Source organism: Janthinobacterium sp. CG3, assembly GCF_000344615.1.
Lineage (GTDB): Bacteria > Pseudomonadota > Gammaproteobacteria > Burkholderiales > Burkholderiaceae_D > Janthinobacterium.
Genome location: NZ_KB467824.1, coordinates 4,263,431 through 4,372,861, shown reverse-complemented (window position 1 = coordinate 4,372,861; position 109,431 = coordinate 4,263,431). Strand labels below are relative to the sequence as shown.

General features: G+C 66.2%; 112 protein-coding genes, 1 tRNA gene and 1 pseudogene (1 of these 114 running past the window's edge). 61 read left to right on the top strand and 53 right to left on the bottom strand.

Annotated features, from left to right (window positions below; genetic code table 11):
* Positions 1 to 128: 128 nt before the first annotated feature.
* The 9 genes and pseudogenes from gloA2 to chvE form a co-directional block, all read right to left on the bottom strand.
* On the bottom strand, positions 129 to 524 hold the full coding sequence (gloA2, locus tag JANGC3_RS0119405; RefSeq protein ID WP_017878154.1) for an SMU1112c/YaeR family gloxylase I-like metalloprotein: 396 nt from the start codon (positions 522 to 524) through the stop codon (positions 129 to 131).
* A 158-nt stretch (positions 525 to 682) separates the two neighbouring features.
* Complete coding sequence (locus tag JANGC3_RS0119400; protein ID WP_026133200.1) at positions 683 to 1,417, bottom strand: Crp/Fnr family transcriptional regulator; 735 nt, start codon at positions 1,415 to 1,417, stop codon at positions 683 to 685.
* A 263-nt stretch (positions 1,418 to 1,680) separates the two neighbouring features.
* On the bottom strand, positions 1,681 to 2,124 hold the full coding sequence (locus JANGC3_RS0119395; RefSeq protein WP_198292042.1) for a hypothetical protein: 444 nt from the start codon (positions 2,122 to 2,124) through the stop codon (positions 1,681 to 1,683).
* Between the two features lie 21 nt (positions 2,125 to 2,145).
* Positions 2,146 to 2,400, bottom strand: coding sequence for a hypothetical protein (locus JANGC3_RS34160; protein WP_017878151.1), 255 nt, complete (start codon positions 2,398 to 2,400; stop codon positions 2,146 to 2,148).
* 2 nt (positions 2,401 to 2,402) lie between these two features.
* Positions 2,403 to 2,976, bottom strand: a pseudogene (locus JANGC3_RS31780) (HipA N-terminal domain-containing protein).
* 38 nt (positions 2,977 to 3,014) lie between these two features.
* Positions 3,015 to 3,275 carry a helix-turn-helix domain-containing protein gene (locus JANGC3_RS0119380; protein ID WP_017878149.1) on the bottom strand — a complete coding sequence of 87 codons (261 nt, stop codon included), beginning with the start codon at positions 3,273 to 3,275 and terminating at the stop codon, positions 3,015 to 3,017.
* A gap of 169 nt (positions 3,276 to 3,444) precedes the next feature.
* Positions 3,445 to 4,692 (bottom strand): multiple monosaccharide ABC transporter permease, encoded by a 1,248-nt coding sequence (mmsB, locus tag JANGC3_RS0119375; RefSeq protein WP_017878148.1) that lies wholly within the window; start codon positions 4,690 to 4,692, stop codon positions 3,445 to 3,447.
* Positions 4,682 to 6,220, bottom strand: a complete 1,539-nt coding sequence (mmsA, locus tag JANGC3_RS0119370) for a multiple monosaccharide ABC transporter ATP-binding protein (protein WP_017878147.1) — start codon at positions 6,218 to 6,220, stop codon at positions 4,682 to 4,684. The genes mmsB and mmsA overlap by 11 nt, the downstream gene beginning before the upstream one ends.
* A 106-nt stretch (positions 6,221 to 6,326) precedes the next feature.
* Positions 6,327 to 7,394 carry a multiple monosaccharide ABC transporter substrate-binding protein gene (gene chvE / locus JANGC3_RS0119365; RefSeq protein WP_017878146.1) on the bottom strand — a complete coding sequence of 356 codons (1,068 nt, stop codon included), beginning with the start codon at positions 7,392 to 7,394 and terminating at the stop codon, positions 6,327 to 6,329.
* Positions 7,395 to 7,809: 415 nt separating this feature from the next.
* Between chvE and JANGC3_RS0119360 the strand changes: the two genes are divergently transcribed.
* From JANGC3_RS0119360 to JANGC3_RS0119300, 13 genes are all read left to right on the top strand, one after another.
* Positions 7,810 to 9,549, top strand: coding sequence for an IlvD/Edd family dehydratase (locus JANGC3_RS0119360; RefSeq protein WP_017878145.1), 1,740 nt, complete (start codon positions 7,810 to 7,812; stop codon positions 9,547 to 9,549).
* 24 nt (positions 9,550 to 9,573) lie between these two features.
* The gene (gene araD1 / locus JANGC3_RS0119355; RefSeq protein WP_017878144.1) at positions 9,574 to 10,566 is read left to right on the top strand and encodes an AraD1 family protein; all 993 of its coding nucleotides are present in this window, start codon (positions 9,574 to 9,576) and stop codon (positions 10,564 to 10,566) included.
* A gap of 108 nt (positions 10,567 to 10,674) precedes the next feature.
* The gene (locus tag JANGC3_RS0119350; RefSeq protein ID WP_017878143.1) at positions 10,675 to 12,252 is read left to right on the top strand and encodes an aldehyde dehydrogenase (NADP(+)); all 1,578 of its coding nucleotides are present in this window, start codon (positions 10,675 to 10,677) and stop codon (positions 12,250 to 12,252) included.
* Positions 12,253 to 12,256: 4 nt separating this feature from the next.
* On the top strand, positions 12,257 to 13,039 hold the full coding sequence (locus JANGC3_RS0119345; protein ID WP_409031220.1) for an SDR family NAD(P)-dependent oxidoreductase: 783 nt from the start codon (positions 12,257 to 12,259) through the stop codon (positions 13,037 to 13,039).
* 171 nt (positions 13,040 to 13,210) lie between these two features.
* Positions 13,211 to 14,437, top strand: coding sequence for a maltoporin (locus JANGC3_RS0119340; RefSeq protein ID WP_017878141.1), 1,227 nt, complete (start codon positions 13,211 to 13,213; stop codon positions 14,435 to 14,437).
* Between the two features lie 319 nt (positions 14,438 to 14,756).
* Positions 14,757 to 15,938 (top strand): fumarylacetoacetate hydrolase family protein, encoded by a 1,182-nt coding sequence (locus tag JANGC3_RS0119335; protein WP_017878140.1) that lies wholly within the window; start codon positions 14,757 to 14,759, stop codon positions 15,936 to 15,938.
* A 58-nt stretch (positions 15,939 to 15,996) separates the two neighbouring features.
* The gene (locus tag JANGC3_RS0119330) at positions 15,997 to 16,764 is read left to right on the top strand and encodes an SDR family NAD(P)-dependent oxidoreductase (protein WP_017878139.1); all 768 of its coding nucleotides are present in this window, start codon (positions 15,997 to 15,999) and stop codon (positions 16,762 to 16,764) included.
* Positions 16,761 to 18,548, top strand: a complete 1,788-nt coding sequence (locus JANGC3_RS0119325; RefSeq protein ID WP_017878138.1) for an IlvD/Edd family dehydratase — start codon at positions 16,761 to 16,763, stop codon at positions 18,546 to 18,548. Before JANGC3_RS0119330 ends, JANGC3_RS0119325 begins: the two co-directional genes overlap by 4 nt.
* Before the next feature lie 99 nt (positions 18,549 to 18,647).
* Positions 18,648 to 19,616 carry a D-xylose ABC transporter substrate-binding protein gene (gene xylF, locus JANGC3_RS0119320; RefSeq protein WP_442789068.1) on the top strand — a complete coding sequence of 323 codons (969 nt, stop codon included), beginning with the start codon at positions 18,648 to 18,650 and terminating at the stop codon, positions 19,614 to 19,616.
* A 176-nt stretch (positions 19,617 to 19,792) separates the two neighbouring features.
* Positions 19,793 to 21,340, top strand: a complete 1,548-nt coding sequence (gene xylG / locus JANGC3_RS0119315; RefSeq protein ID WP_017878136.1) for a D-xylose ABC transporter ATP-binding protein — start codon at positions 19,793 to 19,795, stop codon at positions 21,338 to 21,340.
* Positions 21,337 to 22,479, top strand: a complete 1,143-nt coding sequence (locus tag JANGC3_RS0119310) for a sugar ABC transporter permease (RefSeq protein ID WP_017878135.1) — start codon at positions 21,337 to 21,339, stop codon at positions 22,477 to 22,479. The genes xylG and JANGC3_RS0119310 overlap by 4 nt, the downstream gene beginning before the upstream one ends.
* A gap of 33 nt (positions 22,480 to 22,512) precedes the next feature.
* Positions 22,513 to 23,772: a XylR family transcriptional regulator gene (locus JANGC3_RS0119305; protein ID WP_017878134.1), complete on the top strand. Its 1,260-nt coding sequence runs from the start codon at positions 22,513 to 22,515 to the stop codon at positions 23,770 to 23,772.
* On the top strand, positions 23,769 to 24,797 hold the full coding sequence (locus tag JANGC3_RS0119300) for an aldose epimerase family protein (RefSeq protein ID WP_017878133.1): 1,029 nt from the start codon (positions 23,769 to 23,771) through the stop codon (positions 24,795 to 24,797). The genes JANGC3_RS0119305 and JANGC3_RS0119300 overlap by 4 nt, the downstream gene beginning before the upstream one ends.
* Here JANGC3_RS0119300 and JANGC3_RS0119295 read toward each other — a convergent pair whose 3' ends face one another.
* The gene (locus JANGC3_RS0119295; protein ID WP_017878132.1) at positions 24,798 to 25,730 is read right to left on the bottom strand and encodes a LysR family transcriptional regulator; all 933 of its coding nucleotides are present in this window, start codon (positions 25,728 to 25,730) and stop codon (positions 24,798 to 24,800) included. It abuts the gene before it with no gap.
* A 129-nt stretch (positions 25,731 to 25,859) separates the two neighbouring features.
* Between JANGC3_RS0119295 and JANGC3_RS0119290 the strand changes: the two genes are divergently transcribed.
* The 4 genes from JANGC3_RS0119290 (at position 25,860) to JANGC3_RS0119275 (ending at position 28,525) form a co-directional block, all read left to right on the top strand.
* Positions 25,860 to 26,618, top strand: coding sequence for an SDR family oxidoreductase (locus tag JANGC3_RS0119290; protein ID WP_081612018.1), 759 nt, complete (start codon positions 25,860 to 25,862; stop codon positions 26,616 to 26,618).
* A gap of 15 nt (positions 26,619 to 26,633) precedes the next feature.
* The gene (locus tag JANGC3_RS0119285; protein ID WP_017878130.1) at positions 26,634 to 27,620 is read left to right on the top strand and encodes an aldo/keto reductase; all 987 of its coding nucleotides are present in this window, start codon (positions 26,634 to 26,636) and stop codon (positions 27,618 to 27,620) included.
* 77 nt (positions 27,621 to 27,697) lie between these two features.
* A complete protein-coding gene (locus JANGC3_RS0119280; protein WP_026133197.1) occupies positions 27,698 to 28,171 on the top strand; it encodes a winged helix-turn-helix transcriptional regulator in 474 nt (157 codons plus the stop codon).
* An 81-nt stretch (positions 28,172 to 28,252) separates the two neighbouring features.
* Entirely contained in the window at positions 28,253 to 28,525 is a 273-nt protein-coding gene (locus JANGC3_RS0119275) for a hypothetical protein (RefSeq protein ID WP_017878128.1), read from the top strand.
* Between the two features lie 295 nt (positions 28,526 to 28,820).
* Here the strand turns inward: JANGC3_RS0119275 and JANGC3_RS0119265 are convergent, their stop codons facing one another.
* A complete protein-coding gene (locus JANGC3_RS0119265; RefSeq protein WP_026133196.1) occupies positions 28,821 to 29,762 on the bottom strand; it encodes a LysR family transcriptional regulator in 942 nt (313 codons plus the stop codon).
* Positions 29,763 to 29,897: 135 nt separating this feature from the next.
* Between JANGC3_RS0119265 and JANGC3_RS0119260 the strand changes: the two genes are divergently transcribed.
* The 6 genes from JANGC3_RS0119260 (at position 29,898) to JANGC3_RS0119235 (ending at position 35,608) form a co-directional block, all read left to right on the top strand.
* Positions 29,898 to 30,926 (top strand): 2-dehydro-3-deoxygalactonokinase, encoded by a 1,029-nt coding sequence (locus tag JANGC3_RS0119260; RefSeq protein WP_017878125.1) that lies wholly within the window; start codon positions 29,898 to 29,900, stop codon positions 30,924 to 30,926.
* Positions 30,923 to 32,647 carry an L-arabinonate dehydratase gene (gene araD / locus JANGC3_RS0119255; protein WP_017878124.1) on the top strand — a complete coding sequence of 575 codons (1,725 nt, stop codon included), beginning with the start codon at positions 30,923 to 30,925 and terminating at the stop codon, positions 32,645 to 32,647. The genes JANGC3_RS0119260 and araD overlap by 4 nt, the downstream gene beginning before the upstream one ends.
* A 37-nt stretch (positions 32,648 to 32,684) precedes the next feature.
* Entirely contained in the window at positions 32,685 to 33,587 is a 903-nt protein-coding gene (locus JANGC3_RS0119250) for an SMP-30/gluconolactonase/LRE family protein (RefSeq protein ID WP_157406756.1), read from the top strand.
* 14 nt (positions 33,588 to 33,601) lie between these two features.
* Positions 33,602 to 34,249, top strand: coding sequence for a bifunctional 2-keto-4-hydroxyglutarate aldolase/2-keto-3-deoxy-6-phosphogluconate aldolase (locus JANGC3_RS0119245; protein ID WP_017878122.1), 648 nt, complete (start codon positions 33,602 to 33,604; stop codon positions 34,247 to 34,249).
* 79 nt (positions 34,250 to 34,328) lie between these two features.
* Positions 34,329 to 34,745 (top strand): CoA-binding protein, encoded by a 417-nt coding sequence (locus tag JANGC3_RS0119240; RefSeq protein ID WP_017878121.1) that lies wholly within the window; start codon positions 34,329 to 34,331, stop codon positions 34,743 to 34,745.
* A 20-nt stretch (positions 34,746 to 34,765) separates the two neighbouring features.
* Complete coding sequence (locus tag JANGC3_RS0119235) at positions 34,766 to 35,608, top strand: PPK2 family polyphosphate kinase (RefSeq protein WP_017878120.1); 843 nt, start codon at positions 34,766 to 34,768, stop codon at positions 35,606 to 35,608.
* 16 nt (positions 35,609 to 35,624) lie between these two features.
* Here the strand turns inward: JANGC3_RS0119235 and JANGC3_RS0119230 are convergent, their stop codons facing one another.
* Entirely contained in the window at positions 35,625 to 36,728 is a 1,104-nt protein-coding gene (locus JANGC3_RS0119230) for an extracellular catalytic domain type 2 short-chain-length polyhydroxyalkanoate depolymerase (protein ID WP_017878119.1), read from the bottom strand.
* Positions 36,729 to 36,990: 262 nt separating this feature from the next.
* Here JANGC3_RS0119230 and JANGC3_RS0119225 point away from each other — a divergent pair, with 262 nt between their 5' ends.
* Complete coding sequence (locus JANGC3_RS0119225) at positions 36,991 to 37,554, top strand: glutathione peroxidase (RefSeq protein ID WP_017878118.1); 564 nt, start codon at positions 36,991 to 36,993, stop codon at positions 37,552 to 37,554.
* Positions 37,555 to 37,579: 25 nt separating this feature from the next.
* Positions 37,580 to 38,773, top strand: a complete 1,194-nt coding sequence (locus JANGC3_RS0119220) for an esterase/lipase family protein (RefSeq protein WP_017878117.1) — start codon at positions 37,580 to 37,582, stop codon at positions 38,771 to 38,773.
* Between the two features lie 92 nt (positions 38,774 to 38,865).
* Here the strand turns inward: JANGC3_RS0119220 and JANGC3_RS0119215 are convergent, their stop codons facing one another.
* Complete coding sequence (locus JANGC3_RS0119215; protein ID WP_017878116.1) at positions 38,866 to 39,282, bottom strand: rhodanese-like domain-containing protein; 417 nt, start codon at positions 39,280 to 39,282, stop codon at positions 38,866 to 38,868.
* 94 nt (positions 39,283 to 39,376) lie between these two features.
* On the opposite strand from JANGC3_RS0119215, the gene ftrA reads away from it, so the two are divergent.
* Complete coding sequence (gene ftrA, locus JANGC3_RS0119210) at positions 39,377 to 40,345, top strand: transcriptional regulator FtrA (protein WP_017878115.1); 969 nt, start codon at positions 39,377 to 39,379, stop codon at positions 40,343 to 40,345.
* 157 nt (positions 40,346 to 40,502) lie between these two features.
* Here ftrA and pabB read toward each other — a convergent pair whose 3' ends face one another.
* The 4 genes from pabB to JANGC3_RS0119190 are packed head-to-tail and all read right to left on the bottom strand — an operon-like array spanning position 40,503 to position 44,598.
* Positions 40,503 to 42,380, bottom strand: coding sequence for an aminodeoxychorismate synthase component I (pabB, locus tag JANGC3_RS0119205; protein ID WP_017878114.1), 1,878 nt, complete (start codon positions 42,378 to 42,380; stop codon positions 40,503 to 40,505).
* Positions 42,377 to 43,255 (bottom strand): DMT family transporter, encoded by an 879-nt coding sequence (locus tag JANGC3_RS0119200; protein WP_017878113.1) that lies wholly within the window; start codon positions 43,253 to 43,255, stop codon positions 42,377 to 42,379. Before JANGC3_RS0119200 ends, pabB begins: the two co-directional genes overlap by 4 nt.
* Before the next feature lies 1 nt (position 43,256).
* Positions 43,257 to 43,832 (bottom strand): nucleoid occlusion factor SlmA, encoded by a 576-nt coding sequence (slmA, locus tag JANGC3_RS0119195; protein ID WP_026133194.1) that lies wholly within the window; start codon positions 43,830 to 43,832, stop codon positions 43,257 to 43,259.
* 37 nt (positions 43,833 to 43,869) lie between these two features.
* Positions 43,870 to 44,598, bottom strand: a complete 729-nt coding sequence (locus JANGC3_RS0119190) for a pyrimidine 5'-nucleotidase (RefSeq protein ID WP_232429736.1) — start codon at positions 44,596 to 44,598, stop codon at positions 43,870 to 43,872.
* Between the two features lie 33 nt (positions 44,599 to 44,631).
* Here JANGC3_RS0119190 and JANGC3_RS0119185 point away from each other — a divergent pair, with 33 nt between their 5' ends.
* Positions 44,632 to 45,570, top strand: coding sequence for a TraB/GumN family protein (locus tag JANGC3_RS0119185; protein WP_026133193.1), 939 nt, complete (start codon positions 44,632 to 44,634; stop codon positions 45,568 to 45,570).
* Positions 45,571 to 45,667: 97 nt separating this feature from the next.
* Here JANGC3_RS0119185 and JANGC3_RS0119180 read toward each other — a convergent pair.
* Positions 45,668 to 45,742: transfer RNA gene (locus JANGC3_RS0119180), tRNA-Thr, on the bottom strand.
* Positions 45,743 to 45,782: 40 nt separating this feature from the next.
* Entirely contained in the window at positions 45,783 to 46,706 is a 924-nt protein-coding gene (gene argB, locus JANGC3_RS0119175; RefSeq protein ID WP_051068331.1) for an acetylglutamate kinase, read from the bottom strand.
* A 114-nt stretch (positions 46,707 to 46,820) separates the two neighbouring features.
* On the opposite strand from argB, the gene JANGC3_RS0119170 reads away from it, so the two are divergent.
* The 4 genes from JANGC3_RS0119170 to JANGC3_RS0119155 all read left to right on the top strand — a co-directional run bounded on the left by JANGC3_RS0119170 (position 46,821) and on the right by JANGC3_RS0119155 (position 48,196).
* Positions 46,821 to 47,396, top strand: coding sequence for a sigma-70 family RNA polymerase sigma factor (locus JANGC3_RS0119170; RefSeq protein WP_017878108.1), 576 nt, complete (start codon positions 46,821 to 46,823; stop codon positions 47,394 to 47,396).
* A gap of 13 nt (positions 47,397 to 47,409) precedes the next feature.
* Complete coding sequence (locus JANGC3_RS29620) at positions 47,410 to 47,637, top strand: zf-HC2 domain-containing protein (protein WP_035787825.1); 228 nt, start codon at positions 47,410 to 47,412, stop codon at positions 47,635 to 47,637.
* Positions 47,634 to 47,852 carry a cysteine-rich CWC family protein gene (locus JANGC3_RS0119160; protein WP_017878106.1) on the top strand — a complete coding sequence of 73 codons (219 nt, stop codon included), beginning with the start codon at positions 47,634 to 47,636 and terminating at the stop codon, positions 47,850 to 47,852. Before JANGC3_RS29620 ends, JANGC3_RS0119160 begins: the two co-directional genes overlap by 4 nt.
* A gap of 71 nt (positions 47,853 to 47,923) precedes the next feature.
* Entirely contained in the window at positions 47,924 to 48,196 is a 273-nt protein-coding gene (locus JANGC3_RS0119155) for a SemiSWEET transporter (protein WP_026133192.1), read from the top strand.
* Between the two features lie 31 nt (positions 48,197 to 48,227).
* On the opposite strand, the gene JANGC3_RS0119150 is transcribed toward JANGC3_RS0119155, so the two are convergent.
* From JANGC3_RS0119150 to JANGC3_RS0119135, 4 genes are all read right to left on the bottom strand, one after another.
* Entirely contained in the window at positions 48,228 to 49,511 is a 1,284-nt protein-coding gene (locus tag JANGC3_RS0119150) for an extracellular catalytic domain type 1 short-chain-length polyhydroxyalkanoate depolymerase (RefSeq protein WP_017878104.1), read from the bottom strand.
* Positions 49,512 to 49,598: 87 nt separating this feature from the next.
* Entirely contained in the window at positions 49,599 to 50,012 is a 414-nt protein-coding gene (locus tag JANGC3_RS0119145) for a CopG family transcriptional regulator (protein WP_017878103.1), read from the bottom strand.
* 291 nt (positions 50,013 to 50,303) lie between these two features.
* Positions 50,304 to 51,257 (bottom strand): DMT family transporter, encoded by a 954-nt coding sequence (locus JANGC3_RS0119140; RefSeq protein WP_017878102.1) that lies wholly within the window; start codon positions 51,255 to 51,257, stop codon positions 50,304 to 50,306.
* 90 nt (positions 51,258 to 51,347) lie between these two features.
* Positions 51,348 to 52,184 carry an AraC family transcriptional regulator gene (locus JANGC3_RS0119135; RefSeq protein ID WP_017878101.1) on the bottom strand — a complete coding sequence of 279 codons (837 nt, stop codon included), beginning with the start codon at positions 52,182 to 52,184 and terminating at the stop codon, positions 51,348 to 51,350.
* A gap of 129 nt (positions 52,185 to 52,313) precedes the next feature.
* Between JANGC3_RS0119135 and JANGC3_RS0119130 the strand changes: the two genes are divergently transcribed.
* The 4 genes from JANGC3_RS0119130 to JANGC3_RS0119115 all read left to right on the top strand — a co-directional run bounded on the left by JANGC3_RS0119130 (position 52,314) and on the right by JANGC3_RS0119115 (position 55,003).
* Complete coding sequence (locus JANGC3_RS0119130; protein ID WP_026133190.1) at positions 52,314 to 52,514, top strand: DUF1289 domain-containing protein; 201 nt, start codon at positions 52,314 to 52,316, stop codon at positions 52,512 to 52,514.
* 8 nt (positions 52,515 to 52,522) lie between these two features.
* A complete protein-coding gene (locus tag JANGC3_RS0119125; protein WP_017878099.1) occupies positions 52,523 to 52,966 on the top strand; it encodes a hypothetical protein in 444 nt (147 codons plus the stop codon).
* Entirely contained in the window at positions 52,963 to 53,874 is a 912-nt protein-coding gene (locus JANGC3_RS0119120; RefSeq protein WP_017878098.1) for an MBL fold metallo-hydrolase, read from the top strand. Before JANGC3_RS0119125 ends, JANGC3_RS0119120 begins: the two co-directional genes overlap by 4 nt.
* A 175-nt stretch (positions 53,875 to 54,049) precedes the next feature.
* Positions 54,050 to 55,003 (top strand): NAD(P)H-dependent flavin oxidoreductase, encoded by a 954-nt coding sequence (locus JANGC3_RS0119115; RefSeq protein WP_026133189.1) that lies wholly within the window; start codon positions 54,050 to 54,052, stop codon positions 55,001 to 55,003.
* Positions 55,004 to 55,119: 116 nt separating this feature from the next.
* Here JANGC3_RS0119115 and JANGC3_RS0119110 read toward each other — a convergent pair whose 3' ends face one another.
* The 9 genes from JANGC3_RS0119110 to JANGC3_RS0119070 all read right to left on the bottom strand — a co-directional run bounded on the left by JANGC3_RS0119110 (position 55,120) and on the right by JANGC3_RS0119070 (position 64,616).
* Positions 55,120 to 55,704, bottom strand: coding sequence for a hypoxanthine-guanine phosphoribosyltransferase (locus JANGC3_RS0119110; protein WP_026133188.1), 585 nt, complete (start codon positions 55,702 to 55,704; stop codon positions 55,120 to 55,122).
* Positions 55,705 to 55,843: 139 nt separating this feature from the next.
* Positions 55,844 to 57,100 (bottom strand): phenylacetate--CoA ligase family protein, encoded by a 1,257-nt coding sequence (locus JANGC3_RS0119105; RefSeq protein WP_017878095.1) that lies wholly within the window; start codon positions 57,098 to 57,100, stop codon positions 55,844 to 55,846.
* The gene (locus JANGC3_RS0119100) at positions 57,097 to 57,453 is read right to left on the bottom strand and encodes an MmcQ/YjbR family DNA-binding protein (RefSeq protein WP_017878094.1); all 357 of its coding nucleotides are present in this window, start codon (positions 57,451 to 57,453) and stop codon (positions 57,097 to 57,099) included. The genes JANGC3_RS0119105 and JANGC3_RS0119100 overlap by 4 nt, the downstream gene beginning before the upstream one ends.
* A gap of 10 nt (positions 57,454 to 57,463) precedes the next feature.
* Positions 57,464 to 58,297 (bottom strand): ABC transporter ATP-binding protein, encoded by an 834-nt coding sequence (locus JANGC3_RS0119095; protein ID WP_017878093.1) that lies wholly within the window; start codon positions 58,295 to 58,297, stop codon positions 57,464 to 57,466.
* Positions 58,298 to 58,361: 64 nt separating this feature from the next.
* Complete coding sequence (locus JANGC3_RS0119090) at positions 58,362 to 59,675, bottom strand: ABC transporter substrate-binding protein (protein WP_017878092.1); 1,314 nt, start codon at positions 59,673 to 59,675, stop codon at positions 58,362 to 58,364.
* Positions 59,676 to 59,742: 67 nt separating this feature from the next.
* Positions 59,743 to 60,801: a branched-chain amino acid ABC transporter permease gene (locus JANGC3_RS0119085; protein ID WP_017878091.1), complete on the bottom strand. Its 1,059-nt coding sequence runs from the start codon at positions 60,799 to 60,801 to the stop codon at positions 59,743 to 59,745.
* A gap of 111 nt (positions 60,802 to 60,912) precedes the next feature.
* A complete protein-coding gene (locus tag JANGC3_RS0119080) occupies positions 60,913 to 61,809 on the bottom strand; it encodes a branched-chain amino acid ABC transporter permease (RefSeq protein ID WP_026133187.1) in 897 nt (298 codons plus the stop codon).
* Between the two features lie 15 nt (positions 61,810 to 61,824).
* Positions 61,825 to 62,640 (bottom strand): ABC transporter ATP-binding protein, encoded by an 816-nt coding sequence (locus JANGC3_RS0119075; RefSeq protein WP_035788836.1) that lies wholly within the window; start codon positions 62,638 to 62,640, stop codon positions 61,825 to 61,827.
* Positions 62,641 to 62,654: 14 nt separating this feature from the next.
* On the bottom strand, positions 62,655 to 64,616 hold the full coding sequence (locus tag JANGC3_RS0119070; RefSeq protein WP_026133186.1) for an AMP-binding protein: 1,962 nt from the start codon (positions 64,614 to 64,616) through the stop codon (positions 62,655 to 62,657).
* 151 nt (positions 64,617 to 64,767) lie between these two features.
* On the opposite strand from JANGC3_RS0119070, the gene JANGC3_RS0119065 reads away from it, so the two are divergent.
* From JANGC3_RS0119065 to JANGC3_RS0119045, 5 genes are all read left to right on the top strand, one after another.
* Positions 64,768 to 65,463, top strand: a complete 696-nt coding sequence (locus tag JANGC3_RS0119065) for a Crp/Fnr family transcriptional regulator (protein WP_035787821.1) — start codon at positions 64,768 to 64,770, stop codon at positions 65,461 to 65,463.
* Positions 65,464 to 65,598: 135 nt separating this feature from the next.
* Positions 65,599 to 66,363 carry an Imm52 family immunity protein gene (locus tag JANGC3_RS0119060; RefSeq protein WP_017878086.1) on the top strand — a complete coding sequence of 255 codons (765 nt, stop codon included), beginning with the start codon at positions 65,599 to 65,601 and terminating at the stop codon, positions 66,361 to 66,363.
* 205 nt (positions 66,364 to 66,568) lie between these two features.
* Positions 66,569 to 67,201 (top strand): CsgG/HfaB family protein, encoded by a 633-nt coding sequence (locus JANGC3_RS0119055; protein ID WP_157406981.1) that lies wholly within the window; start codon positions 66,569 to 66,571, stop codon positions 67,199 to 67,201.
* 18 nt (positions 67,202 to 67,219) lie between these two features.
* On the top strand, positions 67,220 to 67,588 hold the full coding sequence (locus JANGC3_RS0119050; RefSeq protein ID WP_051068394.1) for a DUF4810 domain-containing protein: 369 nt from the start codon (positions 67,220 to 67,222) through the stop codon (positions 67,586 to 67,588).
* A 1-nt stretch (position 67,589) separates the two neighbouring features.
* Positions 67,590 to 68,252 carry a DUF799 domain-containing protein gene (locus JANGC3_RS0119045; RefSeq protein ID WP_017878083.1) on the top strand — a complete coding sequence of 221 codons (663 nt, stop codon included), beginning with the start codon at positions 67,590 to 67,592 and terminating at the stop codon, positions 68,250 to 68,252.
* Between the two features lie 136 nt (positions 68,253 to 68,388).
* On the opposite strand, the gene JANGC3_RS0119040 is transcribed toward JANGC3_RS0119045, so the two are convergent.
* The gene (locus tag JANGC3_RS0119040; RefSeq protein WP_017878082.1) at positions 68,389 to 69,006 is read right to left on the bottom strand and encodes a nitroreductase family protein; all 618 of its coding nucleotides are present in this window, start codon (positions 69,004 to 69,006) and stop codon (positions 68,389 to 68,391) included.
* Positions 69,007 to 69,085: 79 nt separating this feature from the next.
* Positions 69,086 to 70,018 (bottom strand): EamA family transporter, encoded by a 933-nt coding sequence (locus JANGC3_RS0119035; RefSeq protein ID WP_017878081.1) that lies wholly within the window; start codon positions 70,016 to 70,018, stop codon positions 69,086 to 69,088.
* Between the two features lie 70 nt (positions 70,019 to 70,088).
* Between JANGC3_RS0119035 and JANGC3_RS0119030 the strand changes: the two genes are divergently transcribed.
* The 6 genes from JANGC3_RS0119030 (at position 70,089) to JANGC3_RS0119005 (ending at position 75,051) form a co-directional block, all read left to right on the top strand.
* Positions 70,089 to 70,610, top strand: coding sequence for a MarR family winged helix-turn-helix transcriptional regulator (locus tag JANGC3_RS0119030; protein ID WP_035787819.1), 522 nt, complete (start codon positions 70,089 to 70,091; stop codon positions 70,608 to 70,610).
* 185 nt (positions 70,611 to 70,795) lie between these two features.
* Positions 70,796 to 72,610 (top strand): aminopeptidase P family protein, encoded by a 1,815-nt coding sequence (locus JANGC3_RS0119025; protein ID WP_026133184.1) that lies wholly within the window; start codon positions 70,796 to 70,798, stop codon positions 72,608 to 72,610.
* Positions 72,607 to 72,864 (top strand): hypothetical protein, encoded by a 258-nt coding sequence (locus JANGC3_RS0119020; RefSeq protein WP_017878078.1) that lies wholly within the window; start codon positions 72,607 to 72,609, stop codon positions 72,862 to 72,864. Before JANGC3_RS0119025 ends, JANGC3_RS0119020 begins: the two co-directional genes overlap by 4 nt.
* A 26-nt stretch (positions 72,865 to 72,890) precedes the next feature.
* Positions 72,891 to 73,634, top strand: coding sequence for an MgtC/SapB family protein (locus JANGC3_RS0119015; RefSeq protein ID WP_026133183.1), 744 nt, complete (start codon positions 72,891 to 72,893; stop codon positions 73,632 to 73,634).
* An 11-nt stretch (positions 73,635 to 73,645) separates the two neighbouring features.
* On the top strand, positions 73,646 to 74,221 hold the full coding sequence (locus tag JANGC3_RS0119010) for a DUF924 family protein (RefSeq protein WP_157406750.1): 576 nt from the start codon (positions 73,646 to 73,648) through the stop codon (positions 74,219 to 74,221).
* Positions 74,221 to 75,051: a Rossmann-like and DUF2520 domain-containing protein gene (locus JANGC3_RS0119005; protein WP_017878075.1), complete on the top strand. Its 831-nt coding sequence runs from the start codon at positions 74,221 to 74,223 to the stop codon at positions 75,049 to 75,051. Before JANGC3_RS0119010 ends, JANGC3_RS0119005 begins: the two co-directional genes overlap by 1 nt.
* 85 nt (positions 75,052 to 75,136) lie before the next feature.
* Here the strand turns inward: JANGC3_RS0119005 and JANGC3_RS0119000 are convergent, their stop codons facing one another.
* On the bottom strand, positions 75,137 to 76,597 hold the full coding sequence (locus JANGC3_RS0119000) for a sensor domain-containing diguanylate cyclase (protein WP_017878074.1): 1,461 nt from the start codon (positions 76,595 to 76,597) through the stop codon (positions 75,137 to 75,139).
* Between the two features lie 308 nt (positions 76,598 to 76,905).
* Between JANGC3_RS0119000 and JANGC3_RS0118995 the strand changes: the two genes are divergently transcribed.
* From JANGC3_RS0118995 to JANGC3_RS0118985, 3 genes are all read left to right on the top strand, one after another.
* Positions 76,906 to 77,274: a hypothetical protein gene (locus tag JANGC3_RS0118995; RefSeq protein ID WP_017878073.1), complete on the top strand. Its 369-nt coding sequence runs from the start codon at positions 76,906 to 76,908 to the stop codon at positions 77,272 to 77,274.
* Between the two features lie 169 nt (positions 77,275 to 77,443).
* Positions 77,444 to 78,034 carry an alpha-ketoglutarate-dependent dioxygenase AlkB family protein gene (locus JANGC3_RS0118990; protein WP_017878072.1) on the top strand — a complete coding sequence of 197 codons (591 nt, stop codon included), beginning with the start codon at positions 77,444 to 77,446 and terminating at the stop codon, positions 78,032 to 78,034.
* Positions 78,035 to 78,063: 29 nt separating this feature from the next.
* The gene (locus JANGC3_RS0118985) at positions 78,064 to 78,825 is read left to right on the top strand and encodes a porin family protein (RefSeq protein ID WP_232429734.1); all 762 of its coding nucleotides are present in this window, start codon (positions 78,064 to 78,066) and stop codon (positions 78,823 to 78,825) included.
* A 114-nt stretch (positions 78,826 to 78,939) separates the two neighbouring features.
* On the opposite strand, the gene ettA is transcribed toward JANGC3_RS0118985, so the two are convergent.
* The 3 genes from ettA to rarD form a co-directional block, all read right to left on the bottom strand.
* The gene (gene ettA / locus JANGC3_RS0118980) at positions 78,940 to 80,607 is read right to left on the bottom strand and encodes an energy-dependent translational throttle protein EttA (RefSeq protein ID WP_017878070.1); all 1,668 of its coding nucleotides are present in this window, start codon (positions 80,605 to 80,607) and stop codon (positions 78,940 to 78,942) included.
* Between the two features lie 222 nt (positions 80,608 to 80,829).
* Positions 80,830 to 81,795, bottom strand: coding sequence for a magnesium and cobalt transport protein CorA (locus JANGC3_RS0118975; protein WP_017878069.1), 966 nt, complete (start codon positions 81,793 to 81,795; stop codon positions 80,830 to 80,832).
* A 97-nt stretch (positions 81,796 to 81,892) separates the two neighbouring features.
* Entirely contained in the window at positions 81,893 to 82,777 is an 885-nt protein-coding gene (gene rarD, locus JANGC3_RS0118970) for an EamA family transporter RarD (RefSeq protein WP_026133181.1), read from the bottom strand.
* Between the two features lie 306 nt (positions 82,778 to 83,083).
* On the opposite strand from rarD, the gene JANGC3_RS0118965 reads away from it, so the two are divergent.
* Both JANGC3_RS0118965 and JANGC3_RS0118960 read left to right on the top strand, forming a co-directional pair.
* Positions 83,084 to 84,958 (top strand): potassium transporter Kup, encoded by a 1,875-nt coding sequence (locus JANGC3_RS0118965; protein ID WP_026133180.1) that lies wholly within the window; start codon positions 83,084 to 83,086, stop codon positions 84,956 to 84,958.
* A 163-nt stretch (positions 84,959 to 85,121) separates the two neighbouring features.
* Positions 85,122 to 85,562, top strand: a complete 441-nt coding sequence (locus tag JANGC3_RS0118960; RefSeq protein ID WP_017878065.1) for an FKBP-type peptidyl-prolyl cis-trans isomerase — start codon at positions 85,122 to 85,124, stop codon at positions 85,560 to 85,562.
* 160 nt (positions 85,563 to 85,722) lie between these two features.
* On the opposite strand, the gene JANGC3_RS0118955 is transcribed toward JANGC3_RS0118960, so the two are convergent.
* Positions 85,723 to 86,196: a GNAT family N-acetyltransferase gene (locus tag JANGC3_RS0118955; protein ID WP_017878064.1), complete on the bottom strand. Its 474-nt coding sequence runs from the start codon at positions 86,194 to 86,196 to the stop codon at positions 85,723 to 85,725.
* A 433-nt stretch (positions 86,197 to 86,629) separates the two neighbouring features.
* Here JANGC3_RS0118955 and JANGC3_RS32850 point away from each other — a divergent pair, with 433 nt between their 5' ends.
* Complete coding sequence (locus JANGC3_RS32850) at positions 86,630 to 86,782, top strand: hypothetical protein (RefSeq protein WP_157406747.1); 153 nt, start codon at positions 86,630 to 86,632, stop codon at positions 86,780 to 86,782.
* Here the strand turns inward: JANGC3_RS32850 and JANGC3_RS0118945 are convergent.
* From JANGC3_RS0118945 to JANGC3_RS0118905, 9 genes are all read right to left on the bottom strand, one after another.
* Entirely contained in the window at positions 86,779 to 87,189 is a 411-nt protein-coding gene (locus JANGC3_RS0118945) for a hypothetical protein (protein ID WP_017878062.1), read from the bottom strand. The genes JANGC3_RS32850 and JANGC3_RS0118945 overlap by 4 nt on opposite strands.
* A gap of 481 nt (positions 87,190 to 87,670) precedes the next feature.
* Positions 87,671 to 88,096 carry an organic hydroperoxide resistance protein gene (locus tag JANGC3_RS0118940; RefSeq protein WP_017878061.1) on the bottom strand — a complete coding sequence of 142 codons (426 nt, stop codon included), beginning with the start codon at positions 88,094 to 88,096 and terminating at the stop codon, positions 87,671 to 87,673.
* A gap of 229 nt (positions 88,097 to 88,325) precedes the next feature.
* The gene (locus tag JANGC3_RS0118935) at positions 88,326 to 89,369 is read right to left on the bottom strand and encodes a histone deacetylase family protein (RefSeq protein ID WP_017878060.1); all 1,044 of its coding nucleotides are present in this window, start codon (positions 89,367 to 89,369) and stop codon (positions 88,326 to 88,328) included.
* Positions 89,370 to 89,387: 18 nt separating this feature from the next.
* Positions 89,388 to 90,971, bottom strand: a complete 1,584-nt coding sequence (gene gshA, locus JANGC3_RS0118930) for a glutamate--cysteine ligase (RefSeq protein WP_026133179.1) — start codon at positions 90,969 to 90,971, stop codon at positions 89,388 to 89,390.
* Positions 90,972 to 91,185: 214 nt separating this feature from the next.
* Positions 91,186 to 92,025: a peptide chain release factor N(5)-glutamine methyltransferase gene (prmC, locus tag JANGC3_RS0118925; RefSeq protein WP_017878058.1), complete on the bottom strand. Its 840-nt coding sequence runs from the start codon at positions 92,023 to 92,025 to the stop codon at positions 91,186 to 91,188.
* Positions 92,022 to 92,492 carry a disulfide bond formation protein B gene (locus tag JANGC3_RS0118920; RefSeq protein WP_017878057.1) on the bottom strand — a complete coding sequence of 157 codons (471 nt, stop codon included), beginning with the start codon at positions 92,490 to 92,492 and terminating at the stop codon, positions 92,022 to 92,024. Before JANGC3_RS0118920 ends, prmC begins: the two co-directional genes overlap by 4 nt.
* A 138-nt stretch (positions 92,493 to 92,630) precedes the next feature.
* Entirely contained in the window at positions 92,631 to 93,707 is a 1,077-nt protein-coding gene (gene prfA / locus JANGC3_RS0118915; RefSeq protein ID WP_035787814.1) for a peptide chain release factor 1, read from the bottom strand.
* 87 nt (positions 93,708 to 93,794) lie between these two features.
* Positions 93,795 to 95,069, bottom strand: coding sequence for a glutamyl-tRNA reductase (gene hemA / locus JANGC3_RS0118910; protein WP_017878055.1), 1,275 nt, complete (start codon positions 95,067 to 95,069; stop codon positions 93,795 to 93,797).
* A gap of 86 nt (positions 95,070 to 95,155) precedes the next feature.
* Positions 95,156 to 95,845, bottom strand: coding sequence for a response regulator transcription factor (locus JANGC3_RS0118905; protein ID WP_017878054.1), 690 nt, complete (start codon positions 95,843 to 95,845; stop codon positions 95,156 to 95,158).
* Between the two features lie 242 nt (positions 95,846 to 96,087).
* On the opposite strand from JANGC3_RS0118905, the gene JANGC3_RS0118900 reads away from it, so the two are divergent.
* Positions 96,088 to 96,603: a hypothetical protein gene (locus tag JANGC3_RS0118900; protein WP_157406744.1), complete on the top strand. Its 516-nt coding sequence runs from the start codon at positions 96,088 to 96,090 to the stop codon at positions 96,601 to 96,603.
* A gap of 117 nt (positions 96,604 to 96,720) precedes the next feature.
* Here JANGC3_RS0118900 and minE read toward each other — a convergent pair whose 3' ends face one another.
* The 4 genes from minE to metE form a co-directional block, all read right to left on the bottom strand.
* Positions 96,721 to 96,972: a cell division topological specificity factor MinE gene (gene minE, locus JANGC3_RS0118895; protein ID WP_017878052.1), complete on the bottom strand. Its 252-nt coding sequence runs from the start codon at positions 96,970 to 96,972 to the stop codon at positions 96,721 to 96,723.
* A 1-nt stretch (position 96,973) separates the two neighbouring features.
* Positions 96,974 to 97,789 carry a septum site-determining protein MinD gene (gene minD, locus JANGC3_RS0118890; protein WP_026133178.1) on the bottom strand — a complete coding sequence of 272 codons (816 nt, stop codon included), beginning with the start codon at positions 97,787 to 97,789 and terminating at the stop codon, positions 96,974 to 96,976.
* 26 nt (positions 97,790 to 97,815) lie between these two features.
* Entirely contained in the window at positions 97,816 to 98,571 is a 756-nt protein-coding gene (gene minC, locus JANGC3_RS0118885) for a septum site-determining protein MinC (protein WP_017878050.1), read from the bottom strand.
* Between the two features lie 222 nt (positions 98,572 to 98,793).
* The gene (metE, locus tag JANGC3_RS0118880; protein ID WP_017878049.1) at positions 98,794 to 101,130 is read right to left on the bottom strand and encodes a 5-methyltetrahydropteroyltriglutamate--homocysteine S-methyltransferase; all 2,337 of its coding nucleotides are present in this window, start codon (positions 101,128 to 101,130) and stop codon (positions 98,794 to 98,796) included.
* Between the two features lie 126 nt (positions 101,131 to 101,256).
* On the opposite strand from metE, the gene JANGC3_RS0118875 reads away from it, so the two are divergent.
* The 7 genes from JANGC3_RS0118875 (at position 101,257) to JANGC3_RS0118845 (ending at position 107,141) form a co-directional block, all read left to right on the top strand.
* Complete coding sequence (locus JANGC3_RS0118875) at positions 101,257 to 102,165, top strand: LysR family transcriptional regulator (protein ID WP_017878048.1); 909 nt, start codon at positions 101,257 to 101,259, stop codon at positions 102,163 to 102,165.
* Between the two features lie 131 nt (positions 102,166 to 102,296).
* The gene (locus JANGC3_RS0118870; protein ID WP_017878047.1) at positions 102,297 to 102,827 is read left to right on the top strand and encodes a phasin family protein; all 531 of its coding nucleotides are present in this window, start codon (positions 102,297 to 102,299) and stop codon (positions 102,825 to 102,827) included.
* Positions 102,828 to 102,942: 115 nt separating this feature from the next.
* On the top strand, positions 102,943 to 104,121 hold the full coding sequence (locus JANGC3_RS0118865; protein WP_026133177.1) for an acetyl-CoA C-acetyltransferase: 1,179 nt from the start codon (positions 102,943 to 102,945) through the stop codon (positions 104,119 to 104,121).
* 71 nt (positions 104,122 to 104,192) lie between these two features.
* Positions 104,193 to 104,933, top strand: coding sequence for an acetoacetyl-CoA reductase (phbB, locus tag JANGC3_RS0118860; protein WP_026133176.1), 741 nt, complete (start codon positions 104,193 to 104,195; stop codon positions 104,931 to 104,933).
* 160 nt (positions 104,934 to 105,093) lie between these two features.
* On the top strand, positions 105,094 to 106,050 hold the full coding sequence (gene pip / locus JANGC3_RS0118855; protein WP_017878044.1) for a prolyl aminopeptidase: 957 nt from the start codon (positions 105,094 to 105,096) through the stop codon (positions 106,048 to 106,050).
* 124 nt (positions 106,051 to 106,174) lie between these two features.
* A complete protein-coding gene (locus JANGC3_RS0118850; protein ID WP_017878043.1) occupies positions 106,175 to 106,615 on the top strand; it encodes a DUF2721 domain-containing protein in 441 nt (146 codons plus the stop codon).
* Between the two features lie 70 nt (positions 106,616 to 106,685).
* Positions 106,686 to 107,141 (top strand): hypothetical protein, encoded by a 456-nt coding sequence (locus JANGC3_RS0118845; protein WP_017878042.1) that lies wholly within the window; start codon positions 106,686 to 106,688, stop codon positions 107,139 to 107,141.
* Positions 107,142 to 107,397: 256 nt separating this feature from the next.
* Here the strand turns inward: JANGC3_RS0118845 and JANGC3_RS0118840 are convergent, their stop codons facing one another.
* The gene (locus JANGC3_RS0118840; RefSeq protein WP_157406740.1) at positions 107,398 to 107,898 is read right to left on the bottom strand and encodes an SRPBCC family protein; all 501 of its coding nucleotides are present in this window, start codon (positions 107,896 to 107,898) and stop codon (positions 107,398 to 107,400) included.
* A 240-nt stretch (positions 107,899 to 108,138) separates the two neighbouring features.
* Between JANGC3_RS0118840 and JANGC3_RS0118835 the strand changes: the two genes are divergently transcribed.
* Positions 108,139 to 109,431: the 5' portion of an NADPH-dependent 2,4-dienoyl-CoA reductase gene (locus JANGC3_RS0118835; protein ID WP_017878040.1), read on the top strand. 735 nt of this gene lie beyond the right edge of the window; the window shows 1,293 of its 2,028 coding nt (coding positions 1-1,293); the start codon lies at positions 108,139 to 108,141; the stop codon falls past the right edge of the window.

Genomic DNA, 109,431 nt, shown 5'->3' with positions numbered 1-109,431 from the left:
CGGTTCCAGCCGCTCGACGCCCTCGCTGCAAAACTTCCGCATGCTCGTTCCTGTTTATGTTGTGCTTATTGTTCTGCCCGAGGGCCGCATACGCCCTTGGTTTTAAACGAGCCAGCGACGCCTCGGCATTACGCGCCGGCGGGCGCCTCGTACAATTCCAGCGGCAGCTGGTCCGGGTCGGCGAAGAACACGAAACGCCTGCCGGTGTATTCGTCGACGCGGATGTCCTCGACGGCGACGCCCTTGGCTTCCAGTTCGCGCTTGCACTGGGCCACGTCGGCGACCTCGAACGCCAGGTGGCGCAGCCCGCGCGCCTCCGGATAGGACGGCCGCGGCGGCCGCTCGGGGAAGGAAAACAACTCGATCTGCCCGCCGTCGGGCAGGCCAAGGTCGAGCTTGTACGACTGGCGCTCGGCGCGGTAATGCTCGGCCACGATGCGCAGCCCCAGGCATTCGGTATAGAAACGTTTGGAAACGTCGTAATTCGAGCAGATGATCGCTGCGTGGTGGATACGGCTCAGCATGGCTCAATAATAAATCAACAATGATGCGCTTACTATAGCGTGCTGCGCGGCACGCAACAAGGGTGTACCGTTGAGCTTGTAGCCGGACGCGTGTCGCGCGCGCGCCGCGTTGCGCAAAAAAGGCAGCCGAGGCTGCTTTTTTGCGATCCTTGCCGCGCCTATACGCTGAGCGCCGCCGCGTGGACGTTGCCGATGTCGGAAAACAGCCGGTCGACCTCGGCCTTGACGGCCGAATAGCAGCCGCACACCGCCATTTTCAGGCCGGAGCGGTCGAGCACTTCGATATGCCCGCGGCGGTTGCTGATCAGCCCGGCGCGTTGCAGGCTGACGGCGGCCTGCATCACGCCCTCGCGGCCGGCGCCAAGCAGGGTGGCGCTGAGCTCCTGGGTGATGGCGAGCGAACTCGACGGCGAACGGTCCAGGCTGAGCAGCAACATGCGGCACAGTTGCTGTTCAACCGAATGCTGGCGTTGGCAGGCGGCGGTGTGCTCCATCTGGCTGGTCAGCACTTTCGCGTAGCGCAGCATCAGTCGCAGCACCGGCCCGCCGCTGTTGTATTCCTGCTGCATTACGCGCGCCTTCAGCCGGTAGGCCAGCCCGGCGTTCTGCACCACGGCCCGGCTGGGCGCGACGGCGCCGACCAGCAGTTGCGAGATGCCGACGATGCCCTCGTTGCCGACCACGGCGATTTCGGCCAGCGCGCCGCCGGCGGTGTCGCCCAGCAGCGATACCACCGCCGTCGTCGGAAAGTATACGTGCTCGGCCGGGCTGGCGGCGTCGAACAGGGGTTCGCCCAGCGGCAGGGGCACCAGTTCCAGGGCCGGCGCCAGGCGTTCGAAGTCGGGCACCGGCAATGCGGCGATCAGATGGTTTTGTGTCGGAGTGTGAGTCATATGCCATCCTTATCGTCATGGAGTGCGTGCCGGCGTGGACACCCGGCACACCGGTTTTTCAATGTGAGCGGTACGATATCATGGAGAAACTGTGTTCTACGAGAACTTTTCGTTAGCAAACGTAACATGTCTTCCGCTGACAACGGGCGCCGCGCGCTCGATGCCGCGCAGCTGGCGCGCGCGCGGCCGCGGCGCCGTGTCGATGACGAGGAAACGGCGTGGTGGGGCTACCGCGCGGCGCTGTTGGGCCGTCAGCGGCACGCTTATTTCGCGCACAAGAAGCGGACGATGGCGAACGCCAGCGCGAACAGGTAGGCGTAGGCGAAGCGGTCGATGCGCAGCACGGCGTCGCCGCGGCGGGCGCGCCACGCGCCGATTTGCGCCATCGCAAAGCCCACCAGCACCGGCGTGACGATCAAGTTCAGGATTTGCAGCGGCTTCTCCCTCAGAAAATGGGATTCCACGATAAACAGGCTGATGAAGCCGGCCAACAGGCCGAAAAGCGCATAGCCGAGCGCCGCAAGCCAGGGATTGGGGGGCCGCCGGAACGGTTCCGCCAGCGAATGGAATCCGAGTTCGGCCAGCGCTTCGAGCACCAGTTGAAGCAGGCCCTCGCCGATAAGTTGAAGGAGGAATTCGAGCATGGCAGGAGCGCGCGGGTTAAATTGATTGCCCATTGTATCGATGAATCGGGCCCGCAACGCCACCGGCCCTGCCGGATCGAACAGTTATTCCTGGCTGGAGAGGCGGGCGGCGGATACGCGCAGGCCGTCGAAAATAGCTTTGGCCAAGCCGGCGGGAAAATCCCGCGGGAGTTCCGCCGCGACCCGGTCGATCACGTCCGGTGTCTGGGCGATCAGCTCGTCAACCAGCTTATCGGGCGAGTCGCCATAGCCGCATTTTTGCAGGGTCGTCAAGATGTGGCGGCGTTGTATGCCGTCCGCAAGATAATGCCGGTTCTTGCCGAGCCAAGCCATCGCCATTTTTACCTTTCGGCGCGGCGATTGCCGACCGGGCCTAGCGGCAACTTGAAGATATGGGTGGTTGGGGTCGTCCGCAGCGGTTTGCACCAGGCACCGCTATGCCAAATCAATGCGGTCTTTTTTTGGGCGCCGGCAATAGAGAGGCGCAAATCGTCTTCATCCTCGGGCACCAGGGCGCCCGGAGCAGCGACTGTACGTTGCAAGAGATGTTCAACGCCACTGTCGTCCAAGGGAAGCGCGTCGACGCTGTCGAATCCTTCGGGCGCTTCGCCCGGCGGTAGAAGTTGGATGGCCCCAACACAATCGCGGCCTACTGCGGCCAACAGTTCAAAGGCTCCGGTGTCCGAAGCCTTGAATTTGGACTGCAGACGTTTTCGGATGATGTCGCTATCAGGCAGATAGGTTATCGAAAAAATCGTCGACAACCTTGCCGCGGACGCAAGGGTTGCTGCGGATCGCCGGCAGGGACAGCGAAAGGGCGCGCAAGGCAGGGGAGGCAAACCAGCTTTCAGCATAGGTAAGCGATGGTTCGCCGCGTGCGGACACGCTCCAGGCGCCTACTTGCTCTCCGTTCATCCAGACGATCAGCGTCTGTGTTTTTGATGGGCGTCCCATCACCAATCCGACTGTTGGGCCGAGGCTGTTTCGCTGGACGCATCGACTTTTTCCTGGATCGTCATTTCCAGCCCCAGTGCGCCCATGATGCGGATTAAGCGCTCCACGGTCAGACGGCCTGGATTGAGTTCAAGAACGGACAGACGCGCCTGACTGATACCGGCTTTCTGGGCAAGCTGTTCTTGCGTCCATCCTTTGGCCTTGCGATGGCCTTGCAATAGATGGCCTAGCTGGTTATCTGTGGAAATGAGCTGCTTCATCTAGCAATTCCTGGAATACGGCTATTTAAAATATATTCTAAAAACGAATAATAGCAATATACTTGTATTGCGAATAAAAATACAATATTCGTATTGCGAATAAAAAACGCCCGATGCAAGCAACGGGCGGAAGGGGGGAGGGACTACAATCGAGGTCTACTACTCGGCGTTACTTGTTCTTGTTGAACACGTCCACGAACACGGCGGCCAACAGCACCAGTCCCTTGATCACTTGCTGGTAGTCGATGCCAATGCCCATGATCGACATGCCGTTGTTCATCACGCCCATGATGAAGGCGCCGATGACCGCGCCCATCACCTTGCCGACGCCGCCCGAGGCCGAGGCGCCGCCGATGAAGCAGGCGGCGATGACGTCGAGTTCGAAGCCGGTGCCGGCCTTCGGCGTGGCCGTGTTTAGGCGCGCCGCGAACACCAGGCCGGCCAGCGCCGCCAGCATGCCCATGTTGACGAAGGTGTAAAAGCTGACGCGCTCGGTCTTGATGCCGGACAGCTTGGCCGCCTTTTCATTGCCGCCGACGGCGTAGACGCGGCGGCCCAGCACGGTGCGGTTGCTCACGAAGGTGTACGCGACGATCAGCACCGCCATCACCACCAGCACGTTCGGCATGCCCTTGTAGGTGGCCAGCAGGTAGCTAAAGCCGACGATGACGGCGGCGAACACGGCGTTTTTGGCCAGGAAGAAGCCGTACGGCTCGTTTTCCATGCCATGCTTGAGTTGCCTGGCGCGGGCGCGCAGCGCCGTGTAGAGCAGGGCGCAGGCGGCCGCCACGCCCAGCAGCAGCGACAACATGCGCAGGTCGGCGTGGGCGAACGGGTCCGGCAGGAAGCCGGAACTGAGCATCTGGAAGCCCTGCGGGAACGGGCCGACCGACTGGCCCGCCAGCAGCGCCAGCGTCAAACCCTTGAACACCAGCATGCCGGCCAGCGTGACGATGAACGAGGGGATGCGGAAGAAGGCGACGAAGTAACCCTGGGCGCCGCCGATGAGCGCGCCGGCGGCCAGGCAAATGATGCTGGCCGGGACGAAGTGCATGTTGAAGTTGACGATCAGCACCGCCGCCAGCGCGCCGATGAAGCCCACCACCGAGCCGACCGACAGGTCGATGTGGCCGGCGACGATGACCATCAGCATGCCCAGCGCCATGATGACGACATAGCTGTTCTGCAGTACCAGGTTGGTCAGGTTGAGCGGCTGCATCAGGGTGCCGTCGGTCATCACCTGGAAGAAGCCCATGATGACGATCAGCGACAGCAGCATGCCGTAGTCGCGCATATTGTTTTTGAGGAAGCCGGCGTAGCTTTTCGCGGCCGGGGCGGCCGGCTTGCCCTGCTGTCGCGCCTGCTCCACGGTGACGGCGGCCGGTTCGGCGGCGTCGGTGGCGAATTTATTTCCCATACTTGTCTCCATGTTTGACGATCGCACGCATGATGTTTTCCTGCGATGCGTCTGCTGCGCTAAGTTCTGCTGCGAAACTGCCTTCGTTCATCACGTAGATCCGGTCGCACATGCCGAGCAGTTCCGGCATCTCCGACGAGATCATGATGATGCATTTACCCTCCGCGGCTAGGTCGCTGATGATGCTGTAGATCTCGTACTTGGCGCCGACGTCGATGCCGCGGCTGGGCTCGTCGAGGATCAGCACGTCGGGCCGCGAAAACAACCACTTCGCCAGCACCACCTTCTGCTGGTTGCCGCCGGACAGGTTGACCACCCGCTGCAGCACGCTCGAACAGCGGATCTTCAGCTGGCGGCGGTAGTCGTCGGCCACGCCGAACTCGCGCTCCTCGTCGACCACCAGCCGCCGCGACACGGCCGCCAGGTTGGCCATGCTGACGTTCTTCTTGATGTCCTCGTCGAGCACCAGACCCAGGCCCTTGCGGTCCTCGGTGACGTAGGCGATGCCGTGGGCGATCGCCTTGCCAACCGTGCCGACGTCGATTTCCCGGCCGTTCTTGAATACCCTGCCGCTGATGCGCTGGCCGTAGGAGCGGCCGAAAATGCTCATCGCCAGCTCGGTGCGCCCGGCGCCCATCAGGCCGGCGATGCCGATGATCTCGCCCTTCCTGGCGTGGAAGTTGACGCCCTTGATGACTTCTCGGTCGCCGTGCTCCGGGTGGAACACGCGCCAGTCGCGCACCTCGAAAATGGTGTCGCCGATGCTCGGCGTGCGCGGCGGATAGCGGTCGGCCATCTCGCGCCCGACCATTTTTTCAATGATGCGGTCTTCGCTGATGCTCTCGGCGCGGCAGTCGAAGCTGTCGACCGTGTTGCCGTCGCGCAGCACCGTAATGGCGTCGGCGACGCGTGAAATTTCGTTGAGCTTGTGCGAAATGAGGATCGAGGAAATACCTTGTTCCTTCAACTCCAGCAGCAGCGTCAGCAGGGCCGCGCTGTCGCTCTCGTTCAGGCTGGCGGTGGGCTCGTCGAGGATCAACAGCTTGACGTCCTTGCACAGCGCCTTGGCGATTTCGATCAATTGCTGCTTGCCGACGCCGAGGTTGGTGACCAGCGTTTCCGGCGACTCGTTCAAGCCGACTTTCTGCAGCAGCTCGCGGGTCTTGCGCTGCGCCAGCTCCCAGTCGATGACGCCGAAGCGGGCCGGCTCGTTGCCGAGGAAAAGGTTCTCGGCGATCGACAGCAGCGGCACCAGCGCCAGCTCCTGGTGGATGATGATAATGCCGACCGCTTCGCTGTCCTTGATGTCGCGGAACTGCCGGGTCTGGCCCAGGTAGTCGATGTCGCCGGTGTATTCGTGGTGGGTGTAGACGCCGCTGAGGACCTTCATCAGGGTTGACTTGCCGGCCCCGTTTTCGCCGACGATCGCGTGGATCTCGCCGCTGCGTACCTTCAGGTTGACATTGTCGAGCGCGACGACGCCCGGGAACGTCTTCCTTATCCCGCGCATTTCCAGGATAGTGTTCATAGAATGACCTGTCTCGATTTTGATATTGTGGCGCGCCGTACACCGGGGACAGACCACGATTTCGGAGAATGTTTCTCCGAAATCGTGGTCTGTCCCCGGTTTTCGCTTACTTGACTTGGGCTTCGGTGTAGTAGCCGCTGCCGGTGACCAGTACTTCTTTCCAGTTCGACTTGTCGACGGTGACCGGTTTCAGCAGGAACGACGGCACCACTTTGACGCCGTTGTTGTAGGTCTTGGTGTCGTTGATGACCGGCGCTTTGCCGCTCAGCATGGCGTCCACCATGTTCGCCGTCACCTTGGCCAGTTCGCGCGTGTCCTTGAACACGGTCGAGCGTTGCTCGTTGTTGAGGATCGACTTGACCGACGGGATCTCGGCGTCCTGGCCGGTGACGACCGGCATTGGTTGCTTCGGCGTGCCGTAGCCGACGCCCTTCAGCGACGACAGGATGCCGATGCTCAGGCCGTCATATGGCGACAGCACCGCGTCGACGCGGTCCTTGCCGTAGTAGGCGCTCAGCAGGTTGTCCATGCGCGACTGGGCGACGGCGCCGTCCCAGCGCAGGGTCGCCACTTTTTCCATGCCCAGCTGTTTGCTGCGCACCACCAGCTTGCCCTTGTCCATGTACGGCTTCAACACCGACATGGCGCCGTTGTAGAAGAAGTGGGCGTTGTTGTCGTCGGCCGAGCCGCCGAACAATTCGATGTTGAACGGGCCTTTGCCGCTCTTCAGGTCCAGCGCTTTTTCAATGTAGGCCGCTTGCAGCACGCCGACCTGGAAGTTGTCGAAGGTGGCGTAGTAGTCGACGTTTTTCGTGCCGCGGATCAGGCGGTCGTAGGAAATCACCTTGATGCCCTTGTCGGCCGCTTTTTGCAGCACGTCCGACAGCGTGGTGCCGTCGATGGCGGCGATCACCAGCACCTTGGCGCCCTTGGTGATCATGTTTTCCACTTGCGCCAGCTGGTTCGGGATGTCGTCGTCGGCGAATTGCAGGTCGGCCTTGTAGCCGCGTTCCTTGAACACCTTCACCATGTTGTCGCCGTCGGCGATCCAGCGCATCGACGATTTGGTCGGCATCGAAATGCCGATCGGACCCTTGCTCTGGGCGGCGGCGTACGGTGCCACGGCGACACCGCCCAGCAGCATGCCGGCGATGATGAGTTTGACTGTTTTCATTACTTGTCTCCAGATTGTTGTTGATTTGGATCTTTTTCAGGCTCGCACCGACGATCAGTTTTTATGCGATGCAACGATACTAATTTGGTCTCCGATATCTTTCTAATGATTTTTTAATGCCATTCGATATCTAAACGGATATGTCGGCTCTTCAAGCAAGGGCAAGGGCTGGCGCCACACCCGCGGGTCCGGCCCCTCGCCGGCACGCGCCTGTGCTGTGCGCTCGATTTACCTCGTGTACCGATGCTGCGCGGGCAAGCACTTTGGTGTTGGGTGATAGATATCAAATCGGGTATCGGGAAGCGCAAAAAATTGATTAGAAAGATATCAATGGACGCTTTAGTATTCCCTACACATCAGCCTGGCTGTCGATAAGGGTCCGGCCTCGCAAGCAAACATCAAAGGGAATACGGAAATGTCGGAAAAGAAAAAAGTGGCGCTGCGTTCGGCTGAATGGTTCGGCACGCAAGACAAGAACGGTTTCATGTACCGCAGCTGGATGAAGAACCAGGGCATTCCCGACCACGAGTTCCAGGGCAAGCCGATCATCGGCATCTGCAACACCTGGTCCGAGCTGACGCCCTGCAACGCGCATTTCCGCAAGCTCGCCGAGCACGTCAAGCGCGGCATCCTGGAGGCGGGCGGCTTCCCGGTCGAGTTCCCGGTGTTTTCCAGCGGCGAGTCGAACCTGCGTCCGACCGCCATGTTGACCCGCAACCTGGCCAGCATGGACGTCGAGGAATCGATCCGCGGCAACCCGATGGACGCCGTCGTGTTGCTGGTCGGTTGCGATAAAACCACACCGGCGCTGTTGATGGGCGCCGCCAGCGTCGACATTCCGACCATCGTCGTCAGCGGCGGCCCCATGTTGAACGGCAAGTTCGAGGGCAAGGACATCGGCTCCGGCACCGCCGTCTGGCAGTTGCACGAGGCGGTCAAGGCCGGCGAAATGACGATGCACCAATTCATGTCGGCCGAATCGGGCATGTCCCGTTCGGCGGGGACCTGCAACACCATGGGCACGGCGTCGACCATGGCTTGCATGGCCGAGGCGCTGGGCACCTCGCTGCCGCACAACGCGGCCATTCCCGCGGTCGACTCGCGCCGCTATATTCTGGCGCACATGTCCGGCATCCGCATCGTCGAAATGGTGTTCGAGGACCTGCGCCTGTCGAAGGTGCTGACCCGCGAGGCGTTCGAGAACGCCATCCGCGTCAACGCCGCCATCGGCGGTTCGACCAACGCGGTGATCCACCTGAAGGCCATCGCCGGGCGCATGGGCGTGCCGCTGGAGCTGGAAGACTGGACCCGGGTCGGCCGCGGCACGCCGACCATCGTCGATTTGCTGCCGTCGGGGCGTTTCCTGATGGAAGAGTTCTATTACGCCGGCGGCCTGCCGGGCGTGATCCGCCGCATGGGCGAGGGCGGCCTGGTGCCGCACAAGGACGCGCTGACCGTCAACGGCAAGAGCCTGTGGGACAACTGCGCCGAGGCGCCGGTCTACAACGACGAGGTCATCCGCCAGCTCGACAATCCGCTGCTGGCCGACGGCGGCATCTGCATCCTGCGCGGCAACCTGGCGCCGCGCGGCGCCGTGTTGAAACCGTCGGCGGCCTCGCCGGAGCTGATGCGCCACCGCGGCCGCGCCGTGGTGTTCGAGGACTTCGACCATTACAAGTCGCGCATCGTCGACCCCGACCTGGACGTCGACGCCAGCTCGGTGCTGGTGATGAAGAACTGCGGCCCGAAAGGTTATCCCGGCATGGCCGAGGTGGGCAACATGGGCTTGCCGCCGAAGCTGCTGGCGCAGGGCGTCAAGGACATGGTGCGCATCTCGGACGCGCGCATGAGCGGCACCGCCTACGGCACCGTGGTCTTGCACGTGGCGCCGGAAGCGGCCGCCGGCGGGCCGCTCGGCATCGTCCAGGACGGCGACTGGATCGCGCTCGACTGCTACGAAGGCAGCCTGAACCTGGACATCGGCGCCGACGAGATGGCGCGCCGCCTGGCCGAGCGCGCCGAGCGCGCGGCGCCGAGCATGAAGAGCGGCTACCAGCAACTGTATATCGACCGCGTGCTGCAGGCCGACGAAGGCTGCGACTTCGACTTCCTGGTCGGCCACCGCGGCTCCGCCGTGCCCAAGCATTCGCATTAAAAATACACTATCAGGAGACACACCATGTTGTTGGTACAGTTTAAGGACCCGCAGGGTCGGCGCCGCGCCGGCGTGCTGGAGCAAGACACCATCCGCGTCATCGACGGTTTCGACTCGACCTACGCGCTGGCCCGGGCGGCGATCCGCCGCGGCGGCGGGCTGGCCGCGCTGGCCGCCGAATCGGTCGGCGCCGCCACCTGCTCCTACCAGCAAGTGGCCGCCGAAGGCCGCCTGCTGGCGCCGCTCGACCATGCCGACCAGGCGCACTGCTTCGTCACCGGCACCGGCCTGACCCACCTGGGCAGCGCCGACGCGCGCGACGCCATGCACAAGAAAATCGACGGCGACGTCGGCGCGCTGAGCGACAGCATGAAAATGTTCCGCCTCGGCGTCGAAGGCGGCAAACCGGCGCCGGGCCAACTCGGCGCGCAACCGGAGTGGTTCTACAAGGGCGACGGCTCGGTGGTGGCCGCCAGCGGCCAGCCTTTGGCCATGCCCGACTTCGCGCTCGACGGCGGCGAAGAGCCGGAAATCGCCGGCCTGTACGTCATCGACGACAACGGCCAGCCTTGCCGCGTCGGCTATGCGATCGGCAACGAATTCTCCGACCACGTCACCGAGCGCCAGAACTACCTGTACCTGGCGCATTCGAAGCTGCGCGCCTGCGGCGTCGGCCCGGCGCTGTTGGTGGGCGAACTGCCGGCCCACGTCGCCGGCACCTCGCGCATTTACAGCGCCGACGGCGCGCTGCGCTGGGAAAAGCCGTTCATCAGCGGCGAACAGAACATGTCGCACAGCATCGCCAACCTGGAATACCACCACTTCAAGTATCCGCTGTTCAAGCGGCCGGGCGACGTCCACATCCACTTCTTCGGCACCGCCACGCTCAGCTTCGCCGACGGCGTCAGCGTGCAGCCCGGCGAAACCTTTGAAATCGAAGCGCCGGCGTTCGGCCCGGCGCTGCGCAACCAGCTGGTGCTGAAGGAACTGGCGCAGGCGCCGGTGACGACGCTATGACACGACGGTTTTGATTTTGACTTCGTAGGTCGGGTTACGCCGCGCTAAGCCGACCTACGAACTGCGAACGGTCAACACAAGCACACATTTTTTATGACGGGAACAACAGTGAATATTACAGGCCAGGCCTTAATCGGCGGCGACGGCGTGACGGGAAGCGGCGCTTCCTTTTTGGCGTTCGACCCCACCAGAGGCGCGTCCATCGAGCCGCCCTTCCACACGGTGTCGGCGGGCCAGATCGCGGCCGCGTGCGCCGCCGCGCAGGGCGCCTTCGACGCCTTCCGCGCCACCGCCGACGCGGCGCGCGCCGCATTTCTGGAAGCCATCGGCGCGCAGATCGTCGCGCTGGGCGACGACTTGATCGTGCGCGCGATGGCCGAGAGCGGCCTGCCGCGCGCCCGCCTTGAAGGCGAACGCGGCCGCACGGTCAACCAGCTCAAGCTGTTCGCCGACCTGTTGCGCGAAGGTTCGTGGAACGACGTCCGCATCGACAGCGCGCTGCCGCGGCGCACGCCGCCGCGCGCCGATTTGCGCATGCGCATGATCGGCCTCGGCCCGGTCGCCGTATTCGGCGCCAGCAACTTCCCGCTGGCGTTTTCGGTGGCCGGCGGCGACACCGCCGCCGCCCTCGCCGCCGGTTGCCCGGTGGTCGTCAAAGGCCATCCGGCCCACCCCGGCACGTCCGAACTGGTTGGCCGCGCCATCCAGCTGGCGGTGCGCGAGTGCGCCATGCCGGCCGGCGTTTTCTCCCTGTTGACCGGGGTCGGCAACGCGGTCGGCGAAGAATTGGTACGCAACCCGGCAATCCAGGCCGTCGGCTTCACCGGCTCGCGCGCCGGCGGCATGGCCTTGATGGCGATTGCCGCCGCTCGCTCGCAGCCGATCCCGGTGTACGCGGAAATGAGCAGCATTAACCCTGTGTTCGTATTACAACAGGCATTGGCCGCCAGGGGCGATGAAATCGCAATTGGTCTTATCAATTCGCTTACAATGGGGGTAGGACAAATCTGTACCAACCCCGGCCTGGTGCTGGGCATCCAGGGGCAGGATTTCGAGCGTTTTTGCGCCAGCGCCAAACAGGCACTGGGCGGCGCTCCAGCGGGAACCATGCTGACACCGGCGATTGCCGGCAACTATCAGCGCGGCGTGCGGCATCTGGCGAACCATGCGGACGTGTCCGCTTTGCTGGACGCGGCGCCCGGGCAGGCCGACGGCAAAGGCCAGCCCGCCATGTTTCTTACCAGTGGCACGGCATTCTTGGCGGACCCGGCGTTGTCGGAGGAAATCTTCGGCCCGGCCACGCTGATGGTCGCCTGTAGCGACCCCGAGCAGATGCGCCAGATCGCCGAGAGCCTGGAGGGGCAGTTGACGGCGACCTTGCAGATGGACGCCGGCGACGTCGACGCCGCCCGCCAGTTGCTGCCGATTCTGGAGCGCAAGGCCGGCCGCATCCTGGCCAACGGCTTCCCGACCGGGGTCGAGGTGGTATCGGCGATGGTGCACGGCGGGCCGTTTCCGGCCACCTCGGACGGGCGCAGCAGCTCGGTCGGGACCGCGGCGATCCAGCGTTTCCTGCGCCCGGTGTCGTACCAGAACCTGGACCAGGCTCTGTTGCCGCCGGCCCTGCGCGATGCCGCCGGCAACGGCGCCTGGCGCCGCCGCGACGGCCAGCTGGTACGGGAATAAGAACATGGAGAGCAAGAACATGAGCCAGATGGCCAGTTACGCCAGTTTGAAGGGCAAGCGGGTGTTTGTGACGGGCGGCGGCAGCGGTATCGGCGCTGCCCTGGTCCGCGAATTCGCGGCGCAGGGCGCGCTGGTGGCCTTCGTCGACATCGCCGTCGAGTGTAGCGAGGCGCTGTGCGCGCAGGTGGCGGCGCACGGCGCGACGGCGCCGCTGTTCCGCCATTGCGACATCACCGACATCCCGGCCCTGCAGGCGGTGATGGCGGAGCTGGCCGGGCGCATCGGCGACTTCGACGTGTTGGTCAACAACGCCGCCAACGACCAGCGCCACCAGCTCGAGAACGTCACGGTGGAGTATTGGAACGAGCGCATCGCGATCAACCAGCGGCCGATGTTTTTCACCTGCCAGTCGGTGTTGGAGGGCATGAAGCGCAAGGGCGGCGGCTCGATCATCAACGTCAGCTCGATTTCCTGGCACGTCAAGGGCGGCGGTTATCCGGCCTACGCGACCTCGAAGGCGGCGGTGGTGGGCCTGACCCGCGGCCTGGCGCGCGACTTGGGCGCGCACGGCATCCGCGTCAATACGGTGACGCCGGGCTGGGTGATGACGGAGCGCCAGATCGAGCTGTGGGTCGACGACGCGGCCGAGGTAGAGATTAAGAAGAACCAGTGTTTGCCGGGCAAGCTGATGCCGGCGCACATCGCTTCGATGGTGATGTTCCTGGCGGCGGACGATAGCGCCATGTGCACATCGCAAGAGTTTATCGTCGACGCGGGCTGGTGCTAGGGAGCAATCCCTCCTTGGCGCCAGCTGTTTTAACGTTTTTTGTAGTGCCTGGTGGTGCGAAGCGCTCTTGTTCCCTGAAAGCGTAACGGGCCACTCGTACCCCCCGCAGTAAAAGCGTCGTCAAAAAACAGTCCACAGGACTTTATAACCTAGATTCGCAGGAGACTTTACATGCAACAACTGTTCAAAAAAACCTTAGCCGTCGCCGCCGCCCTGGCTTGCTGCGCAACCACGGCCCACGCCGGTGACGCCGAAGGCACATTTAGCGGTTACTTCCGCGCCGGCGTCGGCAGCAACGACGCTGGCGGCAGCCAGGCTTGCTTCGGCCTGGAGGGCGTACCGAAATACCGTTTCGGTAACGAGTGCGACCTGTACGGCGAATTCGGTTACACCAAGGAACTGGCGAAATCGGCCAACGGTTCGAGCTTCGTCGGCACCGTCATGACCTCGATCTACAGCCCGACCTCGGACGTCGGCAGCGACAACAAGCTGGAACTGGCGCAGATGATGGTGGAAGCGAAGAACGTGCCGTTCCTGCAAGGCTCCACGGCCTGGATCGGCAAGCGTTTCTACGACCGTCCCGACATCCACGTGCTTGACTTCAAATACCTGCACGGCGACGGCGTCGGCGGCGGTATCGCCGGTATCGCGATGGGCCCGGGCAAGTTCAGCTACGCGCTGTTCCGCAACGACATCAACCAGAGCGTCGCGGCGACCCGCCACAGCTTCATCTACGAAGGCATTCCGGTCAATCCGGGCGGCTCCCTGAAACTCGACGCGACCATCATCAGCGGCGACCAGAAAAACGACAACGACGCCAAGCGCGTCGAAGACGGCTGGTCGTTCTCGGTGGTGCACAAGCAAGACAAGCTGCTGGGCGGCGACAACACGCTGGCGCTGCAATACGGTAGCGGCTCGGGCATCAAAATGGGCGGCACCGACACCGGCGCCTCGTCCGACGTCAAGCGCACCCGCATTTTCGACAACATCATCTGGCAAATCACGCCGGAGTTCAGCGGTTCGCTGGTTGGCCTGTGGCAGCGCGACAAGGACAACGGCGCCAGCTCCACCTGGACCTCGGTCGGCGTGCGTCCGGTCTACGCGATCAACGAAAACGTCAAGCTGATCGTCGACTTCGGCCACGACACCGTCAAGCCGGGCAACGGCGGCGAAACGCAGAAGCTGACCAAGGTCACCTTCGCGCCAGCGCTGACGCAGGGCAAGGGTTTCTGGGCCCGTCCTGAACTGCGCGCCTTCGTTACCTACGCCAAGTGGAACGACGCCGCGCAAAAAGCCGCCGATATCAGCAACAAGGGCAGCACGCTGTCGTCGACCGGCGTGTTCGGCGGCTCGACCAGCGGCACCTCGTTCGGCCTGCAAGTCGAAGCCTGGTTCTAATGCCGTAGCGGCGACGCCGGCCCTTGGCCCTGCTTGGCTCTTTCCGAGCGGCGTCGTCTAGCAACATCAAAACCGGTTGCAAAAGCCGGGTTCGGACCTGAAGGTCCGAACCCGGTTCTTTGCCGCCGGTTTTCCGCGTGTTCCCGCGGCACCTCCATTCCTTATTCCCCGCCGTTTTTTCGCCCGTCCCCGGCCCTTTTGCGCCCGCAATAATCATGAGCCGGATTGGTGATTTTCATAATTGCGGCACCCGCCCGCTGCGCGCAGAATCGTTCCGGTCCGATCATTCAAGCCGCTTCAACCGCACATGGGAAAGTCTATGCAAGCTATCGCCGCCGCCTCGTTGTTACCCGCCGATTCACACCACGCCGTCCTGGTAGGCCGGGTCTGGCGCGGCGCCCCCGTCGACGGCCCGTGCGTGGTGGCGGTGCGCGCCGGCGAGGTGTTCGACATCACGGCGGCGGCGCCCACCGTGGCCGACCTGCTCGACAGCGCCGACCCGGTCGCGCTGGCCCGCCACGCCCCCGGCGAGTCGCTCGGTTCGGTGCTGGCGCTGCTCGACAACGCGCTGCTGGCCCAGCCCGAATCCGGCGCGCCGCTGCTGCTGGCGCCGTGCGACTTGCAGGCGATCAAGGCCTGCGGCGTCACCTTCGCCGTCAGCCTACTGGAACGCGTGATCGAGGAGCAGGCCGGCGGCGACGCCGCCCGCGCCGCCGAGCTGCGCGGCGCCCTGCAAGCGACGCTGGGCGCCGACCTGTCGGCGCTGCGTCCCGGCTCGACGGCGGCGCTGAACCTGAAGCGGGAGCTGCAACAGCGCGGCGCCTGGTCGCAGTACATGGAAGTGGGCATCGGCCCCGACGCCGAGGTGTTCACCAAGTCGCAGCCGATGTCGGCCGTCGGTTGCGGCGCCGACGTCGGCCTGCACCCGGATTCGCAATGGAACAACCCGGAGCCGGAGATCGTGCTGGCGGTCGACAGCCGCGGCCGGGTACGCGGCGCCGCGCTCGGCAACGACGTCAACCTGCGCGACGTCGAGGGCCGCAGCGCGCTCCTGCTCGGCAAGGCCAAGGACAACAACGGTTCCTGCGCGATCGGCCCCTTCATCCGCCTGTTCGACGGCGATTTCACGCTCGACACCATCCGCAACGCCGAAGTGACGCTGCTCATCGAGGGCGCCGACGACGGCTTCCGCCTCGACGGCGCCAGCTTCATGCGCGAAATCAGCCGCGACCCGCTCGACCTGGCCGGCCAGGCGTACGGCAGCCACCACCAATACCCGGACGGCTTCATGCTTTTCCTCGGCACCATGTTCTCGCCGATCCAGGACCGCGACGCCGCCGGCGCCGGCTTCACCCACCACCTGGGCGACCGCGTCACCATCGCCACCGCGTCGCTGGGCGCGCTGGTCAACCACGTCCGGCGCTGCGACGCGATACCGGCTTGGACGCTGGGCGTGCGCGCGCTGTATGCCAGCCTGGCGCGGCGCGGCCTGCTCAATTAGGCGGCGCGCCGGCTCGCAAACGAAGCGCATCAACCAACCATAAAACACGAGAGACATCATGATTTACGCAAGCTATTCAAGCCTGGCGCACAAGCGCGTCGTTATCACCGGCGGCGGCACCGGCATCGGCTCGGCCATCGTCGAAGCCTTCGCCCTGCAGGGCGCCCAGGTGGTCTTCCTCGACATCGCCGACGCCGCCTCGCAAGAACTCGCCAACCGCCTCGGCGCGCTGGCGTACCCGCCCGCTTTTAGGCACTGCAACCTGATGGACCTCGACCAGCTGGCGGCCACCTTCGCCGCCATCGAGAAGGACGTCGGCCCGATCGATATCCTCATCAACAACGCCGCCAACGACGACCGCCACCAGGTCGCCGACGTCACCCCGGCCTACTGGGACGAGCGCATCGCCGTCAACCTGCGCCACCAGTTCTTTTGCGCGCAGGCGGTGGCGCCGGCGATGCACAAGGCCGGCGGCGGCGTGATCCTCAACCTCGGTTCGATCTCCTGGCACCTGGCGCAGGCCAACCTGACCTTGTACATGACCGCCAAGGCCGGCATCGAGGGCCTGACCCGCGGCCTGGCGCGCGACCTCGGCCCGCAGCGCATCCGCGTCAACTGCATCATCCCGGGCGCGGTGCGCACGCCGCGCCAGACGCAGTTGTGGCACACGCCGCAGGCCGAACTGCAAATCCTCGCCGGCCAGTGCCTGCAGGAGCGCGTCGAGCCGGAGGACGTCGCCGCGCTGGCGCTGTTCCTGGCCTCCGACAACGCCGCCAAGTGCACCGGCCGCAATTACTTCGTCGACGCCGGCTGGTACGGCGCGTGAAGGACGCCGACCTCAAGGCGGCGCGCCGCTACCGCTCGCAGGACTGGTTCGACAACCCGGACCACATCGACCTGACGGCGCTGTACCTGGAGCGCTTCATGAACTACGGCGTCACGGCGGCGGAGCTGCGCTCGGGCCGGCCGGTCATCGGCATCGCCCAGAGCGGCAGCGACATCAGCCCGTGCAACCGCATCCATGTGGAACTGGCCAAGCGGGTGCGCGACGGTATCCGCGACGCCGGCGGCATTCCGATGGAATTTCCGCTGCATCCGATCTTCGAGAACTGCCGCCGCCCGACCGCCGCGCTGGACCGCAACTTGAGCTACCTGGGCCTGGTGGAGATTTTGCACGGCTATCCGATCGACGCGGTGGTGCTCACCACCGGCTGCGACAAGACCACGCCGGCGCAGCTGATGGCCGCCGCCACGGTCGACATTCCGGCCATCGTATTGTCCGGCGGGCCGATGCTGGACGGCTGGCTGGACGGCGAACTGGTCGGTTCCGGCGCGGCGATCTGGAAGGGCCGGCGCCAGATGGCCGCCGGCGAAATCGACGGCGCGAAATTCCTGGAAATCGCGGCGGCGTCGGCGCCGTCGGCCGGCCACTGCAACACCATGGGCACGGCGTCGACCATGAACGCGCTGGCCGAGGCGCTGGGCATGTCGCTGACCGGCTGTTCGGCGATTCCGGCGCCGTACCGCGAGCGCGGCCAGATCGCCTACGAAACCGGGCGCCGCATCGTCGAGATGGCGCGGCTGGACCTGCGCCCGTCGAGCATTCTGACGCGCGACGCCTTCCTCGACGCCATCGTCGTCAACGCCGCCATCGGCGGCTCCACCAACGCCCAGCCGCACCTGATGGCGATGGCGCGCCACGCCGGCGTCGCGCTGCACTCAAGCGACTGGATGGAATACGGTTACGACGTGCCGCTGCTGCTGAACATGCAGCCGGCCGGAAAATACCTGGGCGAGCGCTTCCACCGCGCCGGCGGCGTGCCGGCCGTGATGTGGGAGCTGCTGCAAGCGGGCCGGCTGCGCGCCGGGCGTCCCACGGTGACGGGGCTGAGCATGGCCGACAACCTGGCCGGGCGCGAAAGCGGCGACCGCGAAATGATTTGCCGCTACGCGGCGCCGCTGAAGCAGCGCGCCGGCTTCCTGGCGCTGAGCGGCAACCTGTTCGACTTCGCCATCATGAAGACCAGCGTGATCTCGCCGGAGTTCCGCGCGCGCTATCTGAGCAAGCCCGGCAGCGAGGGCGTGTTCGAGGCGCGCGCGGTGGTGTTCGACGGCTCGACCGACTACCACGCCCGCATCAACGACCCGGCGCTGGAGATCGACGAGAACAGCATCCTGGTGATGCGCGGCTGCGGTCCGATCGGCTGGCCCGGCTCGGCCGAGGTGGTCAATATGCAGCCGCCGGACGCGCTGCTCAAGCGCGGCGTGATGAACCTGCCGACCTTGGGCGACGGCCGCCAGTCCGGCACCTCGGACAGCCCGTCGATCCTCAACGCGTCGCCGGAAAGCGCCGCCGGCGGCGGCCTGGCCTACCTGCGCAGCGGCGACACCATCCGTATCGACCTGAACCAGGGCCGCTGCGACATGCTGGTCGACGCCGCCGAGCTGGAGAAGCGCCATCGGGAGCCGCGGCCGCCGGTGCCGCCCAGCCAGACGCCGTGGCAAGAGATCTACCGCGCCACGGTGGGCCAGCTGGAAAGCGGCGCCTGCCTGGAACTGGCCTTGCAATACCGCGCCGTGGGGCAGGCGCTGCCGCGGCACAACCACTAACCGTTTTCACCCGTCGCATCCGTAGTTAAAAAAAATCCTCTAGGAGACACAGTAATGAACAAGATCCTCAGCACCGCCGTCCTGTCCGCCCTGACCCTGATGATGGCCTGCGCCAGCGGCAGCGCCAGCGCCGACGCCAAGAACCCGAAGATCGGCTTTTCCATCGACGACCTGCGCGTCGAGCGCTGGACCCGCGACCGCGACTTCTTCGTCGCCTCGGCCGAGAAGCTGGGCGCCAAGGTGTTCGTGCAGTCGGCCGACGCCAGCGAACAGCGGCAGATTTCGCAGATCGAAAACCTGATCTCGCGCGGCGTCGACGTTCTGGTGATCGTGCCGTTCAACGCCACCGTGCTGAACAACACGGTGAAGGAAGCGAAGAAGGCCGGCATCAAGGTGCTGTCGTACGACCGCCTGATTTTGAACGCCGACATCGACGCCTATATCTCGTTCGACAACGAGAAGGTCGGCGAGATGCAGGCCGAGGGCGTGACCAAGGTGCAGCCGAAGGGTAACTACTACCTGCTGGGCGGCGCGCCGACCGACAACAACGCCAAGATGCTGCGCGAAGGCCAGATGAAGGTGCTCAAGCCCTTCATCGACCGCGGCGACATCAAGATCGTCGGCCAGCAGTGGGTCAAGGACTGGAGCGCGTCGGAGGCGCTGTCCATCGTCGAGAACGCGCTGACGGCCAACAACAACAAGATCGACGCCATCGTCGCCTCCAACGACGGCACCGCCGGCGGCGCGATCCAGGCGCTGGCGGCGCAAAAGCTCAGCGGCAAGGTGCCGGTGTCGGGCCAGGACGCCGACCTGGCGGCGGTCAGGCGCGTCATCGCCGGGACCCAGGCGATGACGGTGTACAAGCCGCTCAAGACCATCGCCTCGGAGGCGGCCACGCTGGCGGTGCAACTGGCGCGCAGCGAAAAGCCGGCCTACAACTCGAGCTACGACAACGGCCTGAAAAAAGTCAGCACCGTGCTGCTCAAGCCGACCCCGCTGACCAAGGCCAACATCAACATCCTGGTCGACGACGGCTTCTACACCAAGGCGCAGCTCGGCGCGCAGTAAGCGACGGCGGCAAGGCTGGGGCGCTATTTCCGTAGGTCGGGTTGGCCGGAACCCGTTACACGGCGTGGCTAACCCGACAACGCTGGCCCAGAGCAGCGCGTCGCGCTTCGGCCAACATGGTCGGATTACGCGTGCCGCTGATCCGACCTACGACACGATATTCCAAGAGGCTTAGCATGTCCGATTATTTGCTCGAAATGAGGGGCATCGTCAAGCAGTTCGGCGGTGTCCGCGCGCTCAACGGTATCGACATCAAGGTGCGCCCCGGCGAGTGCATCGGCCTGTGCGGCGAGAACGGCGCCGGCAAGTCGACCCTGATGAAGGTGCTGTCCGGCGTCTATCCGCACGGTACCTGGGACGGCGAGATCCTGTGGCGCGGCCAGCCGCTGCGGGCGCAGTCGATCCGCGACACCGAGGCCGCCGGCATCGTCATCATCCACCAGGAATTGATGCTGGTGCCGCAGTTGTCGGTGGCCGAGAATATCTTCATGGGCCGCGAGCCGACGCTGCCCGGCGGGCGCATGAACTATCCGGCCATGTACCGCCGCGCCGACGAGCTGCTGCGCGAGCTGAAGATCCCCGAGATGAACGTGGCGCTGCCGGTGATGCACTACGGCGGCGGCCACCAGCAGCTGGTGGAGATCGCCAAGGCGCTCAACAAGGACGCCAAGCTGCTGATCCTCGACGAGCCGTCGTCGTCGCTGACGGCGTCGGAGATCGCGGTGCTGCTCGACATCATCATGACGCTGAAGGCCAAGGGCGTCACCTGCATCTATATCTCGCACAAGCTCGACGAGGTGGCGGCGATTTGCGACACCGTCGTGGTGATCCGCGACGGCCAGCACATCGCCACCACGCCGATGCGCGACATGAACGTCGAGCGCATCATCGCGCAGATGGTCGGGCGCGAGATGAGCCAGATGTATCCGCCGGCCCGGCACACGCCGGGCGAGCCGCTGTTCGAGGCGCGCAACGTCACCTGCTACGACGTCGACAACCCGCGGCGCAAGCGCGTCGACGACGTCTCGTTCACGCTGCGCCGCGGCGAGATCCTCGGCGTGGCCGGGCTGGTCGGGGCCGGGCGCACCGAGCTGGTGTCGGCGCTGTTCGGCGCCTATCCGGGCCGCTGCCGGGCCGAGGTCTGGCTGGACGGCCGGCGCATCGACACCGACACGCCGCTGAAGGCGATCCGCGCCGGCCTGGCGCTGGTGCCGGAGGACCGCAAGCAGCATGGCATCGTGCCGGACCTGGACGTCGGCCAGAACATCACGCTGGCGGTGCTGGGCCAGTTCGCCCGCCACAGCCGCGTCGACGCCAACGCCGAGGGCGCCGCGGTGCGCGCGCAGATCGCCCGGCTGGAGCTGAAGACCGCCAGCGCCAGCCTGCCGATCACCAGCCTGTCGGGCGGCAACCAGCAGAAGGCGGTGCTGGCGAAGATGCTGCTGACGCGGCCGCGCGTGCTGATCCTCGACGAGCCGACCCGCGGCGTCGACGTCGGCGCCAAGTACGAAATCTACAAGCTGATGCTGGAGCTGGCGGCGCAGGGCGTGGCCATCATCATGGTGTCGTCCGAGCTGGCCGAGGTGCTGGGCGTGTCGGACCGCGTGCTGGTGATGGGCGAGGGCCGCTTGCGCGGCGACTTTATCAACCGGGATTTGACGCAGGAAATGGTACTGGCCGCCGCGCTGGACCAATCACCGATGCGCAACAGGGACGTGGCATGAAGCATACCAATATCAAACAATTGTTCAGCCAGTACAAGATGCTGGCGCTGGGGATCGCGATCGCCGTGATCTGGGCCTTTTTTTACTGGAAGACCGAGGGCGGCTTCGTCACCCCGCGCAACCTGTCGAACCTGCTGCGGCAGATGTCGGTGACCGGCATCCTGGCCTGCGGCATGGTGCTGGTCATCATCGCCGGCGAGATCGACCTGTCGGTCGGCTCGATGCTGGGGCTGCTGGGCGGCGTCGCCGCCGTGCTGAACGTGACGCACCACCTGCCGTTGCCGTTGACGCTGGCCGTCGTGCTGGCCTGCGGCCTGCTGCTGGGCCTGTTCAACGGCTACCTGACCGCCTACCGCGGCATTCCATCCTTCATCGTCGGCCTGGGCGGCATGCTGGCCTACCGCGGCGTGCTGCTGGGCGTCACCGGCGGCATCACCGTGGCGCCGGTGTCGAACGACCTGGTGCAACTGGGCCAGGGCTACCTGCCGGCGCCGCCCGGCGTGGTCCTGGGCGCGGCGCTGTTCGCGCTGGCGGCCTGGCTGGCCTGGCGCCAGCGCGCCGGCCGCGCCCTGCACGGCTTGGCGCAGGCGCCGGCCTGGCGCGACGCGTTGCGCGTGCTGGCCATCGGCGCGCTGCTGTTCGTGTTCGTGCGCACCCTCAACGGCTACGAGGGCATTCCGCTGCCGGTGCTGATGCTGCTGGCGCTGCTGGGCGTGTTCAGCTACATGACCACGCAAACCGTCTTCGGCCGGCGCATCTACGCCGTCGGCAGCAATATGGAGGCGACCCGCTTGTCCGGCATCGACGTGCGCGCCGTCAAGCTGTGGATCTTCGGCATCATGGGCCTGATGTGCGCGCTGGCCGGCTTGATCAACACCGGCCGGCTGGCGGCCGGCTCGCCGTCGGCCGGCACCTTCAGCGAGCTGGACGCCATCGCCGCCTGCTTCATCGGCGGCACCTCGATGCGCGGCGGCTACGGCACCGTCTACGGCGCGCTGATCGGCGCGCTGGTCATGGCCAGCCTGGACAACGGCATGTCGATGCTCGACGTCGATACCTACTGGCAGATGATCGTGAAAGGCAGTATTCTGACTGTCGCAGTGTGGGTCGACGTCAGCACGCGTTCGGGCCGGCGCTGACGTCGACGCTGAAGTCCACCAGGAGAAAGCCGCATGCTGAAGATGCCGACCGCGCACCGTATCGCCTTGCTGTTCAACGGCAACAAGGTGTACGACCGCGAGATCATCGCCGGCATCGCCGCCTACCTGCACACCACGCGGGTGTCGTGGGACCTGTACCTGGAGGAGGACTTCCGCCTGCGCCTGCCGGGCATCGAGCGCTGGCGCGGCGACGGCATCATCGCCGACTTCGACGACCCGGCCGTGTGCCGGGCGCTGGCGCGCAGCGCGCTGCCGGTGGTCGCCGTCGGCGGCTCCTACCAGGACGGCGCCGACTACCCGGCGCGGGTGCCCTACGTGGCGACCGACAATTTCAAGCTGATCAAGCTGGCCTACGAGCACCTGATCGAGGCCGGCCTGACCCGCTTCGCCTGTTTCAGCCTGCCCGAGGCGGACGTCAACCGCTGGGCACAGGAGCGCGAAAAGGCCTTTTGCAGCCTGCTGCGGCGCGACCGCATGGAGCCGCTGGTGTACCGCGGCCAGAGCACCAGCGCGCCGTCGTGGGACGAGGCGGTCGAGCAGCAGGTAGAGTGGTTGCACAGCCTGCCCAAGCCGATCGGCATCATCGCCGTCAGCGACGCCCGCGCGCGCCAGTTGATGCAGGCCTGCATGCGCGCCGGCATCGCCGTGCCCGAGCAGGTGGCGTTGATCGGCATCGACAACGACCCGCTGGCGCGCATGCTGACGCGCATTCCGCTCAGCTCGGTGATCCAGGGCGCGCAGGAGATGGGCCGCACCGCCGCCCACCTGCTGCACCAAATGCTCAACGGCGCGCGCCTGGACGGCACCCGCATCCTGGTGCCGCCGACCGGCCTGAACGTGCTGGCGTCGAGCCGGCACGAACCCTTCCAGCACCCGCACGTGATGCAGGCGCGCCACTTCATCCGCCAGTACGCCTGCCAGGGCATCAAGACCGAGCAGGTGGCCGACTACGTCGGCGTGTCGCGCTCCTCGCTGGAATCGCACTTCCGCCAGGAGCTCGGGCGCAGCGTGCACGACGAGATCCTGCGCTTCAAGCTCGACGCCGCCAAGGCGATCCTGGCGCGCGAACCGGGCAACATCGCCGACATCGCCGTCGGCTGCGGCTTCACCACGGTGCAGTACATGCACGCGGTGTTCAAGCGCGAACTCGGTTGCACGCCGCGCGAATACCAGGAGCGCGCCGCGCAGGCCGCCGCGGCGGCCATTTACATTCCAGCCGCCGCCGTCGCGGCGGCGCCACCCCTTCCACGACCACGCCCACCATGCCCATGACCATACTGAACCCAACCGCCGACGACCACCTTTACACCCTGCGCAACGGCGCCGACATGCGCGTTACCATCAGCGCGCGCGGCGGCACGCTGCGCTCGTGGCACGCGCCCGACCGCTACGGCAAGGTCGCCGACGTGCTGCTCGGCTTTCCCGACGAGGCCGGCTACGCCGGCAACGCGCCGTACTTCGGCGCGCTGGTGGGACGCTGCGCCAACCGCATCGCCGGCGCCCGTTTTGAATTGGACGGCGCCACCTACCGGCTCGACCGCAACGACGGCGCCAACCACCTGCACGGCGGCCTGGTCGGCCTGCACCTGGCGCAGTGGCGGGTGCAAGCCGAGGACGGCGGCCTGCTGCTGCGCCACGAGTCGCCCGACGGCGACGGCGGCTATCCCGGCAACCTGCAAGTGCAGGTGCGCTACCGGCTCGCCGACGACGGCAGCCTGAGCATAGCTTACGAGGCCCGCACCGACGCGCCGACGCCGGTCAACCTGACCTCGCACGGCTACTTCAACCTGAACGGCGGCGTCGCCGGCATCGGCGACCATTTGCTGCGCATCGCCGCCGACAGCTATTTGCCGATCGACGGCGAGTGCATCCCGTACGGCCGCGAGGAGGCGGTGGCGGGCAGCGCCTTCGACTTCCGCCAGGCCGCGCCGATCGGGCCGCGGCTGGGCTGGCCGGAGCCGCAACTGGCGCAGTTCAAGGGCTTCGACCACAACTATTGCGTGGGACCGGCCGGCGCGCTGCGCGCAGTGGCGTGGGTCTGCGACCCGGCGTCCGGGCGCGAGCTGACGGTGTCGACCACCGAGTCCGGCTTGCAGTTTTACAGCGGCAATTTCCTCGCCGGCGTGCGGGGCAAGGGGGCGGCGCCGTACGCGATACACGACGGTTTCTGCCTGGAGGCGCAGGCGTATCCGAACCAGATCAACGGGCCAAACGCCGAGGCGGTGGTGCTGCGGCCGGGCCGGGTGTACCGGCAAACCACGGTGTACCGGCTGGGCGTGCAGGCCGGCGGCGTGTAGCTAGCGCAACTCGCCCAGAGACTGCTGGCGTCGGATGATGTCCACCAGCGTCCTCAAGGCGGGGTGGTTGTGCCGCCGGCTGCTGTAATACATATGGAAAGGCTCGCCCCGGGCCGCGTGCTCGTCCAGCACCACGCACAGGCTGCCTTCGGCCAATTCCAGGGCGATGCGGCTTTCCAGCAGATAGCCCAGGCCCACGCCAGCCTTGGCGGCGGTGATCGTGGTGGCCGTATCGTTGATGGTGATCAGGCCGGGCACGCGGATGCCGCGCTTGGCCGGTTTCTGGCCGCTTGCCGCGCTATTGAGTTCCCAGCGATAACTGGAATTGTCTCCCAACAGTAATTGCAAACAGCTGTGCCCGGCCAGGTCCTCCAGCCGTTGCGGCACGCCGTGGCGCTGCAGATAAGCGGGCGAACCCGCCACCACCCAGCGTTGCGGGCCGGATAATGGCACGGCGATCATGTCTTCCGGCACATAGTCGCCATAGCGGATGCCGGCGTCATAACCGCCGGCGACGATATCGATAGGCCTGTCCTCCACCACCACGGTCAGCTTCACGTGCGGGCACAGGCGGGCGAATTCGGGCAGCGCCGGCGCGACCATCAGATGGGCCGCGTCCGCGAACACATTGATGCGCAGCTCGCCGAAGCGCCCCGCCCCTGGCGCGTCGATCTCGGCCAGCGCGTGGCCGATGGTGTCGAAACCTTCTTCCAGGCGGGCGGCCAGGGCCAGGCCGGTATCGGTGGGCGACACGGCGCGGCTGGAGCGGTTCAGCAGCTTGGCGCCCAGCCGTTCTTCCAGGCGCCGCATGGCATGGCTGGCCGCCGACGGCGTCAGGCCCAACTGGATGGCGGCGGCCTTGAAGCTGCGCGTGCGCATGATGCTGAGAAAAATCCGCAGGTCGGCAAGTTCGATACGGTCAAAAATGGACATGGATGAATTTCGCTCAGTATTTCAATGAATGAGGCTCATTCTAAATCTTATCCCGGCGCAACGCATCCACAGTACGATCCTGTCTCCAACAACATGGAAACGGGAGGGGAAGTGAACGAATTGGCAAACATGACGCTGGGCGATTTGGCCGGCAAGCGCATCCTGATCACCGGCGGCTCGACCGGCATCGGCGCGGCCGTGGCGCTGGCCTTTGCGGCGCAAGGCGCGCGCCTGGTGCTGCACTACAACGCCAGCCGGGACGCGGCCGAGGCGCTGCGCGCGCGGTATCCCGAGCATATCACCTTGCTGCAGGGCGACTTGGCCGAGCCCGGCGCGGCGGCGCGCGTGGTGAACGACGCGGCGCGCCTGCTGGGCGGACTGGACGGACTGATCAACAATGCCGGCGGCATGCTGGGCCGCGTGCCGACCACGCAAGCGTCCGATGCGCATTTCGACGACGTGCTGAACCTGAACGCGAAATCGGTATGGCAGGCCAGCGTCGCCGCCCACCCGCACCTGAAGGCGGCCGGCGGCGCTTTCATCATCAATACCAGTTCCATCGCCGGCAGGAATGGCGGCGGCAACGGCGCCGTGCTGTATGCGGCGGCGAAAAGCTTTGTCAGCAACCTGACGCGCGGCCAGGCCAAGGAGTTCGTGGCCGACAAGATCCGCGTCAACGCGGTGGCGCCCGGTTTGATATTGACGCCCTTCCACGTGCGCGACACGCCCGAACCCATGATGGCCGCGCAAAGCGCCAGCATTCCCATGGGGCGCGCGGGCCTGCCGCAGGAGTGCGTTGGAGCATTTTTGTTCCTCGCCTCGGCATCGTTGTCCGGCTATATCACCGGGCAAATCATTGAAGTTAACGGCGGGCAGTTGATGCCCTGATCACAAGGTAAACACATGAAACAACGACCATTCGGCCGCACCGGCCACAGCATTTCCGACATCGGCTTTGGCGCCTGGGCCATCGGCGGCGCCTGGGGCGACGTCAGCAGCGACGACGCCAAGGCGGCCCTGCATGCGGCGCTCGACGCCGGCACAAATTTTATCGACACGGCCGACGTCTATGGCGACGGGCGCTCCGAGCGCTTCATTGCCGAGGTGCTCAGGGAACGCGGCGGCGACAAACCGTATGTGGCGACCAAGGCCGGCCGCCGCCTGTCGCCCCATGCGGCCGACGGCTACAACGAGGAAAACCTGCTCGCCTTTGTCGAGCGCTCGCTGGTCAACCTGGACACGGATTGCCTGGACCTGGTCCAACTGCACTGCCCGCCACCCGAGGTGTATTACCGTCCCGAAGTATTCGACGTCATGGACCGCATGGTCACGGCCGGCAAGATCCGTCATTACGGCGTGTCGGTGGAAAAGGTCGAGGAAGCCTTGAAGGCGATCGAATACCCGAACGTGGCCTCGATCCAGATCATCTACAATATTTTCCGCCAGCGCCCGAACCAGCTGTTTTTCGCGGAGGCGAAAAAGCGCGACATCGGCGTGATCGTGCGGGTGCCGCTGGCTTCCGGTGTGTTGACGGGCAAGATGAGCGCCGCTACCGCGTTTGCCGCCGACGACCACCGCGCGTTCAACCGCCATGGCGAGGCCTTCGACATGGGCGAAACCTTCTCCGGCGTGCCGTATGAGCTTGCCCTGGAAGTCGTGGAAGAGATCCGTCGCCTGGTGCCGGGAAACGCCACGATGGCGCAGTTCGCGCTGCGCTGGATCTTGATGGAAGACAGCGTGAGCAGCGTCATTCCCGGCGCCCGGAATGCGCAGCAGGCGGCGGCCAACAGCGCGGCCGGCAGCTTGCCCGCGCTGCCGGTGGACGCAATGGACGCGCTGCGCGCCATTTACCAGCAGCGCATCGCCCCGTTCGTGCATCAGCGTTGGTAAGTTCGCTTCGCCGCCATTGCCGCCGCCGGGGCCAGGTCTGGTAGACTGGGCGCCTATAGTCAAGGAGGAAGCGCGGGATGGTGAAGCGAACATGCATGGATAACGCGACTTGTCCGGTGGCCCGCTCGCTCGACGCCATCGGCGACTGGTGGTCGCTGCTGATCGTGCGCGAAGCGTTTATCAACGTGCGCCGGTTCGGCGATTTCCAAAAGCGCCTGGGTTTGGCAAAAAACATCCTTACCACCCGTTTGCGCAACCTCGTCGCCGGAGGCATTCTGGAAATGCGCCCGGCGTCCGACGGCAGCGCCTACCAGGAGTACGTGCTGACCGAAAAGGGCCGCAGCCTCGTCACCGTCATGGTCGCCCTGCGCCAGTGGGGCGAGGAGTATTTGTACGAACCGGGCGAGCCGACGACCATTTTGCGCGACCGCCTCAACAAAAAACCCTTGGCCAAATTACAGGTCCTGTCGGAAGACGGCAGGCCGCTAGGCGTGTCCGACATGACCTTGCTGCCGGCGCCCGTTGCGGCGGACGGGGCGGAGTCGAAGTAAGAAAAAATTTCACGATTGTGGTTGCATGTTTAAACCACTTGGTCTATTCTGGTTTAATCATGCAACCACAAGGAGATCGCCATGAACCTCACATTCCCCGCAATAGCGCTTGTTTCCCTGCTGTCGGCCAACCTGGCGGTGGCGGGCGAAGCCGTCAACACCACCAAGGTCAAACAAGACATGCCCGTCGCCGCCGTTGACGTGTCCGTTGCCGCTACCCCCGCGGTCAAGGCGGAGCGCCCGGCGGCCGCACCGGTTGGCAGGACGCGCGCGCAAGTGCACGCGGAGGCGGTCGAGGCCGTGAAAAATTACCGTACGCCGCTGGAGGAATCGTTCGACCTGTCCAAGAACTGAACCTAGCAAACCGACTGGCGTCGGCGGCGGCTCGGCGTCGGATTACGCTTCGCTCTTCCGACCTACGGCGCTAATTTAAGGAGTGAATCATGCTTGCGATATCGGTATTATTTGCGGTACTGGGCGGCGGCGGCTACCTGTTGGGCTGGGCCTGGAAGGTGGCCCTCGCCGTGCCGAACTGCAACGAGGACATGGTGTTTTCGTGAGTGACTCCCCGCCGTCTACGACCAAGAGCCGCGGCCCTTCGGCATTTCCGCCGACGCTGCCGGCGGCGAAGGTCCACAGCCATGGAACCCTAATAGATCTCGGCGGCGGCGACGCGCAGGGCGTCCAGCATCACGCCCGCGCCCGGCGACAGCAGGTGGCTGCGCCGGGTGATGATGCCGAAGGCGTCCATCCGGCACGGCAGCTCGATCGGCAGGATGCTCAGGATGTTTAGCGACACGTAGTGGCGCGCCACCTCCACCGGCATCACGTGCAGGCTGTCGGTTTGCTGCAACAGCGAGCTGATCAGCAACAGCGCCGTGGTGTCGACGACGTTGGTCGGCGGCGACAGGCCGGCGCCGCGGAACATCATGTCGCAGCGGTAGCGCAGCACGCTGCCCTTGGGCGACAGCAGCCAGGCGCCGCCGGCGATGTCTTCCAGCGTCAGCCCCTGCGCCGTCACCAAAGGGTGGCCGACGCGCGCCACCGCGCACACCGGCTCGTCGGCCAGTTCCTCGTATTGCAGGTCGGTGTCGGGCTGGTCTTCGAGGATGCGCCCGACCATGAAGTCCAGGCTGCCGCGGCGCAGGCGCTCCAGCAAGATGTTCGAGGTTTCCATCTGCACGCCGATGCGCAGTTGCGGCGACTGCTCCTTGACCCGCGAAATCGCCCGCGGCAGCAGCGACATGCTCGGCGCCATGATGACGCCGATCTCGACCTGTCCCGCCAGGCCGGACTTCAGCGCCACGATATCCTCGTGCGCCAGCGACAGGCTGGTCAGCGCCATGCGCGCGTGGCGTATCATGGTTTCGCCGTAGATGGTCGGGCGCATGCCGCGCGGCAGGCGCTCGAACAGCTCGACGTCGAGCATGTCTTCGAGGTCCTTGAGCTGCTTCGACGCGGCCGGCTGCGTCATGTGCAGTTCCTCGGCGGCGCGGTGGATGTTACGTTGTTCGTCGAGGGCGATTAGTAGCAACAATTGCCGCGTTTTCAGGCGGGCGCGTAAAAACCAATTGGGGTTCAGTGTATCCATGCGGGAAATCATAGCAGGGAAATCACGGCGCGCTACCATATCAAAATCGGTATCGGATTTGCCAAATAATTGATTGGTAAGATATTGGTCGCGGATCTACCATGGGGCTTCTCCATGTCCTGATACCCATACTTCATGAATATCGTCACCATTGATGCCGGGACCACCAACACCCGCAGCTCCCTGTGGCAGGATGGCCGCCTGGTCGCCAAGGTGCAGGTCGAGACCGGCGTGCGCGACACCGCCATCAACGGCAACAACCACGCCCTCAAGCAGGCGGTGCGCGACACCATCCAGGGCGCGCTGGCCAAGGCCGGCGTCGATCCGGCCGAGGTGTCGCTGGCGCTGGCCTCGGGCATGATCACCTCCGCGCTGGGCCTGCTGGAAGTGCCGCACCTGGCGGCCCCGGCCGGCCTCGACGAACTGGCGCAGGGCATGGTCAAGGTGGCCATGCCGGAAGTGTTCGCCCAACCCCTGTGGCTGATTCCCGGCGTGCGCAACCACGCCGAGCCGGTCGGCCTGCACAATTTCGAGGCGATGGACATGATGCGCGGCGAGGAAACCGAGGTCATCGGTTTGCTGGCGCGCCTGCGGGTCGAGGGCCGCGCGCTGCTCATCATGCCCGGCTCGCACACCAAGCTGGTCAGCGTCGACGAGCGCCACCGCATCGCCGGCTGCGCCACCACCATCGCCGGCGAGCTGCTGCAGGCGATCACCCAGCACACGCTGATCGCGCAAACGCTGGAGTCCGATTTCGCCCACGCGCTGGCGCCGCAACTGCTGCTGGCCGGCGCCGCCGCCGCGCAAAAGACCGGACTGGCGCGGGCCTGCTTCAGCGTGCGCACGCTGGGCCAGTTCACCGGCACCGAACGCAACGAACGCGCCAACTTTCTGCTCGGCGCGGTGCTCAGCGGCGACCTGCTGGCGCTGAAGAACAGCAGCGCCATCCAGATGCGGCCCGACACGCCGATCGTCATCACCGGCAAGACCATGCTGCGCGAGGCGCTGGCGCTGCTGATCCAGGAAAACGGTTTTTTCTACGGCAAACGCGTCGTCGTCAGCGACGAGCAACAGGCCGACATGGCCGGCTTCGGCGCGCTGGCCATCGCGCGCGCGCGCGGTCTGCTTCCCACCCACACCATTCAAACGACAGAGACAATATGAGCAAAGCAAAACGGCCGTTGCGTTCGCACGCCTGGTTCGGCGGCGACGACAAGGACAGCTTCATCCACCGCAGCTGGATGAAAAACCAGGGCTACCCGAGCGACGCCTTCGACGGCCGCCCGGTGATCGGCATTTGCAACACCTGGTCCGAACTGACGCCGTGCAACGGCCATTTCCGCGAACTCGCCGAATTCGTCAAGCGCGGCGTGCTGGAGGCCGGCGGCTTCCCGGTCGAATTCCCGGCGATGTCGCTGGGCGAGTCGAACCTGCGCCCGACCGCGATGTTGTTTCGCAACCTGGCCAGCATGGACGTCGAGGAATCGATCCGCGGCAACCCGATCGACGGCGTGGTGCTGCTGACCGGCTGCGACAAGACCACGCCGGCGTTGCTGATGGGCGCGGCCAGCGTCGACCTGCCGACCATCGTGCTGTCGGGCGGGCCTATGTTGAACGGTAACTACCGCGGCAAGCCGATCGGCTCCGGCACCGACGTCTGGAAGTTTTCCGAAGACTTGCGCGCCGGCCGCATGAGCCTGGCCGACTTCAAACAGGCCGAATCGTGCATGTCGCGCTCGACCGGCCATTGCATGACGATGGGCACGGCGTCGACGATGGCGGCGATGGTCGAGGCGCTCGGCGTGACGCTGCCGGGCAACGCCGCCATTCCGGCGGTCGACGCGCGCCGCAAGCTGCAGGCGCAGTTGACCGGCCGGCGCATCGTCGACATGGTGCACGAAGACTTGACGCTGTCGCAGATCCTGACCAAGGACGCGTTCGAGAACGCCATCATGGTCAACGGCGCCATCGGCGGCTCGACCAACGCGGTGGTGCACCTGCTGGCGATCGCCGGGCGCATCGGCGTCGAGCTGACGCTGGCCGACTGGGACCGCCTGGGGCGCGACATCCCCTGCCTGCTGAACCTGATGCCGTCGGGCCAGTACCTGATGGAAGACTTTTACTACGCCGGCGGCCTGCCGGTGATCATCCGCGAACTGCTGGGCAGCCTGCACGCCGACGCGCTGACCGTGACCGGCGCCAGCATGGCCGTCAACGTCGCCGACGCGGAAAACTTCAACACCGACGTCATCACGCCGCTGGCCGTGCCGTTCAAGGACGAGGGCGGCATCGCTGTCCTGCGCGGCAACCTGTCGCCGCGCGGCGCCATCATCAAGCCGTCGGCGGCCTCGCCCAGACTGATGCGGCACCGCGGCCGCGCCGTGGTCTTTTCCAGCATCGAGCACTACAAGGAACGGGTCGACGACCCGGCCCTCGACATCGACGCCGACAGCATCATGGTGCTGCAAAACTGCGGCCCGAAAGGCTACCCGGGCATGGCCGAGGTGGGCAATATGGGGCTGCCGAAAAAACTGCTGGAGCAGGGCGTCACCGACATGGTGCGCATCTCCGACGCGCGCATGAGCGGCACCGCCTTCGGCACCGTGGTGCTGCACGTGGCGCCGGAGGCGGCCATGGGCGGTCCGCTGGCGCTGGTGCGCGACGGCGACATGATCGAACTCGACGTGCCGGGGCGGCGCCTGCACCTGGAGGTCGGCGACGAGGAACTGGAGCGGCGCCGCGCCGAGTGGCGCGCGCCGGTGCCGGCCATGCGCGGCGGCTACCAGTCGATGTACATCAAACACGTGCTGCAGGCCGACGAGGGCGTCGACCTGGACTTCCTGGTCGGCTGCCGCGGCTCGGCCGTGCCGCGCGAATCGCATTGATGGCGTCGACCACCTTGACCGCATGGGGGAACAGCTGATGACGCAACTCGAACAACTGGTCGACGCCGGCAACTACCTGGGCGAATGCCCGCTGTGGTGCGAGCGCAGCGCCCGGGTCTTCTGGACCGATATCGAAGGGCGGCGCCTGCACAGCTACGCGCCCGACAGCGGCGTGGCGCGGGACTGGCCGATGCCGGAGCGGCTGGCCTGCTTCGCGCTGACCGGCGACGCCGACGTGCTGCTGCTCGGGCTGGCCTCGCGGCTGGCCTTCTTCAACCTGCGCAGCGGCGCCGTGACGCCGGTGCACGCGGTCGAGACGGCGCTGCCGATGACGCGCATCAACGACGGCCGCTGCGACCGCCAGGGCCGCTTCGTCTTCGGCACGCTCGACGAGCGCCCCTGCCGCGACGCCATCGGCGGCTTCTACCGGCTCAACCACAACCTCGGCCTGGAGCGCCTGCCGCTGCCGCCGGTGGCCATCGCCAACAGCATTTGCTTCAGCCCGGACGGCGCCGCGATGTACTTCTGCGACTCGATGAAGCCGCTGATCTACCGCTGGGACGACTACGCCGGCGGCGACGCCGCGCGCGTCAGCGTCTTCGCCGACGTCGGCGCCGAACTGGGTGGCAAGCCGGGCGCGCCGGACGGCGCCAGCGTCGACGCCGACGGCTACCTGTGGAGCGCGCAATGGGGCGCCGCGCGGGTGGTGCGCTACACGCCCGGCGGCGCCGTCGACCGCGTGCTGCCCTTGCCGGTGACGCAGCCGAGCTGCGTCTGCCTGGGCGGCGACGACTACGCCGAACTCTTCGTCACCACCGCGCAGGAATCGCTGACGCCGGCGCAACTGGCCGACCAGCCGCAGGCGGGCGCGCTGTTCCACGCCTTCCTGTCCGGCGTGCGCGGCCTGCCCGAAACGCGCTTCGGCGCCCCGCAACCCTGAAACGGAACCCAGCCATGTTGAAACACGAAATTTTCCAGGCCGTGATGGCGCGGCGCATGGTCGCCATCGTCCGCGCCGACCACCCCGAGGGCGCGCTGCTGGCGGCCGAAGCCTGCATCGCCGGCGGCATCACCGCGCTGGAGGTGGCCTTCACCACGCCCGGCACGCTGGACGTCATCAAGACCCTGCGCCAGCGCCACGGCGCCGCCGTGCTGCTGGGCGCGGGCACCGTGCTCGACCCGGAAACGGCGCGCCTGGCGATCCTCGCGGGCGCCCAGTTCATCATCTCGCCGAGCGTCAACGTCGACACCATCCGCCTGTGCCAGCGCTACCAGGTGCTGGCGATGCCGGGCGTGATGACGCCGACCGAAATCGTCACCGCGCTGGAAGCCGGCGCCGACCTCGTCAAAATCTTCCCGGCCGAAACCTTCGGCCCGGCCTACCTCAAAGCGTTGCGCGCGCCGCTGCCGCAGGCGCCGCTGATGCCGACCGGCGGCGTCAGCGTCGACAACCTGGCCGAGTGGTTCGCCAACGGCGCGCTGGCGGTCGGCATCGGCGGCAGCCTGACCGGCCCGGCGGCGAACGGCGACTACGCCGCCGTGACGGCGCGCGCCCGCGCCTTCGTCGAAAAAATGGACGCCATCAAGGCCGGCTGGGCCTGAAACGGCGAGCGTGGCGCCGCCGGGCCGGGGGAATCTGCTACGCTGTCGTTGCCTTTTCCACTCTTCCCCGGTCATTATCATGTCTGACATCGCCCGCATCCTCAAAGAGAGCCGCATCGTCGCCGTGGTCGGCTTGTCGCCGAAACCCCACCGCGCCAGTTTCCAGGTCGCCGATTATCTGCAGGTGCGCGGTTACCGCGTGCTGCCCGTCAATCCGTCCTGCGCCGGCCAGGAGATCCTCGGCGAGCGCTGCCACGCGACCCTGGCCGAGGCCGCCGCCGCCGTGGCGCCGGCGCGCATCGATATCGTCGATTGCTTCCGCAGGTCGGAGGAGATCGTGGCGCTGGCGCGCGAGGCCGTCGCCGTCGGCGCCGGTTGTCTGTGGACCCAGCTCGACATCGTCAACCAGGAGGCGGCCGGGCTGGCCCGCGCCGCCGGCCTGGACGTGGTGATGGACCGCTGCCCGAAAATCGAGCTGGCGATGCTGCCGCGCTGAGCCACACCGACAAGGACACTATGAAAGTATGCGATCAATTCCGCGCCCTCAAGAAGCCCAAGCTCGACGAGGCGCTGGCCGCCGCCAAGCTGTTGGGCGCGGCCTCGAAAGCGGGCAACGATAAGCTGAGCAAGGCGCAGTGCAAGGCGCTCGACCGCGAGGAGACGCTGGCGCTGACGGCGCAGATCGCCGAGTGCCAGCAGATGTTGTACGCGCAGCGCCAGCAGAAGGTGCTGTTGGTGTTGCAGGGCATGGACACGTCGGGCAAGGACGGCACCGTGCAGGCGATGTTCAGCAACATCAATCCGATGGGCCTGCGCGCGGTCGCCTTCAAGGGGCCGACCGACGTCGAGCTGGCGCACGATTATTTGTGGCGGGTGCACCAGCAGGTGCCGGTGCGCGGCGAGATCGCCATTTTCAACCGCAGCCATTACGAGGATGTGCTGATCACGCGCGTGCAGAAGTGGATCGACGACAAGGAGTGCCAGCGCCGCTACGGCCAGATCCGCGACTTCGAGCGCATGCTGGCCGAAACCGGCACCGTCGTCGTCAAGGTGTTGCTGCACATTTCGAAGGACGAGCAGCGCGAGCGCTTGCAGCAGCGGCTCGACGACCCGGACCGGCAGTGGAAGTTCGATCCGAACGACCTGGTCCAGCGCAAGCTGTGGGACGACTACCAGCGCGCCTACGAGCGGGCGATCGAGGAAACCGACGCCGACCACGCGCCCTGGTACGTGGTGCCGGCCAATTCGAAGACGCAGCGCAACCTGGTGGTCGCCTCGCTGCTGCTCGAAACCTTGCAGGGCATGAAGCTGTCGTTCCCGCCGCCGAACCCGGAGCTGGGCGCGCTCAAGGTGGTCTGAGCGGCCCCTGCAAACCCTAGCGGCGGCTCTGGAGCAGCGCGGCGCGCGGCTCGGCCAGGCGGTCGAGCATGGCCTTGACCGCCGCCATTTGCATGCCCGATTTCTGGAAGAAGTCCGGCAGGAAGGGGTTGACGCTGGTATAGCCCCAGAAGTCCCAGCAGCCGCGCGGATTGTATGGATACACCTGGCTGGCGTCGACCTGCGGGTAGAGCACGATCATGTTGTTGGCGTCGGCGATCTGGTTGTAACCGGTGCCCTTGTAGAAGCGCTCGCCGACGCTGGCGGCGCTCTGGCTGCAGCCGTGGAAGGCGACGTGCACGCGGCAGCTCTGGGTGTCGCAGGCCTTCGGCACGTAGGCGTAGGCGGTGTTGCTCATGCTCGAATACGGGCTGTGCAGGAAGCTGCGCTGGTTGAAGGTGACGAATTTGCCGCTTAGCGCGAGCGCCGCCGGGTTCAGGTCGGGGAAGATATGCCGCAGGATCTCGCCCGCCTGCATGAAGTCGCAGTCGTTGATGTAGGGCGACGCCGTGGCCGGGCAGGGCTGGTCGCCGCGGCTGTCGGTGACGATGGCGTGGCCGGCGTCGACCGTGTTGACGTAGCGCACTTGCGCGGGCGGCACGCCGGCCAGCTGGTAAAAAGCGCTGGTCTGGTCGACCACCGGCCGCGTCACCGTCGCGTCCCGGGTGCCGTTGAACAGGTAGACGCGCTGGCGCTTCAGGTTGGCGGTGTCGTCGATCAGCCCCTGGCGGGCGAAGTTCTGGGCGGCGCCCCACAGGATGGCGGCGACCGGCGGCGCCACGTTCGCCTCGGCCGGGTTCATGCAGGCGCTCATCGCATTGACCATGAAGGGAATGTAGGGGAAGAAGCCGGGCGAGCCGGAGCAATAGTAGGGGCCGCCGGCGACGATGCCGACGCCGCTGACGATGCCCGAATACGCCACCGCGAACTGGCCGGCCATGAACGCGCCGGACGACAGGCCCGACACCGTGGTTTGGTTCAAATCGGCGTGGAAGGCGGGCAGGGCGACCGGCTCGGTGCTGGCGGCCTTGGTGGCCTTGGCCCCCTTGGCCGCGTGGCCGTGCAGCGGCGCGTACGCGGCCGCCGCTGTCGCAACCAGCAAGTAAAACCTCCAAGCGCGCGCGCGTCGCATGTGCATGACCACTCCCGATAAAAGTTGATTGCGGATACCCGTAAGCCGGGGCAAAGCGACAGCATAACCACGATGCCGGCGCGCAGGTCGGTGCTTGCGCTTGACTTGATACTAATCAATTATTGCAATATTTACAATGAAATGGCGTGCTGGCTCGCCGCGCAGGCCGATTGGCGTACGTATTGCCGGCGTTTGGCTTAGAATGGTTTTTTCATTTTCGCGGCCGACCACTATGTCCAAGACTCTCGCCCAACTGCTCCTTGGTTCTTCGCTGGCCTTGCTGGTGGCGGCGCCGGCTCTGGCCGACCCCGCCGCTTGCCCGGCGCTGTTGAAGCAGACGTTTAACCGGCTGCAGGACGAGGCGCCGCAGGACCTGTGCCAGTACGCCGGCAAGGTGGTGCTGGTGGTGAACACGGCCAGCTATTGCGGCTACACCCAGCAGTACGAGGGCTTGGAGGCCTTGTACGCGAAGTACGGCAGCAAGGGCCTGGTGGTGCTGGGCTTTCCGTCGAACGACTTCGGCAAGCAGGAACCGGGCAGCGGCAAGGATATCGCCGATTTTTGCTACAACACCTATGGCGTGAAGTTTCCGATGTTTTCGAAGTCGGTGGTGTCGGGGCCGACCCCGAATCCGCTGTACGCGAACCTGATCAAGGCGACCGGCAAGGTGCCGGCCTGGAATTTCCACAAATATTTGATCGACCGCAACGGCAAGGTGCTCGAGAGTTTCCCGAGCAAGGTCGCGCCGGACGACAAGAAGCTGGTCGCCGCGCTGGAAAAAGCGCTGGCGCCGTAAGCCAAACCGACGGGGCGCGGCGGCGATGTCCAAAAAACAGTCCTACGCGGCCGATCTGCTCGGCCTGTCCCGGCTGACCGTCAGCGCCGTCGGCGGCGTGGCGGAGATGGCCGAGGCGCTGCATTTGACTGTGTTGCGTCAGGTCGGCACGCCGGCGGCCAAGCCGCTGGCGCGGGCCACCTCGCTGGTATACCGCGGCGTGCGCGGCGTGGCCGGCCTGGTCGGCGGCGGCATCGACGCGGTGCTGACGCGCCTGCAACCCTTGCTGGGCGAGCAGAGCGGCTGGGCCGGGCGCGACGCGCTGCTGTCGGCGCTGAACGGCGTGCTGGGCGACCATCTGGCCGCGAGCGGCAACGCGCTGGCGCTGCCGATGGCGTGGCGGCGCGACGGCGCCACGCTGGTGCCGCGGCGCGACGCTTTGCGGCAGGCGCTGCCCGGCGCCAGCGGGCGCGTTCTGGTGCTGGCGCATGGCTTGTGCATGAACGACGAGCAGTGGCGGCGCGCCGGCCACGACCACGGCGCGGCCTTGCAGCGCGAGCGCGGCTATACGGCGGTGTATCTGCGCTATAACAGCGGCAAGCATATTTCCAGCAACGGGCGGGAGTTCGCGGCCGCGTTGCGCGAACTGGTCGAGCAATGGCCGGTGCCGGTGCGCGAGCTGGTGATCGTCGGCCACAGCATGGGCGGGCTGGTGGCGCGCAGCGCCTGCCAGCACGGCGCCGAGGCCGGCGACGGCTGGCTCGGCCTGTTGAGCAAGATGGTGTTCCTCGGCTCGCCGCACCACGGCGCGCCGTTGGAACGGGGCGGCAACTGGTTCGACGTGATCACCGACTTGAGCCCGTACACGGCGCCGTTTTCGCGGCTGGCGAAGATGCGCAGCGCCGGTATCACCGATTTGCGCCACGGCAGCCTGCTCGACGCCGACTGGGACGGCAAGGACCGTTTCGCGCGCGGCGCGCACTTGCCGCACGGCGTGGCGCTGCCGGCGGCGGTACAGTGCTACACGGTCGCCGCGACCGTCGGCAAGGCCGAGGGCGACCTCGCCGACCGCCTTGCCGGCGACGGCCTGGTGCCGCTGGCCAGCGCGCTCGGCCAGCACGCCGACGCGGCGCGCCAGCTCGTCTTCGCGCCGGCGAACCAGCTGGTGGTGTACCGGACCAACCATTTGGAGCTGCTGAACTCGCCCGCCGTCTACCGGGCGCTGCTGGACTGGCTGTAGCAACGGCGGTGTCGACGCGTAACCCGGCGCCGGGCCGCTGCCGACGCCAGTCGGGTTACCCACGCCGTGTAACGGGTTCCGGCTAGCCCGACCTACGACATCGCAGGGCTGGCGGCAGCCGCCTTTTCCAGCGCAAAACCCTCGTCGAGCCAGCCGGTGATCCCGCCCGGCATGACCTTGACCGGCCGTCCCAGCCGCGCCAGGCGGATCGCCGCGCGCGCGGCGCCGTTGCAGTGCGGCCCGGCGCAATATGCCACGAATAGCGTGCCGGCCGGGTAGGCCGCCATCTTCGAGCCGATGATCTTGCCGTGTGCCAGGTCGAGCGCGCCGGGCACGTGGCCGGCCGCGTATTTCTCGCTGCCGCGCACGTCCAGCAGCACGAAATCCCGCTGGCCGGTGCTGAGCGCGTGGTGCACATCCCAGCAATCGGTTTCAAACGCCAGCGACGCTTCAAAGTGGGCCAGGGCCAGGGCGCTGGGGGCGGCTGCGACTTCGCTTACGGTGGACATGCGGGACTCCTGGTCGTTGTGTGAGCTTGTATTATCGGCGCGGCGGACCCGCGCCGGCAGTGGCGCGTAAGCCAAACTACGTTAAGATTGCGCCATGAAAAAACATCTCGTCGTCGCGCTGGCCTACGACCGGCTCTGCACCTTCGAGTTCGGCTGCACGGTCGAGCTGTTCGCGCTGGAGCGCCCCGAGCTGGGCGTCGAGTGGTACGACTTCGCCGTCTGCGCGGTCGAGCCGGGGCCGATCCGCGCGCTCGGCGGCGTCACGCTGCAGGCGCCGTACGCGCCCGAGCTGCTCGAACGCGCCGACACCATCGTCATCCCCGGCTGGCGCGACGCCGACGAGGCGCCGCCGGCGGCGCTGCTGGCGCTGGTCCGCGCCGCCTACGCGCGCGGCGCGCGCCTGTGCTCGATCTGCTCGGGCGTGTTCGTGCTGGCGGCGGCGGGCGTGCTGGACGGGCGCCGCGCCACCACGCACTGGCGTTACGCCGACAAGCTGGCGCGGCGCTTCCCGCGCATCGAGGTGCTGGCCGACGACCTGTACGTCGACGGCGGCCAGGTCATCACCTCGGCCGGCTCGGCGGCCGGCCTCGACATGCTGCTGCACCTGGTGCGGCGCGACTATGGCGCGCGCGTCGGCAACCTGGTGGCGCGGCGGCTGGTGGTGGCGCCGCACCGCGAGGGCGGCCAGGCGCAGTTCCTGCCGCGGCCGATGGCTTACGACCAGCAGGGCCGCCTGTCGAAGCTGATGGACTGGCTGCGCGCGCATCCGGCGCAGCCGCACACGGTCGCCAGCATGGCCGCGCGGGCGGCGATGAGCCCGCGCACCTTGCAGCGCCAGTTCGCCGACGCCACCGGGCTGGGGCCGGTGGAGTGGCTGATCCGCGAACGCGTCGCCGTCGTCAAGGACTTGCTGGAGACGGCCGACCTGCCGCTGGCGCTGGTGGCCGAGCGGGCCGGCTTCGCCTCCGAGGAATCGCTGCGGCACCACTTCCGGCGCCTGGCGGCGACGTCGCCCGGCGCCTACCGGCGCCAGTTCGCCGGCCAAGCCGAAGCGGGCCGCTAAGTTAGCTTGTCGTCGGTCGGATTAGCGCAGCGTAATCCAACCATGTTGGCCGACGCGAGACGCGCCGCTTCCGGCCAACCCGAGCTACGAAACCTGTCGCTACGCCGCTGGTTTTTGTTTGATTGGGCGGCGTTTTGAGCGCCACGGCAATGCACACTCAAGCGCGCTCGATGCTGGCTTTGAGCGGGCCGCGCAGGGCGTTGCAGACGACGATTTCCGGCGCCGCCAGCAGCTCGGCGCGGCTGATGACGCGTTCGCTGGCGCCCCACGCCGGGTCGGCCAGCAGCACGCCGCGCAGGATACCGGGCAGCACGCCGCTGGCCAGCGGCGGCGTGTGCCAGCGGCCGTCGAGTTTGACGAAGACGTTGCTGCGCCCGCCCTCGGTCAGTTCGCCGCGCTCGTTGAAAAACAGGGTGTCGAAGGCGCCTTGCGCTTCGGCCGCGCGCCAGGCGGCGTCGTAGCGCGCGCGCACGCTGGTTTTGTGGCGCAGGAAGAGATCGTCGGCGCGGGTGGCGTCTTCGGCCAGCAGCAGCCGCACCGGTTCGGCCAGCGCCGTCAGCGCGCCGCTTTGCAGGTTCAAGGCGCCGTTTTGCGTCAGCGCCAGGCGCAGGCGGAACGCCAGGCCCGGCGCCAGCGCGGCGCAGGCCGCGTCCAGCGTGGCGCGGGCGCGCGCCAGGTCGCACTCGAAACCGAAGTAGCGCGCCGACGCGGCCAGCCGCGCCAGGTGCAGCCCGACGTGGCGGCAGCCGCCGTCCCGGCTCGCGTGCATGCTCTCGAACAGTTCGAAGTCGTTGGTCAGGCCGGTTAAAAAGCCCGCCTTCAGCTGGCATTCGGCGTACTCGTCGGCGGCGTCGCTGTCGTAGACGATGCCGGCGCCGACGCCCATTTCGCCGGCGCGCACGCCGTCCGCCGGCGCCCGCAGCGCCAGCGTGCGGATCGGCACCGACAGGCAGAAGTCGCCGACCCCGGCGCCGGCCGGCGGCGGTTCGAACCAGCCGATCGCGCCGGTGTAGAGGCCGCGCGCGGCCGGTTCCAGCTCGTCGATGATTTCCATGGTACGCCGCTTGGGCGCGCCGGTGATCGAGCCGCACGGGTACAGCGCCCGGAAGATCTCGGCCAGGCCGGCGCCGGCGCGCAGCGTCGCGCGCACGGTCGAGGTCATTTGCAGCACGCTGCTGTAGCGCTGCACCTCGAACAGCGCCGGCACCTGCACCGTGCCGGTGGCGGCGATGCGGCCGATGTCGTTGCGCAGCAGGTCGACGATCATCAGGTTTTCGGCGCGGTTCTTCGGGTCGGCCGCCAACGCGGCGGCGCGGCGCGCGTTCTCGGCGGCCTGCCCGGGCGCGGCGGCCGGGGCGGTGCCCTTCATCGGCCGCGCCGTCAGCCGGCCGTCCTGGTGGCGTACGAACAGTTCCGGCGACAGCGACAGCACGGCGCCGCCGTCGGGCAGCGCCACCAGCGCGCCGTACGGCACCGGCTGGCGCGCGCGCAGGCGCGTGTACAGCGCCAGCGGCGAGCCGAAGGCGTCGAAGCGCAGCCGGTAGGTGTAGTTGACCTGGTAGGTGTCGCCGGCCTCGATGTAGTCGTGGATGCGCGCCAGCGCCGCGCCGAACTCGCGCTGGTCGACGTTGGCGCGGATGGCGGCGATGCCGGCCGGCGCAATGGCGGCGCCGATCGCGGCCGCGGCCGCGTCCTCGGCGGCGGCGCGCGCGGCTAGCCAGGCGGCCACGCCGGCCTGCGACAGCCGCTGGCAGGTCTCGAACAGCAGCACCCGCGCCAGCGGGGCGGCGTCGGCGTCGGCGCGCGCCGGCATGCCCATCAGATGCGCCCCCAATTCGTAGGCGCACAGCACCACCGCGTGGCGGCCCTGGCGCAGCGCCTGCTGCATCTGTTCCAGCAGCGTCGTCCAGCCGGCGCCGTCGGCGCAGCTCAGCGTGGCCAGGTGGCCGGTGTAGAGACGCGACGCGGCGCCGCCGGGGGCGGCGCTGGCGTCGTCGAGCAGGGCGTAGCAGCGGGCGTCGATGGCGGGATTCATGCCGAGCCGCGCTTGGACAGGTAGATGCCGAGCAGGAGCACGGCGCCGCCGGCCATCTGCACCGGGCCGATGGCTTCGTTGAAGATGACCCAGGCGGCCAGCGCGGCCGTCAGCGGCTGGATCAGCAGGCTGATCGACGAGAGCGACGACGGCAGGTGCGCGAAGGCGTAGGTGATGACGGTCTGGCCGCCGATCTGGCAGACCAGGGCCAGCCCCAGCAGCGGCAGCCAGGCGGCTGCCGACGCAGGCCAGAAGTCGCCCGGCATCAGCAGCGCGAACGGCAGCAGGAACACGGCGGTGATGCTGGTGCTCCAGGCCATCAGGCGCGCCGTCGAATAGCTGGCGCGGCCGTCCTTCACCGCCAGCTGGTAGGCGGCGTAGAAGCCGGCCACCAGCAGGCCCAGGCCGTCGCCCAGCAGGCGCGTGCCGCCCAGGCCGACGCTGGGGCCGACCAGCAGCACCGCGCCGGCCAGCGCCAGCGCCATGCCGAGCAGGAAGCCGCGCGAAAAGCGCGTCTTGTAGCGGTACCACAGCCAGGCGGCGATGCACAGCGGCGCCATGTTCGGCAGCAGCGTGGCGTTGGCGACGCTGGTGAAGTGCAGCGAGACGTGCCAGACGCCCATGTCGGCGGCGAAGAAGAAGCCGGCCAGCAGCAGCACCGTGCTGTAGTCGGTGCGCAGGCCGGCGGCGCGGTCGCCGCGCGCGCTGGCCCAGGCCCAGACCCACAGCATCGGCGCGGCCAGCGCCATGCGCCAGAACGCCGAGGCGACCGGGTTGACGTCGGACAGGCGCATCATGATGCCGGCGAAGCCGATCGCGGCGCCGCCCAGCAGCAGGGCGCAGAACGCCAGAACGGGGAAGGGCTTGAGCGGCATATCAGTTCAGCAGCATGGCGATCTGCAGCGCGGCGTCCTGCGTCGGGTGGAGTTTGAAGCCGCTCTTGGCGTAGCGGTGCCAGCGCCCGATGACGAAGCCGACCAGCATGCCGGCGCGCGCGCCGACCTCGGTTTCGTGCGCCTGGCCCTCGGCCGCGGCCAGCCGCAGCGCCTGTTTCAGCGCCAGCTCGACGCGGTCGTAGAACTGGTTCATGCGCTGCTGCAGGCGCTCGTCCTCGTTGACCAGGGCGTCGCCGATCAGCACCCGCGTCATGCCCGGATTGCTGCCGGCGAAGTTGAGCAGCATGCCGACGATGTCGCGCGTTTGCGCCAGGCCGTCGGCCTGCTTGTCGGCGATCTGGTTGATCAGGCCGAATACGCTCGACTCGATGAATTCGATCAAACCCTCGAACATCTGCGCCTTGCTGGCGAAGTGTCGGTACAGCGCCGCCTCGGATACGCCCAGGCGGGCCGCCAGCGCGGCGGTGGTGATTTTTTCGCCCTTCGGTTGTTCCAGCATTGCGGCCAGAGCCTGGAGAATTTGCAGCCTGCGTTGGCCCGGCGGTGTGCTTGCCATGTGATGGTTGATCTCGTCTTAATAAAAAGGAAAGCCTTCAGCGCAGACGCTGCATGCGGGCGGGTAAATGTCTGACGGATTTTACTTTGACATCGACATAAGCGGGGCGATTTAACATCTTCGGCAGGCTGGCCATGCCGATCGGATCGGCCACGCGCAGGTACTGGGTGATCCAGACCGTGCGCATGCCCAGCGTTTTGGCGGTGCGCAAATTGGCCAGCGTATCCTCGACCAGGACGCAGCGGCGCGCCGTCAGGCCCTGCTTGCGCAGCAGGCTGCGCAGCATCAGCTTGGACGGCTTCGGGCGTAGCTGGCGGTGCACGTGCATCGATTCGATGGCGATGTGGTGCGAGAAGTGGCGCTGCAGGCCGAGGTGGCGCAGCACGTCGCGCGAATAGCGCCGCGGCGCGTTGGTGAGCAGGATTTTCCGCCCGGGCAGGCGCCGCAGCAGCTGCGCCAGGCCGCGTTCGGCGCGGATCATCGCCGTCAGGTCGTCCATCGCGTGGGTCTGGTGCAGGAAGTCGGCGGCGGCCACGTTGTGGTGCTTGACCATGCCGAGCAGGGTGGCGCCGTAGCGCCGCCAGTAATCGGCGCGGGCGGCGTTGACCACGGCGTCGCTGGCCGGCGTGACGCCGTCGCCCAGCACCCTGCCGATGTAGAGGTTCATGTTCGCCGTAATCGCCGGGAAGATCGCGTGCGAGGCGTCGTGCAGGGTGTTGTCGAGGTCGAACAGCCACACGGGGGCATTGCGGTTAAGATTTGGCACGGGAGTCTTTAGCAAAACGATCAGGAAAAAAATATGCGACGCCAGATTATAGTGATGTTCTGTACTTTGTTCTTGCTGGCGCCGGCGGCGCTGGCCGGGGCGCCGGCGCGGAAGGGCGCCCAGGCCAAGGCCACGGTGGTGGCGCCGAACCGCGGCGCGCTGTTCAAGGTCGAGGGCGGCGGCCACACGCTGTACCTGTTCGGCACCATCCACGTCGGCGCCGCCGACTTTTATCCGCTCGAAGCGCGCGTGACGGCGGCGCTGGCGCGCGCCAGCGTGCTGGCGCTGGAGGTCGACCCCGACGCCGACCCGGCCGCCGCCGCGCAGGCGCTGCGCCGCTACGGCATGTACGGCGCCGGCGGCGGCAGCGCGGCGGCCGACATCGCGCCGGCGTTCCGGCCGCGGCTGGCGGGGCTGCTGCGCCGCTACGGCATCGCGCCGGAGGCGGCCGCGCCGATGAAGCCGTGGTTGTTGGCCACCGTGCTGGCGATGAGCGAGTTCGCCGCGCACGGCTACCAGGCCGGCCTGGCGGTCGACTCGCACCTGGCGCAACAGGCGCGGGCGCGCAAGATACCGGTGCTGGAACTGGAGTCGACGGCCGGCCAGATGGCGCTGTTCGACGGCTTGACGGCGCCCGAGCAGGCGCGCTTCCTGGAGGAGGGCATCGCCGCCATCGAGGACCAGGAGCAGGCCAGGCAGGCCCGGGCGATCGCCCAGGCCTGGCGCGGCGCCGACGCCGCCGCGCTGGAGGCGCTGGCGCGCGAGGCGGCGGCCGACGACAGCTTCTCCGGCACATTCGTGCGGAAGGTGCTGCTGGAGCAGCGCAACCCGGTGCTGGCCGACGGCATCGCCGGCTTGCTGGCGCGCGAACGCGACAGCCTGGCGGCGATCGGCGTGCTGCACCTGGTCGGCCGGAACAGCGTGCCGGCGCTGCTGCAAGGTCGCGGCCTGCGGGTCGAGCGGATTTATTGACGCGCGCGCGGAATCAGTGCGTGGATGTAAGGTGTGCGGATTTACAACAGTGGCAGGAACGGAAAACGGTATGGGGGCGCTGCGGGGATACTGCGGATGGTGCCCTTGACGTGGATCGAACACGTGGCCTCTCCCTTACCAAGGGAGTGCTCTACCACTGAGCTACAAGGGCGTTGCTGCCGCGGCGCCTGGTGAAGTGCGCCGCGTTTGCTTTAGTGCGAACGGATCATAGTGCCAAAAGCCTGTTCGGTCAACACTTCCAGCAATAATGAGTGTTCAATACGCCCATCAATGATGTGAACCGTGTTCACGCCGGACTTCGCGGCGTCCAGCGCCGATGAAATTTTAGGCAGCATGCCGCCGGAAATGGTCCCGTCGGCGAACATCTCGTCGATCTCGCGGGCCGACAGGTCGGTCACCAGATTGCCCTGCTTGTCCTGCACGCCGGCGATATTGGTCATCATGATCAGCTTTTCGGCCTTGAGGATTTCCGCGATCTTGCCGGCGACGACGTCGGCGTTGATGTTGTAGGCCTGGCCGTCCTGGCCGAAGCCGATCGGCGAGATGATCGGAATGAAGGCGTCGTCCTGCAGCGCCTTGACCACGGCCGGATTGATCGCCTCGATTTCGCCGACGAAGCCGATGTCGAGGAATTCGCCCGGCTTCTCGCGGTCCGGCATGCGCATCTTGCGGGCGCGGATCAAGCCGCCGTCCTTGCCGGTCAGTCCGACCGCCTGGCCGCCGTAGTGGTTGATCAGCATGACGATGTCCTGCTGCACCTCGCCGCCCAGCACCCACTCCACCACTTCCATGGTTTCCTCGTCGGTGATGCGGTGGCCCTGCACGAAGCTGCCTTGCTTGCCGATTTTCTTCAGCGCGTTGTCGATCTGCGGCCCGCCGCCGTGCACCACCACCGGATTCATGCCCACCAGCTTGAGCAGGATGACGTCGCGCGCGAAGCCGTGCTTGAGGCGCTCGTCGGTCATGGCGTTGCCGCCGTATTTGATGACGATGGTTTTGCCGTGGAAATTGCGGATATACGGCAGGGCCTCGGCCAGAATCTGCGCCTTGATCTGTGGCGCTACCGCCGTCAAGTCGTCAGTCGTGTCCAGGTTCAAGTTAGCAAATTGAGTCATGGCGGGTCCGGGAAAAATATTTTGGCGAATTTTACAGGGAAGATGCAAATCTTAGGAGGCATTATAGGGCCATCTTGTTGTATTTTCTCTGGCGATCAATTAGGCTGCCCTGATATGACCCCCGACACCACGCTCCACCGCCAGCTAGAGACCATGCGACCGCTGTTGGTCCGCTTCGCCATGTTGCAACTGCGAAACCAGGCGCTGGCCGAAGACGCCGTCCAGGACGCCCTCATCGCGGTGCTGGAAAAGCCCGAACGCTTCGCCGGCCAGTCCTCGCTGCGCACCTACGTGACCGCCATCCTGAAGTTCAAAATCATCGACAACCTGCGCCGCGGCGGGCGCGAACGGCAGATCGAGGTGGGCGACGGGCAGTCCGAGGACGACGCCATCGACGCGCTGTTTACCGCCGACGGCCACGCCACCGAGATGCCGCGCCAGTGGGGCGACCCGGAGCGCACGCTGGAGCAGAAGGACTTTTTCGCGGTGCTGGAGGTGTGCCTGGAGAAGTTGCCGGCCAAAACCGCGCGCGTTTTCATGATGCGCGAGTGGCTGGAACTGGAAACCGAAGAAATTTGTAAGGAATTGGCGATCACCACGTCTAATGCATGGGTGCTGTTGTACCGGGCGCGCATGCGGCTGCGCGAGTGCCTCGATTTGAACTGGTTTGGCAAGCGCCAAGCCGGCTGACCTTGGAGCGGCAATGACTACGCGAACAAAACCGGCCGGCCTGAAACCGACCTGCAGGGAAGTGCACCGCCTGGTGTCGGAGGGGATGGACCGCGACCTGTCGCTGGTGGAGCGGCTGCGCATGCGCCTGCACTTGATGGTGTGCCGCGCCTGCACCCGCTTCAACGGCCAAATGGGGCTGCTGCGGCGCGCCATGCGCAGCTTCCCGCCCGACGCCGACGCGCCCGGGCGCGAGCCGTGAGCGTGTGCGGCCGCTGCGGCGCCGCCTTCGGCTGCGCCATGGCCGACCCCGGCGCGGCCGAGCCGTGCTGGTGTACCGCGCTGGCGCCGGCGGTGCCGCTGCCGCGCGAGGCCGGCGCCGGCTGCTGGTGCCCGCAATGCCTGAAGCGGCACATCGACGCGCAGACGCCGCCGGCGGCCGGCGCGGCCGACATGTTATCGATAAAAAACGTGTAAACCCGGAGGCGTTTATCCCATAAAATAGCGGTATCGGCTGCTTTGCCGACACCTCTCTTTGAAAGCTTCCGATGTCAAGCGCAGTCGATTACCTGGGTTATGCCGCAGCTGCCTGCACCACTTGCGCCTTTATCCCGCAAGTGCACCTGGTGTGGCGCGAGCGCCAGGCCAAGGGCGTATCGCTGGGCATGTACATGATCCTGACGTTTGGCATTTTCCTGTGGCTATGCTACGGCTTGCTGATCGGCGCCTGGCCGGTGGTCATCGCCAACGGCCTGACGCTGGTGCTGGCCTCGGCCGTGCTGATCATGAAGTGGCACTTCGAGCGCCAGTCGCCCAATTAGCGGCCCGGCCACGCTTGCTTTGCGGGGCGCCCTACGGGCTGACCGTCTCGAAAAAGCGCATCATTTCGCGGCTGGCGTCCGGCCCCTTGCGGTCGGTGTAGGTGCCGCTGTCGCTGCCGCCCGACCAGGCGTGGCCGGCGCCGTGGATCACCCAATGTTCGCCCAGCGGCGTGCCGTCGACGTGGCGGTGGGTGGTGCGGGTGTAGCGGTGGCCGTTCGGCACGCTGCCCGAATCGACCGACGCCGCCGCCGCGCCCCGGCTCTGGCTGCGCAAACCCTGGGCCATCACTTCCTCGCCATTGCGCGGGTTGACGGTGGTGTCGCGGTCGCCGTGGAACACGATGATCGGCACGCCGCCCTCGGGCGCCTTGCGGCTGCCGCCGGAGCCGCCCTTCATCGCCGCCAGCGCCGACGGCAGGTCCTGCGCCGAGGCGAATGGCAGGCCGGAATGCACGCCGACCGCCGCGAACAGCTCTGGATACAGCGCCCCGACGATCACCGCCATGGCGCCGCCGGCCGACAGCCCGGCCACGTACACCTGGCGCCGGTCGACCGGTTGGCTGTCGATGATCTGCTGGGCGATGCCGGCGATGATCGACGGCTCGCCCTGGCCGCGCTGCTGGTCGAGCGCGTTAAACCAGTTCCAGCAGCGCGAATTGTTGGCGCTCTTGGCTTGCGCCGGATACACCACGAAGCACTGCTTTTCCTCGGCCACCGCATTCATCTGGGTGCCGTTGGCGAAATCGTCCGGGTTCTGGGTGCAGCCGTGCAGCATCACCACCAGCGGCATAGGCTGGCCCTTGAAGCTGCTGGGGATGTACAGCTTGTAGTCGCGGCTGCCGGCGTGGTTGCGGAAGGTGCCGCTGATGAACTGCGCGCCCGGCGCCAGTTCGGCCGGCGCGCTGGCGCCCATGCCGGCGCCCGGCATTTTCATGCCGCCCGGCAGCTCGAACGAATTCAAGTCGAACGCTGGCATCTCGAAACCCGGCTTGCCGGCGCCGTTCGGCACCCCCAGGCGCGACATGAAGTCCTGCGCGAACTCCTGCGCCATCTGCTGCGGCGTCTGGGCCGGGCGCGGCGGCGCCTCGGCGCCTTGCGCCTGCGGCTGTGGCGCGGCCTTGGCCGAGGCGCCCGGCGGCGGCGGATTGATGTCGTGCATCGGACGGGCCTGAGCCTGGGCCTGGGCCTGGGCTTGCGCCTGGCTCTGTGCCTGCGCTTGCGCTTGCGCCTGCAAACCGGCCAGCGCCTGCTGGATGGTTTCGGTGGCGGCGGCGGCGCCGCCCTTGCCAAACATTTTCTTGCTTGCTTCGCGCATTTGCGTGAGAAGTTTATTTGTGAATTTCATGGCCATCTTTCAAAAGTGCCGCGCGTGGCCCAGGCAACCCGAGGCCGGCCACATACGCTAGTGAATTCGCCCTGCCAGGGCGGCTTTAACAACGGCGCTTGCATGCAAGGCGCCTAATACAAAGATCGATTCAATGGTGGCCAGCGCCAGTTCCACCGAAACGTCGTTGGCGATACTGGCCAGGCCCAGCACCTGGATCTGCAAACGCTGGCCGGCGGCCTGCAGCGTTTCAAGGTCTTCGCGGGAGTAGTGCTGCAATCCCAGTACGAGGCTCTTGCGCGCCACGGTTTGCCGGACTACGTCGGCGTGCGTGTTCAGCTGGTTGCGGATCGCCGTGCGAATCAGATCGGTCCGGTTTGAATAAAAACCCTCCTGCACCAGCAAATCGATCTGGCCCAAGTCGATCGGACCCAGGTTGATCGTGATTTTTTCTGATTCGGCTATTTTTAACTTGCTCTCTGGCTTGCTCATATGTCCCCGTTACACTCCGTGTGGCATCCATGCGCCATCTGTATGGATGGTAGTATAGGCCTGTCGGGATCGAAGTCAAGCGTGTTTTAGCGTAAAGCGGTATTTTTTTGTTGCCAGCGGGGGAAGGCGGGCCTCAACGTAAGCCCATGATTTGATGAGAATTTTTCCTGGAGGAATTAAAACCGGCGGCGAAACCGAGCGCCGAAACCGGCGGCCAACACCGCCGCTCCAACCGCCGGCTTAAACCGTAGGTCGGGTTAGCGCAGCGTAACCCGACAAGCGCCGCCGCGGTCAGTGCACCTGGTGGCGGAAAGCGCGCACGCCCAGCAGTACGCCGGCGCACAGCAGCGCGATGCCGCCGACGATGGCCAGGCCCGGCAGGGCGCCGCGCAGGATGAAGGCGTACAGCAGCGCGAACAGGGTTTCGAAGACGATCAACTGGCCGCACAGCGACGTCGGCAGGCGCAGGCTGGCCTGGTTCCACAGCAGCGTGCCGAGCCAGGAGGCGGTCAGCCCGACCAGCAGCATCAGCCCGGCGAAGCGCAGCGGCTGCGGCCCCAGCGGAAAGTCGAAGCCGGTCTGGTTCAGGCTGGCGTAGGCGCCGTAGCCGAGCAGGCCGACCAGCGCCAGCGGCAAGGTCGCCAGCCCCTGCGCGGTGGCCCAGGTCATCGAACCGATCTGCGGATTGGCGCGCATGTGGCGCGAATTCATCACCGGATACCAGGTCCAGGCCGCCACGCCGCCGACGGCCAGCAGGCAGCCCAGCACGTAGTCGCCGGTGCTGCGCTGGCCGCCCGACTCGCGGAAGGCCTGCAGTTCGCTGGCGTTGACCAGCAACAGGCCGGTGAGGATGATCAGCAGCGACGGCGCCAGACGGCGCCAGGCCACGCTGTCGGACGGATGGCCGGGGCGCCAGTTGGAAAACACGGCAATCGCCACCGGCAGCGTGCCGATCAGCATGGTCGGCAGCGGCGAGCCGGCCAGCTGGATCGAGCTGGCCAGCATCGCGTAGTACAGCAGGTTGCCGATGAAGGCCAGCTTGAGCGCGTAGCGCCAGTCGGCGCGCGACAGGGCGCGCATGCGCTTGCGGTCGAACCAGGCCGGCACCAGCGCGATCAGGCCGAACGCCACGTAACGGCCGAACGACAGCACCATGCCGGGATAGTCGCCGAGCATCAGCGGCACGACGAAAACCAGCCCCCACAACAGCCCCGCGCCGAGCGCGCACATCACGCCGATCAGCACGGCGCCTCCGGGGTGATGTTGGTCGATACCGTCGTTGTTGTCATCATCTTCACCGCTTGCCGAAAAACTAAAACACCAGCTTAGCGGTCTTCAGCGCGGCGGTCTTGTACCAATTTGCTGTTGATACTGCGCCGGGGTGACGCCGTAGCTGCGCTTGAACCAGCGGTTCAGGTGGCTCTGGTCGGTCAGGCCGACGGCGCCGGCGGCCAGCGCCGGGCTGACGCTGCGCGCCAGCATGCCCTTGGCGCGCAGCACCCGGCGCGCCTGCACGTACTGCTGCGGCGTGCAGTTGAAGGTGGCGACGAAGACGCGCACGAAATGGAATAGCGACAGGTTGGCCTCGGCCGCCAGCGTCTCAATGCGCAGGCTGCCTTCGAGGTTGGCCTCGATGCAGTCGAGCACGCGGCGCATCGCCAGCGAGCGGCGCATCCGCGCCGGCGAAGCGGTCGGCTCGGCGCGCACCTTGGCGCCGTAGCGCGCCACCAGCGCGTCCACCAGCACCGTGAATTCACAGGTGAAGGCGACGTCGTCGCCGGCCTGCCACATGCGCGCGAACACGCCGCGGTAGGCGCGCGCCAGTTGCGGGTCGTGCACCGCCGCCTGCGGGAAGTAAACCTCGGTGCCGGTCAGCGCGCGCAGCGTGTCCGGCTCGATGTAGAGCATCTGGTAGGTCCAGCCGGCGGCGCTTTCGGCCTGGCCGGTGTGGACCTCGTCGGCGTTCAGCGTAACCAGGGTGTCGGCCGGCGCCACGTGGTCGCTGCCCTTGTAGCGGAAGCGCTCGACCCCGGCTTCGATGGCGCCCAGCGAATAGCTCTCGTGGACGTGCGGCGCGAAGGCGTGGTCGACCAGGCGCGCCGTATACAGCTCGACGCCGGGCAGGTGCGGACTGGCTTTGAAGCGGACGAATTCGCTGGGGTGGCGGAACATGGTGGTGGACTGGGGCTTGGGCTGCGGCGGCGGCGCGGGAATCCACTATACACCGGCGCGACGGCGGGCGTGCCGGCGCGCGCGTTTCGCGGCATAATGGCGGCTGATCCCGCCACCCCGACCCCTTCCATGACTCCCGACCTGCCACCAGAGGCGCCGGTGCCCTCGCCCTGTATCAGCCTGTGCAAGATGGACCAGGACAGCGGCCTGTGCCAGGGCTGCCTGCGCACCATCGACGAAATCATCCAGTGGAGCGGCGCCGACGACGACTTCAAGCGCGGCGTCTGGGCCGAGATCCGCCGCCGCGAACAACTGATCCATTTTGATTAAGGACACCCATGTCTTTCTATAAGCCGAACCAGGCCGTCAGCGGCCCCGCCTACGGCGCCGGTTTCAAGGTTTTCGCCAGCGTGGTCACGCTGGTCCTGCTGGCCTACGGCGCCAGCGTCGCGCTGCGCTTCCCGCTGATGCAGTACGGCCTGGCCATCAAGGCGCTGCTGCTGGGCTCGGTCGTCATGCTGGGCGTCAGTTATTACTGGTTCCTGCGCGCCCGCACCACCATCGACGCCACCGGCATCCGCCAGAGCTGGCTGTACGACAAGCACGTCGACTGGAGCGACGTGCGCGGCGCGAAAATGATCGGCATTCCCTTCCTGTCCTGGTTGTTCCCGCCGCGCATGGTGGTGCGCACCGGCACCGCGTTCACCACCTTCAACGGCGGTTCGCGGGAAGTGCTGATTGAATTCGCCAAAATCTCGCTGGCGTTCCAGATGAAGCGATGACGGCGCTGCCGGACGCGGTCCGCGTGCTGGAGCGCGGCTGGCTGTCGTCAAACAACATCCTGCTGGTCGGCCCGGACGACACCGCGCTGATCGACAGCGGCTACATGCTGCACGCGCCGCAAACGCTGGCGCTGGTGCGGCACGGCCTGCAAGGGCGGCCGCTGGACCGCCTGCTCAACACCCATCTGCATTCCGACCACTGCGGCGGCAACGCGGTGCTGCAGGCGCACTACGGCTGCCACACCGCGATCCCGCTCGCCGAGGCCGACAAGGTGCGGCGCTGGGACGTCGAGGCGCTCAGCTTCAAGGCCACCGGCCAGCAGTGCGAGCGCTTCGGCTTCGACGCCACCGTCGCGCCGGGCGAGGTGCTGCGCCTGGGCGGGCTGGAATGGCAGGCGCTGGGCGCGCCGGGGCACGACCCGCACTCGCTGATCTTTTACTGCGCCGCCGAACGCATCCTGATCTCGGCCGACGCGCTGTGGGAAAACGGCTTCGGCGTCATCTTCCCCGAACTGGAGGGAAAATCCGGCTTCGCCGAAACGCGCGCGACGCTGGAACTGATCGGCGGGCTGGACGTGCGGCTGGTGATCCCTGGGCACGGCGCGCCGTTCGGCGACGTCGCCGGGGCGCTGCGGCGCGCCCATTCGCGGCTGGACTACCTGGCTGCCGACCCGCTGCGCAACGCCCAGAACGCGATCAAGGTGATGCTCAAGTTCCTGCTGCTGGAGCGGCAACGGATCGCGCTGGCCGAATTGCCGGCGGTGCTGGCGGCGATGCCGGTGTTCGACGAAGCCAACCGGCGCTTCCTGCGGCAGTCGCCGCAGGCGCTGGCGCAGTGGGTGGTCGAACAACTGATGAAGGCCGGCGCGGCGCGCATCGAGGGCGAGCACTTACTCAACGAAGCGTAACCCCGGGGACAGACCACGATTTCCGAACAAGATTGCCCGAAAATCGTGGTCTGTCCCCGGGTTCCCGCGCAGGGCTTCATCCGAGCCAGCGCCTTAAATTCAGCACGTTCGTACTTTTTTTTACTTTATAATCGTTGCAAGTCAATCCGATCAACTTTTCGTCTGCGAGTCCGACATGGCCCTGCCACTAGCGTTGCAAAACCTCTCCCTTCCCGTCATCGGTTCGCCGATGTTCATCGCCAGCGGCCCGGCGCTGGTGGCGGCCCAGTGCAAGGCCGGCATCGTCGGCTCGTTTCCGGCGCTGAACGCGCGCCCGGCCGCGCTGCTCGACACCTGGCTCACCGAGCTGCAGGCGGAACTGGCCGAATACAAGGCCGCCAACCCGGACGCCAAGATCGGCCCGATCGCCGTCAACCAGATCGTGCACCAGTCCAACGACCGCCTGGCGCACGACGTCGAAGTGTGCGTGGCGCACAAGATCCCTATCATCATCTCCTCGCTGCGCGCGCCGCCGAAGGAAATGCTGGACGCCATCCACAGCTACGGCGGCATCGTGCTGCACGACGTGATCTCGATCCGCCACGCGAAAAAGGCGCTGGAAGCGGGCGTCGACGGCTTGATCCTGGTGGCCAGCGGCGCCGGCGGCCACGCCGGCACGCTGTCGCCGTTCGCGCTGGTGGGCGAGGTGCGCAAATTCTTCAAGGGTCCGCTGGCGCTGTCGGGCTCCATCGCCACCGGCGACGCCATCCTGGCGGCGCAGGCGATGGGCGCCGACTTCGCCTACATCGGCTCGCGCTGGCTGGCGACCAAGGAATCGAACGTCGACGACAGCTACCGCGACGCCATCGTCGAATCGGCGGCGGCCGACATCGTCTACACCAACCTGTTCACCGGCGTGCACGGCAACTACCTGAAAAAATCCATCGTGGCGGCGGGGCTGGACCCGGAAGCGTTGCCGGAAGCCGACAAGAGCGCGATGAACTTCGGCTCCGGCAGCGCCAAGGCCTGGCGCGACATCTGGGGCGCGGGCCAGGGCGTGGGCTTGATGCACGACGTGCCGACGGTGGCCGAGATGGTGGCGCGCCTGAAGGAGGAATACGACGCCGCGCGCGCCCGCCTGAGCCTGTAACGCAGCCGAAGCGCGCCGCGCGCGCGAACAAACCAGCGGCAAAGAACCGGCGCCAAGGCGGGAAGGCCAGACCTTCAGGTCTGGCCCCGGGGTTACGCCTCTGGTTTCGCCGAATATTACGGCGCGGTGCTCAGGTCTTCAGGCCGCAGCGCCCACAGGCCCGGCAAATTGCGCCAGTAGCCGTAAGCGTCCATCCCAAAGCCGACCACGAAACGGTTCGGTATCACCAGACCGACGATATCGGCCTTGCACGGCTTGGCCTTGCCGATCGCCTTGTCGGCGAACACCGCCAGCACCACCTCGGCGGCGCCCATATCGAGCAGGCGCTGCTTGACGTGCGCCAGCGTTTCGCCCTCGTCGAGGATATCGTCGAGCACGATGACGGTGCGCCCGGCAACATTGGAGCGCGGAATCACCTTCCACACCACCTCGCCGCCGCGGTCGTCGTCGCCGTAGCGGCTGACATGGATATAGTCGAACTCCAGCGGAAACGTCAGCTGCGGCAGCAGGTTGCCGGTAAATACCACCGCGCCGCCCATTACCCCCAGCACCAGCGGGAACTCGTCGCAGGCGGGGTCGTTGAAACGCGTGTTGAGCACGCCGGCCATGCGCGCGACCGCCGCCTGCACCGCCTGCTGGTCGAACAATAACTCCGCGTTTTTAATCAGGGCGCGGGCCCGAGCGTGATGAAATTCTTGCATGATTTTTGGGCAAATAGTGAATCCCGATATTATCCCGCAAATCCCACACCTCTGGGGTCGGGTCTCGATATGACGGTTTTCCTGTCGCCATATAACAAAACCGCCATGTCGAGACCTGCGCCCGGGGTGGTTGTCCGGCTCAGCTGTAGTCGCGGACGTCGTCGATGGCTTTGCCGTCGCCCGGCAGGCTGCCGCGCGCGACCATGCGCACCTCGCCGCGCAGTTTGGTCACTTCGCGGATGCTGTCGACGATGGCCAGCGCGCCGACCGCGCCCGCCGCTTCGTCCATTTCGCAGTGCAGCGTCATGGTTTCGTCGGCCACCCGCCCCGACACCACCAGCCGCGCCTTGAGGATTTCCGGGTGGCGCTGGGCGATGTCGTGCACCTGCGACGGGTGCACGAACATCGCGCGCACCTTGGTCGACTGGTCGGCCCGCCCCAGCCAGCCTTTGATGCGGGTGTTGGTGCGCCCGCACGGCGCCGCCGCCGCGCCCGCCACGATGGCCGACAGGTCGCCGGTGGCGAAGCGGATCAGCGGGTAGTCGGGGTTGAACACCGTGACCAGCACTTCGCCGATGTCGCCCGGCGCCACCGGGTCGCCGCTGCCGGGGTGGACGATTTCCAGCAGCACGTCCTCGTCGAGCACCATGCCGGGGTTGATCACGCCCGCGCTGGCCGTCTCGTAGGCGATGCTGCCGATGTCGGCCGAAGCGTAGGTCTGGAACACGTGCGGCACGCCGTTCGCCCGGAACCAGGCGCGCAGCGATTCGGGCAGCGCCTCGGCGCCCATCAGCGCGTGTTGGACGCTGCTGATGTCGGCGCCCATGTCGCGCGCCTTTTCGATGATCAGTTTGAGGAACGAGGGCGTACCGACGTAGGTGTCGGGCTTCAGGTCGGCCATCGCCAGCACCTGCATCTCGGTCTGGCCGCTGCCGGCCGGGATCACGGTGCAGCCGATGCGCATGGCGCCGCCCTCGACCATGAAGGCGGCCGGCGTGAAGTGGTAGGAGAAGCAGTTTTGCAGCAGGCCGCCGGCGCGCACGCCGGCCGCGTACATCGGCCGGGCGAAGCGCCACCAGTCCCGCCCGCGCCCCTCGGGGTCGTAGATCGGCCCGGGCGACATGAAGACGCGCGACAGTTCGGCGGTGGCGGTGCGGTTCAGGCCGCCGAACGGTTTGCGCTCCCGCTGCAGGCGCTTCAGGTCGGACTTGCGCGTCACCGGCAGCCGCGCCAGCGCGGCGCGGCTGTCGACCGTGGCCGCGTCGACGCCGTCGAGTATGCGGCCCCAGCCCGGCGCGCCCTGCGCCAGGGCCACCAGCGCCGGCAGGCGCGCCATCAAATCGCGTTCGCGCTCTTGCGGGGCGCGCAGCTCAAGGCTGTCGAGCGTATCGGTCATGCTTGCGGCCCTCCTATGTCATGTTGCAGTTTTTTAGTCAGTTTGGCGAACACCAGTTGGTACGAGCGCAGCAGCAGGGCCGCCGCCTCGGCGTCGTCGAGCGCGTCCGCGCCGCTGACGCGCACCCATTTCGCCCGCGCCAGATACGGCGCCGGCATGATGCCGGGGCGGTCGGTCAGCTCCAGGAAGCGTTGCTCCTCGACCTTGAAGCTGATGCCGGGCGGATCGCCGGCGCCGCTGGCGACGGCGAACATTTTCAGGCCGACCGAGAACACGATGTCGCCGCCCCATTTGACGTCTTCGACCGCGCCCGGCAGCGCGCGGCACACGGCTTTGGCTTGTTCCAGGTTCATCTGCTTCCCCTCACGCCAGCCAGCGTTTCCGGCGGCGGTAAAATTTCATGTCGCGAAAGCTCTTGCGGCCGGCGCCGGAGACGCCCAGGTAGAACTCCTTGACGTCCTCGTTGCTGGCCAGTTCGCTGGCCCGGCCCTCCATCACGACGCGGCCGTTCTCCAGGATGTAGCCGAAGTCGGCGTAGCGCAGCGCGACGTTGGTGTTTTGCTCGGCCAGCAGGAAGGAGACGTTTTCCTTGTGGTTCAGGTCCTTGACGATGCCGAAGATCTCGTCGACGATCTGCGGCGCGATGCCCATCGACGGTTCGTCGAGCAGGATCATCGACGGTTTGGCCATCAGCGCGCGGCCGATCGCGCACATCTGCTGTTCGCCGCCCGAGGTGTAGCCGGCCTGGCTGGCGCGGCGCTCCTTCAGGCGCGGGAAGTAGTGGTAGACCTTGTCGAGCGATTCCTTCAGCTCGGCGCGCGAGATCTGCCGCGTGTAGGCGCCGGTCAGCAGGTTTTCCTCGATGGTCAGGTGGCCGAAGCAGTGGCGCCCCTCCATCACCTGCGACAGGCCGCGCTTGACCAGTTCGTTCGGCGTCAGGTTGTCGACGCGCTCGCCCTTGAACTGCACCTCGCCCTTGGTGACGTCGCCGCGCTCGCCGCGCAGCAGGGTCGAGATGGTTTTCAGCGTGGTCGATTTGCCGGCGCCGTTGGCGCCCAGCAGGGCGACGATTTTCCCTTGCGGCACCTGCAGCGACACGCCTTTCAAGACCAGGATCACGTGGTCGTAGATGACTTCGATGTTGTTGACCGACAGGTAGGGCTGGGCGGCGGTGGCGGTGGCGGTGGCTGTTGTCATGGCTGTTTTTCGTTGTTGGGACGGTGGGGGGCCGCGGGCGCGCGCGCCAACGGCCCGCTGGCGCCTACTTCAGGCAGGCCGGGGTGATGCCTTTTTCGGCCGCGTATTTGGCCGCCGACTCGTCCACCAGCTTGCGCGTCAGCGCCTTGTCGCCAACGATCCAGTTCGGCGTGATGGCGTTCCACTTTTTGCCGTCCCACTGCTGCACCTTCACCGCGCCCGAGCCTTCATGGTCGTCGCAACTGGTTTTCACCGGCGGGAACATGCCCAGCGCGCCGATCGCCTTCTGCCGCGCGTCGTCGACGTTGAGGTTTTCCAGGCCCCAGCGCACCTGCTCGCCGGTCATCGCCTTGCCCTTGCCGAAGCGTTCCTGGGCGGTGCGGATGGCCTCGATCCACAGGATGCCGGCGGTGACGCCGCGCATGTGGTAGACCGAGTTGACGCGCGACTGGTCGGCCAGGTTGCCCTTGCCGGCGGCGTAGAGTTTTTTGCGGATGTCCTCGATTACCGGGTAGGTGCCCGGCGTGTTGAAGGTCATCGTGCTGTAGCCCTTGGCGGCGTCGCCGGACGGGATGGTGTCCTCCTCCGAACCGGCCCACCAGACGCCCAGCATCTTCTCGCGCGGGAAGCCGTTGCGCTGCGCGGTCTTGATGGCCACCGAGTTCATCACGCCCCAGCCCCACAGAATCACGTAGTCGGGATTGGCCTGGCGGATCTGCAACCACTGCGATTGCTGCTCGCTGCCCGGCGGCGCCACCGCGATCTTCACCAGCTCGAAGCCGTACTGCCTGGCCTGCGCCTCCAGCACCGGCAGCGGCTCCTTGCCGAAGGCCGAGTCGTGGTATAGGTGGACGATTTTTTTACCCTTCAGCTTGTCCATGCCGCCGCTCTTGTCGCCCAGGTACTTGACCATGCCGGCGGCCTGGTTCCAGTAGCTGGCGATGAGCGGGAAGACGTAGGGGAAGGTCTTGCCGTTGGCGGCGTCGGAGCGGCCGTAGCCTATCGTCGTCATCGGGATCTTGTCCTGGGCGATGCGGTCCAGGATGCCGTAGGCGACGCCGGTCGACAGCGGCTCGACCAGGGTGGCGCCGCCGTTCTTGGTTTTCAGGCGTTCATAGCATTCGATGCCGCGCGAGGGGTTGTACTCGGTTTCGCATTCCTCCCAACTGATCTTGACGCCGTTGACGCCGCCGGACAGGTTGACCAGGTTGAAGTAGTCGATGATGCCGCCGAAAAAGCCGGAGCCGCCGGCCGCGTACGGGCCGACCCGGTACGACGGCAGCGCGATGAACTGGTCGTCCGCCAGCGCGCTGCCGGCGATACCCATGGCGGCGCTGGCGACGGCGGCGCTGAACAACAGTGTTTTGACGCTTTTCATTGTGTCTTCTCCAAGTAGATACATCCAAACATTCGACCGCGTTCCGGGTCGCTCCGCGCGCTGGTTCTTAGTGCGGGAACGGCCACAGACGCAGTTTCTCTTTACCTATTTGCCACAAACGCGCCAGGCCGTGCGGCTCGACGATCAAGAAAAAGATAATCAGGGCGCCGAACACCATCAGCTCCAGGTTCGAGGCCACGTTGGTCGGCAGCGACAGCGCGTGCGCCAGGATGTTGAGGAAGATCGGCAGCAGCACGATGAAGGCGGCGCCCAGGAAGGAGCCGAGGATAGAGCCGACGCCGCCGATGATGATCATGAACAGGATGCGGAACGACAGGTCGAGGTTGTAGGCTTCCGGCTCGACGGTGCCGAGGTAGGCGTAGGCGTACAGCGCGCCGGCCACGCCGCAGTAAAACGAGCTGACGGCGAAGGCCAGCAGCTTGGTGCGCATCGGCCGGAAGCCGATCACCTCGGCCGCCATGTCCATGTCGCGCACCGCCATCCAGGAGCGCCCGACGTTGGAGCGGATCATGTTCTTGGCCAGCAGCGCCATCGTCGCGACGATCGCCAGCACCAGCAGGTATTTGCTGGCCGGGCTGTCGAACCGGTAGCCGAGGATGGCGATTTTCTGCGCCGTGATCACGCCGGAGCTGCTGTAGTTGGTCAGGTAGGGGATCTTGGTCAGGCACCAGACCACGAAGAACTGCGTGGCCAGCGTCGACGCCGCCAGGTAGAAGCCGCGGATGCGCAGCGACGGCAGGCCAAAGGCGATGCCGACCATGGCCGCGCACAGGCCGCCCAGCACGAAGGCCAGCAGGATCGGCATGCCGGGCATGCGCGCGACGAAGTTATAGGAGGCGAAGGCGCCCACCGCCATGAAGGCGGCGCTGCCCAGCGACAGCTGGCCGCAGTAGCCGGTCAGGATGTTCAGGCCGAGCGCGGCCAAGGCGAAGATCAGGAAGGGGATCATGATCGCCGACAGCGTGTAGGGCGAGGCCAGCAGCGGCAGCGCCAGCAGCGCCACGGCCAGCGTGGCGGTCAGGGCGATGCGGTCCTGGCGGATCGGGAAGATCTGGTTGTCGGCCTGGTAGCTGGTCTTGAATTGTCCTGCTTCGCGGTAGATCATTTTTGTCCTTGGTGAATAGCTGGTGCCGTCGGCGCCAGCATTGTCGGCTTACGCGCGCGGTGCGCGCCAACCCGACCCACGTTTGCTCGGGCCGCAATGTCGCCGCCGCCGTTATATCCGGCGGATGATTTTTTCGCCGAACAGGCCCTCCGGGCGCACCAGCAGGAACAGCAGCGCCAGCACGTACGGGAACCAGCCTTCGATGCCGCCGCCGACCAGCGGCCCCAGGTATACCTCGGCCAGCTTTTCCGAGGCGCCGATGATCAGGCCGCCGACGATGGCGCCCGGCACCGAGGTGAAACCGCCCAGGATCAGCACCGGCAGCGCCTTCAGCGCGATGAAGGTCAGCGCGAACTGGACGCCGTTGCGGGCGCCCCACAGCAGGCCCGCCACCAGCGCCACCAGCCCGGCCACCGACCACACCACCGCCCAGATGCGTTGCAGCGGAATGCCCACGGCCAGCGCGGCCTGGTGGTCGTCGGCCACCGCGCGCAGCGCCCGGCCCACCTTGGTCTTCGAGAACAGCAGCGCCAGCGCCGTCACCAGCAGCGCGCAGATGGCCGCCGCCACCACGTCGAACTGCGAGACGATGATGTTGAGCTTGTCCATCAGGTACTGGATCGGCACGTCCTCGATCGGCAGCTCCAGCTTGTGCACCTGCGAGCCCCACATCAGCTGCGCCAGGCCCTCGATGAAGAAGGCCAGGCCGATGGTGGCCATGAACAGCGTGATCTCGGGCTGGTTCACCAGCGGGCGCAGCACCACCCGCTCGATCGCCAGGCCGAGCGCGACCATCACGGCGATGGTCAGCGGGATCGCCAGCCACAACGGGGCGCCGAATTTGTCGATGATGCCGACGCAGGTGAGGGCGGCGAAAAACACCATCGCGCCCTGGGCGAAGTTGAACACGCCGGAGGCCTTGTAGATCAGCACGAAGCCGATCGCCACCAGCGCGTACATGACGCCCGACAGCAGGCCGCCGATCAGCACTTCGAAGAAAAAATTGATGTTCATCTGCGTCCCTTAATGCGTGGTGCCGAGATAGGCGTTGATGACGTCCCGGTTGCCGCGCACCTCGTCGGGGGTGCCGTCGCCGATCTTCTTGCCGTAGTCGAGCACCACCACGCGGTCCGAGATGTCCATCACCACGCCCATGTCGTGCTCGATGAGGACAATGGTGGTGCCGAACTGGTCGTTGACGTCGAGGATGAAGCGGCACATGTCCTGTTTTTCTTCGACGTTCATGCCGGCCATCGGTTCGTCCAGCAGCAGGATCTCCGGCTCGGCCGCCAGCGCCCGGCCCAGCTCGACGCGCTTTTGCAGCCCGTACGGCAGGCGCCCGACCGGCGTCTTGCGGATCGCCTGGATTTCCAGGAAGTCGATGATCTGCTCGGCCTTTTCGCGGTGGGCGATTTCCTCGCGCCGCGCCGGGCCCCAGTACAGCGCCTGCAGCAGGAAATGCGAGCTCATCTTCAGGTTGCGCCCCGTCATGATGTTGTCGAGCACCGTCATGCCCTTGAACAGCGCGATGTTCTGGAAGGTGCGGGCGATGCCGGACTTGGCCGCCGTGTAGCAGTCCATGTTCTTGCGCTGCTCGCCGCGGTAGAGGATCGAGCCCCGCTGCGGCCGGTAGACGCCGTTGATCACGTTCAGCATCGAGCTTTTGCCGGCGCCGTTCGGGCCGATGATGGCGCGGATCTCGTGCTTGCGCACGTCGAAGGAGATGTCGGTCAGCGCCTTGACGCCGCCGAACGACAGCGAAATGTTGTTCAATTCCAGGATCACCGGGCCGCTCTGGCGGGCGGCGCCGAAACGGGTGTCGGGTTCGTTCATTAACATGGTGTCGCTCTCCGTCATGCCGCTGCTGTTGCGATGGCCGGGAAGGTCTTGCTGTCCCAGATTTTCAGGTCGGCGCTGCTGACGCCGACGCGGCCGTCCTCGAACTTCACCTGGATCTCGATGAACTGCGAGGCCTTGCCCTGGTACAGCGCGTCGATCAGCGCGGCGTACTTCTCGGCGATGAATGCGCGGCGCACCTTGCGCGTGCGGGTCAGCTCGTCGTCGTCCGGGTCGAGTTCCTTGTGCAGCACCAGGAAGCGGTGGATCTGCGTGCCGGCCATCAGCGCCTCGCCGGCCAGCTCCAGGTTGACCTGCTCGATGCAGTCGCGCACCAGCGCGTAGGTCTGCTCGTGCGCGGCCAGGTCGGTGTAGCCGGCGTAGGCGATGCCGCGCCGCTCCGACCAGTTGCCGACCGCCTCGATGTCGATGTTGACGAAGGCGCAGACCTGGTCGCGGGCGTGGCCGAAGGCGACCACCTCCTTGACGAAGGGGAAGAACTTGAGCTTGTTTTCGATGTAGTTCGGCGCGAAGATGGCGCCGTCGTTCATGCGTCCGACGTCGGCGGCGCGGTCGATGATCTTCAAGTGGCCCTGGGCGTCGAACAGGCCGGCGTCGCCGGTGTGGAAGTAGCCGTCGGCGTCGATCACCTCGGCGGTGGCGTCGGGCCGCTTGTAGTAGCCGCTCATGGTGGCCGGCGACTTGACCAGCACCTCGCCGTTGGCGGCCAGCTTGACCTCGACGCCGGGCGCCGGCAGGCCGACGCTGTCGAACTTGATGTTGCCGTCCGGTTGCAGGCAGACGTAGGCGCAGGTTTCGGTGGAGCCGTACAACTGCTTCAGGTTGACGCCGATGGAGCGGTAGAAGCGGAACAGGTCGGGGCCGATGGCGGCGCCGGCGGTGTAGGCCACGCGCACCCGCGACAGGCCCAGCACGTTCTTCAGCGGGCCGTACACCAGCAGCCGGCCGAGGCCGTAGGCCAGGCGGTCGCGCGCCGGCACCGCCTTGCCGTCGAGGATGTCGGCGCCGCAGCGCTTGGCCACCGCCATGAAGTGGCGGAACATGCGCCGCTTCATGGCGCCGGCGTCCTCCATGCGTATCATCACGCTGGTGAGCATGTTTTCAAACACCCGCGGCGGCGCGAAGTAGCAGGTCGGGCCGATTTCGCGCATGTCGATCATCACCGTGTCGCCGGACTCCGGGCAGTTGACGGTGAAGCCGGCCACCATCGCCTGCGCCAGCGAAAACAGGCAGTCGCCGACCCAGGCCATCGGCAGGTAGGACAGGATGTCCTCGTCCTCGCCGAGGCGGTCGAACTCGACGCCGCCGCGGCCGGCCGCCAGCAGCGCGGCGTGGCTCTGGCACACGCCCTTGGGCTTGCCGGTGGTGCCGGAGGTGTACAGGATGATGGCGGTGTCGGCGCCGGCGCCGGCCGCCACCGCCGCGTCGAAGAAGCCGGGGTGCTCGCGGTCGTAGGCGCGCCCCAGTTGCTGCAGCGCGGCGAAGGAGAGCAGCTCGCGCTGGTGGTAGTGGCGCATGCCGCGCTCGTCGTCGAAGACGACGTGGCGCACGCCGGCGTACCACTGCTTCACTTCCTGCAGCTTGTCGACCTGCTCCTGGTCCTCGACGATGGCGTAGGCGATGTCGGCGTTGTCCAGCACGTAGGCCATGTCGGCCGCCGGGGCGTCCTGGTACAGCGGCACCGGCACGCCGCCGAGGCACTGCGCCGCCAGCATCGCCCAGTACAGGCGCGGCCGATTGTCGCCGACGATGGCCAGGTGCATGCCGCGGCCAAAGCCGAGCGCGGCCAGGCCGCAGGCCAGCGCCCGCACCTCGTCGTTGACCTCGGCCCAACTCCAGCTCTGCCAGATGCCCAGGTGCTTTTCCCTGAACGCGGGCTTGCCCGGCCGTACCTTCCCATGCTCCAATAGACGGAGGGGGAAAGTCTGCGTTGTCGCCACTTCAAATGTCTGCACCAGCGTCTCCCTGTTGCTTTTGTTCCAGAGCGGCGCCGCCTGAGCGGTAAGGCGCGCAATGGTTCGTGTTTTTGTGTGATGATATTAGCTTGCGTTGGTCCGCCGTGTTGTCTTTTCGGGGACATTTGCCCCACTTTCCATGCTGCGTTGCACAATGATATCGACTGAAACAAGTTTGCAAGAGGCGCTGCGCGCGGCCATCTGGGCGCGCACGCTGACCCCGGGGCAAATGGCGCGCGTCGAGGCCGATACCTTCGAGACCTTCGTGCCGAAGGGCGGCTTCGTCTGCCGCAAGGGCGAGGTGGTGGACAACTGGATCGGCATCGTCGGCGGCATGGTCAAAATGAATAATTTCTCGCCCTGCGGCAAGAGCGTGACCTTCACCGGCGTGCCGCCCGGCGGCTGGTTCGGCGAAGGCTCGCTGCTGAAGAACGAGCTGCGCAAATACGACGCGATGGCGCTGCGCGACAGCCGCATCGCGCGCATGCCGGCGGCCACCTTCCACTGGCTGCTCGACACCAGCCTGCCGTTCACGCGGTTTTTGCTGATGCAACTGAACGAACGGCTCGGCCAGTTCATCGGCATGGTTGAAAACGAGCGCCTGCTCGACCTCAACACCCGGGTGGCGCGCTGCCTGGCGTCGATGTTCCATTCGCACCTGTATCCGGGGATTGAACAACTGGTGCAGATTTCGCAGGAAGAGGTCGGTTTGCTGTCGGGTTCGTCCCGCCAGCGCGCCAACCAGGCCCTGCAGGTGCTGGAAAAGCACGGCCTGTTGCGGCTCGACTACGGCGGCATCCGCGTGCTCGACCTGGAGGGCTTGCGGCGCTACGAGGCGGCGGCGGAGTAGACGGTGTGAATAATTCCGAGCGGCGCGTTACATTTCTTGACGGCAATATTATTTCGTCCGACAATACACGCGGACAACATGGTGGCGGATGCGGCGGGGCGGCGCGCGCGCGCGTGCCAATAGGGGAGAAGTGCGATGATGGACGAATACGTTTTGGGTTTGTACTGGAAGGGCAATCCGTTGACCCTGCGCCAGTACGCCGACAAGGTGCGCGAGTTCCTGGAATTCCTGGCGCAGACCCACCCGGTGTTCGAGTCCATGGAATGGGTCGGCGAAGACGAGTCCGAGCCGGTCGTCAAACTGAGTCCGAAGCTGTCCAACCTGGACAAGCTGATCTACAAGCACGCCGGCGTGAGCGACCAGGTCTACAACGTCGCCAATCCGGACGGCTCGCCGGTGTGGGCGTCGGTCGGCTGGCGCGGCTTCCAGATGAACTTCGTCAATTGCGGCTCGGCCGAGGACGGCATGGTGGCCGTCAACATCCACGCCGGCAAGAGCTCGGAGCAAGTGTTCAACACGGTGACGATCCAGTTCCCCACGTCCGACCACCTGAATTTCCCGCATCCCGAGTTTTACATCTTCGGTTTCATCCGCGACCTGTTCGTCGAGGCGATCAAATTCTGGCAGCCGGAAAGGGCGCGCATCTTTTCCTTCGATTTCGCCGAGGCGGTCGAGACCGGCAAGCCCTACGTCGGCGGCTGGCTGGTGTACGTGGCCGACCCGCTGGCGAAAAAACTGGGCAAGGACCCGGACCTGGTCGACTTCCGCGTCGAGCCGGTCGGCGGCGTCGACGGCGCGCTGCTCAGCTTCAAGGACGAGATCGTCTTCGTCAACGACGACGTCCACGTCGAAAAGGCCAAGCGCCTGCGCGCCAAGCTGATCGCGCAAAAACTGGTGTAGCCTGCCGCGGCCCGGTCGGGAAACCATGGCGCGCAGCGCCGCGGCGCGGACGGTTCCTTTTATTTAGAAATTAATATTTTCTATGAGGCAATATTTGCGGTAGACTCTGGGCTGCGTAATTTTTATGGCAATATTTTATATGCCACATCTTATGGAGTTTACCGTGAAACAAAACAAATTTGGCAATCTGCTGCTTGCCGCACTGATGGCCGCCACCCTCGCCGGCTGCGCCACTGAAACCTCGCAAGCGCTGGTGGTACCCACCGCCGCCGCGGCGAACCGCGCCCCCGCCGGTACGCGCGCCCTTATCTCTGTCGGTAAATTCGATAACCGTTCCAGTTTCATGCGCGGTATTTTCTCCGACGGCGTGGATCGCCTGGGCGGCCAAGCCAAAACGATCCTGATTTCGCACATGCAGCAAACCAATCGCTTCAATGTATTGGACCGCGATAATATGCCGGAGCTGAAGCAGGAATCCGACTTCAAAAAACAATCCCAGTCGATTAAAGGCGCCGATTTCGTCGTGACCGGCGACGTCACCGAATTCGGCCGCAAAGAAGTCGGCGACCACCAGCTGTTCGGCATTCTCGGGCGTGGCAAAACCCAGGTCGCCTATGCCAAAGTGACGCTGAATATCGTCAACATCAACACCTCCGAAGTGGTGTATTCCAGCCAGGGCGCCGGCGAGTACAGCCTGTCGAACCGCGAAATTATCGGTTTTGGCGGCACCGCCAGCTACGACGCCACCCTGAACGGCAAGGTATTGGATTTGGCCGTGCGCGAAGCCGTCACCCGCCTGGTCGAGGGCATGCAAACGGGCGCCTGGGCGTCGAAATAAACCACCATGATGATAAATATGCATACATTAATAACAAAACCGGCCGCCATCGCGCTGGTCGTCGCCATGGGCGCGGTATTGACGGGGTGCCATACTGCGCCGAAGACCTTGTATCAATGGGATGGCTATCAGCCCCAGGTGTATCAGCATTTCAAAGGTGAAAGCCCGGACCAGCAGATCGCGGTGTTGGAAAAAAACCTGCTGCTGATCGATTCGAACGGAAACATGGCGCCGCCCGGCTACCACGCCCATCTGGGCATGCTGTACGCGATGACGGGTAAAGACGCGCTGGTCGCGCCGCAATTCGAGGCAGAGAAAAAGCTGTTCCCGGAGTCGGCCGCCTACATGGATTTTTTACTCAAGAAAAACAAGAAAAGCGAGAAATAAGATGTTGAAAAGATGCTTGAAATTGGCGGCTGGCGTGTTGCCCGCCCTGCTGGTGGTTGGTTGCGCCACCAAACCGGCGCCGTACGACTATACCGCGTTCAAAGCGAGCAAACCGCGCTCGATCGTGGTGCTGCCGCCGTTGAATAACTCGCCCGATATCAAGGCGACCTACAGCGTGCTGTCGCAGGTCAGCTATCCGCTGGCCGAAGCCGGTTATTACGTGTTGCCGGTGGCGCTGGTGGATGAAACCTTCAAGCAGAACGGCCTGAGCAGCAGCGCGGATATCCACGCTGTCGAACCGAAGAAAATCCAGGAGATCTTCGGCGCCGACGCGGCCCTGTACGTGACGATCAGCAACTACGGCACCAGCTACGCGGTGATCACCAGCGTCGCGGCGGTCACGGCCAACGCCCGGCTGGTGGACCTGAAAACCGGCGCCGTGCTGTGGACCGGCGTGGCGACGGCGTCCGACAACGAGGGCGGCAACAACAGCGGCGGCGGGCTGATCGGCATCCTGATCACGGCGGCCGTCAAGCAGATCATCAACACGGCGACGGATGCGGCCCACCCGATCGCCGGGGTGACCAGCGCGCGCTTGTTGTCTGGCGGCTTGAACAACGGTCTGTTGTACGGCCCCCGTTCGGTCAACTACGACAAGAACTAACCGTGGCGCGGCCACCCCCCCGCTGTCGGGGAGCGGCCGCGCAGGCGTAGGACAACTGCGCGGCCGGTGCAGTTTGCAAGCAACGGTCCCCCGGCGGCGCTGCCGGCCGGGGCCGTTTTATCGTTGGCCCGGCGCTTCAAGCGTATTCGAGCACATCGGCGAGCGCCTTGCGCGGCTTTTGCGGCCAGTTGCCCGGCGCCGCGTAGCCGACCGTTACCAGCATCACCGGCACGTCGCCGGCGGCCAGGTTGAACTCGCGTTCCACGCCGGCCGGATCGAAACCGCTCATCGCGCTGCTCACCAGGCCCATGCCCTCGGCCGCCAGCATCAACGTCATCGCCGCCAGCGAGGCCGAGCGCACCGCCTCGTCGCGTTGCAATTGCGGCTGGCTGGGATGCGAACCCTTGGCCAGCGCCACCCACGAATCGGACATCGCCTGCGGCATGATGCCGGCCTCGACCGCCGGCCGCAGCGCCTGGGCCAGCCCCTCGTGCGCCGCCAGCGTGCCGCAGATGATGAAGGTGACGGCCGCGTCGAGCACCTTCTGCTGCTGGTACGCCACCGCTTTCAGGCGCGCCTTCGCCTCGGGCGAGCGCACCGCGATGAACTTCCAGTTCTGGAAATTGTAGGCCGTCGGCGCCAGCGTCGCCAGGCGGACCAGCTCGGCGATCTCGGTTTCGGCCAACTGGCGGCTGCTGTCGAAGTGGTTGGCCGAAATGCGCGATTCGATCAGGGACTGGATGGTGCTATGCATGGCGTGCTCCTAGTTAAGTGATTGCTTGAATATAAAAATGTTAATAACGATAATATAAACCAAGGGCGCAGACCCGGGGTCAAACCCTCGGGGCCGAAGCTTGGCTGATGGCCTTTGCTGGGTTTGCGGCGGCGCCGGCCGCTGCGGCCGGGCGCGCCGCCCACTGCACCGCGAGAATGCTGCCAAGCACGGTGAGCAGGCCCGCCAGCGACCAGCCCGTCATGGCCTGGCCCAGCAGCGCCCAGCCGAGCAGCACCGCCATCAGCGGGCTGAGTAGCCCAAGCGACGACACCGCCACCGGCGACAGGCGGGCGATGCCGCGGAACCACAACACATACGTCAACAGCGTGCCGACGATGCCGAGGTAGGCGTAGCCGAGCAGGTTGGCCGGCGTCAGCGCCGGCAGCGGCGGGTCGACCGCCAAGGCGACGGGCGCCAGCATCAAGCCGCCCGCCAGCAGTTGCCAGCCGGTGAAGGCGAGCACCGGCACGTCGGACTGCCAGCGCCGCGCCAGGAAGGTGCCGGCCGCCATGCAGGCGGCGCCGGCCAGCGCCGCGGCGATGCCCAGCGGGTCCCACGCGGCGCCGGGGGACAGCAGCAGCGCGGCCATGCCGCCCACGCCCAGCACGCCGGCGACTATGGCCAGCGCGGCCGGCCGGCGCCGGTCCAGCGCCCACGCCAACCCCATCACCAGCAGCGGCTGGATGGCGCCCATGACGGCGGCCAGCCCGCCCGGCAGCCGGTACGCGGCGACGAACAGCAGCGCCTGGAAGAAGCCGATGTTGAGCGCCGACAGCGCGGCCAGGCGGCCCCACAGGCGCCGCTCGGGCAGGCGCCGCACCAGCAGCGTCAGCAAGACGCCGGCGGGCAGGCAGCGCAGCAGGGCGGCGGTGAATGGCCGGTCCGGCGGCAGCAATTCGGTGGTGACGATATAGGTGCTGCCCCAGATGGCCGGCGCCAGCGCCGTCAGCAGGGTGTCGACGACGACTTTGGGGGAGGGTGTGGCGCGCATAATTTACCTTCAATTCAAGATAAATAAAGTCTAGCATATAATCTTCACTTCAAGATAAAAAGGTGGACACATGACGACACAGCGGCAGTTGGATGCGGTGGATGCGATTTTGGCGCAGTGGCACCGCGAGCGCCCGGACCTGGACGTCATGCCGATGGGGCTGGTGGGGCGCATCAAGCGCTGCGCGGTGCTGCTGGAGCGCCGGCTGGGCCAGACCTTCGCCTTGTTCGACCTGAACAATTGGGAATTCGACGTGCTGGCGACCTTGCGGCGTTCCGGCGCGCCCTACCGGCTGGCGCCGACGGCGCTGTTCTCGACCTTGATGATCACCTCGGGGACGATGACGCACCGGCTGAAGGGGCTGGAAAGCCGCGGCCTGGTCGAGCGCCTGGCCAATTGCGAGGACGCCCGCAGCGTGCTGGTGCAACTGACGCCGGCCGGGCTGGCGTTGATCGAGCGCGCGGTGACGGCGCACGTGGCCAACGAGCACCGGATTCTGGCGTCGATCAAGCCGGCCGACATGGCGCTGCTGGACGATCGCCTGTCGCGCCTGCTGACCGAGCTGGAGACGGCCGCCGACCCGCTCGGTTAGCGCGATTTGCGTAGGTCGGGTTAGCCGGAACGGCGCAAGCCGACCGGCGCCGGCGGCGGCCCGGCGTCGGATTACGCCGCGCTAATCCGAGCTACGGCGCACGGCGCAATCGCGGTATGATGGAGGTCCGCCGCGCTCCCCGCCGGCCCTGGCGGCAACCCCGAATAACCGACTTGAGCCAGTTCATGCCCATACCAGAAAAAACCGCGCTGGCGGATCGCCTGGCGCAGCTGCGCCACGCCATGCGCGAGCAGCATATCGCCGCCGTCGTCGTGCCCTCGGCCGACCCGCACCTGTCCGAATACCTGCCCGAGCGCTGGAAGGGCCGCGAGTGGTTGAGCGGCTTCACCGGCTCGGTCGGCACCTTCATCGCCACCGCCGACTTCGCCGGCGTCTGGACCGACGCGCGCTACTGGAACCAGGCCGAGGCCGAGCTGGCCGGCGGCGCCGTGCAACTGATGAAGATCCCGTCCGGCGCCAGCGTGCTCTACATCGACTGGCTGGCCGAGCACGTCGCGCCGGGCCACAGCGTCGCCGTCGACGGCGCCGTGCTGGGCCTGGCCACCGCGCGCCTGCTCGGCCAGGCGCTGCAAGCGAAGGGCGTGGCGCTGCGCGCCGACGTCGACCTGCTGGAGGCACTCTGGACCGAACGCCCGGGCCTGCCGGCGGCGCCGCTGTTCGCGCACCTGCCGCCCTACGCCGCGCTGGCGCGCGCCGACAAGCTCGCCGCGCTGCGCGGCGCCATGGCGCGCGCCGGCGCCGAGCGCCACGTCATCTCGACGCTGGACGACATCGCCTACCTGTTCAACCTGCGCGGCGCCGACGTCAGCTACAACCCGGTGTTCCTGGCGCACGCGCTGGTGACGCCGCAACGCGCCACGCTGTTCGTCGCCGACGGCAAGGTCGACGCCGCGCTGCGCGCCACGCTGGCGGCCGACGGCGTCGACCTGGCGCCGTATGCGGCGGCGCACGCCGCGCTGGCCGCGCTGCCGGCCGGTACGACCCTGCTGCTGGACCCGCGCCGCGTCACCCTCGGCACGCGCCGGGCGGTGCCGGACACGGTGACGGTGCTCGAGGCGGTCAACCCGACCACCTTCGCCAAGTCGCGCAAGACCGCGTCCGAGCTCGAGCACGTGCGCGCCACGATGGAGCAGGACGGCGCCGCGCTGTGCGAGTTCTTCGCCTGGCTCGAAGCGCGCCTGGCGGACACCAGGCGCGGCCCGCCGACCGAGCTGGACGTCGACACCCAGCTGACGGCGGCGCGCGCGCGCCGCCCCGGCTTCGTCAGCCCCAGTTTCGGCACCATCGCCGGCTTCGCCGCGAACGGCGCGATCGTGCACTACCGCGCCACCGAGGAATCGCACGCCGACATCGAGGGCGACGGCCTGCTGCTGATCGACTCCGGCGGCCAATACCTGGGCGGCACCACCGACGTCACCCGCGTGGTGCCGGTCGGGCGCATCGGCGCCGAGCAGCGGCGCGACTTCACGCTGGTGCTCAAGGGCGTCATCGCCTTGTCGTCGGCGCAGTTCCCGCGCGGCGTCAAGTCGCCGATGCTGGACGCGCTGGCGCGCGCGCCGCTATGGGCCGCCGGCGCCGATTTCGGCCATGGCACCGGCCACGGCGTCGGCTTTTTCCTCAACGTCCACGAGGGGCCGCAGACGATTTCGCCGTCGGCCATGCCGGAGCCGCACACGGCGATGGAGGAGGGTATGATCACCTCCGTCGAGCCGGGCATCTACCGGCCCGGGCGCTGGGGCGTCCGCATCGAAAACCTGGTGCTCAACGGCGCCGCCGGCGCCACCGAGTTCGGCGACTTCCTGCGCTTCGAGACGCTGACCCTGTGCCCGATCGACGCCCGCTGCATCGAGCCGGCGCTGCTGCGCGCCGACGAGCTGGACTGGCTCAACGCCTACCACGCGACGGTGCGCGCGCGCCTGGCGCCGCATGTGAGCGGCGCCGCGCTGGCCTGGCTCGACAAGCGCACGGCGGCCCTGTGAGCGGGCGCTCCACCCGGGCCACCTCGGCCGTCGACCGCCTCAAGCAGCGCAGCGGCAACGCCCAGTATTCGATGGCGCGCACCGGCGCCGGCCTGTTCTTCCTGAGCGAGGGGCCGGGCAAGCCGCCGCTGTGCGCGCCGCTCGAGCTGGACGACTTCGTCGCCTTCGTCAACGCCCAGGGGCCGCAAACGCCGCGGCGCGTCAGCAAGCTCGACGTCGCTTTTGAAAAACAATTGATTAAAAAAGCGCCGTAAGCGGCGCCCCGTCGAAAGAACCGTGCATGTTGTCGATTGAATTGTTAAGCTCCTACTGGTCGGTGTCCGAACTGGCCACCAACGGCATCGTCCTGCTGAACCTGATCGGCGCGCTGCTGCTCGGGCTGATGGTCGGCTACGAACGCTCCTACCACGGCCGCGCCGCCGGCATGCGCACCTACGGCCTGGTGTGCATGGCCTCGTGCGCGCTGACGGTCATCGGCGGCTACCCGCAGTTCTGGTTCGGCGGCCACGGCGCCATCCTGGTCGCCACCGACCCGACCCGCGTCATCCAGGGCATCGTCACCGGCATCGGCTTCCTCGGCGCCGGCGTGATCATGCGCGAGGGTTTCAACATCAGCGGCCTGACCACGGCCGCCTCGATCTGGGCCTCGTCGGTGATCGGCATCATGGTCGGCGTCGGCTTCTACCTGTCGGCGATGGGCCTGGCCTTCCTGTGCGCGATGTCGATGATCTTCCTGTCCCGGCTGGAGGCGCTGCTGCCGTCGCGCCACGCGGTGGCCATCACCATGCGCTTCAAGAGGGATTACGTGCCGCGCGAGGACGCGCTGCGCAGCATCGCCCTGAGCCGCGGCTACGAGATCGCCGGCGGCTCGCTGATGATCGGCAGCGAGGCCGGCAAGCAGGAGTGGCGCTTCGTCGCCCTCGCCCTGAGCAAACGCAGCGGCGCCACGCTGGCCGAATTGTCGGCCGAGCTGGCCGCCTTCGCCGGCATCGACAGCTTCCAGTTGTCGCACGCCCGCAACTGATGGCGGCGCCGATGCGGGAAAAACCGTCCGCGGTGCTCGATTTCTGGTTCGGCGCCGCCGAGCCCCTCGCCGCGCGCGCCGAATGGTTCCGCAAGGACGCCCGCTTCGACGGCCAGGTGCTGGCGCGCTTCGGCGAAGTGATCGGCGAGGCGCTGGCCGGCGGCCTGGCCGACTGGGACCGCGACGGCGCGCGCGGCACGCTGGCGCGCATTCTGCTGCTGGACCAGTTCACCCGCAACGTCTACCGCGACACCCCGGCCGCGTTCGGCGGCGACCGGCTGGCGCTGCAACTGGCACGGGCGCTGGTGGACGGCGGCGCCGACCAGGCGCTGGCGCCGTGGCAGCGCGCCTTCGTCTACATGCCGTTCGAGCACGCCGAGGACGCCGCCATGCAGCAATGCGCGGTGGCGCTGTTTACACGGCTGGCCCAGGCCGATCCGGGCTTCGAGGGCATGCTCGATTTCGCCCGCCGGCACCGCGACGTGATTGCCCGCTTCGGCCGCTTCCCGCACCGCAACGCCATCCTCGGGCGCGCCTCGACGGCGGCCGAGCTGGACTTCCTGGGCCAGCCGGGATCGGGTTTCTGATGCCCGCGTTGACGCTGAACGTCATCGGCGCCGGCCACGTCGGCGCCGTGCTGGCGCGCCTGTTCGCCGCCGCCGGCGCCTTCCAGGTGCAGGACGTGCTGACCCGCTCGCTGCCGTCGGCGCGGGCGGCGCTGCCGTTCATCAAAGCCGGCGCGGCCGTCGCCGGCCACGCGCAATTGCGCCGCGCCGACGTCACCATGCTGGCCGTCGGCGACGACCAGATCGCGCCGGCCTGCGCGGCGCTGGCCGCCGGCGGCGCCCTGGCCGGCACGGTGCTGTTCCACTGCAGCGGCGCGCTGGCCTCGGGCGAGCTGCGCGCGGCGCAACTGGCCGGGGCCGCCGTGGCCAGCGTGCACCCGATCCGCAGCTTCGCCGACCCGGCGCTGGTGGCCGCCAACTTCGCCGGCACCTACTGCGGCGTCGAGGGCGACGCCGCCGCGCTGGCGCTGCTCGAACCGGCGCTGCTGGCGATCGGCGCGCGGCCGGTGCCGATCGACGCCGCCGCCAAGACCGTCTACCACGCCGCCGCCGTCTTCGCCAGCAACTACCTGGTGACGGTGCTCGACGCGGCGCTGCGCGCCTACCAGGCGGCCGGCGTGCCGGAGGCGGTGGCGCGCGAACTGGCCCGGCCGCTGGTCGACGAGACCGTCGCCAACGTCTTCAGGCTGGGGCCGGAGCAGGCGCTGAGCGGGCCGATCGCCCGCGGCGACTTCGCCACCGTCGAGCGGCAGCGGCGCGCCGTGCGGCAGTGGGACCCGGACAGCGGCGCGTTGTACCAGGCGCTGGTGGCGCCGACGGCGGCGCTGGCACGGCGCAAGCGCGGCGCATAAGGCGCGGCCCACCGGAATACCGTTGGTGGCTCGGGTTGCGCCGTTCCGGCCCGCCCGAGCTACGAACAGCGCCCGCCGTCGGCCCTTAGCGCGGCGCCAGTTGCACGCGGTTGCGCCCGCCGTTTTTGGCCTGGTACAGCGCGCTGTCGGCGCGCGAGAAGAACGCCGACTCGGCTTCGTCGTGGCGGTACTCGGCCACGCCCAGGCTGATGGTCACGCGGACGTTCGACGCCGGCAGCGCGAAGTCGTGCGCTTCGACCGCGCGGCGTAGCGCCTCGGCGATCTGGCCGGCCTGCTCCAGGTTGCAGTCGCCCAGCAGGACCAGGTATTCCTCGCCGCCCCAGCGCGTCACCACGTCGCTGTCGCGCACCACGCCCACGGCCAGGTCGGCGACGCCGCGGATCACCTGGTCGCCCGACAAATGGCCGTGGCTGTCGTTGACCTGCTTGAACAGGTCGATGTCGAACAGGATCGCCGCCAGCGGCCGGCCGCCGCGCTTGCTGGCCAGTATGCGGTCGCGCAACAACAGCTCCAGCGCCTTGCGGTTCAACAGCCCGGTCAGCGCGTCGGTCGAGGCGATCCGCTCGATGCGGCGCTGGAAGCGGTTCACCGTCAGCAGCGTGATCGCCAGCACCAGCAAGGTGACGCCAAAGCTGACGGCCAGGTTCAGCGCGAACACGCGCTGCATCGGTTTCACCTCGGCGCTGACGTTCTGCTCGACCACCAGATACCAGCCCAGCTCCGGAATGAAGCGCGAATTGACCAGCATGCTGGCCGCGTCGGTGCTGTAGGCCAGGTGGGTCGGGCGGACGTCGCGGTTCAGGATGCGCCCGGCGATGGCGCGCACGCCCGGCAGCGTGCGGATCGAGCCGCGCTCGCTCTGCCTGGTTTTGCCGCCCAGCACGATGGTGCCGTCGCCGTCGGCGAAATAGATGTTGCGGCGGAAGCGCCACTGATAGCGGTCGATGATGCTGCTCATCTTGTCGAGCGTCAGGCCGACCCCGGTGGCGCCGATGAAGTTGCCCTTGAAGTCCAGCACGCGGTGGTTGATGAAGATGGTCAGGCTGTCGCGGTTGGCCATGTCGACGTCGACGTTGGTTTCGTAGTCGGCCGTCGCCAGCGCGCGCAGCCGGAAGTACCAGGCGTCGCGCGCCTCGCCGTCGCGCACCGATTTCAGCGTGCCGCCGGCGTAGTAGTAGGCGTGGCTGCGCTCCGACACCAGGAAGCTGCTGACGGTGCCGTATTTCAGCTTCACCTCGTTCAGATAGCGCACGATCTGCTCGGGGTTCTTCTCGCCGCCCAGAATCCAGTCGCGCACGAAGGTGTCGTGCGCCATCAGCGAGGAGATGAAGACCGGGCGCAGGATGTCCTTCTGGATCTCGGAATAGATGTTGTCGCCGGTGAGCGGCAGCGTCTGCTCGGAGATGCCCTGCTCGATGGCGTCGCGCGAGGCGACGTAGCTGGCCACGCTGGTGGCCAGGAAACCGGCGACCAGGATCAGCGTGAGCCAGAGGAGAAGGCGGTACTTGATGGAGAACGGGCGCATGGTGGCTTTGTGGAGGCGAAGACGGTGTCCGGGCGGCGTTGGGAGAGCTTGCTGAAAGTATGCAGCAGCGCGCCGGCCCGCGCAATGGCCGATCGGCGCGCGCCAACCGGGGCCGCCTGTCGCGTCGGCACAAAGCGTAGCGCTTTAATGCCACGTATTACCAAATAATTGCCCGGATTAGTCGACAAGGAGGAGAATAAGCAATAAGCTTGACTACTGGAATCTTTCCTAACGAATCCAAGTACACGGAACAGCAGTTGGATAACAAGAGCGCGGCGCCGCGCGCCGTTGCCATTTGGATAGGAGGTATGGACATGTTATTTCTGAAGAGTACGACCGTCACGAAGGCGCCTGGGATTTACGAGGTCGACATTGCGGCCAAGCCGCCGGGCAAGACATTTGGCGTCTTCCTGGCGACCGATCCCGACAACCCGCCGACGCAGGTGCTGGAAGCGCTCAAGGCACTGGGCTTTGAAAACACCTACAACTCGAACTATCTGCACAAGGACAAGGGCAAGGTGTTGGATTTGCATTTCCAAAAGGACGGCACCGACTTGTTCAAGGGATGGAAAACCGAGGAATGCGCGGCCAACCTGGCCTCGATCGAAGCGCTGTTCAGCGGCGTCGGCATCACCGTGGCGCCGCGCGTCATGTCGCTGGCCGAAGCCTACGCCTGACGCCGCGCGCCGGGTCGGCCGGCAATTGTTGCGGCAATAAAAACCAACGGCAAAGAGCCGGGGCCGGCCCTTCAGGTCTGGCTCCGGGATCGCGCCCTTGGTTTTTTTACGTTGCACGGCGCGCCGCTATGATACCGTTGCCGCCACCGTTACCGCGATGTAGAGCGCCATGGATTTATTTTCCGCAAGCGATACGCTGACGCCGATTCCCATCGACGACGGCGAATTGTTTTTCCTGCACAGACTGGACCTGCCGCCCGGCGACATGCTGGCGCAACTGATCGCGCAAACCGACTGGCGCACCGAATACCTGACGCTGTGGGGCAAGCGCCACGCGCAGCCGCGCCTGACGGCCTGGCACGGCGAGGCGCGCTACCGCTATTCCGGCGTGACGCTGGAGCCGCAGCCGTTCACCCCGCTGCAATTGCTGCTGAAACGCGAGGTCGAGCGGGTCAGCGGGCGCCGCTTCAACAGCGTGCTGCTCAACTACTACCGCGACCAGCACGACAGCATGGGCTTGCATAGCGACGACGAAAGCGAGTTGGGCGCGCAGCCGGCGATCGCCTCGCTCAGCTTTGGCGCGCCGCGCATCTTCATCTTGAAACACAAGCGCCTGCCGCGGACGCTGAAACTGGCGCTGGGCGACGCCAGCCTGTTGCTGATGGCCGGCGCGACCCAGGCGAACTGGCGCCACGGCATCAACAAGCAGCGCGCCGCCTGCGGACCGCGCGTCAATCTCACATTCCGCAATATCGTCTAACGCCGTTTATCCGTGCGGTATTTCTGCCATTGTCTTCCGCTATCGTCGGCAAAAAGAACTTTTCAGCGCGCTTTAAGCGCTTACATTTGCTCACATTTCTTACGCAATGTGGACGGACTTGCATTTTTTCAGGTGCTATCTTGCACACATCGCCTTCCAAACTAAGCGAACCCAAGCAGGTCCCTCCTGAAATTTTTGAAAGAGAAAGCACGATGAAAAAGATCTTTATTGCAATGATTGCTTCTGCGGCTGCTCTGTCGAGCGTCTCGATCGCCCACGCCGAGGGTGCCTACGTCGGCGCCGGCGTGACCGCCAGCCGTTACAAATTCGACGTGCCCAACACGTCCAGCGGCAGCGACGACAGTGGCGTCAAGGCGGCTGGTAAATTGTTCGCCGGCTACGAATTTGATAAAACCTGGGGCGTTGAAGGCGGTTACGCCGACTTCGGCAGCAAAGACTACAACTTTGTGCGCAACGGCGTGAACGGCCACATCGACTCCAAGTCGCATGGCTATTACGTGGCGGGCAAGGCGACCATGCCGGTAAACGAGCAGGTTGGCGTGTTTGGTAAATTGGGCGTGGCGCGCAACAGCGACAGCATCCACGGCACCGGCGCGGCCGCCGGCGTGGCGGACGGCGACAACAAAACCGGTCTGTACGCTTCCGTTGGCGCGCAGTACGCGATTAACAAAAACGTGTCGTTGACGGCTGAGGTGGAGCGCTTCGGCAAGAGCGCCGCGTATGGCCACAAGTCGACGGGCGTGTCGTTTGGCGCGAAGTATAACTTCTAAAAACCCAAGGCAAGGGCCGGGGTCGGACCCTTGGGTCCGGCCCCGGCTCGGCGCCCCGGTTTTTTTTGCGTTCGCAGCTCCCTTGGGGAGCTGTTTTGTTTTCCGGGCTAACTACTAGACCGTCAGCGGCTTGTAGCGGATGCGTTTCGGCTTGGCGCCTTCTTCACCCAAACGCTTCTTCTTGTCGGCTTCGTATTCCTGATAGTTGCCGTCGAAGAAGGTCACCTGCGAATCGCTTTCGAAGGCCAGGATGTGGGTGGCGATGCGGTCGAGGAACCAACGGTCATGGGAAATGACCATCACGCTGCCGGCGAATTCCAGCAGGGCGTCTTCGAGCGCGCGCAGGGTTTCCACGTCCAGATCGTTGGACGGTTCATCGAGCAGCAGCACGTTGCCGCCCATCAGCAACGTTTTCGCCAGGTGCAGACGGCCGCGTTCGCCGCCCGACAGGTTGCCGACGATCTTTTGCTGGTCGCCGCCCTTGAAGTTGAAGCGGCCCAGGTAGGCGCGCGACGGCATTTCGAAGCGGCCGACGGTGAGCATGTCGGCGCCGCCGCAGACGTCCTCGAAGACGGTCTTGGCGTCGGACAGGGAATCGCGGTTCTGGTCGACGATCGACACGCGCGCGGTCTGGCCGACCACGACGTCGCCGCTGTCCGGCTGTTCCTTGCCGGTGATCATCTTGAACAGCGTCGATTTACCGGCGCCGTTCGGGCCGATGATACCGACGATGGCGCCGGCCGGCACCGTGAACGACAGATTGTCGATCAGCAGGCGGTCGCCAAAGGCCTTCGAGACGTTCTTGAACTCGATGACTTCGTTGCCCAGGCGCTCGGCCACGGGGATGAAAATCTCCTGGGTTTCGTTGCGCTTCTGGTATTCGTGCTCGGACAACTCGTTGAAGCGGGCCAGACGGGCCTTGCTCTTGGCCTGGCGGCCCTTCGGATTCTGGCGCACCCATTCCAATTCCTTGGCGATGGTTTTCTGGCGCGAGGACTCGGTCGCCTCTTCCTGCTTCAGGCGGTTGCCCTTTTGCTCCAGCCACGAGCTGTAATTGCCCTTCCACGGAATACCGTGGCCGCGGTCTAGCTCCAAAATCCACTCGGCGGCGTTGTCGAGGAAGTAGCGGTCATGGGTGATACCCACCACGGTGCCAGGGAAGCGCAGCAGGAACTGCTCCAGCCAGTCGACCGATTCCGCGTCCAAATGGTTGGTCGGCTCGTCGAGCAGCAGCATGTCCGGCTTCGACAGCAACAGGCGGCACAGCGCGACGCGGCGCTTTTCGCCGCCCGACAACACGCCGATCTTGGCGTCCCACGGCGGCAGGCGCAGCGCGTCGGCGGCCATTTCCAGTTGCAGGTTCAGGTTGCCGCCGTCGGAGGTCGAAATGATCGCCTCCAGACGGGCCTGCTCATTGGCCAGCGCGTCGAAATCGGCGTCTTCCTCGGCGTAGGCGGCGTAGACCGCCTCCAGCTTGGCTTGCGCCTCGAACACTTCGCCCAGGCCGGACTCGACCACCTGGCGCACGGTCTGCTCGGGATCGAGCACCGGTTCCTGCGGCAGGTAGCCGATGTTCAGGCCCGGCATCGGCACGGCTTCGCCCTGGATGTCGGTGTCGATGCCCGCCATAATTTTGAGCAAGGTCGACTTGCCGGAGCCGTTCAGGCCCAGCACGCCGATCTTGGCGCCCGGGAAAAAGGACAGCGAAATATCCTTGAGGATCTGGCGCTTAGGCGGGACAATTTTGCCCACCTTGTTCATGGTATAGACGTAATTTGCCATTGGGGTTTCTCGGATGATAAACAAAGACGGACAGGATACGATAAACGCCTTGATCCAGCTAGTTCATCCGCAGCAAAGCGTGGGACCGCGGCCGGCTTTGTCCGCCCGGACTGGGGCTTGAGGCGCGGCGGCACGAAAAACCGGGTTAAGGGCGGGCAGGAGGGTATGTGTACATCGCTCACGCTGTCGGCATCGGCTTCCGGTATTGATACAGGGTTTCGTTTACAACCAGCCGGATTTTTTGAAACGATAATACAGGTATCCGCAGGTTGAAAAGACGATTGAAAGCGCTAAGGGGTAACCATATTTCCACTTCAGTTCGGGTATGTTTTCGAAGTTCATACCCCAAACCCCGACCAGACCTGTGGCTACGGCGAAGATAGCTGCCCACGCCGCGAGGCGCTTGTTGACGTTGCTGTCGTCGAGGCTGATCATCGACAGGTTGACCTGTATAGCCGTGCTGATCGTATCGCGGATGGAGTCAATCGCCGTGTTGATGCGGTGGAGGTGGTCGTGAACGTCCCGGAAATATTCGGTTGTGTTCGCCACGATATGCGGCACGCGCCCACCGTCGAGCTTCCCGACAGCTTCCATCAGTGGCGCAACGGCGTGTTTGAACAGCACAACCTTACGCTTCAACTGGTACAACTGCTCCAGGGTGTAACGATGCGCTGGCGATTTGAATATTTGTTCCTCGATTTTCCATAGTTCGGCTTCCAGCGCATCGACCACGGGAAAGTACCTGTCGACGATGGCGTCCATCAGGGCGTAAAGGATGAAGGCGGGACCCTGACTCAGATGTTGTGTCTCGCGTTCGCAACGGGCGCGCACTTCCGCAAAGCCTCGCTGGTAGTGAGTACGATTTGACAGCAAATAGGTGTCGCCGACGAACACATCGACCTCCCCGATATGCAGTTCACCATCGATCAGCTCGACAGAGTGGATAACCACAAACAATGAGTCACCGTACTCTTCAATCTTGGGGCGTTGATGTCCCGAGCGCGCATCTTCGACAGCCAGCTCATGTAATCCAAACTCGTGCTGCATCTCGGCCAGCTCAGCTGGTTCCGCACCTCTTAAAGCGACCCACACAAAGGTATTGGGCAAAATGATGAATTCACTGATGTCCACGACCGGGATATCGGATAATTTTTTGCCGTCCTGATAGGCGACGCAATTGATAAGCATGGATTTTTTTTCCGAGTGAACAGTATTGCCGCGCAGTTTACACGCAAACGGTCCAGTGCTTTCACGGTGGCGTTCCACTGCGCCTCAGACTCCTGGCTCAGGCGGCGGGGGCGGCGCGGCGAACGTTCCACAGGCCCTCGGCGGCGTACAGCGCCAGCGCGGCCCAGATCGCCACGAAGCCGGTCATGCGCTCCGGCGTGAAGGACTCGCGGAACAGCCACACGCCCAGCAGCAACTGCATCGTCGGCGAAATATATTGCAGCAGGCCCAGCGCCGACAGCGGCAGCCGGCGCGCGCCGGCGGCGAACATCAGCAGCGGAATCGCGGTGATGGGGCCGGACGCCACCAGCAGCCAGCGGGTGGTGTCGGAGGCGCTGGTGGCGAAGGTATTCTGGCCTTGCCAGCTGAGCCAGAGCACATAGGCCAGCGCCAGCGGGAACAAAATCAGCGTTTCGAACGACAAGCCTTCGAGCGGGCCCAGCTTGGCGGTCTTGCGCAGCAAGCCATAGGCGCCGAAGGTGGCCGCCAGCGCCAGCGCGATCCACGGCATTTGCCCGGTCTGCCAGGCCAGCCAGGCCACGCCGCAGGCGGCCAGCCCGATGGCCAGCCACTGCGGGCGGCGCGGGCGCTCGTGCAACAGCAAAAAGCCCAGCATCACATTGAGCAGCGGCGTGATGAAATAACCCAGGCTGGCGTCGATGACATGGCCGTTGTTGACGGCCCAGATATAAATGAACCAGTTCCCCGACAACAAGAAGGCGCTGGCGACGAAGCCGCCGACCACCCGCGGCTGGCGCGCCAGCGGGCGCACCCAGCCCCATTGCCGGCGCACCGTCAACACGGCGCACAGGAACAACAGCGACCACAACATACGGTGTGCCAACATCTCCAGCGGCGGCACCTCGCTCAAGGCATGGAAATACAGCGGAAACAAGCCCCAGCTCAAAAACGCGAGGGCGGCGTACAACATGCCTGGATTCATAAAAACGACCGTAACAGAGCGGGTGGAGGATCATTATCGCTGAATTAGACGGACCCTGCCGGAGCCCGGCCCGGCCCAACCAACCCCGGGCTTGGGTCTCGGCATGGCGGTTTTGTTGCCCACAACTAAGGGCGGCGCCGGCTTACATGCCTACCGGACAACAACGGCGCGTCCCAACCCCCGGGTCGGGGTAGAATGGCATTCATCGAACCGGCCCCAAGCATTTTAGACCATGTCAAAATACGCTTGCTATTTACCAATGCCTATCCTATTGTGCATTGCAACAAAACAAACTCGGGTGAAACCTTGACGCAACATAAAAAAAGCGGCCTCGTCGCCCTGACGCTGGCCGCTGTCGGTATCGTCTACGGCGATATCGGCACCAGCCCTCTGTATACCCTGAAGACCGTTTTCGCCCCCGAGCATGGCTTGGCGTTGAATCCGAACAACCTGCTGGGCATCGTCTCCTTGATTTTCTGGGGTCTCAGCGTCATCGTCTCGCTCAAGTACGTCACCCTGGTGCTGCGCGCCGACAACCGCGGCGAGGGCGGCATCATGGCGCTGATGGCGCTGGCGCTGTCGTCCGTGAGCAAGTCGTCGCGCTGGCATTTCCCGCTGATGCTGACCGGCGTCTTCGGCGCCACGCTGTTTTACGGCGACAGCGTGATCACCCCGGCCATTTCGGTGCTGTCGGCCATCGAAGGCCTGGAGGTGGCCACGCCGGCGCTAAAAAGCTATGTGGTGCCGCTGACCATCATCGTGCTGGTGGGGCTGTATTCGGTGCAGTCGCACGGCACCGCCGGCATCGGCCGTTTCTTCGCCCCCATCATGCTGCTGTGGTTTGGCGCGCTGGCCGGCATGGGCATCGTCAACATTGTCGACCAGCCGCAAATCCTGGCCGCGCTCAACCCTTGGCACGCCATCAGCTTCATGCTTGAGAACCGCTTTATCGCCTTCGTCGCTCTGGGCGCGGTGGTGCTGTCCTTGACCGGCGCCGAGGCGCTGTACGCCGACATGGGCCATTTCGGCAAGAAGCCGATCCGCATGGCCTGGTTCCTGATCGCCTTTCCGGCGCTGGCGCTGAACTACCTGGGGCAGGGCGGTCTGCTGCTGGCCCACCCCGAGGCGATTTCCAATCCCTTCTACAAGCAACTGGGCGCATGGAGTATCTACCCGCTGGTGGTGCTGTCGACGATGGCCACCGTGATCGCCTCGCAGGCCACCATTTCCGGCACCTTCTCGATGAGCAAGCAAGCCATTGCCTTGGGCTTTTTGCCGCGCATGCGCGTGTTGCACACCTCGGAAAGCCAGATCGGGCAAATCTACATTCCCGCCATCAACTGGCTGCAACTGGCGGTGGTGTTGCTGGCGGTGGTCGGTTTCGGCTCGTCCGAGAACCTGGCGGCGGCCTACGGCATCGCCGTCACCGCGACCATGCTGGCGACGACGATCCTGACCTTCTTCGTGATCCGCTACCGCTGGAAGATGAATTTGCTGCTGTGCTGGGCCGCGACCGGCTTTTTCCTGGCGATCGACGTGATGTTCTTTTCGGCCAGCGCGCTCAAGCTGTTCCACGGCGGCTGGTTCCCGTTGCTACTCGGTTCGATCCTGTTCATCGTCATGCTGACCTGGAACCGCGGCCGCCAACTGGTGTTCCAGAACTTGCAAAAGCACGCGATCCCGCTTGAGGACTTCCTGTCCTCGCTGTTCATCGCGCCGCCGCTGCGGGTGCCGGGCACGGCGATTTTCCTGCGCGGCGAAAGCGACGGCGTGCCGCACGCGTTGCTGCACAACCTGTCGCATAACAAGGTGCTGCACGAGCGCGTGGTGTTCCTGACGGTGTTCATGCTGGAGGAACCGTGGGTGCCGCCGGCCGAGCAGGTGCGCGTCACCGACCTGGGGCACCACTGCTACCAGGTCAGTGTGCACTACGGCTTCAAGGACGAGCCGGACATTCCGCGGGCGATGGCGCTGTGCGCGGCGCACGATCTGCTGTTCGACATGATGGAAACCTCGTTCTTCATCGCCCGCCAGACCGTCATTTCGACGCCCGGCCAGGGCATGGCGCCGTGGCGCGAGCATCTGTTCGTGACGATGTCGCGCAACGCCCGCGGCGCCGCCGACTATTACCAGATCCCGACCAACCGGGTGATCGAGCTGGGCACCCAGGTCGAGATCTAAGCGTCCCGGGCGCGACTGGCCGCCGCCCCCACGAGGGAGCGGCCAGTGTTGTATTCGCGCCCCACGCTTACTTCTGCTTACATTTTGCCAACGTTTCCCCTGCTACACTCATGCGCTTGCCGGCGCACCTTCGCGACGGCGGCCGACTATGACTAGGGGACACATGAAATCCGCATTTCGACTTATCGCCTCATTTGCCTGCGCGTTTGCGCTGACCGCCTGCGGCGGCGGCGGCGGCGATGCGCCGGCCATCGATCCAAACACCCAGCCGGCGGCGACCGCCTTCACCGATACCGTGGTCGGCACCGGGGCGGTGGCGACGGCGGCTACCACAGTCACGGTCAACTACACCGGTTGGTTGTACAACGCCAAGGCGAGCGATCTACACGGCAGCAAATTCGACGCCGGCAGCGGTTTCCAATTCAAGCTCGGCGCCGGCCAGGTCATCTCGGGTTGGGACAAGGGCGTCGCCGGCATGAAGGTGGGCGGCAAGCGCACCTTGGTCCTGACCGCCGCGGACGGTTATGGCGCGGGCGGGCGGGGATCGATTCCGCCGAACGCCGGATTGATTTTCGACGTCGAAGTGACGGCGGTGGCGAACTAAACCGGCTCCGGCAAGGGCGAGGCCGGCGCTGCCGCTTGCTGGCAGAACAGGCAAAGACTCGGCGCGGGACCGCGCCTAAAGCAGCGCGTTTCGCTGCGGCCAACATGGTCGGATGAGGCGTTGCGCTCATCCGACCTACGACGCGCTAGCGTAACGCCATTCAGGTCGGCGACGCCGGGCGCAGCATGTCGATGTGGGCGATGCCGTCTTCGTCGTACGGCGCGCTGATGGTGGCGAAGCCGAAGCCCCGGTAGAAGCCCTCCAGGTGGTGCTGGGCGCCGATGCGGATGGCGTGGCCGGGGAATTGGCGCACGGCGCAGGCGATGCCCTCTTGCATCAGTTGCCGGCCGCTGCCGGTGCCGCGCGCCGCCGCGGCCGTCAGCACGCGGCCGATCGACATCTCGGGGTATTTCGCGCCCGGCGCCAGGCAGCGCAGGTAGGCGGCCAGCTGGCGTCGGCCGTCCCGCTGTTGCCAGCCCAGCAGGTGCCAGGCTTGTTGGTCGAGCTGGTCCAGGTCCGGATACAGGCATTGCTGTTCCAGTACGAAGACGTTTTGCCGCAGCGCCAGCGCCTGGTACAAGTCCGCGCCGCTCAGTTCCTCAAATGCCTGCCATTGCCATTGCCAATCGCTCATGCGCGCCTCCCGTCGTGTATCCAGCGGCCATTCTAAAGCACGGGCGGCTTCGTGTTGCGATAGAGGAAGTACTCAAGTAATTAGTGGCGCATAGAGGCTATTGCATTGACAGATCTGAAAGGAACCGCTGTGGCGCCTTCGAGCGAGCGCTTGAGCACGGCTTCGGCATTGAAACCGATTTGCGCGATGCCCAAGGCGGGGTGGTGATTTCACACGATATGCCCGGCGGCGGGGAAATGACGCTGGACGCCTTCCTGGCGCTGTGCGCGCGCCATGGCGCGGCGCGGCCGCTGGCCTTGAACATCAAGGCGGACGATTTGCACGCCCAGATCGGGGCCGCGCTGGCCCGCCACGCTATCGACGACGCCTTCGTGTTCGACACGGCGCTGCCGGACGCGCTGGGCTACCTGGCGCGCGGCATGCCGAATACTACGTGGCGCCGGCGTACAGCCGGATGCTGGCGGGCGCCCGCCTGGGTTGCTACAACGTCGGCCACGACCGCGCCGGCATGTATGGCCTGGGCATCCGGAAAGACCTCGATTACTTCATGGCGCAGCAGTTTGCCCGCCTGGTGCCCCGGGACTAGCGTTCCGTGCCGGGCGTGCGCTCTTCGCGGCCCGACATGCCGGGCGAGATCATCAGCGCGGCCAGCTCGTCGGCCTTGATGTTGGGGTTGCGCGTCAGGACGCCGTCGAAGAAAAATTGCTTGGCGAACGTGCCGGTGACGTGTTCCAGATAACGCGGCAGGCCGCGCCACACCATCGAGTCGGAGATGTTCCTGCTCATGCAGACGATGCGCCCGACCACGCCCATCATGATGAAGTCGGGCATGCTGAACATTTTCTGCATGGCGCAGTGTTCGATCAGGATGTCGCGCGAATGGCGCACCAGGCGGTTGAGTTCGGTGATGGCGTGGTCGGGACTGACGGCGACGTCGCTGCGCGGCCGGAAGACCATGGCGTCGTCGCCCAGCTTGGCGCGGATTAGCCGCAAGCCCTGCAGCGAGGCGTAATATCTCCTTGTTGTTCAGGATGACTTCGCCGAAGAAGGTACTGTCCTTGTGCGGCACGTTCTGGTCCGAGGTAACCAGGTAGTCGAACAGGTCGCCGTTGGCCTCGAGCCACTCGTCGTCGTCGCTCCATCCGCTGTAGGCGATTTTGAAACCGTGCGCGCGGAAGACCAAGGCCAGCGTCAGGATATTGCGCTCGCAATTATAGGTCGCCATCGGCGCCTCGCGGTCATCGGCGCCGATGACGGCGCTGATGGGAAAGCTGCCGTAAGAGATGACCGGACCATGCAACAACAAGACTTTTTCGACGGCCAAGCTTTTCCATTCCTTCAATGATGAAGATGGGCGCACAAGCTGCGGCGCCCGTTCGTATTGAACGAGTGCTCCTTGAAAATAACTATAGCAGTTGGCGGGGCCGGCGTCGTTGGCGCGACGCCGGCCCCGCGGGGTGTTGCTAGCGAGTGCTTACACCAGCGTCAGGGTGACGTCGACGTTGCCGCGGGTCGCGTTCGAGTACGGGCAAACGATGTGGGCGGCGGCGACCAGCGCTTCGGCGGCGGCGCGTTCCATGCCCGGCAGCGAGATTTTCAGTTCGACTTCGATGCCGAAACCGTCAGGGATCGCGCCGATGCCGACCACGCCTTCAATCGACACGTCCGCCGGTACGGCGATCTTGTCGCGGCCGCCGACGAATTTGATCGCGCCGATGAAGCAGGCGGAGTAGCCGGCCGCAAACAGTTGTTCCGGGTTGGTGCCGACCGCGCCGTTGCCGCCCAGTTCTTTCGGCGTCGTCAGCTTGACGTTCAGCACGCCATCGTCGGAGACGGCGCTGCCTTCGCGGCCACCGCTTGCCTTGGCTTGTGCGCGGTATGCTACTTGTTCGATCGACATGGTATTTTCCTATTCGTAGGTGGTTGTTTGCAATGTGTTTGTAAGTATATAGCTAACTACTATATCGCTAGCTACTTAAAGCGTGAAGCGGTAAAACGGGACTCCTTAGCCGGGCCACCTTGTTGCCGTGGCGTCCATGAACAAACTATAGATCGCGCGCTATTCAATAGCAAGCGATTTTTCAATTTTTTTACATCAACGGCTGCGTCGGCGCGCCGGCGGGGTCCGCTTAGCCGCCGGTTTCAAAGCCTTCCAGCACGTTGACGACGTTGACGCCGATCTCCTTGACCGCGTAGCCGCCCTCGAACACGAAGGCGGTCGGCAGGCCGAGGTAGGACAGGCGCTCGCCGATGCGCAGGAAGTCGGCGCTTTGCAGCGTGAACTGCGACAGCGGGTCGCCGGCGAAGGTGTCGACGCCGAGCGAGACCACCAGCGCGTCCGGGCCGTAACTGCCCAGGCGCATGCAGGCCGTCTCCAGCGCCGCGAACCAGGCTTGCGCCGAGCTGCCGGCCGGCAACGGCAGGTTCATGTTGTAACCCAGGCCGGGGCCGGCGCCGGTTTCGTCGGCGTGGCCGAGGTAGAACGGGTATTCGCTGCGCGGGTCGGCGTGGATCGAGATGAACTGCACGTCGTCGCGCTGGTAGAAGATGCTTTGCGTGCCGTTGCCGTGGTGGTAGTCGAGATCCAGGACGGCGACGCGCCGCGCGCCGTCGTCGAGCAGGTGCTGGGCCGCCAGCGCGGCGTTGTTCAGGAAGCAGTAGCCGCCGAAGAAGTCGGCGCCGGCGTGGTGGCCGGGCGGACGCGTCAGCGCGAAGGTCGAGCGCTCGCCCAGGCGCAGCGCGTGGGCGGCGTTGACGGCGCAGTCGGCGCCGGTCTTGGCGGCGATCCAGGTGCCGGCCGTCAGCGGGGTGCCGTTGTCCATCGAATACAGGCCGAGCTTGGCGCAGAAATTGTCCGGCTCGACGTCGTCGCGCAGCGTGCGCACCGGCCACACCGACGGGAAGGCGTCCTTGCCGGCGTTGGCCGGGTCGAGCGCCAGCCAGTCGGCCCAGGCGTGGCGCAGGAAATGCAGGTAGCGCGGCGTGTGGATGCGTTCCAGCGACATCAGCGGCACGCCCTGCGGCGTGACGATGCGCCCGAGGTTGCGCCGCGCCAGCTCGGCCACCACGGCGTCGGCGCGCTCCGGCTTTTCAAAGCAGGGCACCATTTCGCCGCGGAAGATTTCAAAGCGGCCGCGGTGCTGGCCGTGCGCTTCGTTGTAAAAGGTCAGCATGGGTGCTCGCCTGGCCGGTTAGCTATGCGGGCACAGCGTGCTGGCGCGGTAGGCCGCGACATAGTCGTCGAAGTTGCCGGCCGGGGTCATCTCGATGGCGGCCTGCTCGGCCAGCGAGGTCGCGGCCAGTTCGCCGAAATAGTCCTGCTCGTCGGCGCTGGGCGGATGGGCGCGGAAATAGGCGGCGTGGCGCTCGCTCTGGCGCAGGCCGAAGGCGGCGAAGGAGCCGCCGCTGGCGCGCAGCTCGGCCAGCACCTTGGCCGACGGCGTCAGGTCCGGGTCGGCCAGCTTGGCCGACTGCGCCGCCAGCGCGTCGGCGTGGGCGCCGTCGCCGCGGCGCTCGTCGAGCAGGGCCGCCACCGGGGCGATGCGTTCGAGCAGCTCGCGGCCCCAGTCCGGCAGCGCGACGTCGCCGTTTTCGCGGCGCAGCAGCAAGCCCGGCCGGCGGCCCTCCTTGACGGCGCGGGCGAAGTTCTCCGTGTAGCGCGCGCTTTGCTGCTCGGAAATCGGCGGACTCTCGTCGAGCGCGCAAAACAGCAGGAAGGCGTCGAGGAAGCGCCCGGTTTCCAGGCTGATGCCGACCGGTTCGAACGGGTCGACGTCCATGCAGCGCACTTCGATGTATTGGACGCCGCGCAGGCACAGCGCCTGGATCGGCCGCTCGCCGGTGCGGATCACGCGCTTGGGGCGTATCGTCGAATAATATTCGTTTTCAATCTGTAGCACGTTGGTGCTCAGCTGTGTCCACTCGCCGTCCCGTTTGGTGCCCAGTTCGGCGTACGGCGGATAGGGCTGGTTGACGGCGCGCGTCAACGCCGCGACGTAGTCGTCGAGGCTGTTTTCGTGCGGGCGCAGGCCGGACTGGGCGTCGTTCTGGTAACCCAGGTCGCTCATGCGCAGGCTGGTCGCGTACGGCAGGTACAGGGTGTCGTCGGACAGCGCCTGCAACTTGTGCGGCGCGCCGCGCAGGAAGCCGGCCGTCAGCGCCGGCGAGGCGCCGAACAGGTACATCAGCAGCCAGCTGTAGCGGCGGAAATTGCGGATCGTCGCCAGATAGCTCTCCGACTGGAAGGCCATCGGCGTGGCGTGCGAGCCGGCGTCGGCGGCCAGCACGCGCCACAGCCGCTCGTCAAGCGAATAGTTGTAGTGGATGCCGGCGATGCATTGCATCGCCTTGCCGTAGCGCAGCGCCAGGCCGCGCCGGTAGACGTGCTTGAGCATGCCCAGGTTGGAGCGGCCGTACCAGGCGATGTGGATTTCCGGCTCGGCCGGCAACTGGCTCGGCATCGACTGGCTCCACAGCAGCTCGTCGCCGAGGCGGGAATAGGCGTAGCGGTGGATCTGTTCGAGCTTGGCCAGCGTGACGCCGATGTCGTGCTCGGCCGGCGTGATGAATTCCAGCAGCGCCTCGGCGTAGTCGGTGGTGATCAGCGGATGGGTCAAAGCCGAACCCAGCGGCGCCGGATGGGCGCTCGCGGCCAAATGGCCGGCGCGGTCGACGCGCAGGGTTTCCCGTTCGATGCCGCGCAAGCCGCCCGACAGCAGGGCGCGCTGCTCATCACCGGCCAGCAGGGCCAGGCGGCGGGTCAATAGAGTCGACAATTTGATCTTCCTTTCTTGTGCAGCAAATAATTTATTTGTGCTGAGAGTAACCGAAAACCGGCAAACGCGTTGTCGGCCGCAAAAACACCTCGCCAAGCCGCGCCAATGCTGCCCCGGGCTTGACCGGCGCCGCCGGCCGGGGCCGGATCGCGCCGTTTTCCGGTCAGGGGATCGATTGCCATTCTAACAAAGGTAGCGCCGGGCGGCGCACCGTTCAGTGACGCCGCGCGCCGCTGACCCGTTCGATGCCGGCCAGGTCGCGCCAGCTTTGCACCTCGGTGTAGCCGGCCGCCGCCAGCAGCGCGCGCACCGCCGCGGCCTGGTCGTAGCCGTGCTCCATCAACAGCCAGCCGCGCGCCGCCAAATGGCGCGGCGCGCCGGCGACGAGGATGCGCAGCGCCGCCAGGCCGTCGGCGTGGTCGGTCAGCGCGCCGGCCGGTTCGAAGCGCAAATCGCCCTCGGACAAATGGCGGTCGCCGCTGGCGATGTAGGGCGGATTCGAGACGATCAGGTCGAAACGGGCGGCGCCGAGCGCGCCGAACCAGTCGCTGTCGATGAACTGCACGTCGACGCCGTTGGCGCTGGCGTTGCGCCGCGCCACCGCCAGCGCCGCCGCGCTGACGTCGAGCGCGGTGACGGCGGCGTCGGGGCGGCTGTGCGCCAGCGCGACGGCGACGGCGCCGCTGCCGGTGCCCATGTCGAGCAGGCGCGCCTGGGCCGGCATGCGTTCCAGGGCCAGCTCGACCAGCAATTCGGTGTCGGGGCGCGGAATCAGCACCGCGTCGTTGACCTCGAAGGGCAGGCCGAAGAACTCGCGCTGGCCGACGATATAGGCGATCGGCTCGCCGGCCAGGCGGCGCGCCAGCAGCGCCGACAGGCGCGCCGCCTCGTCGGCGCTGAGCGTGCGCTGCGACTGCGTAATCAGGCCGACCCTGCTCAAGCCGAGCGCGTGGCACAGCAGAATGCGGTTATCCACCGGATCGAGCGGGGGGCGCGCCTGCAACGAGGCCAGCGTGCTGCCGGCGGCGACGGTAACGGTGGCGGCCGGCGTCATTTGCGGCGCGCGAGGGTCCAGGCCAGCGCCAGCGCGAACAGCGCGAAGCAGACCAACGACCATTGCGGAATCGACAGGCCGATGAACGGCCGGGTGGCGTCTTCGCACAAACCGTCGGCCCTGAACAGGAAGGGTAAATACTCGGCGGTGAAAATCTTGTTGAGGATGGTTTCCACCGGATCGATGCCGCAGGACAAACCGGGATGGGCCAGCACATACAAATGCTTGCCGGCCACGCCGAGGCCGCCGAGCGCGCCCAGCAGGGCGACGGCGGCGCCGGGCTTGGGCTTGCCGGTGGCGGCGCCGGCCAGACAGGCCAGGCCGACGGCGAGGAACAGATAACGCTGGATCACGCACAGCGGGCAAGGCAGCATATCCAGCGTGCCGTGCTGCAAATACAGCGCGACGCCGAGGGCGGCGAAGCAGGCGAAAGCGACGGACAACAACAGATTGCGCGAACTAATCATGGGAATTCCGGAAAGGGTTAAAAACGCGGGGGCCGACGCCGTTCATCGCGGCTGAACGGCATGGCGGCGCGGCACCGGCCATTTTCGCACAAAGCGTCGAAGCCTCGCCTTAGACCGCCCTTAAACCCCGGCGCGGCGTTAGTCGCCCAGGGCGGCCAGCAGTTCGGCCTGGTGTTCGGCCGCCAGCGCGTTGGTCAGGTCGCTCAGTTCGCCGTCCATGATGAAGTCGAGTTTGTAGAGCGTCAGGTTGATGCGGTGGTCGGTCATGCGCCCCTGCGGGAAGTTGTAGGTGCGGATGCGCTCGCTGCGGTCGCCCGAGCCGATCAGGCTTTTGCGCGTCGCCGCTTCCTGCGATTGCTGCGCCCGCAGTTGCACGTCCTTGATGCGCGCGGCCAGCACTTTCAAGGCCGAGGCCTTGTTTTTGTGCTGGCTGCGGTCGTCCTGGCATTCGACGACGATGCCGGTGGGCAGGTGGGTGATACGCACGGCCGAGTCGGTCTTATTGATGTGCTGGCCGCCGGCGCCCGAGGCGCGGTAGGTGTCGATGCGCAGGTCGGCCGGGTTGATGTTGACGTCTTCGACTTCGTCCGCCTCCGGCATCACCGCCACGGTGCAGGCCGAGGTGTGGATGCGGCCCTGGGTTTCGGTGGCCGGCACGCGCTGCACGCGGTGCCCGCCGGATTCGAATTTGAGCTTGGAGTAGGCGCCGTTGCCGACCAGGCGCACGATCACTTCGCGGTAGCCGCCCAGGTCCGACTCGGACGCCGACACCACTTCGACCTGCCAGCGGTTGCGCTCGGCGAAGCGGGTGTACATGCGCAGCAGGTCGCCGGCGAACAGCGCCGATTCGTCGCCGCCGGTGCCGGCGCGGATTTCCAGGAAGATGTTGCGCTCGTCGTTGACGTCCTTCGGCAGCAGCATCGTTTGCAGTTGCTGCTCGAGTTGCGTCATGCTGGCCTTGGCCGCTTCGATTTCCTCCTGCGCGAAGTCCTTCATGTCCGGGTCGGCCAGCATCTCCTGCGCGGTGGCGATGTCGGCGCCGGCTTCCTGGTAGGAATGGTACAGCGCCACCAGCGGCCCCAGTTCGGCGTGCTCGCGCGTCATTTTGCGGTAGCTGTCCATGTTGGAGGTGGCGTCCGGGTGCATCAGCAGTTCGTCGAGTTCGACCAGGCGATTGGCCAGTTGGTCCAGCTTGGACAGCATTGATGGTTTCATAGGGCTTCGGTAAGGTGGTGGGGGAACGGCCGCGACGGGCCGCGTCGGCTCGACGCGGCCGGGCGGCCAGGCGGACGGAAGTGGCCGCTAACGCCGGCCGCGGAACAACTGCGGCAGCAGGCTCGCCAGGTGGGCCCGTTCGTCGCCTTGGGCGCGGTGCAGCGCCTGTTGCGGGCCGTGCAGGAATTTCGCCGTCAAGCCCTTCGACAGCGCTTCCAGCACGGCGTCGATGTCGGCGCCCTTGGCCAGCATCTTGCGGGCGCGCTCGACTTCCAGCACGCGCATCGCCTCGCTGGTTTCGTGCAAGTCCTGGATCACCGGCACCATGGCGCGGTCGTCGACCCAGCTCATGTACGACTGCACCCGGGTTTCAATGATCGATTCGGCCTGGGCCACGGCGGCCTGGCGGCTTTCCATGCCGGTCTGTACCACCTTGCCGAGGTCGTCGACGGTGTACAGGAAAACGTCGTTGAGGCGCCCGACCTCGGACTCGATGTCGCGCGGCACCGCCAGGTCGACCATGAAGATCGGCTTGTGGCGGCGCGCCTTGATGGCCCGCTCGACCAGGCCCAGGCCGATCAGCGGCAGCGACGAGGCGGTGCAGGAGATGACGATGTCGAACTGCGCCAGTTTCTCCGGCAGCTCGGCGAGGCGGATGGCGCGGCCGTTGAAGCGGTGCGCCAGCGCCTCGCCGCGCTCCATGGTGCGGTTGGCAATGGTGATGCTGTTCGGGTTGTGCGCCGCGAAATGCGTCGCGCACAATTCGATCATTTCGCCGGCGCCGATGAACAGCACGTTTTGTTCGGCGATCTTGTCGAAGATGCGCTGCGACAGGCGCACCGCGGCGGCCGCCATCGAGACGCTGTGGGCGCCGATTTCGGTGGTGCTGCGCACTTCCTTGGCGACCGAGAAGCTGCGCTGGAACAACTGGTGCAGATAGGTGCCCAGGCCGCCGGCCGCCTCGGCGGTGCGGATGGCGTCCTTGATCTGGCCGAGGATCTGGGTTTCGCCCAGCACCATCGAGTCCAGCCCGGAGGCGACGCGGAAGGTGTGGCGCACGGCGTCGTGCTGCGGCAGCATGTACAGGTGCGGGCGCAGCTCGGCGTAGTTGAGCTTGTGGTAGTCGGCCAGGAAGTGGGCGCCGGCGTCGAGCGGCTGCGGGGCGTGGCTGGCCGCGTACAGCTCGGTGCGGTTGCAGGTCGACAAAATCGCCGCCTCGCCGTCGGCGCGCGCGTCGATGCGCTCGAACCAGGCGCGCGCCGCCCCGACCGCCTGACCCAATTGCTCAGGCGCGAACGCCAGTTGTTCGCGCAGCGACACTGGGGCGGTGGTGTGGTTGAGGCCGACGGCGAGCAGTTGCATTTCGGGCTTAGGTGGGATCGGAGTACGCATATTATAACGCGCGCGGCCGCCAGGGCGTCGGCGCCGGCCCGGCGTCGGACGACGACCTACGACACCAGCTTTTCGAGGCGGTAGCCGTAGCTGTACACCGGCGCCAGGCGGTAGCCGTTTTCCGGCTTCAGATGGAGTTTGTTGCGCACGCGCGAGATGTGGGTGTCCATCGTCCGCGAGGGCACGGCGGTGTCGCGCAGCCAGACCGCCTCGTGGATGTAGGCGCGCGACAGCGGCCGGCCGAGGTTGCGGAACAGCAGCAGGGCCAGCGCGAATTCCTTGTGCGTCAGGTCCAGCGCGGCGCCGTTCATCAACAGCCGTCCGGGCCGGGTCTCGAACACGTAGGGGCCGAATTGCAGTTGCTCGGCGCCGTTCTGGGCCGGGTAGGCGCGCCGCAGCAGCGCCTGGGTGCGCACCACCAGCTCGTTGCGCCGCAGCGGCTTGAGCATGTAGTCGTCGGCGCCGGCGGCCATGCCGGCGACGATGTCGTCCTCGCCGGCGGCGTCGCTGAGGAACATCAGCGGCGCCTTGCTCGGCAGCTTTTCGCGGACCCGGCGCAACACTTCGGCGCCGTCCATGTCGGCCACCCGCCAGTTTAAAATCAGCATGTCGTAGCTGTCCTTGCGCAGTTGCGCCAGCAGGTCGCGGGCGTTCTGGAAGCCCTGGCAGGCGTGGCCGACCGAGTTCAGTACCTGGCAGATCAGGTCGGCCTGGCCGGTGTCGTTATCTAGTACGACTATTCTCATGGTCTCGAAGGGCGGGGCGATAAACGGGTCGGATGCCGGGTCGGATACCGCTTATCGACATGGTTATTCATGGTCTACTTTTGGTCAATTTTGAATATACCAGAGATTGGCTTGCTGCCCGGATATTATCGGCGCGCGGCGCGGCGCCCACGCACCGCTGCGGGGCGTGTGCGGGGCGCGCCGGATTCCGCGCTACACTGGCAATACCGGCAAGGCTGGGCCGGCGGAACCGAAGGAGCACTATGGATACGACTCAGAGCGCAGGCAAGGATACCGACTGGACCCTGATGCCGGGCAGTGCGAAGGACATCGAGCAAGTGCGCGAGCGTTGCCGGCGCCTGGTGCGGCGGCGCGCGGCGATATCGGCCGGCGTCTCGGCGGTGCCGATCCCCGGCGTCGACGTCGTCTCGGACCTGGGCCTGTTCACGCTGTTGATCAACGATATCAACCAGGAGTTCGGCCTGACGCCCGAGCAAATCGAGCGCCTGCAGCCGAAATACAAGCTGATCGCCTACGAGGCGGCGATCGGCGTCGGCGGCATGCTGGTCGGCAAGCTGGTGACGCGCGAGCTGGTGTTAATGCTGCTCAAACGCACCGGCATCAAAATACTCGTCAAGCAGGCCGCGCGGCTGGTGCCGCTGGCCGGTCAACTGGTCTCGGCGGCGATCGGCTTCACGGTGTTCCGGCAGATCGGCTACCAGCACGTGGAGGCCTGCGCGACGGTGGCGCAGGAGCTGCTGGTGGCGCGCCGGACCTAAAAAACCAAGACGCAAGCCCGGGGCCGGACCCTCGGGGTCCGGCCTTCCCGCCTTGGCGCCGGCGCTTTGCCCTTGCTTGGCTGGCAGCGCCGCCGGCCCGCTGGTTTCACGGCGCGCTTACGCGTCCGGCAGCACCACGTTCACGTCCAGCACTTCCAGGTTGCCCTGGCGGTCGAGCGAGATCTTGATGTCTTCCGCGTTCACCTTGGTGTACTTGGAAATGACTTCGATCAACTCCTTGTGCAGCGCCGGCAGGAAGTCCGGGCCGCCGCGGCCGCTGCGCTCGCGCGCGATGATGATCTGCAGCCGTTCCTTGGCCGCCGTGGCCGTTTTGGGCTTCGAAGGGAAGAGAAATGAAAGCAAGGCCATGTCACTTTACCCCAAAGATGCGCTGCAGCAGACCGGGCTTTTCGTAGGTGGTGAAGCGCAGTTCGAGCTCTTGCCCGAGGAAGCGCGAGACCACGTCTTCGTAAGCTTCGGCCACGTCGGTGCCCTTGAAATGGATCGCCGGGTTGCCCTGGTTGGAGGCCGCCAGCACCGATTCCGATTCCGGGATGATGCCGATCAGCGGGATGCGCAGGATTTCCTGCACGTCCTGGTAGGACAGCATTTCGTCGGACTCGACCCGTTTCGGCGAGTAGCGCGTGATTAACAGGTGTTCCTTGACCGGCTCGCCGCCGGTTTGCGCGCGGCGCGACTTGGCCTGGATGATGCCCAGGATGCGGTCCGAATCGCGCACCGACGACACTTCCGGGTTGGTGACGATGATCGCTTCGTCGGCGAAGGTCAGCGCCATCAGCGCGCCGTGCTCGATGCCGGCCGGCGAGTCGCAGATGATGAATTCGAAGCCCATGTTGATCAGGTCGTTGAGCACGCGCTCGACGCCGTCTTCCGACAGCGCGTCCTTGTCGCGCGTTTGCGAGGCCGGCAGGATGAACAGGTTGTCGCAGTGCTTGTCCTTGATCAGGGCCTGGTTCAGCGACGCTTCGCCGTTGATCACGTTGATCAGGTCGTAGACCACGCGCCGTTCGCAGCCCATGATCAGGTCGAGGTTGCGCAGGCCGACGTCGAAGTCGAGCACGGCGGTCTTGTGGCCGCGCAGGGCCAAGCCGGTCGCGAAACTGGCGCTTGAGGTGGTTTTGCCCACTCCGCCCTTGCCGGACGTTACAACAATAATTCTTGCCACAAAAAATCCTTTTTAGATGTCTAAGCTTAAGAGCGGGTTGCTGGGCTGACAGATAGTATATCGATTCGGTCGCCGACCAAGCTGATTTGCGTCGGCTGGCGCGCCAGCTCGGGCGGATAACCGTCCTCGAAGGTGCGGTAGACGCCGGCGATGGAGACCAGTTCGGGCGCCATCGACAGCGCGAAGATGCGCGCGGCGGCGTTGCCGGAGGCGCCGGCCAGCGCGCGCCCGTGCAGCGCCGCGTAGACGTGGATGCTGCCGTCGGCGATGATTTCGGCGCCGTTGTTGACGACGGCGGTGATGATCAGGTCGCAGCCGCGCGCGTAGATGCGCTGGCCGGCGCGCACCGGGGTGTCGATGATCATGGCGGCGGGGCTGGCGACGGCGCCGGCCGCCGGCGTCGGCGCGGGCGCGGGCGGGGGCGGCGCGGCGAGCGGCGCGGCGGGCTCGTCGCGCGGGCCGCTGCCGCTATCCAGGCTCAGGCCGAGCGCCAGGATGGCGTCGCCCATTTCCGGCGTGGCGCCGCGCACCGCGACCGGGTTCAGGCGGTACTGCCTGAGCAGGGCGATCAGGCCGGCCCAGTCGATGGCGGCGCCATCCGGCGCCATCGCGCCGACGTCGATGACGGCCAGGTCGCCCTCGAAGAAGTCGCAGACGCCGCCGGTCATCGCGCGCAGGGCGGCGTCCAGCTCGCCGGCGTCGGCCGTGTGCAGGATGGCGGAAACCGCGACAACGGTGGAGATCTTGATTTCGATGGGCTTCGGGGACGGGCTTTTGGACATAGTGGTGAGTTGAATGGGCCTGCGACAGGCGGTGTTTCAAAGGTCATGCCGGGGGCGCGGGCGCGCCGGCGAAGTTGTTGCATTTTACTTGAAAATTTTCGCAAAAAGGGCCGACGCGGCGTGCGATGTGCCCGTCCCACGCAAAAAGCCGGGGCGGCGCGCCGTTTGCGCGGCGCGCGGCCCCGGCGACATGCCGCCGGGCGGGTATTAGTTGGCGCTCACTTACATTGCGCGCATTTGCCGTGCGGCATCTACCATGTTGGCCAGCGCGGTTTCGGTCTCGGCCCAGGCCCGCGTTTTCAAGCCGCAGTCGGGGTTCACCCACAGGTGCGCCGGCGGGATCACGGCGCTGGCTTTTTGCAACAGGCGCACCATCTCGGCCGCGCTCGGCACCCGCGGCGAGTGGATGTCGTAGACGCCGGGGCCGATCTGGTTCGGGTAGGCGAACTGGCCGAAGCCGCGCAGCAACTCCATGTCGGAGCGGCTGGTTTCAATGGTGATGACGTCGGCGTCCATCGCGGCGATCTGCGGCAGGATGTCGTTGAACTCGGCGTAACACATGTGGGTGTGGATCTGGGTGGCGTCGGCGGCCACGCCGGCGGCCACGCGGAAGGCCCGGGTGGCCCAGTCGAGGTAGCCGTGCCACTGGCCGCGGCGCAGCGGCAAACCCTCGCGCATGGCCGGCTCGTCGATCTGGATCACGCCGATGCCGGCCTGTTCCAGGTCGGCCACCTCGTCGCGGATCGCCAGCGCGATTTGCAGCGCGGTGTCGGCGCGCGGCTGGTCGTCGCGCACGAACGACCATTGCAGCATCGTCACCGGGCCGGTCAGCATGCCCTTCATCGGCTTGGCGGTCAGGCTTTGCGCGTGCACGGTCCAGGCCAGCGTCATCGGCCGCGGCCGGGCGACGTCGCCGTAGATCACCGGCGGCTTGACGCAGCGCGAGCCGTACGACTGCACCCAGCCCTGGCCGGTGAAGGCGAAACCGTCGAGTTGCTCGCCGAAGTACTCGACCATGTCGTTGCGCTCGGCCTCGCCGTGCACCAGCACGTCCAGCCCCAGCGCCTCCTGGCGTTGCACGGCGTCGGCGATTTCGGCGCGCATGCGGCTGTCGTAATCCTGGCGGCTGAGTTCGCCGCGCTTGAAGGCGGCGCGGGCGGCGCGGATCGCCGCCGTCTGCGGGAAGGAGCCGATGGTCGTGGTCGGGAAGGCCGGCAGGCGCAGGCGCGCCTGTTGCGCGCCCTGGCGCTGCGCGAAGGCGGACTGGCGCTGGTCGGCGCGCGGCGCCAGCGCGCGCAGGCGGGCGGCGACGTCGGCGCGGTGCACGCGGGCGCTGGCGCGGCGCCCGGCCACGGCGGCGCGGCCGGCGTCCATGGCGAACCCGAGCGCGCCGGCCGCGTCGGCGCCGTCCAGCGCGCCCTTGAGCAGCGCCAGTTCGGCCAATTTTTCGGTGGCGAAGGCCAGCCAGGACTGGATTTCCGGGTCCAGCCGGGTTTCCGCCGCCAGGCTGAACGGGACGTGCAGCAGCGAGCAGGACGGCGCCAGCCACAGCGCGCCGCCGCGCTTGGCCAGCAGCGGCGTGAGCGCGGCCAGCGCCGCGTCGAGGTCGCTACGCCAGACGTTGCGGCCGTCGACGATGCCGATCGACAGCACCTTGTGGGCGGGCAGCCAGTCGCACACGCTGACCAGCTCGTGGGCGGCGCGCACGCCGTCGACATGCAGGCCGGCCACCGGCAGGCGGCAGGCCAGGCTGAGGTTTTCCTCCAGCGGCGCGAAGTAGGTCGCCAGCAGTAGCTTGACGCCGACCTGGTTCAACTGCCAGTAGCTGCTTTCAAAAGCGGCGCGCCAGGCCGGCGGCAGGTCGAGTCCGAGGATGGGCTCGTCTATTTGCACCCACTCGACGTTGACTTGCTTGAGGCGGTCGAGCAGGGCGCCGTACACCGGCAGCAATTGTTGCAGCAGCGACAGGCGCTCGAAGCCGGGCGCGCCGCGTTCCTTGCCCAGCCACAGGAAGGTCAGCGGCCCCAGCACGACGGCCTTGACGGCGTGGCCCAGCGCCTGCGCCTCGGCCACCTCGGCGAACAGGCGCTCGCAGGCCAGCGAGAACTGGGTTTCCGGCGTGAACTCGGGCACCAGGTAGTGGTAATTGGTGTCGAACCACTTCGTCATTTCCAGCGCGTGGCTGGCGCCGTGCCGGTGCTCGGCGGCGCCGCAGCCGGCGTCGCAGGCGCCAGCGTCGCCGCCGCCATCACCGCGCGCCATCGCGAAGTAGCGCGCCAGCGGCGCCTGGGCGGCGTCGAAGCCGAAGCGCGCCGGTTCGCAGCCGAGCAGCTGGATGTGGTTGGCGACCTGGTCGTAGAAGGCGAAGTCGCCGACGCTGACCCAGTCCAGGCCGGCTTCTTGTTGCAGCGCCCAGTGGCGCGCGCGCAGTTGGCGGCCGACCGCTTCCAGGCCGTCGACGCTGAGTTCGCCGCGCCAATGCTGTTCCAGCGCCACTTTCAATTCGCGGTTGGCGCCGATGCGCGGGAAGCCGAGGGTATGGGTATTGATCGTAGTCATGGTGTCATTGAGATTTAATATTGGTGGGCTAGAGTGTGCGGTAAACTGCTCTATAATCAAAACGAAACATTTTGCCGTTTCGCATGAAAAATATTCATACACCTACCTGAGATTGCCACCCCGCCCATGCTAGAACTGCGCCATTTGCGTACCCTGAGCGCGCTGCGCTCCGCCGGCAGCCTGGTGCGCGCCGCGCAATTGCTGAACCTGACCCAGTCGGCGCTGTCGCACCAGATCAAATTGCTGGAGGAGCGCTACGGCACCCCGCTGTTCGAGCGCAAGTCGATGCCGATCGGCTTCACCGCCACCGGCGGGCGCCTGTTGCAACTGGCCGACCTGCTGTTGCCCGAGATCGAGCAGGCCGAGCGCGACCTGGCCCGCCTGTCGCAGGGCGACCGGGGCACGCTGCGCGTGGCGCTCGAATGCCACACCTGCTTCGACTGGCTGATGCCGGTGATGGACGCGTTCCGCCAGCGCTGGCCGGAGGTCGAGATCGACCTGGTGTCGGGCTTCCACAGCGAGCCGGCCGAGCTGCTGCGCAGCGGCGCCGCCGACCTGGTGATCGGCTCGCACTACGGCCCCGACTTCGCCACCTTCCCGCTGTTCCGCTTTGAAATCCTGGTGGTGATGGCGCAAAAGCACCGCTTGCAGGCGCGCCGCCGGCTGGCGGCGCGCGACTTCGCCGGCGAAACCCTGATCACCTACCCGGTGCCGGAGCAGCGCATCGACCTGATCCGCGAAGTGCTGCGCCCGGCCGGCGTCGAGTTCGAGCGCCGCACCGCCGAACTCACCGTCGCCATCCTGCAACTGGTGGCGAGCCGGCGCGGCGTCGCCGCGTTGCCGAACTGGGCCATCAAGAACTACGTCGACTACGACTACGTGGTGGCGCGCCCGGTCGGCGAGCACGGCCTGTGGAGCGACCTGTTCGTCTCGGTCTCGGCGGCGTTCAGCGAGAAAGCCTATGTGCGCGATTTCGTCGGCGTGATCCGCGAGCAGTGCGCGCTGACCCTGGACGGCATTAAATTATTGTCGTGACAATTGGAGACTGTTTTAAGTGATCAAGTTGATATGCTTGATAAAAATCAAGTGGCTTACCGGACGGGGCGCTTACAGTGGAATGCTAGGCGGCGCAACACGGCAACGCTATTTACTTGACGAGGATTTCCATGTTTGCTCTTTCCGAACAACTGACACGCGCCGGCAAAGCCGTGCTGGACGCCCAATTGGCGAGCGCCAGCGCCTTCGCCGAGGCCGCGTTTGACAGCGGCGTGACAGTGGTCGATCTGAACGTGGACGCGGTGCGCACCGCGCTGGCCGCCACCACCGTGGCGGCCGGGCAATGGATGGCGGTGCGCAGCCCGCAGCAGTGGTTCAGCGCCGCCAGCGCCCAGTCGCGCCTGGCGCTGGACCGCGCCAGCGCGTATGGCCGCCAGGCCGGCGACATCGCCCAGGGCGCGCAAGCCAGGCTGGCCGCCGTGGCGCACAAAGAACTTGCGGTTTCGAAACAAAAAGTAGGCGAACTTGTCGATGTCGTCAAGCAAACCCCGGACGCCGTTGCCACCCCAATAAATAGTTTTTTGAAAAGCGCTTTCGTTAACGTCCATGAAGCGTATGATAAAACCACGCACGCCGGGCACGCCCGCGCGGAAGCGGCGCCGGCCGACACGGCCGACGTGCGCCAGCGCGGCGCCAACTGAAGCGAACGCGGGCGCCGCGCCGCGGTGGCGTAGTGACTTATGGTAGTGTAGTTGGTAGAGCTTTATGGCGAGTGTTTACTTAACCTGACCATCGGTCAGCAAATCGGAGAAACAAATGGAAGATGTTGTTATCGTGGCCGCAGGCCGTACCGCAGTGGGTAAATTCGGCGGCAGTCTGGCCAAGATCCCGGCGTCCGAACTGGGCGCCCATGTGATCAAGGGCTTGATGGCCCAAACCGGCATCGACGCCAACCTGATCAGCGAAGCCATCCTGGGCCAGGTACTGACCGCCGGCGTCGGCCAAAACCCGGCGCGCCAGGCCGTCATCAAGGCCGGCCTGCCGTCCGGCATTCCCGCCTTCACCATCAACAAGGTGTGCGGCAGCGGCTTGAAAGCCACCCACCTGGCGACCCAGGCGATCAAGTGCGGCGACGCCAACATCATCATCGCCGGCGGCCAGGAAAACATGAGCGCCTCGCCGCACGTGATGAACGGTTCGCGCGACGGTTTCCGCATGGGCGACTTCAAGATGGTCGACACCATGATCGTCGACGGCCTGTGGGACGTCTACAACCAATACCACATGGGCATCACCGCCGAGAACGTCGCGAAGAAATACGACATCTCGCGCGCCGCCCAGGACGAGTTCGCGCTGCAGTCGCAGCTGAAGGCGGAAGCGGCGCAAAAAGCCGGCAAGTTCAAGGATGAAATCCTGCCGCTCGACATCGTCAGCAAAAAAGGCACCGTGGTGTTCGACAACGACGAATACGTCAAGGCCGGTTCGACGCTGGAATCGCTGGCCGGCCTGCGCCCGGCCTTCTCGAAGGACGGCAGCGTCACCGCCGGCAACGCCTCCGGCCTGAACGACGGCGCCGCCGCCGTCGTCATGATGTCGGCGTCGGAAGCGAAAAAGCTCGGCTTGAAGCCGCTCGCCCGCATCAAGGCCTACGCCTCGTCGGGCCTGGACCCGGCGCTGATGGGCATGGGACCGGTGTCGGCCAGCCGTCTATGCCTGAAAAAAGCCGGCTGGACGCCGCAAGACCTGGACTTGATGGAAATTAACGAGGCGTTCGCGGCCCAGGCCCTGGCGGTGAACAAGGAAATGGAGTGGGACACCAGCAAGATCAACGTCAACGGCGGCGCCATCGCCATCGGCCATCCGATCGGCGCGTCCGGCGCCCGCATCCTGGTGACGCTGATCCATGAAATGATACGGCGCGACGCCAAGAAGGGCCTGGCGGCCCTGTGCATCGGCGGCGGTATGGGCGTGGCGCTGGCGATCGAGCGCGATTAATCGGTCGGCGCCAGCGGCGTAATGCAGTCTGAGATGCTTTTTGTGGCAAGACGAAAACTTAGGGGATAAATATGGCAAGAGTTGCATTAGTAACCGGCGGTATGGGTGGTTTGGGCGAAGCGGTGTGTTTCAAGCTGGCGGCGCTGGGCTATCGTGTGGTCACCACTTATTCACCGGGCAATCCGAAGGTGGCGGAGTGGCTGGCCACGACCCGCGATATGGGTTACGACTTCAAAGCGTACCCTTGCGACGTGGCCGACTACGATTCCGCCCAGGCTTGCGTGGCGGCGGTGGAAAAGGAAATCGGCCCGGTCGACGTGCTGGTCAACAACGCCGGTATCACGCGCGACATGACGTTCAAGAAGATGGACAAGCCAAACTGGGACGCCGTCATGGCCACCAATCTGGACTCCGTGTTCAACATGACCAAACCGGTCTGCGACGGCATGGTTGAGCGCGGCTGGGGCCGCATCATCAACATTTCCTCCGTCAACGGCCAGAAGGGCGCCTTCGGCCAGACCAACTATTCGGCCGCCAAGGCCGGCATGCACGGTTTCACCAAGGCGCTGGCGCTGGAAGTGGCGCGCAAGAACGTCACCGTCAATACCATATCGCCGGGCTACATCGGCACCAAGATGGTGATGGCGATTCCGCAGGAAGTGCTCGACACCAAAATCATCCCGCAAATCCCGATGGCGCGCCTGGGCAAGCCCGAGGAAGTGGCCGGCCTGGTGGCCTATCTGGCATCGGACGAAGCCGCTTTCGTTACCGGCGCCAACATCTCGATCAACGGCGGCCAGCACATGTCGTAGGGGTGTAACCGCGTTGTTACCGCGTTGTTACCGCGCTGTGACGGCGCACTGAGCGATCGACAGCACCGCCTTCGGGCGGTTTTTTTTTGGGCGCGCGGCTTTTTCCGCCCGCCGCGGCATATTTCGCTACAATCGAACTCCACACCCAACAAGGACTGCCATGCCCGACGCGCTGTCACCGCTGTTTCCGCCCACGCTGCCGAACCAACACGGCATGCTGGCGGTTGACGACCTGCACACGATTTACTGGGAAGAGTGCGGCAATCCCGACGGCGTGCCGGTGTTGTTCCTGCATGGCGGCCCCGGCGCCGGCCTGTCGCCGCAGCACCGGCGTTTTTTCGATCCGCGCTATTACCGGGTGATCCTGTTCGACCAGCGCGGCGCCGGCAAGTCGACGCCGCTGGGCGAGTGCCGCAACAACACCACCCAGTTGCTGGTCGAGGACATCGAAGTGCTGCGCGCCAAGTTCGGCATCGCCAAGTGGCTGGTGTTCGGCGGCTCGTGGGGCTCGACGCTGGCGTTGGCGTACGGCCAGGCGCACCCGCAGGCCTGCCTCGGCTTCGTGTTGCGCGGCATTTTCCTGTGCACCCGGGCCGAAATCGACTGGTTCCTGCACGACATGCGCTGGTTCTACCCCGAGCTGTACGAGGAATTCATCGCGCCGATCCCGCCGGACGAGCGCGGCGACCTGCTGGGCGCCTACACCCGGCGCTGCCTGAGCGACGACCCTGCCGTGCATTTGCCGGCTGTGCGCGCCTGGAGCCGCTTCGAGGGACGCCGCTCCTACCTGCTGCCGCAGCCCGAGGAGGCGTCCAACGACGCCTTCGACCTGGGCCTGGGCCGGCTCGAGGCGCATTACATGAGCAACCTCGGCTTTTTCACCGACGACCAGCTGATCCGCGACGTCGGCCGCATCGCCCACCTGCCGGCGCTCATCGTGCAGGGGCGCTACGACGTCATCTGCCCGCCGCTGTCGGCGCACCGCCTGCACCAGGCCTGGCCCGGCGCGCACCTGAAAATGATCGCCGACGCCGGCCACGGCGCGCTGGAAAGCGGCATCGCGGCGGCGCTGGTGGCGGCCACCGAGCAGTTCAAACGCAAGGGCCGCTTCGACTAAGCGGGCGCGCAGCCGGCACGCCGCCCACTGCAAGGACAGCGGCGGCCAGGGTATTTCAGCGCCGCGGCCTGCCGGGCTGCTACACTACAGCCTACGCGGCACAGCATCGACGATAAAGTTTTCTATGAATATTCACGTTGGCGACATCGGCCACATCATCCAACTGGCGATCGCGCCGGTGTTTTTGCTCACCGGCGTGTGCACCAACTTAATGGTGCTGACCAACCGGCTGGCGCGCATCATCGACCGTTCGCGCGTGTTGGAGGACCGGCTCGACATCGGCTATAACGAAACCTATATGGCCGAGCTGGACACGCTGTACCAGCGCAGCCACCTGATTAACTACTCGATCACCCTCAGCACCGCCTGCGGCCTGCTGATTTGCCTGGTGATTGCGATGCTGTTCGCCGGCGACACCCTGAACGTCGTGCTCGACAAATACATCGCGGCGTTTTTCGTCGCGGCGATGCTGACCCTGATCGGCAGCTTCGTGTATTTGCTCAGCGAAATTTTCATCGCCTCGAAAGCCATGCGCACCCGGCGCCACGTTCGCATCCACAGCTAGTGCCGCCGCGGCGCGGCGCCACCGGGACCGTAACGTATTCCGCCACCATTTTGATTATATTGAGTTAAGCATGCACGATTACAAACGCCCCCCGACCCTGCACCGCTACGGCCAGCGCAGCGACCTCGAACTGGCGCTCACCCTGGGGCAGTTCCGCCTGACCCCGGCCGCCAACTGCCTGACCTTGAGTTTTTCCCAGGCCTGGGACAAGAAATTGTTCGACCTGTTCGCGCCGGCCGACTGCTGCCTGATCATCCACAACACCGAGGAGTTCGGCGAGCGCCTGCACCGCGCCGTGCAGCGCGCGCTGCCCAGCTGGGCCGGCATCGACGGCGCCGTCGAATACGGCGTGCGCGCCGCGCTGGGCGCGGCCTTCAGCAAATCGGGCCCGGAGGCCGCCGAGCAGGAATGGCTGTTCGCCTGGCGTTCGATGCAGACCCAGGCCAGCCTGAACCCGGTGCTCGTCAAGATCGGCAACCTGGAAAACTTCGCCGAACTGCGCGACCGCGACACCTATCTGGCCTGAGCGCCCCTGGCGGGCCGGCGGCGCTGGAAACCAAGCGGCGGCAAAGAGCCGGGGTCAAACCCCGATGCGGCGCAGTGAAGGCTTTTCCTAGGTCGGGTTAGCCGGAACGGCGTAACCCGACTGGCGTCGGCGGCGGCCCGGCGTCGGATTACGCCGTCGCTCATCCGACCTACGCAAGCTTAACTGAGCGGCATCGGGGCCAGGCCCTGCGGTTAGGCCCCTGGTTTGAACGATTTCAACGCCGCAGCCCGCGGCGTCACTGCTCGCGCCGGCTGTCGAGCCGCGCCAGCACCGCGCCGAGCATGCGCTCGATGTCGCCGCGGATGATCTGCGTGCCGAGCATCCCCGGCACGTAGAAGTTCGGGCTCATTTTGCCGCTGTAGAGCACCCGCGTGCCGCCCGTTTCGTGCAGCGGCACCAGTTCCCAGCGCGATTCGTAGTGTTTCATGTCGCCCGAGATCAGCGAGATGTCGATCGACGACATCGGATTTTCGGTGGCGCGCACGATCAGGTGGATCGATTTCGCCATGAACAGGAAGCGCGCCGTGCCGAACTGCTCGACGACCACCTCGTTGCCGTTGCGCGACAGGACCCGGCACGAGGCCAGGTCCGGCACGAACTCGTTCATGCGGTCGTAGGTCGTCAGCACCCGCCACACCGTGGCCGGCGGCGCCTGTACCGTGCCACTGGCCTCCACCTCGTACATATGCAAGGTGTCCAGATCCACGCGCCGCACCGACACGTCCAATTTTGGCATCTCCAGTTTGGGCGCCTGCGCCGGCGCCGCTCCGGCGCAAAGCAGCAGCAGGCAAAGGATAAGAGGCTCGATTCGTTGCTTCATTCGCCCAGCGTAAGGGAAAGGGTGGCAGAATACAAGGCTTGTGCCCTCTGCTTACAAAATAGGCAGCGCCGGAGTTTAGAACCCCGGGTCTAGAGAATTAGGTTTTAATGCCGTTAGCCGCAGCCGCGCGCTTCCGTCACCACACCAAAAATTATAATGACCACCTATCCGCACCTGCTCGCCCCCCTCGACCTCGGTTTCACCACGCTGCGCAACCGCGTCATCATGGGCTCGATGCACACCGGCCTGGAGGACCGCTTCTACAATTACGGCAAACTGGCGGCCTTCTACCGCGAACGCGCCCGCGGCGGCGTCGGCCTGATCGTCACCGGCGGCATTTCGCCGAACCGCTCCGGCTGGCTGCTGCCCTTCGGCGGCACCGTCAACTGGCTCGGCGACGTGCTCAACCACCGCAAGGTCACCAGCGCCGTGCACCAGGAGGGCGGCAAGATCCTGATGCAGATCCTGCACGCCGGCCGCTACGGCTACCAGCCCTTCGTGGTCTCGGCGTCGGCCAAGAAGTCGCCGATTTCGCCGTTCAAACCGCGCGCGCTCAGCGAAGCCGGCATCGAGGGCACCATCCGCGACTACGCGCGCTGCGCCAAGCTGGCCAAGCGCGCCGGCTACGACGGCATCGAGGTGATGGGCAGTGAAGGCTATCTGCTGAACCAGTTCCTGTGCGCCCGCACCAACCTGCGCACCGACCGCTGGGGCGGCAGCATCGAGAACCGCATGCGCCTGCCGGTGGAGATCGTCAAGCGCATCCGCGCCGCCGTCGGCCCCGACTTCATCATCATGTACCGCCACTCGCTGCTCGACCTGGTCGACGGCGGCAACACCTGGGACGACGTGGTGGCGGTGGCCAAGGCGCTGCAGCAGGCCGGCGTGACCATTCTCAACACCGGCTTCGGCTGGCACGAAGCGCGCGTGCCGACCATCGTCACCTCGGTGCCGCGCGGCGCCTTCGCCAGCGTGGCCGGCCGGCTGCGGCGCGAAGTGACGATTCCGGTGGTGGCCTCGAACCGCATCAACATGCCCTTCGAAGCCGACGACATCCTGGCCCGCGGCGACGCCGACCTGGTGTCGATGGCGCGGCCCTTCCTGGCCGATCCGCACTTCGTCGCCAAGGCCGCCGGCGGCCGCGCCGACGAGATCAACACCTGCATCGGCTGCAACCAGGCCTGCCTGGACCACACCTTCGCCAACCAGCGCGCCACCTGCCTGGTCAACCCGCGCGCCTGCAAAGAGACCGAACTGGTGTTCAGCAAGAAGGCCAGGGCGCGCAAGGTCGCCGTGGTCGGCGCCGGCCCGGCCGGCCTGTCGGCGGCGACCGCCGCGGCCGAATGCGGCCACGCCGTCACGCTGTACGACTCCAGCGACAGCGTCGGCGGCCAGTTCAAGATCGCCATGCAGATTCCCGGCAAGGAGGAGTTCGGCGAAACCATCCGC

Excerpts from the sequence above, each read along its gene's own strand:
- gloA2 (WP_017878154.1), bottom strand. The coding sequence starts at position 524 with ATGCTGAGCCGTATCCACCACGCAGCGATCATCTGCTCGAATTACGAC.
- JANGC3_RS0119400 (WP_026133200.1), bottom strand. The coding sequence starts at position 1,417 with ATGACTCACACTCCGACACAAAACCATCTGATCGCCGCATTGCCGGTG.
- JANGC3_RS34160 (WP_017878151.1), bottom strand. The coding sequence starts at position 2,400 with ATGGCGATGGCTTGGCTCGGCAAGAACCGGCATTATCTTGCGGACGGC.
- JANGC3_RS0119380 (WP_017878149.1), bottom strand. The coding sequence starts at position 3,275 with ATGAAGCAGCTCATTTCCACAGATAACCAGCTAGGCCATCTATTGCAA.
- mmsB (WP_017878148.1), bottom strand. The coding sequence starts at position 4,692 with ATGGGAAATAAATTCGCCACCGACGCCGCCGAACCGGCCGCCGTCACC.
- mmsA (WP_017878147.1), bottom strand. The coding sequence starts at position 6,220 with ATGAACACTATCCTGGAAATGCGCGGGATAAGGAAGACGTTCCCGGGC.
- chvE (WP_017878146.1), bottom strand. The coding sequence starts at position 7,394 with ATGAAAACAGTCAAACTCATCATCGCCGGCATGCTGCTGGGCGGTGTC.
- JANGC3_RS0119360 (WP_017878145.1), top strand. The coding sequence starts at position 7,810 with ATGTCGGAAAAGAAAAAAGTGGCGCTGCGTTCGGCTGAATGGTTCGGC.
- araD1 (WP_017878144.1), top strand. The coding sequence starts at position 9,574 with ATGTTGTTGGTACAGTTTAAGGACCCGCAGGGTCGGCGCCGCGCCGGC.
- JANGC3_RS0119345 (WP_409031220.1), top strand. The coding sequence starts at position 12,257 with ATGGAGAGCAAGAACATGAGCCAGATGGCCAGTTACGCCAGTTTGAAG.
- JANGC3_RS0119340 (WP_017878141.1), top strand. The coding sequence starts at position 13,211 with ATGCAACAACTGTTCAAAAAAACCTTAGCCGTCGCCGCCGCCCTGGCT.
- JANGC3_RS0119335 (WP_017878140.1), top strand. The coding sequence starts at position 14,757 with ATGCAAGCTATCGCCGCCGCCTCGTTGTTACCCGCCGATTCACACCAC.
- JANGC3_RS0119330 (WP_017878139.1), top strand. The coding sequence starts at position 15,997 with ATGATTTACGCAAGCTATTCAAGCCTGGCGCACAAGCGCGTCGTTATC.
- xylF (WP_442789068.1), top strand. The coding sequence starts at position 18,648 with ATGATGGCCTGCGCCAGCGGCAGCGCCAGCGCCGACGCCAAGAACCCG.
- xylG (WP_017878136.1), top strand. The coding sequence starts at position 19,793 with ATGTCCGATTATTTGCTCGAAATGAGGGGCATCGTCAAGCAGTTCGGC.
- JANGC3_RS0119310 (WP_017878135.1), top strand. The coding sequence starts at position 21,337 with ATGAAGCATACCAATATCAAACAATTGTTCAGCCAGTACAAGATGCTG.
- JANGC3_RS0119305 (WP_017878134.1), top strand. The coding sequence starts at position 22,513 with ATGCTGAAGATGCCGACCGCGCACCGTATCGCCTTGCTGTTCAACGGC.
- JANGC3_RS0119300 (WP_017878133.1), top strand. The coding sequence starts at position 23,769 with ATGACCATACTGAACCCAACCGCCGACGACCACCTTTACACCCTGCGC.
- JANGC3_RS0119295 (WP_017878132.1), bottom strand. The coding sequence starts at position 25,730 with ATGTCCATTTTTGACCGTATCGAACTTGCCGACCTGCGGATTTTTCTC.
- JANGC3_RS0119290 (WP_081612018.1), top strand. The coding sequence starts at position 25,860 with ATGACGCTGGGCGATTTGGCCGGCAAGCGCATCCTGATCACCGGCGGC.
- JANGC3_RS0119285 (WP_017878130.1), top strand. The coding sequence starts at position 26,634 with ATGAAACAACGACCATTCGGCCGCACCGGCCACAGCATTTCCGACATC.
- JANGC3_RS0119280 (WP_026133197.1), top strand. The coding sequence starts at position 27,698 with ATGGTGAAGCGAACATGCATGGATAACGCGACTTGTCCGGTGGCCCGC.
- JANGC3_RS0119275 (WP_017878128.1), top strand. The coding sequence starts at position 28,253 with ATGAACCTCACATTCCCCGCAATAGCGCTTGTTTCCCTGCTGTCGGCC.
- JANGC3_RS0119265 (WP_026133196.1), bottom strand. The coding sequence starts at position 29,762 with ATGGATACACTGAACCCCAATTGGTTTTTACGCGCCCGCCTGAAAACG.
- JANGC3_RS0119260 (WP_017878125.1), top strand. The coding sequence starts at position 29,898 with ATGAATATCGTCACCATTGATGCCGGGACCACCAACACCCGCAGCTCC.
- araD (WP_017878124.1), top strand. The coding sequence starts at position 30,923 with ATGAGCAAAGCAAAACGGCCGTTGCGTTCGCACGCCTGGTTCGGCGGC.
- JANGC3_RS0119250 (WP_157406756.1), top strand. The coding sequence starts at position 32,685 with ATGACGCAACTCGAACAACTGGTCGACGCCGGCAACTACCTGGGCGAA.
- JANGC3_RS0119245 (WP_017878122.1), top strand. The coding sequence starts at position 33,602 with ATGTTGAAACACGAAATTTTCCAGGCCGTGATGGCGCGGCGCATGGTC.
- JANGC3_RS0119240 (WP_017878121.1), top strand. The coding sequence starts at position 34,329 with ATGTCTGACATCGCCCGCATCCTCAAAGAGAGCCGCATCGTCGCCGTG.
- JANGC3_RS0119235 (WP_017878120.1), top strand. The coding sequence starts at position 34,766 with ATGAAAGTATGCGATCAATTCCGCGCCCTCAAGAAGCCCAAGCTCGAC.
- JANGC3_RS0119225 (WP_017878118.1), top strand. The coding sequence starts at position 36,991 with ATGTCCAAGACTCTCGCCCAACTGCTCCTTGGTTCTTCGCTGGCCTTG.
- JANGC3_RS0119220 (WP_017878117.1), top strand. The coding sequence starts at position 37,580 with ATGTCCAAAAAACAGTCCTACGCGGCCGATCTGCTCGGCCTGTCCCGG.
- JANGC3_RS0119215 (WP_017878116.1), bottom strand. The coding sequence starts at position 39,282 with ATGTCCACCGTAAGCGAAGTCGCAGCCGCCCCCAGCGCCCTGGCCCTG.
- ftrA (WP_017878115.1), top strand. The coding sequence starts at position 39,377 with ATGAAAAAACATCTCGTCGTCGCGCTGGCCTACGACCGGCTCTGCACC.
- pabB (WP_017878114.1), bottom strand. The coding sequence starts at position 42,380 with ATGAATCCCGCCATCGACGCCCGCTGCTACGCCCTGCTCGACGACGCC.
- JANGC3_RS0119200 (WP_017878113.1), bottom strand. The coding sequence starts at position 43,255 with ATGCCGCTCAAGCCCTTCCCCGTTCTGGCGTTCTGCGCCCTGCTGCTG.
- slmA (WP_026133194.1), bottom strand. The coding sequence starts at position 43,832 with ATGGCAAGCACACCGCCGGGCCAACGCAGGCTGCAAATTCTCCAGGCT.
- JANGC3_RS0119185 (WP_026133193.1), top strand. The coding sequence starts at position 44,632 with ATGCGACGCCAGATTATAGTGATGTTCTGTACTTTGTTCTTGCTGGCG.
- argB (WP_051068331.1), bottom strand. The coding sequence starts at position 46,706 with ATGACTCAATTTGCTAACTTGAACCTGGACACGACTGACGACTTGACG.
- JANGC3_RS0119170 (WP_017878108.1), top strand. The coding sequence starts at position 46,821 with ATGACCCCCGACACCACGCTCCACCGCCAGCTAGAGACCATGCGACCG.
- JANGC3_RS29620 (WP_035787825.1), top strand. The coding sequence starts at position 47,410 with ATGACTACGCGAACAAAACCGGCCGGCCTGAAACCGACCTGCAGGGAA.
- JANGC3_RS0119155 (WP_026133192.1), top strand. The coding sequence starts at position 47,924 with ATGTCAAGCGCAGTCGATTACCTGGGTTATGCCGCAGCTGCCTGCACC.
- JANGC3_RS0119150 (WP_017878104.1), bottom strand. The coding sequence starts at position 49,511 with ATGCGCGAAGCAAGCAAGAAAATGTTTGGCAAGGGCGGCGCCGCCGCC.
- JANGC3_RS0119145 (WP_017878103.1), bottom strand. The coding sequence starts at position 50,012 with ATGAGCAAGCCAGAGAGCAAGTTAAAAATAGCCGAATCAGAAAAAATC.
- JANGC3_RS0119135 (WP_017878101.1), bottom strand. The coding sequence starts at position 52,184 with ATGTTCCGCCACCCCAGCGAATTCGTCCGCTTCAAAGCCAGTCCGCAC.
- JANGC3_RS0119130 (WP_026133190.1), top strand. The coding sequence starts at position 52,314 with ATGACTCCCGACCTGCCACCAGAGGCGCCGGTGCCCTCGCCCTGTATC.
- JANGC3_RS0119125 (WP_017878099.1), top strand. The coding sequence starts at position 52,523 with ATGTCTTTCTATAAGCCGAACCAGGCCGTCAGCGGCCCCGCCTACGGC.
- JANGC3_RS0119120 (WP_017878098.1), top strand. The coding sequence starts at position 52,963 with ATGACGGCGCTGCCGGACGCGGTCCGCGTGCTGGAGCGCGGCTGGCTG.
- JANGC3_RS0119115 (WP_026133189.1), top strand. The coding sequence starts at position 54,050 with ATGGCCCTGCCACTAGCGTTGCAAAACCTCTCCCTTCCCGTCATCGGT.
- JANGC3_RS0119110 (WP_026133188.1), bottom strand. The coding sequence starts at position 55,704 with ATGCAAGAATTTCATCACGCTCGGGCCCGCGCCCTGATTAAAAACGCG.
- JANGC3_RS0119105 (WP_017878095.1), bottom strand. The coding sequence starts at position 57,100 with ATGACCGATACGCTCGACAGCCTTGAGCTGCGCGCCCCGCAAGAGCGC.
- JANGC3_RS0119100 (WP_017878094.1), bottom strand. The coding sequence starts at position 57,453 with ATGAACCTGGAACAAGCCAAAGCCGTGTGCCGCGCGCTGCCGGGCGCG.
- JANGC3_RS0119095 (WP_017878093.1), bottom strand. The coding sequence starts at position 58,297 with ATGACAACAGCCACCGCCACCGCCACCGCCGCCCAGCCCTACCTGTCG.
- JANGC3_RS0119090 (WP_017878092.1), bottom strand. The coding sequence starts at position 59,675 with ATGAAAAGCGTCAAAACACTGTTGTTCAGCGCCGCCGTCGCCAGCGCC.
- JANGC3_RS0119085 (WP_017878091.1), bottom strand. The coding sequence starts at position 60,801 with ATGATCTACCGCGAAGCAGGACAATTCAAGACCAGCTACCAGGCCGAC.
- JANGC3_RS0119075 (WP_035788836.1), bottom strand. The coding sequence starts at position 62,640 with ATGTTAATGAACGAACCCGACACCCGTTTCGGCGCCGCCCGCCAGAGC.
- JANGC3_RS0119065 (WP_035787821.1), top strand. The coding sequence starts at position 64,768 with ATGATATCGACTGAAACAAGTTTGCAAGAGGCGCTGCGCGCGGCCATC.
- JANGC3_RS0119060 (WP_017878086.1), top strand. The coding sequence starts at position 65,599 with ATGATGGACGAATACGTTTTGGGTTTGTACTGGAAGGGCAATCCGTTG.
- JANGC3_RS0119055 (WP_157406981.1), top strand. The coding sequence starts at position 66,569 with ATGGCCGCCACCCTCGCCGGCTGCGCCACTGAAACCTCGCAAGCGCTG.
- JANGC3_RS0119050 (WP_051068394.1), top strand. The coding sequence starts at position 67,220 with ATGCATACATTAATAACAAAACCGGCCGCCATCGCGCTGGTCGTCGCC.
- JANGC3_RS0119045 (WP_017878083.1), top strand. The coding sequence starts at position 67,590 with ATGTTGAAAAGATGCTTGAAATTGGCGGCTGGCGTGTTGCCCGCCCTG.
- JANGC3_RS0119040 (WP_017878082.1), bottom strand. The coding sequence starts at position 69,006 with ATGCATAGCACCATCCAGTCCCTGATCGAATCGCGCATTTCGGCCAAC.
- JANGC3_RS0119035 (WP_017878081.1), bottom strand. The coding sequence starts at position 70,018 with ATGCGCGCCACACCCTCCCCCAAAGTCGTCGTCGACACCCTGCTGACG.
- JANGC3_RS0119030 (WP_035787819.1), top strand. The coding sequence starts at position 70,089 with ATGACGACACAGCGGCAGTTGGATGCGGTGGATGCGATTTTGGCGCAG.
- JANGC3_RS0119025 (WP_026133184.1), top strand. The coding sequence starts at position 70,796 with ATGCCCATACCAGAAAAAACCGCGCTGGCGGATCGCCTGGCGCAGCTG.
- JANGC3_RS0119015 (WP_026133183.1), top strand. The coding sequence starts at position 72,891 with ATGTTGTCGATTGAATTGTTAAGCTCCTACTGGTCGGTGTCCGAACTG.
- JANGC3_RS0119010 (WP_157406750.1), top strand. The coding sequence starts at position 73,646 with ATGCGGGAAAAACCGTCCGCGGTGCTCGATTTCTGGTTCGGCGCCGCC.
- JANGC3_RS0119005 (WP_017878075.1), top strand. The coding sequence starts at position 74,221 with ATGCCCGCGTTGACGCTGAACGTCATCGGCGCCGGCCACGTCGGCGCC.
- JANGC3_RS0119000 (WP_017878074.1), bottom strand. The coding sequence starts at position 76,597 with ATGCGCCCGTTCTCCATCAAGTACCGCCTTCTCCTCTGGCTCACGCTG.
- JANGC3_RS0118995 (WP_017878073.1), top strand. The coding sequence starts at position 76,906 with ATGGACATGTTATTTCTGAAGAGTACGACCGTCACGAAGGCGCCTGGG.
- JANGC3_RS0118990 (WP_017878072.1), top strand. The coding sequence starts at position 77,444 with ATGGATTTATTTTCCGCAAGCGATACGCTGACGCCGATTCCCATCGAC.
- ettA (WP_017878070.1), bottom strand. The coding sequence starts at position 80,607 with ATGGCAAATTACGTCTATACCATGAACAAGGTGGGCAAAATTGTCCCG.
- JANGC3_RS0118975 (WP_017878069.1), bottom strand. The coding sequence starts at position 81,795 with ATGCTTATCAATTGCGTCGCCTATCAGGACGGCAAAAAATTATCCGAT.
- rarD (WP_026133181.1), bottom strand. The coding sequence starts at position 82,777 with ATGAATCCAGGCATGTTGTACGCCGCCCTCGCGTTTTTGAGCTGGGGC.
- JANGC3_RS0118960 (WP_017878065.1), top strand. The coding sequence starts at position 85,122 with ATGAAATCCGCATTTCGACTTATCGCCTCATTTGCCTGCGCGTTTGCG.
- JANGC3_RS0118955 (WP_017878064.1), bottom strand. The coding sequence starts at position 86,196 with ATGAGCGATTGGCAATGGCAATGGCAGGCATTTGAGGAACTGAGCGGC.
- JANGC3_RS0118940 (WP_017878061.1), bottom strand. The coding sequence starts at position 88,096 with ATGTCGATCGAACAAGTAGCATACCGCGCACAAGCCAAGGCAAGCGGT.
- JANGC3_RS0118935 (WP_017878060.1), bottom strand. The coding sequence starts at position 89,369 with ATGCTGACCTTTTACAACGAAGCGCACGGCCAGCACCGCGGCCGCTTT.
- prmC (WP_017878058.1), bottom strand. The coding sequence starts at position 92,025 with ATGACGCCGGCCGCCACCGTTACCGTCGCCGCCGGCAGCACGCTGGCC.
- JANGC3_RS0118920 (WP_017878057.1), bottom strand. The coding sequence starts at position 92,492 with ATGATTAGTTCGCGCAATCTGTTGTTGTCCGTCGCTTTCGCCTGCTTC.
- prfA (WP_035787814.1), bottom strand. The coding sequence starts at position 93,707 with ATGAAACCATCAATGCTGTCCAAGCTGGACCAACTGGCCAATCGCCTG.
- hemA (WP_017878055.1), bottom strand. The coding sequence starts at position 95,069 with ATGCAACTGCTCGCCGTCGGCCTCAACCACACCACCGCCCCAGTGTCG.
- JANGC3_RS0118905 (WP_017878054.1), bottom strand. The coding sequence starts at position 95,845 with ATGAGAATAGTCGTACTAGATAACGACACCGGCCAGGCCGACCTGATC.
- JANGC3_RS0118900 (WP_157406744.1), top strand. The coding sequence starts at position 96,088 with ATGGATACGACTCAGAGCGCAGGCAAGGATACCGACTGGACCCTGATG.
- minE (WP_017878052.1), bottom strand. The coding sequence starts at position 96,972 with ATGGCCTTGCTTTCATTTCTCTTCCCTTCGAAGCCCAAAACGGCCACG.
- minC (WP_017878050.1), bottom strand. The coding sequence starts at position 98,571 with ATGTCCAAAAGCCCGTCCCCGAAGCCCATCGAAATCAAGATCTCCACC.
- metE (WP_017878049.1), bottom strand. The coding sequence starts at position 101,130 with ATGACTACGATCAATACCCATACCCTCGGCTTCCCGCGCATCGGCGCC.
- JANGC3_RS0118875 (WP_017878048.1), top strand. The coding sequence starts at position 101,257 with ATGCTAGAACTGCGCCATTTGCGTACCCTGAGCGCGCTGCGCTCCGCC.
- JANGC3_RS0118870 (WP_017878047.1), top strand. The coding sequence starts at position 102,297 with ATGTTTGCTCTTTCCGAACAACTGACACGCGCCGGCAAAGCCGTGCTG.
- JANGC3_RS0118865 (WP_026133177.1), top strand. The coding sequence starts at position 102,943 with ATGGAAGATGTTGTTATCGTGGCCGCAGGCCGTACCGCAGTGGGTAAA.
- phbB (WP_026133176.1), top strand. The coding sequence starts at position 104,193 with ATGGCAAGAGTTGCATTAGTAACCGGCGGTATGGGTGGTTTGGGCGAA.
- pip (WP_017878044.1), top strand. The coding sequence starts at position 105,094 with ATGCCCGACGCGCTGTCACCGCTGTTTCCGCCCACGCTGCCGAACCAA.
- JANGC3_RS0118850 (WP_017878043.1), top strand. The coding sequence starts at position 106,175 with ATGAATATTCACGTTGGCGACATCGGCCACATCATCCAACTGGCGATC.
- JANGC3_RS0118845 (WP_017878042.1), top strand. The coding sequence starts at position 106,686 with ATGCACGATTACAAACGCCCCCCGACCCTGCACCGCTACGGCCAGCGC.
- JANGC3_RS0118840 (WP_157406740.1), bottom strand. The coding sequence starts at position 107,898 with ATGCCAAAATTGGACGTGTCGGTGCGGCGCGTGGATCTGGACACCTTG.